This window comes from Bremerella cremea (assembly GCF_039541315.1).
Lineage (GTDB): Bacteria > Planctomycetota > Planctomycetia > Pirellulales > Pirellulaceae > Bremerella > Bremerella cremea.
Genome location: NZ_BAABFZ010000005.1, coordinates 576,714 through 692,056 on the forward strand (window position 1 = coordinate 576,714; position 115,343 = coordinate 692,056).

The window sequence follows — 115,343 nt, forward strand, 5'->3', positions numbered from 1 at the left end:
TTGTCGATGGCGACCTGAATGCGGCCAACCGCTTTTTCCCCTTCTTCGGTGCGGAACTCGACATTGCCGGTGACGTTATACAGGACCAACCCCGGTTTGATATCGAGCCCAAAGGCCCGCGGATCAGGGACCGTAACGCGTGTTTGTGCCGATACCGCTTGGGCACAACTAGTCACAATGAACCAGGCAAGACCGAGCCAGATGCAGGGGCGACGCTGCAGCATGCTTGTTTTCCCTCGAGATTGGATCCGAAAGCGAGAAGAGGAGGAGGCTGGGGTGCGTGAAATTTAGTCACGAAAAGGCGTGACTGCCCCTCCATTGTCGTGACACCTGCCATTGCAGCAAGCAATTTTCACGAACAACCCGAATCTCGGAGCTGGAAATCCAAAAAGTTTCCCGAATTCTGACACTTGGGGCGATTAGTGGGGTTTAAGTTAGATTGAGAGACCTCTTCCAAGCGTATGTCATCGCGCACACGTCCAATTCCGGGTCTCGCGGAATGAACATAACTTATTGAATCGCAGCATCTTATGCACACGATGTTTTCTAGCTTTCAACGTCCGTTTCAGGTAGTCGCCCATGTGGCTCTGGTTGCCGGTCTCGGAATTTTGCCCCTTATGAGTTCGGCCCATGGTGCAGACCCGACATTTGTGGGGTCTCTGGCCGTAGCGCTCGAAGACGATTCCGCCGCCCAGCTTCAGTTGAGCGATGAAGTCCTCATGAAGCTCAAGACCTTGGCTTACGAGCGGGAAAAGAACGCGCTCGACATGGCCTTGGAGCTGAAAGGGGCTTCGCCGGAAGAAAAGCAGCAGAAGTTGGACGCTTATGTCGCCGAGTCGGAACGGCTGACGATGGAACTGCTGACCGAAGATCAGCAGGCCATGCTGAAGAAGCTGGAAGTGAAGAAGGCGGGCATGACCGCCATTCTGGAACCAACCGTTGCAGGTCAGTTGAATCTGGCCGATTGGCAAAAGGCCGAACTGGCCCAGGTCTTGAAGGCCACGCAAGCCGCCGGTGCTGGCGAACGCGAAAAGAGCGAGTTTGAACGCTTCGCCAATCGCATGCTGAGCCCTTCGCAGCGAGCCAAGTGGGAAGAACTGGCGGGTATCACCAACAATCCAGAAACAATCCCTGCCGATCAGGTCGTTCCTCCAAACCGTGAAGAACCTCAAGCACCTGCCGTCGCCGCTTCTGGCGAAGCGGGTCCAGCCGCACCAGGCATGCCTGCCGTTTCGCCATCGGACGCCGTTGCCGGCACCGCTGGTGCCCCTGGCATGATGGGTGGCAACACCATGAAGTTCAGCTTCCGTTACCAGCCATGGGGCGATGTCCTCGATTGGTTCGCCGAGCAAGCCGACTTGTCGCTGGTGATGGACGCTCCACCTGCAGGCACCTTTAACTACACCGACGGCAAAGCATACACGCCAGCCGAAGCGATTGACCTGCTCAACAGCATCTTGCTGACCAAGGGCTATACCCTGGTTCGCCGCGAAAAGATGTTGATCGTGGTCAACCTGGAAGATGGTGTCCCGCCAAATCTGGTTACTACCGTCTCGATGGAAGAACTCGACGACCGCGGCAAGTTCGAGTTGGTCAACGTGCTCTTCAGCCTGAAGAAGATGACTGCCTCAGAAGCGGAATCCGAAATCACCAAGCTGATCGGCCCCCAAGGTGCCGTGGTTGCTCTGTCGCAGTCGAACCAGGTCTTCGTCACCGAAACGGCCGGTCGCCTGCGCACCATTCGCGACATGATCCAGGCCGTCGAAAATCCATTCGGCAGCGACGTGACCGTGGTCGACACCCAGAACCTGCTGGCCGACGAGATCTTGACGATCGTTCGCCAACTGATGGGGATGGAAGAAGGATCGAACACCGCCGCCGATGGCTCGATTCGCTTCGCCACCGACACCATCGGTACCAAGATCTTCCTGACTGGGAAGAAAGACACCGTCGACAAGGTTCAGAAACTGATCGCTCAGGTCGACGTTCCCGGCGGTGGCCTGGGTGGTTTGCCTGGCGACCAGCTTCAACTGGAAGTCTATCCGCTGGGCACCCTGGAACCTGCCACCACGCTGCAAGTCATGCAGACGCTGCTGGCCGGCAACCCAGACGTTCGCCTTGCCATCGACGAGAACACCGGCAACTTGATCACGCTGGCTCGCGGCGACGAACATGCGACCGTCAAAGCAACCCTCTCGCAGATGCAGCGCGACTCGAAGCAGGTCGAAGTGATCCAACTGGTCACCGTCGATCCGCAGATGGCTGTCCTTTCGATCAACAAGCTGTTTGGCGGTGCTGGCGAAAAGCCGAACCCCAACGCACCGATCATCGATGCCGACCCACTGACTTCGCAATTGTTGGTCCGAGGCACCGGCGAGCAGGTACGTCAGATCAAAGACCTTTTGATGAAGATGGGCGAAGATCCTGATGCTGCGTTGGCTAGCCGCGGCGATCGGGGCAACATCCGCTCGATCCCATTGTCCGGCACTGCTGCGGAACGCGTTCTCAACGAACTCGAAATGCTTTGGCCAACGGTCAGCACGAGCCGTATCCGCGTGGTGCGTCCGTCGGCTCAGCCGGCCGTTCGTGGCCTGCCACCTAACATGCCAGCCGATAGCCCAAACACGACCGGCTCGACCTACGACGAGGCAGAAGCGCCTCGCCTGCCATTCAACTCCGAAGCACGCTCTTCCCAGAAGAGCGTCTTTCAGTTTGTGGACTATCAGGAAGGTGACGCCGCGGAAGAGGAAGCCACGACGCGTCGTGCTCCGATGATCACGGCCGCCCAGGCCCCGACCACCGCGAGTGCCAAGCTTCCAGCCATGACCATTCCAGCCACGCCGGCCCCAACCGCAGACGCTCCGCCGAAAAAGCCCGGCGAGATTACCGTGATGATGGGCCCGAACGGCTTGATCATCGCTTCGGAAGATCAAGAAGCCCTCGACAAGTTGGAAGCCCTGATCGAAACCCTCAGCTCGCGATACTCGTCGTCGGCAGAGTACTCGGTCTATTACCTTCGCTATGTGAAGGCAGACGTCGCCTCGTCGATGCTGCAAAGCATACTGACCGGCGTTGCCCCGAGTGACGATGGTGGCGGTTCCTTGATGGGTGACATCGCTTCCGAAATGCTCGGTGGTGGTGGCGGCCTGATGGGCTCGCTGATGGGTCTTGGCGGAAGCAGCTCCAGCACTTCGCTCTCAGGCGGATCGCTGAGCATCATTCCAGACATGCGATTGAACGCCCTGGTGGTTCAAGCCGGCATCGAAGACCTCGACAAGATCGACCAGTTGCTGAAGATCATCGATCAACCGCACAGCCCGGAACAAGTCGAAACCAAACGCACGCCACGCATGATTCCGGTTCTGTATACCAGTGCCCAGGAAATTGCAAATATCGTGCAGACGGTTTACTCCGACCGCATCGCTGCCAGTGGCCAAGGTCAGCAGCAGCGTCAGCCTTCGCCGGAAGACTTCATCCGTGCCCTGCGTGGCGGCGGACGAGGTGGTCGCGATGGTGGCGGCAACGGCGGCGGAGCCCAGAGCGAACCAGAAAAGATGACAATCGGCGTCGATACTCGTAGCAACTCGCTGGTGGTGTCGGCCCCAGACCCGCTGTTCGAGGAAGTCAAATCGCTGGTCGAAGAACTCGATCAAGCTGGCGACGACACCAACCAGACCATGCAGGTCGTCAAGGTTCGCAGCTCGAATCCAGAAGCGATCCAGAAGGCCTTGTCTTCGCTGACCGGTCAACCGGTAACGGTCAATTCGCAGACGGCGAACGGCAGTAGTAACTCGAGCAGTTCCAGCAATTCGTCGCAGCCGCAACCTAACGCAGATGAAATGCGTCAGCGAATGGAAATGTTCCAGCGTATTCGCCAGCAGATGCAAAGTGGTGGCGGCGGTGCCCCAGGCGGCGGTCGCGGCGGCAGCACCGGTGGTGGTGGCCGAGGTGGTAGTCCCGGAGGCGGCGGTCGCGGTGGCTTTGGTGGAGGCGGCTTCGGCGGCGGTGGTGGCCGAGGCGGTCGCTAAACACCTTCAGCATTTCACCGTTGCTTGAAATTCACTTTTAAAGGGACTGCATGGGCCAGGCAGTCCCTTTTTCGCATTCACCCAATCGCTAAGTTCCCACCACAAACGTACCACGTTGGATCCACTCCAACCCTGGACGAATTGCCTGGAACTGATCGATAAGAATCTGCAGATCGACCTCAGCGGCCTCGAAGTTCTCGGCCGCCCCATGCTCTTCCATCCGCTTTGCAGCTTCCAAACCGCTGCTAGCCGAGAAGTACCCGAACGAGTCTTTCATGCTGTGCGCGCTTCGCTGCAGCTTGGGAGCGTCGCGAGCTGCCAAGGCATTCTGCAGTTCGTCGAGCAGTCGTTCGCTGTCTTCCAGAAACACGCCTATCAGCGCAACCAGAAGATCGTGATCGCCACCCACATTGGTAAGCGCAGCGGGGTAATCGACTAGCTTCAGCGTCATCGTGTCGTCCGACTCTGGCTCGTCGTATATTGGCAGTGCTGCTTCTTCCGCTTCGACCACCTCCTCGGTCGCTTCGTACTCCGGCGTTTGCGTTGTCATCACCCGATCGATTACCTCATACAGCACGTTGGCATTGATCGGCTTGGTGACGTAATCGTCCATTCCGGCTTCCAGGCATCGCTCGCGATCCCCTTTCATCGCATGGGCGGTCATCGCCACAATCGGAATGCGGGAGCCTTGCGTTTTTTGAAGTCGGCGGATCTCGGCCGTGGCGGCGAAGCCATCCATGATCGGCATCTGCACATCCATCAGGATCAAATCAAATGGTTGCGTTGGATAAGCTTCGACGGCCTGCTTTCCATCGGCGACCACGTGCACCGTATGACCACACTTCTGCAGCAGGAGCGAAGCCAGTTTCTGATTCACCGGGTTGTCTTCGGCCAGCAGGATGTTGTAGGTCCACAGGCCAAACGCATGTCTTTCGCCGCTGGTTTGTTCCTGGCGACGGGCCAGTTCTTCAAAGCCGAGCACCGTCACCATCGCATCGAACAAGTCAGACTGTTTCACCGGCTTGGTGACCACGGCGTCGATCCGGCAAGGCAGCTCTTGCATAGCCGCTTCGCTCATCACGCCATGCGTCAGTAGGATCGCCTTGGCATCGCCAGCCCCCAGGTCCGACTGCATCCGGCGTAGCAGCTCGATATCTTCGATCGACGGCATTTGATCGTCGACGATCAGCAGCTTTTGCGAGGCCGACTTGGCGCTCTCGTTTTGCCAAAAGGCCAGCGCCGTGCCGCCATCTTGAAACGGCTTGAGAGCCAGCCCCCAGTTCCCAAGCATTTTGGAAACAACGTTCAGCGACGATCGATTGTCGTCGACCAGCAGTACATCGTTGGCCAATGCTTCTTGCGGGAAAGGCTGGAGCCGCGCATCGGTCAGGCCCCCCTTTTTCATACGGGTGGTGAAATGAAACGAGGTTCCCTCGCCAACGACTTCAGCGGAAGCCGGCGGAGCGTCTCACCAGACGACTTGTGGCGAATCTCAATCATTCCCGCAGTTCGTCAATGTTCCACCGCCCTGCCCTGCGTGCGACAACGAATGGCGTGCAAAGCAACGTCGATGGACTTAGGGTTGGCTGGGATTGAAGTTGAAATTAGCGCGCCTGGATTAGGCTGTAAAACGAATTTTCAACGTTCGCTAATAGAATCAACCAACCTTAACAAACTACGAAATAGCAGGGCAAAGACTAGCCTTTCCCCGCTTCTAGACATTCCTTCGGCGTGATCACACCGTCGTGATTCAAGTCGTAGCTATCGAACTCAGCGACCTTCGATTCGCTCCACGACGAAGTGTACTCGTGCATCATGACCTGACCATCGCCGTCGAGGTCGTTGCGGGTAAACCAATCTGGCAACCCCTTCGGCAGACGTTCGGTGGCAGTGAGGAAGCGATAGGTTTCCTGCTTCGGCGATTCACTGGAACGGCTGCGGCTCGAAGAAGAACCACGGGCAAAGCTTTCGTTCCGCTGCGTTAGTTCGTCGAGCGTGATGCGGCCGTCGCCATTCTTGTCGTACTCTTCAGCGTTACGAAGCCCGCCCCATTCCTCTTTTTCGAGTGTACCATTGCCATTGCGATCGTTTCGGCGCATTAAGCTTTCGGCGTATTCCCGGAAACGATCGTCGCCGCCACGGCCACGATCGTCACCTCGACGATCATCCCGGTCGCCACCGCGACTGCCGCCGCTACTACGGGCCACACGTTCGCAAAGTTCTTCCATCGACAGGCGACCATCTTTGTTCTTGTCGTCCTGGGTCGGATCGTCACGCCAACGGACTTCCTGCCATTCTGTGCCGTCCAGGTAATGATTCTTGTTCTTGTCGTAGCGATCCATGATGCTCATCACTTGATCGACCACCGACTTGCCGTAGCGGTCTTCCAGCGACTTGCCGTTGACCGGTGGTGGTGCGTCGAAGCCCTGGGCAGGTTCGGCATCGGATGAAACACCAAAGCTCATGCTTGCCGAGTCGACACCCTTTTCTCGCTCTTCACGAGCTTCTTTGACTTTCTTGGAAGCATCTTCGACGTTGATGCTTTTGCTGTTTTCCAGACCGGTGCCGGTGAGAATTCGCTTCAGGAATTCGCCGCCGCGACCTTCCAGTTCTTCCCCTTCGATCTTGCCGTTTCCGTCACGGTCGAAACGCTTCAGCATTTCGGCCGGGTCGAAACCTCCTGGGCCACCTCGACCACCTCGGTCACCGCCCCAACCTCCACGATCGCCACCGCGGTCTCCTCCTCGGTCACCGCCGCGATCTCGACCACCACGGTCGCCTCCGCGGTCGCCGCCATCATCGCCACCGCGATCACGACGAAATCCACCTCCTGGGCCACCGCCGCCCGGTCCGCCACCTTGCCAACCGCCAGGGCCGCCACCACCGGGTCCGCCGCCAGGTCCACCTCCCCCTGGCCCACCACGCTGCCATCCACCGGGAGGTCCTTGCGCGAAAAGCGATTCCGTCGAGATACCAATCAACGACAGAACTACCAGGGCAAGACCAAGATGAAAGGAAGAACGGGCGATCATGGGCATGATCCTCTTTTCCATGAGATGAAATCGCAGCGAGCAGCAATGTTTCTAACAGTTTAATTCACATTGCCTGCTACCGTTAAACCCCGCAAGTTGCTTTTGGGTTGTGCTCTCAAATCGGCAAACCGGGTAATTTTCAAGAATTTGGTCATGATTCAGCAAATCTCTCGAAACCTTACCCACTTCGCATGGTTGACCTCCCTTAGGCACATGTCCCATTCGGCTTTCGGGCCCTCCTAAAGCATGTGACCTATTAAATTGAAACTCAGACCCCTCGTTTGGGCGAGATCTCCCACTATTCTGAAAGGTGCCTCGATGAAGTTTTTTGTGGCTTTGGTTTGCGCGGGGGCAATGGCCCTCGCTACGAGTTCGGTAATGGCTCAGGGTCCCGGTGGCGGCCCCGGCGGTCGCGGTGGTTTCGGCGGTCAGGGTGGCCCTGGCGGCGGCACCGATCTGTTTGGCCTGCTGAACAACGAATCGGTCCAGAAGGAAATCGAGATCGTTCCTTCGCAGATGGACGACATCCGCGAATTGAACCAGGAAATGCGTTCGAGCATGGGCGATATGTTCCGCGGCATGCGTGACGCTTCGGAAGAAGAACGTCAAGAAATGTTCGACAAACTGCGCTCCGCCCGCGAAGACATGGAAAAGGACCTGAGCAAGATCCTGATGCCAGCTCAGATGCAGCGTCTGAAGCAGATCCAGGTTCAACAGCAAGCCAGCGGTCGTGGTGGCCTGTCGATCACCAATGGTCGAATCGCGGAAGAACTGGGCCTGTCGGAAGACCAGATTGCCGATCTGCGTGACAAAGCCGAAGAACTGCAGACCGAAATGCGTGAAAAGCTCGCTCAGCTCCGCAAGGACGCCGACGATGAGCTGCTGAAGCTGCTGACTCCAGAACAGCAGAAGAAGTGGAAAGAAATGGTTGGCGAACCGTTTGAACTGCAGCAACAGCGTGGCGGTTTCGGCGGCCAGGCCGGTCCTGGTGGTCCAGGCGGACAGCGTGGCCAACGCGGTCAGCGCGGCGGCCAGCGTGGTCCAGGTGGCAACGACGGCGAAATCTAAGTCGTTAACCAGCCTGCCTTTACGCATGCAAATTGAGAATCTTTGCGACCCCTCGCCACTAGAAATGGCGAGGGGTTAATCGTTAAGATCGGAATCCCCTATGTTTGTTTTGGGAATTCGCGAAACAATTGGCGGTTGCAAAACGTTTAATACTTAGCAAGCTAAAGCCTATCTACCATTCCACTTCGAATGGTTTGCCCCGCTCAGGGGCCGGTAAATCGGTCTTGCGCGGTTCACTGATTTCCCCCCTCTCCCTCTCTTGGTAACACGTCTTCATGGTCGATGCTGGTGAAATTCTGTTGAGTTGTGGATTGTTGACGCCGGAACAGGCCGAGATTGTCCGCAACGAACAGGAATCGAGCGCGGACTTCATCCCGAAAGCGGTTCAGCTTTCGTTCGTCGAAGAAGATGCCGCCCTGAAAGCACTCGCCACGGCGGTCGGGCTGGATTACATCGATCTCAACCACACCGAGATCGACATATCGCTGATCAAAACGATTCCGCAGCGGTTAATCTATCGCCAGTCGCTGCTGCCGGTTCGTCGTGAAAATGGAAGCATCGTGATCGCCACCAGCGATCCGTTCGATCTCTATCCCCTGGACGAAGTCGCCTCGGCCACCGGCCTGAGCGTGGTCCCGGTGGTCGCCGGTCGGGCCGAAATTGCCAAGCTGATCAAAGCCAACCTCGGCGTCGGTGGCGAAACGGTCGAAGGGATGCTCGCCCGCAAAGAGGAAGACGAAGCAGGCGTCGAACTGCTGCAAGACCTCGATGACGAAGGGGGCGAACTTGCCGAGATCGAACAAGAGGCCTCGGTGATCCGCCTGGTGAACGAAATTTTGCTCGAAGCGATCGAATCGCGAACGAGCGACGTTCACATCGAAACCCAAGCCAACAACGCGGTGGTCATCCGCTACCGTATCGACGGCATGCTGCACTCGCAGCCAGTTCCGCCGGAAATCAATTACTTCCAGGCAGCCATCATCAGCCGTTTGAAGATCATGTCGCGATTGAACATCGCGGAAAAGCGACTGCCGCAAGATGGTCGTATGAAGCTGAAAGTACGAGGTCGCGAGATCGACGTTCGTGTGTCGGTGATCCCGATGATCCATGGCGAAAGCATCGTCATGCGTATTCTCGATAAGGGTTCGCTGTCGTTCGATCTGCAAAAGCTGGGGATGGATAAAGACGTCTACAGCGACTTCCAAAAGATCATTCGCCAACCGCACGGTATCATTCTGGTCACCGGGCCAACCGGTTCTGGTAAGACGACCACGCTGTACAGCGCGTTGCTCGAAATTCGTGACGAAGCGACCAAGATCATCACCACCGAAGACCCGGTTGAATATCAGTTGGACGGGATCAACCAGATTCAGGTCCACTCGAAGATTGGTCTGACCTTTAGTGCTTCGCTGCGAAGTATCCTCCGTCACGACCCTGACGTGGTGCTGGTCGGTGAAATTCGAGACTTGGAAACGGCTGAAAATGCAATTCAAGCCTCGCTCACAGGTCACTTGGTGTTTAGTACCCTCCACACCAACGATGCCGCCGGGGCGTTTGCCCGTATGGTGGACATGGGTGTTGAGCCGTTCCTGATCGCTTCGACGGTCGAAGGGGTGATGGCTCAGCGTCTGGTGCGTCGACTGTGCCCCGAGTGTAAAACACCGCACGATGTAAGTCGGGCGGATCTGCCCGACGACTTCCCATGGGACGAGTTGATGTCGCAGGAAGAACATCGCTTGTACCATCCGGTTGGTTGCCGGAAATGCCGCGGCGTCGGCTATGCCGGCCGTATGGGTATTTACGAACTGCTGGTATCGTCCGAGAACATGCGTCAGATGGTTCACGACAACGTCAGTAGCTGGGAAATCAAGCAAGCCGCGATGAAGGAAGGCATGACCACCTTGCGTCAGTATGGCTGGCGAAAAGCGATGGGTGGCCTCACTTCGGTCGAAGAAATTCTTCGTGTGACCAAGAGTGATAATCTTCGCGGAAGTTAGTTAGAATACGGTCTCCTACCTCAACGAGCCTACCGACATCATGCCAGACTTCGCCTACGTTGCCCGAAACCTGCAGGGACAAAAAGTCGCTGGCAAGCTTTCTGCGCAGACAGAAGGCGAGGTGATCAACTCGCTGACGGCCAAGTCGCTCTTCCCGATCGAGGTCAAACTCGAGAAGCAAGGGGCTCGGTTCCAGTTCGGCGGCAAGCGAGTTAGCCCAACCCAGGCCGCCACGTTCTATGCCCAGTTGGCATCGCTGGTCCGCAGTGGTGTGCCGCTGATGCGTTCGCTGAACGTGCTGCACGACCAGGCCTCGAACCAGACGCTGAAGGCCGTGTTGGACGACATTCGCAGCCGCGTCGAAGAAGGCGAACCGCTCGACTCGGCCATGGCTCGCCATCCGCGGGCATTCAGCGACATGGCCATCAACATGGTCCGTGCTGGTGCCGAAGGTGGCTTTTTGGAAGACGCCTTGGAACGGGTTGCCGCGTTCACCGAAGAACAGGAAGACCTTAAGGGCCGCACCATGAGTGCCTTGGCCTATCCGATCTTCCTGGGTGTGGTCGGCTCCGGCATTTTAACCTTCCTGCTGGTGTTCTTCGTTCCACAGTTCGACGAGATGTTCTCGCGACTTCGGGAACGAGGCCAATTACCCGCAGTTACGGACTGGTTGCTCTGGTTCAGCGGAACCTTGAACAGCTATGGGTTGTTAATACTAGCAGCGGTGGTGGGTCTGTTTTTGTACCTGCGAACGCTGTTTCAATCGGAGACCGGCAAACGCCGCTTCGACTATTTCAAAATCAAAGTTCCAATCCTCGGCGGGATTATGCTCGACCTCTCGGTGGCGCGTTTCTGCCGCGTGCTCGGAACGATGCTCAAGAATGGTGTTCCCATTTTGCGAGCCCTGGAGATCAGCCGCGAGGCTGCCGGGAACCGCATTCTGGCGACCGCCATTGCCAATGCTTCGGAAAACATTTCGTCCGGTGAATCGTTGGCTTCGCCCCTCAGTTCGTCCGGGTATTTTCCGAAAACGGTGGTCGAGATGATCTCGGTCGCTGAAGAATCCAACTCGCTCGATCGCGTTCTGGTCGAGATCGCGGATGGCCTCGAACGTCGCACGTCGCGTCGTCTCGACCTGGCTGTTCGCTTGTTAGAACCACTGATGCTGCTGGTGATGGCCTTCATCGTGTTGATCGTCGTGATCGCCTTGCTGCTGCCAGTCTTCCGCATGAGCGGTTCGCTGTAATCAACCAAAACTCAATCGCGCTTTCGTCCATCCAAATCAATCACGTTCACAAGGAGTAATTTTCAATGAACGTTTCTCGCCGACAACGCCGCAAGGCTGCGGGTTTTACCCTGATCGAAGTTCTGCTGGTGCTGGTTATCCTCGTGATCCTTGGCTCGCTGGTCGGCGTGTCGATCTTTGGTGTCCAGAAGCAAGCCCTGGAAAAGGCCGCCAAGACCCAGGTCGAAGGTATCGAAGCCGCGATCAAGGTCTACAAGCTCAACATGAACAAGCCACCAGAAACCCTCGACGGTCTGCTGTCGCAGCCTTCCGACGACAAGGGTAACAAGTGGAAGGGCCCATACCTGGACGGCGAAGCTTTGCCGCTCGATCCTTGGGACAACGAATATCAATACGAAGTCAACGGTGCCAGCTACAAGATCTGGTCGATGGGACCTGATGGCGCCAGTGGCACCGACGACGACATCGCTGGCTAATTGCCAACCGCAGCCAATCCTTGTGGGTGCCATGCCCACGTCCGCGTGGGTGTGCGACCTTCAGGTGCTGCCAACAAGGTCGTGGCCATGGCACCCGGCTTATAACGATCGAGGAAACTCTTCATGTCAACTTACTCTTCGCTCTTCAGTCCACTACGGACACCGCGGCCCCTGGTCGCCGGTGAGCGAAGAGGGTTTACCTTGCTTGAAATCTTGCTGGTCCTGGCGATCCTGGTGGTCTTGCTCGGGATGGGGGCTCCGGCGATCTTCAATTCGCTGCAAGGACACCGACTGACTGTTTCGGCCGAAACCGTGCGCAACGAGTTCATGCGTGCACGGGTCGAAGCGATGGAAACGGGCCGCATCCGCATGTTCCGTTACCAGCAAGAAACCGGCAACTTCACCGTTGCCCCGTTCGTGCGAAGTAACGACGAACTCGAAAACAACATGGCCGGCACCAGCCAAGGCATTGGCGTTTCCAGCCTCGTGCAGGAATCGGCCGAACAAGAGACGCTCAACGGATTGCTGGAAGAAGGCGTTGCCTTCGCTGGCGAAAACGTGGAAGCGGACATGCGCAGCTACAGCCTCGGCCAAGAGCAAGGTGGCGATCTCGAGATTTCCGGCTGGTCGCATCCTATCTTGTTCTACCCTGACGGAACGACCTCGGACGCGACGGTCTATCTGCGCGGCGACGGCGGCACGATGACCTCCGTCAAGCTTCGCGGTCTGACCGGCATTGCCCGGATCATGGAACCGGACCTCTCTGCTTCGGGAGGTCCCTAGCCGATGATCGTTCGACACAAATCGACTTCGCACGGCATCACCTTGATGGAGGTGCTATTGTCGTTAACGCTGCTGGCGATGTCGCTCGCGTTTCTGGTGCAGTTGGTGGGCCTTGGCTTCCAGAATGCACAGCAAGCTCAAGGTTTAACCGAGGCTCAGATGATTGCCGAAACGGTGATGGAAGAAATCGCCCTCGGATTGATTCCGCCGGACCCGGTCACCGATATGAACGTCTCGATGACGAGTGACCTGTCCGCCTTGGCGGTCGAACAGGACGCCCCTTGGGTTTACAGCATTGCCTGGGAAACTGCTCCGGTCGATGGCTTGATCATGGTCATGGTTCAAGTGCGTCGCGCAGGCGCCCAGTCGGCCGGCGAAAATGATTCATTTCAAGTCGTTCGCTGGATGCGTGATCCTTCCTTGGAACTGGAAGAGATCCCCGAAACCAGCGATGGAGCCCCAACCGAAGTAGGAGGTTCGATCTAATGTCGCACTCCCGTCACTCCGGTTTTACCTTGCTAGAAGTCATCCTCGCTTCGGCACTTTCAGTGCTGGTGATGATGGCGCTCGGAGGAGCGATCCAGTTCTATTTGTTCCAGGTCACCGCCAGTCAGGCCAGCATCGAGCAGGCTCAGTTGGCGCGAGCGATCATGCGCCGCATGGAGAGTGACCTGCGCAGCGCCGTCTGGAAGAATGAAATCGATTTCTCGTCAGTGGAATCGCTCGCGACCGATTCGCTGGCCAGTGGAAGCTCGGATTTGACTGATCTCGCCGCGAGTGCCGGGATCGACGCTTCGACCGCGACCGATGCATTGGCTGCCTCGAACACAACCAACCTGGCTGGTTCCAGTGTTATTCCGACCACGATTGGTCTGTATGGCAATGCGATGGAACTGCAGGTCGATATCAGCCGCATTCCCCGCATCGACGAATACGATCCGCAGTACACCAGCTTCCGAGATCGCTCGATTGCTGACATCCCCAGCGATATCAAGACGGTCACTTACTTCCTGATGCAGCCAGGCGTTTCGACCTTGGGCCATGGAACGATCGGCGATGCCTCGATCACCGAAGCTCAGTTTGGCCTGGTTCGTCGGGAACTCGATCGCGCCGTGACGCAGTACGCGATGAACAATGGCGACACGCGGAACCTAGATGCGACCGCCGAAATTCTCGCTCCGGAAGTCTCACTGCTGCAGTTCCGTTATTACGACGGATACGACTGGCTGGAAGAATGGGATTCGGAAACGATGGGTTGCCTGCCGATGGCAGTCGACGTCGTGATTGCGATTCGCGATCACGACCTGACCCAGGCCATGCTCAACGATGGCGGCACGACCATTTCGGTCGATGAGAACACTAACCAGGTTGGCCAGGTCTTCCGCCGCTTGATTCGCATTCCAATCGGCAAGCCATACGAAGAAGTCGAAGAGGAAACCACCGACTCGACCGAAACCGAGGAGGCCGCTCTATGATGAGTTCGCTGCCTGCTCGTTCACGTCGCCAAGGAGCGATTCTGTTCGTGGTGTTGGTCGTCATCATGATGATCACACTGTCGGCGTACGCTTACTCTGAATTGATGTTCATCGAGAACAAAGCGGCTCACCTATCCGGTCGTCAGATTCAGGCGCGCAACGTCGCCGAGAGCGGCATCGCCATGCTATCCGTCTTTCTAGAGCAAGAACAGGAACTGATCGACGAGCAAGGGGGCATCTACGACAACTCCGAGTTCATGCGCGGCATCCTCGTCTTCCCGGACAACACGTCCGAATCGCGGGGACGCTTCTCGGTCCTCGCCCCCGCTTTGAACGCGGATGGATCGATCGAAGGAATTCGCTTCGGCCTGGAAGATGAATCATCGCGCGTCAACTTGAACGCACTCTTGATGCTCGAAGCTCAGGCAGAAGGTTCCGGGCGAACACTTCTAATGGCTTTGCCAGGCATGACCGAAAATGTCGCCGACTGCATTCTCGACTACCTCGATGAAGATGACGAGCCACGCGAGCTTGGCGCTGAGTTCGACTACTACAACACGCTCGATCCCCCTTACAATCCAAAGAACGGTCCGCTGGAAACGGTGGAAGAGTTGCTGCTGGTACAAGGGGTCACGCCAGAACTGCTGTTCGGTCGCGACTCGAATCGCAACGGCATGGTCGACGATCACGAATGGGCCCCGCCAGCCGATGGCGATCAAGCCGCGATGGAGATGCTCGACTCGGTTCCAGAGTTGGGCTGGTCTTCTTACCTGACGCTGTACAGCATGGAAAAGAACTACAGCGACACCGGTCAGGCCAAGGTCTATCTGAACGAAGAAGACCTGCAGACGCTGCACGACAACATCAGCGCGACCTTCCCCACCGAATACGCCGACTTCATTTGTGCTTATCGGATCTACGGTGGTTCGACCAGCAATAGCGGCTCAAACAGTGGCGGCCAGACGGCGACGTCCGTCAGTCTTGACCTGAGTCAGGAAGGTTCCAACCAAATAACGAACGTGTTGTCACTGATCGGAACTTCGGTTCAGGTTCAGCAAGGCAATTCGACCGCCACCTTAGCTTCGCCGTTTCAAGACGACCTGGTGGCGATGAACAGCTACCTGCCGGCGATCTTGGATGGCATGACAGTGAACCCTTCGCCGGTGATCCCAGGCCGAATCAACATTAACCAGGCTCCCTACGAGATCTTGATGGGGATCCCTGGCATGGATGAAGAGATCGCCGGTCAGATTCTGGAACAGCGACTGCCAGTCCCAGATCCGGAAGATCCAGCGACCCGTTACGAAACATGGATCTTGCTGCGTGGCATTGTAACCACGGAGCAAATGGTGGCCCTCTCCCCCTTCATTTGTGGAGGAGGCGATGTTTATCGGGCCCAAGTCGTGGGCTACTTCGAGGATGGAAGTGCCTTTAGCCGACAGGAAGTTGTCATCGATGCCACCCAGCCCCAGCCCAGCGTGATGCTCCTTCGCGACATCTCGGACCTTGGCCGTGGACACCCCTTGGAAGTGCTGGGCGTGGAACTAGGACTAGACGACGGACAAATCGATTGATTTCAAACGGCACGCATGAAATTTCCAAATCGCTGCCGAATCCGCGAAATACAATACTACTATGGCTAAGAAACTTGCAATTGAATGGGACTCACACTCACTGCGAATGGTGGTTGGCCGCCAGCGTGGCTCGAGTCTCGTCGTCGAAAAAGCCTTGCACTTCCCCCTGACCAAGCCGGGTGAGGAAGCTGACAAGAGTACGCTCGAATCGCGACTCAGTCGACTCGTGACGGAACAAGCCAATGCCCACGGGCTTGGCAAATTGCCGACCCTGGTTGGTGTGAGTCGTTCGTCCGTCGAGCTTCAGGTCTTTTCGGTTCCTCCCGTTCCGGATGACGAGCTCCCCGACATCGTCCGTTACCAGGCCATGCGTGAATTCAGCAGTCTGGGCGAAGATGGTGTTGTCGACTTCATCAAGCTGGGTGCCGATGCCGACGGCAAGCTTCGCGTACACGCCGCGGCGATCGCCTCCAAGCAGCTTAAATCGATCCAGAAGATCTGCGAAAAGGCCCAGTTACAACCGCAAAGCCTTTCGGTTCGCTCGTTCGGATCGGCATACTTTGCCGCCAGCCAGTCTCGCTTCGCCGACTCGACCTTTTTGCTGGTCGAAGTCCTCGACGAACGGATCGAGTTGACCGTCGTGCATCGAGGCGATGTGCTGTTCTCGCGATCGACCCGTTTGCCAGGCGAACCAGGCTCGGAGCATCAGACGACCACCCTGCAAGGTGAAATTCGTCGTACGATGTTCGCCGCTCAGGCCAAGGGAGTTCCGACGGCCATTTCGCAGATCGTTATCCTGGGCGAACCCCTAGCCCCGGCGATCTGGAAGAAGTTCGGCGAAGACCTGAAAGTCTCGGTCGAATTCCTGGCCCCGATGGCCGCGGAACACGTTTCCGGCTCGGTCGATGTCAGCCCGGAAATCGCCAGCCAAATGGGCGCTCTGATCGGGATCCTGCTGGCCGATGCCGCATCGCTTCCCAAGATCGATTTGCTCAATCCGCGCCGTCGTCCCGATCCGCCCGATCGTAAACGACTATTCACACTGGGTGCCTTGGCGGCCGCTCCGGTTGTGCTGTTCTTCGGATACTTCCTTTACAGCGGTATCTCGTCGCGCGACGCTGAAATCGAAGAGCTGAAAGCGGACATCGCCCGACTGCAAAAAGAAAACAAGCCGCTCGTCGTCGAGGAAGAAAAGGTCCTCGAGATCGATAACTGGGTCGCTTCCGACGTGCAATGGCTGGACGAACTCTATCGGATGTCGAAAGAACTTCCGACCGCCGACGAAATGATCGCGACCCGCATTCACATGCAGCCAGGCAACAGCGCCGGTGGGACCACCTCGCTGGAAGGCTACGTTGCCGACCAGTCGGTAATCGGCAAGATCGAAGCTGGTTTGATCGGTGAAAACCACGCAGTTCTCGGCAAGGGAACCCAGGAACGAAGTTACGGCGATGCCTACAGCATCAGCTTCCAAGAGTACGTAACGATCACGCCAGACGGCACCGATCGCTTTGCCCCGCGTGATTACTCGGAAGAAATGGAAGAAGACGCCGCTGCCGAAGAACCAACTGCGGACGAGCCTGCGAACGAAGAAACCAAACCAGAATCGCCCGCCACGGATGTCGTCGCGGAGGAAGCTCCTGCTGCCGAAGCGACGGCCGAGGTGAGCACCGAAGAAGAAGTGGCTCCGACCGAAGAGGCCACCCCAGAACCATCTGCGAACGAAACCACCGAGCAGCCCGCTGATGTCGCCGGCACCACGGGAGACGCATCATGACCCAACGCGAACGATCCCTCGCTATCCTCGTCGGCATCTGCGTGCTGAGTGTGGGTGGTTATTACTTTTGGAACCAGTACTCGTCGGCTCTTAGCACGCGTGATCGACAAATCGATACGCTGCGTAAGCGGCTAGGCGATGAAGACTTCACCCAGAAGAAGGCCGAAATGGCCATCGACCGTCTGGCCGTCTATCGCCAGCATGCCTTGCCCGAAAGCATCCGCGCCAGCCAGTCGTTCTATCAGGAACGCCTTCGCGAAACGCTGGAATCGACCGGTTTCCGTGATGTGGTGATCAAGCCGCTTAACGGTCGCCGTGGAGGCAATCACTACCAGCACATGTTCACCATCAGCGGCCGGGCCAAGATGGAAGAATTGGTGCAATTCACTTACGAATTCTATTCGTTCAACATTCTGCACAAGTTCACCAAGCTCACGATGATCCCGGTCAAAGATTCGGACATGCTCGACATCTCGATGAACGTGTCGGTGCTAAGCGTCGATGGTGCGGAAGAAGTGCCGAAGCCGGAAGACGTCCGTATCCCACAGTTGACGCATGGCAAGCTGAAAGACTACAGCGAGGCGATCGTTAGCCGAAACCTGTTTGCCCAGGCCAACAAGCCGCCAGTCTTCACTTCCAAAGGAGAAGTCGAAGCGGAATTGGAACGTAGCTTCCGCCATCGCTTTAGTGCCAGCGACCCTGACCGTAAGGATCAGGTTTCGTTCTTCCTGACTGGCGAAGCCCCCGAAGGTATGGAACTGTCGGAAACCGGATCGCTAAAGTGGACGCCTTCTGCCTTGGGCGAATACAAGATCCAGGTCGAAGCTCGCGACAATCGCAAACCTCCGAAATCGACGAAGCAGGAACTTTTGGTCACCGTTGTTGAGCCTGCTCCGGAACCGGTTCGTGACACAACCCCTCGCCGCCCGGAATTCGACGAAGCGAAGTTCACTTATCTGACTGGCACCGTTGCGGTGGGCGGTCAGCCTAAGGCCTGGCTGAACAATCGTCCTAAGAACCAGCAACTGCGACTTGGTCCTGGCGATACTTTCACTATCGGTTCGCTGAAAGGGAAAGTGGTTGACGTGAAAGACCGTGAAGTGATCATTGAGATCGAGGGAGACTTGAAAGTCCTTACGATTGGACAGCCACTGGCAGACGCTGCCACGATGGGTCCGGCGAGCGATCTTTAAAGAATTCGCCTGATAGCATCTCGAATTAAGAGAATCCTACGAGCACCGGCAGCTAGCTGTCGGTGCTTTCTCTTTTTGCGGCCCTTCTCTAGCCGTCAAAGTCTGACATCGCGCGAAGTTTTATCACTTATACCGGTTGAAATCGGTGTAGGGGTAATTCGCTGACTACCGAATATTCCATCTAGTGCGAGGTGCGCGGTAATCCAGCTTAACAGCTGCGCAAATGCAAGTGAGGACAACGGATGGTCAGCCAACACGATCAAGTATCTATGAGCCGCTTTCTGATCGGCGCGCTCCTTATCATCGCCATGGGTATCAGCCCAGCCTTCGGTCAGGGCACCAATGGCGATGGAAGCATTCAGGTCTATCAAATTGCCCCTGGCAAACTCGACAACCTGTCGGGAGTGCTACGGCAGCTCTTTGACGGCACGCCTGGTGTTTCGATTCAATCCGAATCGAAAACCAACGCGCTGATTGTCTCGGCCCCAGCTGCCACGCAGCAGCAAATCGCGAACTTCGTTCAGCGATCGGGCTACCAGGTTGCCGCCAAGCCAGCGGTCGCGGAATCGACGGAATTGCGGGTCCGCCCGCAAACAGCTCAAGCTGCTCCATTCGTCGAATCGGCTGCTCCCGTCTTTCAACGCACTAAAGACCTGGGTGCTGGCCTGACCGAATTGGAAATCAAACTGAAGAACCTGCAAGGCGAGGCCCTGGAAAAGGGTCTGGTTCGGTTGGTTGGCAAGCAAATCCCGGTGAGCTATACGGCGGAAGGGGCTTTGGTCATGATGACCCTCCCTACCAACACCGAGAAGAAGGTCAGCCTGCAAGTCTACCGAAACGAAGGCACAGCCATCCTCCGCGGTGAAACCGATTCGGCCAAAAGCTGGGCCGAAGTCATCCGCGCCATGGATACGCCCTCGCATAGCGACTCCTACCGCACTACGCTCGTCTCGCTTCGCAATGCCAGCCGCGACAACGTCGAGAAGGCTTTAGATCCTCTGCGTGATGCCGAGAACAGCCTGGCTAAGCGTCAGGTCTTCGAATCGTTGAAGGAAGTCGCCGGCAACAAGAAGCTACGTTGGAGCGGCGACATGGCCGCCATGATCTTCCAGCCAGGTGCCGAAGAGCAGCCAGCCGAAGAAAATGACAACGCCGCCCAGATCATCGGTCAGCCACAAAACGGTCAGCCAATCGAGATCCCAGCGGAAGCCGACCCAAACAATCCTCAGTTCACCATCAGCCCCGAAGAAAATGGCGGCCTGATCGGTCCGGTCCAGATCGAATTCCTGGAAGGCCTGGATGTGATCGTCGTTCGTGGTCATCGCCGCGACGTCGAACGCATTACCAACATCATTAACGACATCGAACGGCTGAGCGTCGAAACGCAGCCCGTCATCGAAGTTCGCGAACTGTTGCACGCCAACAGCGAAGCAGTCGCCACGATGATCAACGAGCTGTACGAAAGCCTGCTCAACGCTCGCTACGGTCAGGTCAGCATCACTGCTTTGAACCGTCCGAACGCGATCTTGCTCATCGGTCGTGCTCAAAGCGTAGAGGGCATCCTCGAACTGATCGCCAAACTCGACCAACCAGTCGGACCAGCCAGCTCGCTGCGTGTTTTCCCACTGCAGAACCTGTCTGCAGCGGAAGCCCAGACCAAGCTGACTGAGTTCTACGCCGATCCAACGGCACTCGGAACTCGCGTCCGCCTTTCGTCCGATGTTCGCAGCAATGCCCTGATCGTTGCTGCCAGCCCACGCGACATGGTGGAAATCGAATACCTGCTCAAGCAGATCGACGTGCCAACCAGCAAGTCGACGCTGAAGCTGGAAATCATTCAGCTTCGTAACTCCGTCGCCGAAGACCTCGCTCCGATCCTGCAGGAAGCGATCACGGGTCAATCGACTGGTACGACTCAGCAGAATCAATCGACGGCGGAAGTCCGTGCCGCAATGCTCTCGTTCATGACACTGGATACTGAAGGCAAACAGATCCTGCGATCGGGTATCTTGAACGAAGTCCAGATCACGGCAGACACCCGCTCGAACGCTTTGCTTATCCGTGCTCCTGAAAACAGCATGGAACTGGTTCTCGCCCTGGTGAAGAACCTCGACTCGCAGCCATCGGCTGAATCGCAGATCAAAGTGTTCACCATCGTGAACGGCGACGCGACCCAGCTCTCGACCATGTTGAACGAGTTGTTCCAGACGGTTCAATCCTCCAACAATCAGGCCCGAGCCACCAACGCGTTCTTCACTCCGCAAGCATCGTCCAGTGGCGAATCGAGCCTGATTCCCCTGAACTTCTCGGTCGATACCCGAACCAACAGCATCATCGCCTCTGGTTCGTCTTCTGACTTGACCGTGGTCGAAGCAATCCTGCTTCGCTTGGACCAGGACGAAGTGACCGAACGTAAGAGCACCGTGATTCGTCTGCGTAACGCTCGAGCCGACCTCGTGGCCGAATCGCTGACGGCACTGCTCCAGGAAGAAAGCAGTCTCCAGACGCTCGATCCTTCGGTCGTCAGCCCGTTCCAGCAACTCGTTCGCGAAGTGATCGTGGTGCCCGAACTGTTCAGCAACAGCCTGATCATCAGTGCAACGCCACGCTACTTCGAGCAGGTCTTGCAGATCGTCGAAGAACTGGACGCTCGCCCACCAATGGTGATGCTGCAGGTGCTGATCGCCGACGTTCGCCTGGGCGACCTGGAAGAACTCGGCTTCGAGCTCGGTCTGCAAGACTCGATCTTGTTCGACCGCAGCGTGGTCTCCAGCGGTGAACTCGATCCAGGCTTCAACTGGAACAACCAGCCCCTCGGTAACAGCTCGTCCGCTTCCAGCCTGGCAACCGCCTCGGCTGTCGGTACCCAGGGTCTGACCAACTTCGCGTTGGGTCGAACCAGCAGCGCCGCAGGTTATGGTGGTTTCGTCTTCTCGGCGGCCAGCGACTCGGTGAACATCCTGATCCGTGCATTGGAACAGGAAAGCCGTGCTGAAATCCTCGCCCGTCCGCAGATCATGACCATGGACAACCAGCCTGGCTTCATCCAGGTCGGTGAACGAGTTCCTTACATCACCTCGACCCAGCAAACCGTCAACGGCACGATTAACTCGACCGAACTGATCAACACCGGGATCATCCTCAGTGTGACTCCACGTATCAGTCCTGACGGTGTGGTGGTGATGGCCCTGCAGGCCGAACGTTCGGCGGTCGGTTCGGAAGCCAACGGTATTCCAATCTCGATCAACGAAAACGGTGACGTGATTCGTTCGCCACGTATCGATACGCAAACCGCTACGGCTGTCGTCAGTGCTCGCTCGGGCCAGACGATCGTCTTCGGTGGTTTGATTAACAACTCGGTCGAAGTGGTCAACCGTAAGGTTCCGTTCCTGGGCGACGTGCCACTGCTGGGCCGAATGTTCCGCTACGACAGCTACAACGCCGCGCGAAGCGAACTGTTGATCATCATCACGCCGATCGTTGTCCGGTCGGACGAAGACGCCGCCTTGATCAAAGAACAGGAAATGTGCCGCATGAGCTGGTGCCTGGCCGACGTCGCCAAGGTGTACGGACCGGAAGCCCTGTACGGGGTGAACCAGTCGATGCCAATGGACGAAGGGATCATCACGATCAAGCCAGACGCCAACCCGGCCGGCTTCCCGGAAGTGATTTCGCCACGGTACTACCCACAAGGCAAGTTGCCTCCACCGACGATTCAAGCTTACCCACAGTCGGGCCGTTCGATCATGAACGCTCCGCAGGGGAACGTCTTGAAGCCCGCCATGATGGAGACCATCGACGTGCGTCCGGTCGACTATCAGCAGCAGTTCCAGAACATGCCACAACAGCCAATGAGCCAGCAGCCGCAACCGCAGGGCTATCCACAAGGATACGCCCCACAGGCTACGCAGGGAGCACCGCAGCAATACCAGCCGCAGTACTACTCGCCACAGCCAGCCCAGCAGCAGCCTCGCTAACTCATCGCTTGGAACAAAAGGACTTCAACCATGCAACGCATTGCAATTGCTTTCAGTCTGGTTTGCCTGTCGGTTCTGAGCAGCGGCTGCGCCTCGGTCGGCAAGATGCCGAAGATGCCGTGGGAACCTAAGGAGCCGGAAACCAAGATTCCGATCAAGATGGCGGTCACGTGGAACGACGCGGTCCGCTATAACCCCAACGATCCCGCTACCCGCGGGTTCGGTGGTCGGATCCACTTCTATGACGAAACGAACAAGCCTGTTCGCGTAAAAGGCACGTTGACCATCTATGGCTACGACGATTCGCGACCCGGCGGGATGGATCCAGAACGCCCTGACCGCAAGTATGTCTTCGAGGCCGAAAACTTCGAAAGCCACTACAGCATGTCAAAGCTGGGCCACTCTTACAGCTTCTGGATTCCCTGGGATCGGGCTGGTGGCGAGCAGAAAGACATTACCTTGGCTCCATTCTTCCGACCGGAAGTGGGCCAGATGGTCATGAGCGAACAGAGCAAGCACATACTGCCAGGCGTGAACTCCAAGCAGAACGAGCTTGAGAATCAGCCAAGCCCCAGCGACATGCTGTCGCCGGAAGTCGCCCAGGTTGCCTACGAGCGAGCTAACATCGCCGCCCAGGCACAGAAGGCTGCCAACGGCCAGTTGAAGACGACTACCATCGCTTTACCAAGCTCGATGAAACAGCGCCTTCATTATGTCGAGCCAGGTGCCAACCAGCGTCAGACGCAACAGGCTTTGCCTCGCCAGGATTACCAGGGCCGAGGCTTCCAGTCGCAGCAGAACTTGCCGCAACAACAGACGCAGCCGCTCATGCAACAGCAAGCGGCTCAGTTGGATGCGGGGCAGTATCAGAGCCGTGCCCCGCAATCGCTGCAACTAAAGCCAGGCGTGAACCTGCAAACGTTCCGTCCGCAGTTCTCGGAATCGCGAGCGTACAGCAACTACCTCGCGAGCGGTCACCCGATTACTCATCCGCAGGCGACGGCTCTTGCAGCTGAACCTGGTTCACCACTGACGTCACCCCAACTTCAAGGGCAACAAATCGGTCAACCAATCTCAAATCATCTTCAGACTCCACAGTCCCCGAAACTGTGGCCACCCGGTCTTCCACAGACACGGTAACGTCTTCGAAGCGGCTCAGCTTACGGACGCGACGAGTGATGTCAGCGCTCACCAAGCTGGAAGGCACCGTAGGGTGCTTGAACTTGACCGTCAGCTTGGTGGGCAGGCGAGGCGTTTCGTCCTGGCCAAAGCCACTCTGAAATGCCTGTTGATTGAACATGTTTCCGAAGGCACCGAATCGCGAAGCACTATTTCGGGCGGAATTACCCAGCCCGGTCGCACCCGTGCCAGCAGCAGCACCAAATGGGTTCAACCCATTGCTCTGCATCATGCTCGAGGCGGCGGAAGCGTCGGCACCTAGTCCGGCGGCCGCATTGCCCCCCGTACCAGAGGAGGTCGACCCACCGGCCCCTAGCGTAGCAGCGGGCAATTGAGCCGAGAACATGTTGCTACCAGGACTGGTGATCGAGCCACCATTGTTGATGTTTGTCCCGCCGGCTCCGAAGTTGCTCGAAGGAACCTGGGTGGTTCCCGAGCTGACGGATTGCCCCTGAGCATGAGCTTCTACGAGGCCAACGGCCAAAGCTCCGAAAACGGCAAGGCAAACAATTTGAATTTGGGTAATGCGCATGGCTAGTCTCGTCCTTGGCGAGCTGTGTCTCCGATTCACCGCGCAGAAAAAAGCTGTCAGCCCCATTATCACGAATCTTGCCAGGAAAACCAAGGGAATTTCCATCCTCGGTGTACGGATCTTCGTACCGGGCGTCTCTTAGTTACGCCGTAGTCAGGCAAGAGCGTGTGGGTGTCTGTCTTATCGGTTTAAACCACCGATCAAGGCCCAGGGTATCGGTTTGCTCGTTACAACACGACTGGCTGCCAAGATCTTGCCACGCGCTACCGGTACCCCAGGGGGACATTTCGTAATAACCTTGAAACTTTGCCTGACCAGACGAAGTAGATCACTACAGTTGCCCAGGACACAAACGGTTTAAGATTCACCAGTTAAGGTGCCAAGATGACACTTAGGTTCCCCCCTCTACTCAGCGTTCTGCTATCACTTTTGCTGATCGGTCCCGCAGTGGCCGAGCGTCCGAATGCTGCTCGGATCATGTCGGATCAGACGATTGCCTTCCTTCGCGTGGCCGACACACAGGACTTTATCGCGAAGATGGAACAAACTTCTGTCGGTAAAGCCGCCAACGACCCCCAAATGAAGCCGTTCGTCAACGGTATCTGGCAGACGCTGAAAGACGCAGCCGCCGACGCGGAAGAACGGAGCGGTTTGAAACTGGAAGAACTTCTGGCCATCCCTCAAGGGGAATTGGCCGCATCGGTAGTTGCCATGCAGGAAGGGAACCCAGGCGTTCTGATCTTCTGCGAACTTGGCGAAGATAAACGTGTGGTGAACCGCGTGATCGAGATCGTCGAGAACCTGGCGACCAATAACGGTGCCCTGATCGAGAACGAAGAGTACAAGGAAATCGAGATCACGCACATCATGGGGAACAATGGCCCCTTGGCAATCTGTATTCATGATGGCGTGTTGCTTCTCTCGAACCGTATTGAAGCGGTTGAAGACGTGCTCGAAAATTGGTCGGGTAAGCGGGAAGACAGTCTCGCTTCGGACGATCGTTTCAGCACGATTGTCTCGGCATCACGTGGCACCAAAGACGAACCGGCCCAGCTGCTGTGGTACGTCAATCCAATCGACGGCCTACGAGCTCTCACCCGCAACCAGCCAGGCGGCAGCTACGTGATGGGCTTCCTGCCAGTGCTAGGCCTGGATGGCGTCAAAGCAGTCGGCGGCAGCCAGATTTTGGCGACCGAAGAATTCGATTCGATCAACCACCTCCACGTGATGCTGGAACGCCCACGAACCGGTGTGATCGAAATGATCGCGATGAAGAATGCTTCGACCGAACCGGAACGTTGGGTTCCGGAAGATGTCACCAACTACATCACCAGCAACTGGGAAGTCGAGAAGACCTACTCGGCCCTCGAAAAGCTGTACGACAGCATTTTCGGCGACGGCAAGTTGGCAGAAGACATCGATCGCCGAATCAATCAGCGGGCGAACATCGACTTCAAGAAGGAAATCATCGACAATCTGGAAGGCAAGTTTACCCTCGTTCAGTGGTACGAACCGCCTGCTCGTATCAACAGCCAGGCAACCTTTGTTGCGGCCAAGGTCAAAGATCGTGCTGCGATGCAGAAGACACTCGACAGCATTGTCGAAGCGTTGCCTCGCTTGAAGAACGTGGTCGAAAAGCGGAACTTTGGCGATGCGACTTTCTATCAAGCCAACGTGGGCAACGATGTGATTCCGGACGACGTTCCTGAAGATCGTCGTCGTCGGATGGAAGCTCGTCGGGAACTTCGTCCAGAACCTTGCTTCGGCCTGGTCGGTGACTTCCTGTTCTTTGCCGATCGCCCTGGAATTGTTGAGCACATCACCATGACCTATGGCGGCGACGCACCTCGCCTGGCAGACGACCTCAGCTTCAAGCTGGTGCTGAACAAGCTGCTGGCACATGCGGGCGAACGCAAAGTAGCGATGGTCAGCTTTGCCCGACCGGAAGAGAGCCTGCGAATGATCTATGAACTGGTCCAAGCCGACACGACCCGCGACTTCATTGGTCGCCGTGCTGAGCAGAACGACTTCTTCAAGAGCCTGCAAGGCAACCTTGACGCCAACCCGCTGCCTGACTTCGGAGTGATCAGCAAGTACCTGGCTCCGAGCGGCTCGATCATGATCGACGACGAAACGGGCCTCCACCTGATCGGCTTCAACCTGAAGCGTGATTCGGAATAGTTTCCAATTGAACCAGCTATTTGAAATCAAAAAACGCCCTGGGAACTTCCCAGGGCGTTTTTTTGTCTCGACATCCGTCTCTAGCGGATCGGTACGTACCGCATCGCAACGGCCCCGGTGCTGAACTCGTGCCGGCTGACCAGCTTCATGGGGATTGGCTGAGGAAGACCGGCGAACAAGGTCGGGCCATGGCCTGCCACCACCGGATGAACCACGAACTCGTATTCATCGATCAATCCGAGCTTCGCTAACGCGAGCGGTAGCGTCACGCCTCCGACGAACAGCCCAGTACCAGGCTGCTGCTTAAGCCGTGTCACCGCTTCGCCCAGATCACCCTCGATAAGTTCGGCGTTCCAATCGACCTGCTTGAGCTTCGACGAAACGACATACTTCTTGGTCACATGAATCGTTCGGGCAAACGACGACATCCAATCTTCCATCCAGTCAGGACGGATGCCAGTCTCGGCCGGTTCTCGCCAGGCGGACTCCATCATTTCATAAATGATCCGGCCAAATAGAAGGCCGTTGGCCTCGGCCATGCGATTGGTCCAATAGGTATGCAGTTCTTCGTTGGTGGAAGCGGCCAGATGGTCGCAGCATCCGTCCAAAGTAATGTTGATGCCATATTTAAGGGGTCGCATGAAATGCTTAAATCCTGCAGGAACAGGGATGTTTGGAATCGTCGAAGCTGGCGTGCGAGGCGCAGCATAGTCGAGCCGATCAAATAAAACCATCCAACCGATTTTTTCATGACGCCCCTCTGATCGCCTTGCCCCGAAATGGCGGGATTGGCCCGAGAAGGTCTCGCGCTACAATCCCGCAGCATAGACTTCAGTAGCGTGTTACCCCACACACAGTTTAGAGAGCAGGGATCTTATGGTTCGCGGTCTTGGTTTGCTCGCGTTAGTTCTTTTGACAGCTTCAGTCGCCTTCGCCCAGGAAGGAGAACTGTCGTTCGACGCGCGTCTGAGCGGCTACGACTACCCCTTCCCAGTCGAGACCTACAAGTTTCGTTCGCAGGAACAAGATCTCGAAATGGCTTACATGTACCTTCCCCCGAAGGAAGATGACAAAGCTGTCGTCACACTGCTGCACGGCAAAAACTTCAACGGAGCCTACTGGAAAACGACTGCCGACCTGCTGCAGTCGCTCGGCTATGGCGTGCTGATGCCCGATCAGATTGGGTTCGGCAAGTCAACCAAAGCCAAAGCTTACCAGTACAGCTTTCCAGCGTTTGCCCAAAACACGAAAGGCCTGCTCGACTCGTTAAAGATCGACAAGACCATCGTGGTGGGGCACTCGATGGGAGGCATGCTCGCCTCGCGATTCGCCCTGCTCTACCCCGACGCGACCGAGAAGTTAATCCTGGTCAATCCGATCGGCTTGGAAAACTATCTCCAATATGTCCAGTACAAGGACGTCGATTTCTTCTATCAGAACGAACTAAAACAAAGTCCGGAAAAGATCGTCGCTTACCAGAAAAAGAACTACTACGACGGCCAGTGGAATGATGACTACGAAGCCCTGACCGAACCATTGGTGGGCTGGGTCCAAGGCCCCGACTGGAACGATATCGCGTATGTCAACGCGCTCACCTACGACATGATTTTCACGCAATCGGTGATCGAAGAGTTCAAAGACTTCCAGGTTCCGGTCACGTTGATCATCGGTACCCGCGATCGCACCGGCCCTGGCCGAAACTGGATGCGGGAAGGAGTCGAGCATGAACTGGGGCGTTACGACCTGCTCGGAGCTCAAGTGAAAGCCCGCAATCCCGATATCGAAGTGATCGAGCTTTCGGGCCTGGGGCATCTGCCGCAGATCGAGAGTTTCGATCTCTTTCGCGAAGCGTTCGAGATGGGCCTGAAATAGTGGGTTCGCCCCTGCTTGAGCCTCGCTGGGAAGAGCGACTATCCTGATGCTTTCGTCGTCTCGTCCGTTCGCCTTTGAGGACCTGTTTCATGTCGACCTTCGGTTTCACCGATCGCTCGTTTCAAATTCTCGAAGAACTGCACGACAACAACAATCGCGAATGGTATCACGAGCACAAAGGAGAAATCCGGACGTTGCTGCAAGATCCGTTCGCGAAGATGCTGGATGTTGTGACCGATAAGCTGAAGAATGCCAAGCGGCCGATGGTAGGCGGCAAGCAGACGATGTTCCGACTCTACCGCGACGTACGGTTTTCGAACGACAAGCGTCCTTACAAAGAGCATGTCAGCGGGCTGTTGACGCCCTCGGGAAACAAGAAAGATGACACCGCCCTAATGTACGCTCACCTGGGGGCGGATGGTGGGTTTATTGGCTCTGGCTTCTATCGCCTTGAAACGAAGGTGCTGAACCAGTTCCGCGATCGCATCATCGAAGACGCCGTCGAGTTTCGGAAAGTGATCCGCAAGATCAAGAAGGCCGGCCTCGAGTTCGCTGAGATCGAACCACTAAAGTCAATGCCGCGTGGTTACGCCGAGTATGCCGAACACGAGCATGTCGGTTTCCTGAAGATGCGGTCGCTTGTCATTACCCAGCCACAAACGCGAAAAGTGTGGCTCGATGGAACGATCGTCAAGCAATTGGTCGCGATGCACAAAGCAACCGTCGACTTCCTGCTGTTCGGCCTGGATGCAGTGGGCGAAGGGGGAGCGTTTCGTTAAACTTCCCCGCTAAGAAAACGGTTGGGCAGGCATCTTATGGCACCGCCCAACCTCGCCTGGCAACATTGCCAGCTTGGCAATTAGTTCGACTTCAAGCCGACGGTATTCTCGGAAACGACCTGGTAGTCGTACTTTTTTCCAGCTTCCGCCGTCTCGTCGACAAAGGTCATTTCCACCAGCGGTTGTACTGGCGTATCGCTGTACTGAAGTCCCTGAAACAGCGGACGACCAAAAGGATTCTTCGACTTCGCTGGGACCTGGGCGATCGATTTACCGTCGCGCAAGATCGTAAACGGGGCCAGGCCACTCTCCAGGTCGGCTTCTGCCGTCCAGGTCAACGTGTTGCCATTCACCTCCAACGAAGTCGGAGCAGGTGGAGGCGTGCTGTCGGTGACCTTCGAGTCGTGCATGTACTGAACCCAACTGCTGGCGATCGCCTGATTGGGGAACCAGATTGACTTGGACTTGTCGCCGTCGAACTTCTCAGCGGCAACCGGTTCGACCACGGCTACGTCGGGCTCCGGGAACGAAGTCAGCAGGCCATCCACTTCGTTAATCGAAGCCAACGGCTGACCAACATCCTCAGGCAGTCGCAGCGTCAAACAGGCATCGAGCCATGGAATGGCCAGGTAACGCTGATTGCCACATTCGTGGCTGGTGAGCGGATCGACCGAAATCGAAATCAGGGCCCCTTTCTCACGCATCTTCGTCGCGAACGTGTTCACTCCGGACCAAACTCCGGTGAAGCGTCCTTCTTTGACCGTGAAGCCTTCCTTCGTGCCCAGGTTGCACATCGCCGGAACGCTTGCGGCTGCTTCTGAGATTTCGTGTGGCGACGGACGCCCTTCTTTCTCGACGACCATCGGCACGCCAGAACGTAACCAAGCCGCGGCGACCCGTTCCGGGTGCATCAGCAACATGCCACCAGCCCAGTGGCCACCACCACTATGTCCCCAAATCGCCCAAGGCACCGTTGCCAGTTCCGGGTGCCCCGTCTGCTTGGCCAGATCTCTTAGGCCTTGCTGGAAAGCGGCCGACGAACCATTCCGTGGATCGCACCACTTCTGACAATCGGCGGTCTCTGGCTGTTCGTAAACGGGCGAAAGCAACGCACAGCCATGCTTCTTCGCCAAGGCCTGCCAGTGCAGGTCGAAGGCTCCCGTCTGTCCCGATCGGCACGAACCGACGCCGCAGCCATGCTGATGGACGATCACGCCGCGCAAGGTCTTCACCCCTTCGGGCAGCCAAATGGTGTAATTCACCGGGTAGATCAGCCCCCCTTCGTCGGTCGAGGCTTCGTAGCGCACGCGATAATAAGGGGCGGCAACCGGGACAGGATCGCTGTACGGGTTCTCGGCTTGTTGGGCCATCACCGACGACGAAATCAGCAACAACAGCAATAGCGAACGCATGGAGGGTTCCTAAGGGGGAAGGATGATGGGAGGTGGGTTCGCTCTAGTGTGACTGATCGCAGAACCGAATTCCAGTCTGGCTCAAAACGTTCTGTTTCGTTTTTCTCGGTGCCTGTCGTCGATTCCGGTTTTCGGGCCTGCTACGATAGGAAACTTGCCTGATGACATTCCTGCTTATCTTTCCTCAGCCCTGCGACAGGTACCGTCATGATTCGCTGCACCTCCTGCCCCTTTCCGCTGGTATTTCACCTGGCAACAGCCCTGTTGGCGTTGGTCTGTTTCGGCGAGTCATCGCCACTGCTGGCTCAAAGCGAAAGTCCGATTCAACTGCAAAAGAAGGCGATCGCAGCGAAGCAAGAGAATTACAGCAAATTGCCCCGCTTGTTCGGCACCACGAACATTCGCGAAACGCATCCACCGCTGAGCGTCCTCACAGGGGGTCCTCCCTCCAACGAAGAAGTCGAAGAACGTCAGGGACGCAAGCTGCAAAAGTTTCTGCTGGATGGCGACAGCCTGCGAGTGAACACTTACCTGAAAGACGACGAGATCTGGCACGCGTTTGCCTTTCACGACAACGTCTGGCAGGTCTACAAGAAGCCGGAGAAACGTTTGGTTGTGACCAAAGGAGGACGACCAGAATACGAACGCCCGTTCGATCCTCGCGACTTTGGCTTTCAAGACTGTGTTGAAACTCTGGAAACGATCGCCAACGGCGGCAAGCTGACCGCGACGACGGAAGAGAAAGATGGCGAACTGGAAAGCTTCACCCTGAAGGTGACCCGCGACTACAGTGGCTCTGGGACAACCGACGAATTTACGTTCACCAAGGCCAATCGCTTTCTGCTAACGCAGCGTCAGCATCTGGTCTTCAGCGACGAGATCGCCCCTCGCGTGGCCTGGCAATTTGACGTCACCTATCAGAAGTTTCCTGGCGCCGACGCTCTGTTCCCCAAACAGGCCGTCTTCACCGAGTTCACCTACGAACCACGCCCCCATTGGCTTAACAAAGCCTACTACGAAGTCGATCAGCTTCGCGTCGAACGCAACAAGAGCAACGACTTCTTCACCAAGATCGAAGTGCCGGAAGGCACCGACATCGAAAAGTAACGACGCACCCCTTCGCAAATATGCCCCTAGTCCGAGAACACCTTATGCCTCGCATCGCCCCTTGGTTTGTTGCCCCTGCCCTGCTGCTTTGCCTGACGAGTCGTCTGCTGGCGGAAGACTTTCATCCCGATCAGTCGAGCCTGCCGACGCCTCCGCCGGAAGGTGCCTCGGTCTTGTTAAGTCCTGAAACGAACGAGTTCCTCAGCAAGTCAGGCGGCGAGATCGACTGGCCCCTGGAAGATGGTGTCGTGACTTCGACCCGCGGTCAGAATCGGTCCAACCATATCGTCTCGAAACTTCACTTTCGCGATGCGGACATTCATGCCGAGTTCAAACTGCCGCCCAAAGGCTCTGGCAACAGTGGCATCTACATCCATGGCAATTACGAATTGCAGGTCATCAATTCGACCGGCAAAGAAAAGCTCGACCAGGGTGACATCGGAGCGGTCTACGGCTTTGCTCCAGCAAAGGTCAACGCCGGCAAGGCGCCTGGTGAGTGGCAAGTGTATGACATTCGTTTTCGAGCACCACGCCGTGACGAGTCGGGCAAGATCGTTGAAAAGGGTAAGATCACGGCATGGCTCAACGGGCAACTGGTTCAAGACGAAACCGAAGTCGACGAACCTCGCTCGAACTATCACCCTTATCGCTACAACACGACCGATTATTTGAAATCGATCTGGAAAAAGCAAAAGCAGACCTCGGTCGGCCCCGTCTTCCTGCAAGATCACGACAACGCGGTTCAGTTCCGCAATGTCTGGGTCAAGCCGCTGGACGACAAAGCCGTGCTGGTGGAAGGCTCGTAGCGCGGGCAATTCGCAAACCTTTCATGACGATAGGAACGCCATGTTTTCAATCGGACCAGGTATCAAAGGATGGATGTTGTTGGCATGCCTGCTGGGCGCCATTGGCTGCCAACAGCCGCATGTCGAAATGAAGGTCGCCTGGGAAGGTTCGACGGCAGAAGACCTGGCAGAGTACGTCAACGTCCACTTTCCGCAGATGGAACTGGCCGTCATCAAAGATGGCAAAGGAACCGTCTATTTCCAGCAGCCACTTTCGGACGTGGAAGCGGCTATCGCCCGAGAAGCACCGACTGCTCGCAGCGGCATGGTCTTCAGCTGCGAGGAAATGACGACCCCCATTCCGCCACTGCCGGAAGTCCACATGAAAGAGTCGCTGCACTTCCAATTGAAAGAGGAAGTCCGCGCGAAATACGGACTTTCGATTATCGATGTCATCGACGCGATCCGAGCCATCCCCGAGGAAGAGCTACCCAAAGTTTGGCGAAAAGTAAAAATCAGCGATCACGACGGGGGACTGATTTCGCTTGAAGAAGTCGTCGACGCGTCGACCATCCAGTCTCCTCGCCCGTTGATCATCGACCGTCGTGAATAAAGACGACCGGATGCGACGAATTCACTTCGGTGACGGTGCCAACGGCTGTCATCGGAACCAGGCACGGAAGGACCGGATGTTCTTCCTCGCCTCCCTACCTTCTAGGTAGAAGCTACCAGTTAGGGAAACTTATCCACAGTAAAAGGAGGGGCATAAATCGCTCGCCCACCGTTGCGACTGGGCGATAAATCGAGTAGTTGTATTAAATTACCGTTGAACGATTTAACCCCCTCGACAACTCTCACATCACAAAGCAGCCGCGCGCATGAGCGAACAGGAAGCCAAGACGGCCGAGGACAAGACCATTCTGCTGGTGGACGACGATACCGAGATTGTCGAAACCATGCGATTCGCCCTGGAAGCGAAAGGTTATCGCGTGCTGGTCGCTCGAGACGGCAATCAAGGCCTGGCCCTTGCCGAACGGGACGATCCCGATTTGATCGTCCTCGACATGATGATGCCGAAACGAAGTGGCTTCTTGGTTCTCGAGAAGCTGCGTCAAACGAACAAGGTACCCACTAAGATCATCATGGTCACCGGCAATGAAGGAAACCGTCACAAGGCTTACGCCGAGATGCTCGGGGTCGATGACTATATCCGCAAGCCATTCGCCATGGATCGCTTGCTGGGTGCCGTGGCCAAACTGATTGGCTAAAGGTTCAACGGAGCAGTGGAGCGGATCTTCGACGCCGATGTCTTGTTCGCTCCATTTTTCATCTACGTCCGCTGTGCGGGCGTTTACTCTGACGCCGACTTTCTGGCGTTGTTCGAGGTCCGCAACTACAAGCGGAAAGCCTCGGTGAGTCACGAGTGCCAAAGTGCCGCCATCTCTTCTGTCGATGGCTGGATGATGCTGGCTGACGATTGGGGCTACACCCTTTGGAATCGGCCGGCCACGCATCGAACGATCCAACGGCTAGCGAAGCAATACGACCTGTTCACCTGTTTTCTGGGTGACGTCGACGATTCTTATCACTTCGTACTCTATCGAGACGGACGACGAATCCGCGAGTACCAATGGCTTTGCCCTGCTCTTTCTGAACCCAAGGCCACCATCGATTACGGGATCCCTTTGCCAGGGGAAGCAGAAGCCAATCTGCAGACCGATCACTGGAAACGAATTGTGGAAGTTGCTGAATCGCTCGGTCTGAGAGGGCATCGCCGCGAAATCGCCATCCGGTACTTTGCTCCGTAATTCCCTGCTTTGAACAAGCATTTTCGCCGCGCGATTTCGCGGGAAGTCAGCCGTGTTGCCCTAAGACAAAGGATGCCGACGTTTCTGGACAGAATCTGCTCACTAGCACCAAAATTAAAGTTCCCAACCGTGGCAACCTCTCGATTTTAGAAAAAATACGGGGACCCGATTATTAACGTTGCTTCACACCGAAACCCAAACAACTTGCCACGTTACAACTCGTACTATTTTTCACAGGCGGAACAGTCGGGTGATTCCCCGCAATCTTTCTATTGCTTACAGAGTGCCTTCTGTCGATACTTTGAGACGAGGGAAGGCCAAGCGATCTTGTAGCCGATCCGATGCGAAATCTTCCCCTTTGATCTTTCTTTCGCGAACGTTCTTTCTCAATCGCGCTCGGCGTCTTGCACCGTTTCCTTAAAGCTGTGTGCGCCTGCGCGAATCGAAAGAACATAAGCTGGAAAGATACGACTTGGAAGAATTCGCAAGTTTTGTCATACAAGAAGCCAACGCCTCATCCCCAATAGTTTCGTAGCCGGATTGGCTCGCGATCTAGGCTGCGGACTGTGTTCTACCACAGGTCTACCGAGTGGGACTCGGTACCGAAACGCAGGAGGGATCAGCATATGGCCGGCGGTCGAGAAATCGTCTCATTCCTGGCAGAACGCCAGAACCTGGAACAGTTTCGCAAGAAGAACTGGCAAGGCACCTTCGAGGAATACCTCGACCTGGTCGCGCAAAATCCCGCGATCACGCGGAACGCGTTCCAGCGGTGCTACGACATGATCCTCTCCTACGGTGTCGACACCTACGAAGTTTCCCGAGAGAAGAAAGTCCATTATCGGTTCTTCGACGATCCGCTCGACAACGGGAGAGACGCAATCTTCGGGCTCGAAGATTCTCAGGTCCAACTCGTCAATGCCTTGAAAAGCGCTGCCCATGGTTACGGTATCGAGAAACGTGTTTTGCTCCTTCACGGTCCGGTCGGAAGCAGCAAGAGCACCATGGCCCGGCTGCTCAAGAAGGGTTTAGAACGCTACTCCGCGCTCGATGAAGGTGCCGTGTACTCGCTCGGCTGGATCGACCCGGCGAACCCCAGCGATACCTCGGCTATTCATTGGTGTCCAATGAATGAAGAGCCGCTCCACTTGTTCCCAGAAGAATTCCGCCCCGATGTGGTTGCCCAATTCCAGGAAGCGAGCGCCCTGGCAGATTACCCGCTGAACATCTCTGGCGAGCTCTGCCCGTTCTGTCGCTTCATGTACATGGAAAGCCTCAATCGGCATGGTGGAGACTGGTCCAAGGTTGTCCAAGACGTGCACGTACGGCGTGTATTGCTCAGCGAAAAGGATCGAATCGGCATTGGCACGTTCCAGCCGAAGGATGAAAAGAATCAAGACTCGACCGAACTCACTGGCGACATCAACTATCGCAAAATCGCCGAATACGGCACCGATAGCGACCCACGTGCGTTCAACTTCGATGGCGAATTTAACGTCGCTAACCGCGGCATCATCGAGTTCATCGAAGTATTAAAACTCGACGTGGCGTTCCTATACGACCTCCTGGGTGCCAGCCAGGAACACAAGGTGAAGCCGAAGAAGTTCGCCCAGACCGATATCGACGAAGTGATCCTCGGTCATACGAACGAGCCGGAATACCGTCGGCTGCAAAACAACGAGTTCATGGAAGCCTTGCGTGACCGAACGGTCAAGATCGACGTGCCGTACGTTACGCGTTTGTCCAACGAAGTGAAGATCTACGAGAAGGATTACAACAACGAAAAAGTCAAAGGCAAGCACATCGCCCCGCACACCATCGAGATGGCCGCGATGTGGGCTGTGCTTACGCGACTGGAAGAACCGAAGAACGCCAGCCTGACACTGCTGCAGAAGCTGAAGCTGTACGACGGCAAATCGTTACCTGGTTTCACCGAAGAGAACATCAAAGAACTGAAATCGCAAACCAAACGAGAAGGGATGTTGGGAATTTCGCCTCGCTATGTGCAAGACAAGATTTCCAATGCCCTGGTCGCACATCCCGATGCGACTTCGATCAACCCATTCATGGTGTTGAACGAACTCGAATCGGGACTCGGCAACCATTCCTTGATCACCAGCGAAGAGCAACGCGATCACTATCGCCAGCTCCTCGAAGTGGTCAAGGAAGAGTACGAGAACATCGTCAAGAACGAAGTTCAACGTGCAATTGCCGCCGACGAAGATGCGATGGCTCGTCTGTGTGCGAACTACATCGACAACGTCAAAGCGTATACCCAGCGGGAACGCGTCAAAAACAAGTTCACCGGCCAATACGAAGAGCCGGACGATCGCTTGATGCGGTCGATCGAAGAAAAGATCGATATCCCCGACAGCCGCAAAGATGATTTCCGTCGTGAAATCATGAACTACATCGGTGCCTTGTCGATCGACGGCAAGAAGTTCGACTACAAGACGAACGAACGTCTTTATAAAGCGCTTCAGCTGAAATTGTTTGAAGATCAGAAAGACTCGATCAAGCTCACCAGTCTCGTGTCGAGCGTCATTGATCAGGAGACCCAAGAGAAGATCGACGTCGTCAAACAGCGTCTCATCCGAGACCATGGCTACGACGATGAAAGCGCTACGGACGTACTCAGCTATGTCGCCAGCATCTTCGCACGAGGAGATGTGACCGGCTAAGTATTCACCATCAATTCGCAATCATCGGGTGCCATGCCGACGTCCATCGTTGGCAGGCATTCGAAGAGAACACGCAGCCATTGAAGGCGCAAGAACACCAAGAGTTGCCAGCAATCGCGTACCAGGGATGGTCATGAATCCGTTGAAAGTACTTTCGCGATCCTATCGCAGGTCCGATTCGGTTCCACTGCCTGACTCCCCCCAAACTCTTCTCGTTCTTTGCGTTTCGAACGGCATCTCTTCGAACGCCCAATCCAATCGTCGGTCACGAAGACGAACGCATGGCACCCGGTATCGGCCATCCAGGCTGCCATTGTCCCCTTCCCTGGTTTATTCACTTCGCCCGCTTCGTGCTTAAGGAGAAACATTATGGGCTTGAAGATTGATCGCGACGTACACCGATTTCGCGAAATCGTTCGTGGACGTATTCGTGATAATCTTCGGAAGTACATCACCCACGGCGAGATGATCGGCCGGAAGGGGAAGGACCTGGTCAGTATCCCTGTACCCAGCCTCGACGTGCCTCATTTCCGCTACGGAAAGAACAAAGGGGGTGTCGGCCAAGGGGAAGGCGAGGTCGGCGATCCGGTTGGCAAAGGCGACGATGGCGACGGTGCCGGACAAGCAGGCAACGAAGCAGGTCGTCACATCCTGGAAGTCGACGTACCGCTGGAAGAACTTGCCGCGATGCTGGGGGACGAACTGGAACTGCCCAGGATCGAGCCGAAGGGCAACTCCAACATCAACCAGTGGAAAAACAAATACGACAGCATTCGCTCGACCGGTCCTGAATCGCTACGGCATTTCCGGAGAACCTATGTAAAAGCCCTACGACGTCAGATCGCCTCGGGCGTTTACAACCCGCAGAATCCCGTCATTGTTCCGGTTCGCGAAGATACCCGCTACCGCAGTTGGACGAGCACGCCGCAGCCCGAGGCGAACGCCGCCATCGTGTATGTGATGGATGTGTCAGGCTCGATGACCGACGAACAGAAAGAGATCGTCCGAACCGAAGCGTTCTGGATCGATACGTGGCTCCGCAGCCAATACAAAGGGGTCGAGCGACGTTATGTCATTCACGACGCTGGGGCGAAGGAAGTGGACGAACACACCTTCTACCATACCCGCGAAAGTGGTGGCACGCGCATCAGTTCCGCCTACAAGATCGTGCAACAGATCCTGGAAAAAGAGTTCCCGTCGGCCGACTGGAATATTTACTGCTTTCAATTCTCCGACGGTGACAATTGGGGAGAAGACAATCGGGCCTGCATGCGAATTCTGCAAGAGTCTTTGATCCCCGCCTGCAACTTGTTCTGTTACGGTCAAGTCGAAAGCCCCTATGGCAGTGGCGAATATATGAAGTCGCTTGTCAACCAATTCGGCAAGAACCACGACACCCTGATCTTGTCTCACATTGAAGACAAAGATGCCATCTATAGCTCCATCAAGCAGTTTCTCGGTAAAGGTAAGTGAGGACATCCTACTAAGGTAATATCCTATGGCGACAGCCGATTTGAATCCCGAAATGCCACATCGTTTTCTGGTGCGCGTGGGCCATAACCAGGTCACCGTCGTATGCCAGACAGCGGCCGAAGCGATCGTTTTTGCCAAAAAGCAATTGCGTCGCGATCTCCCTCGTTTATGGGACGTGATCAGTTCGCTCTCGGAAAGCAAGTTCGAGGTTCGCGATCTCGATCAGTAGGTCGACATCATCCCACGGAGGACAACCGAATGCCCATTACGCATCGAAGCTTCGCGAATTTGCCGGAAGAGTTGGCCGAAGTGCAGGTCGAAATCGAGCAACATGCGCTCGATTACGGTTTGGACTTCTTTCCCACGATCTTCGAGTTGGTCGACGTCGACCAACTGAACGCGATTGCGGCCATGGGCGGTTTTCCGACGCGATATCCCCATTGGCGATTCGGCATGGAGTACGAACGCCTTTCCAAAGGTTATCACTATGGGCTGCAGAAGATCTATGAACTCGTCATCAACAACGATCCCTGCTACGCCTATTTGCTTTCCAGCAATCATTTTGCCGATCACAAACTGGTGATGGCGCACGTGTATGGGCATTGCGACTTTTTCAAATGCAATCAGTGGTTCAGCCAGACCGATCGCAAGATGATCGATCAGATGGCCAACCATGGAAATCGCATCCGACGCTACATGAACCGCTTTGGCGTTTCAGAGGTCGAGAATTTCATTGATGCTTGTTTGAGTATCGAAGATTTGATCGATATCCATTCGCCATTTATCCAGCGAAGCCGCTCGGAAGATCGCTACAAGTTTCGCGCTCATACCGATGAGGAATCAACCGAAGCAGTCGACGGAGGCGACTTCCGCCTGCCCGCGAAAAGCTACATGGACAACTTCATCAATCCTCGCAAGAGGCATTCGGACGAAGACGAAACGCCGCGACCAGCCCGGGCCATTCCAGTCCCGGACGAACCGACTAAAGACGTGATGCTGTTCCTGCTACAGTACGCTCCGCTACGTCCTTGGCAATTGGATGTGCTCTCGATGCTACGTGACGAAGCGTACTACTTCGCCCCCCAGGGCCAGACCAAAATCATGAACGAAGGTTGGGCAACCTATTGGCACTCGACCATCATGACCCGGCACGGCCTGCATGCGTCGGAAGTGATTAACTACGCCGACCATACTTCCGGAACTTTGGCCAGCAGTCCGACCCGTTTGAATCCGTACAAACTCGGCCTCGAGCTTCTCCGCGACATCGAAGATCGCTGGAACCGAGGCTGCTTCGGCCAGGACTACGACGACTGCGACGACTACGTCCAGCGGCAGAACTGGAACACCGATGTCGGGCTCGGTCGCGACAAGATCTTTGAAGTCCGTCGGATCCACAATGACCTGACCTTTATCGACGAGTTCTTCACGCTCGATTTTTGTCGTCGTTATAAGATGTTCCAGTTTGGCTACAACGACTCGACCGAATACTACGAAATCGAAAGCCGCGAGTTCCCCAAGGTCAAACAGCAACTGCTGTTCAGCCTGACCAACATGGGACGTCCCGAGATCTTCGTTTCCGACGGCAACTACAAGAATCGTGGCGAGATGCTCCTGACGCATCGCCACCATGGCGTTGAACTGAAGATGGACTATGCCCGCGACACGCTGACCAACTTGTTCAACCTGTGGAAACGGCCGGTGCATATCCACACGATTCTTGACGACCAGGAAGTGATGCTCAGTTGGGACGGCACCCATCACGAATGCGTCAAGCTCGAGAGCTGATTTCACCAAACCAACAACTGCCTGATCGTTGGCCCGAGACCCTATCGAGGCCGAACGGCTCAGACGAAGACCCGAATTTCATCGATTCATTTTTCAGAAGGAGGCCCAACGATGACCCAGGACATAAGGCAATGCCTGGATGACCATCCGGCGCCGAACAGGAAGTTCGAGACGGCGCTAAACCAGGGAAAGGTCACAGCGACAGACCTGACGGTCGAACGCGTCGGCGTCTCGACACGTCAAATCGATTACCGTTTCAACGAGGCGAAAAGCCATGAAGGGGCGAGCGACGTCGCGGAAAACCTGGTTCGCCGTGTCGACTATCTGCTGGAACCGTTGGCGATCATCGAACGCGATCCGGCCGAAAGCCAGATTCAAATCAGGTCGCAAAAGCCAACTCAAGATGGCGACTCGCGACGCTATTACGAGATGAACGTCGATGGCCAAGGCATTTCTATTCAGCGTTACAAAACGACCGGCACTGGTCGCGAAAGCGAAGAGATTCACCTGACTCGCGAGTCTTTCGAGCGTGTCTGCCGTGATCTCGACGAAGCTGCAGCTCCGAAAGGCAAGCCTCGGCCATAAATTGCCTGGCCCGCCGCAATCAGCATTGGCTCATTCGCCGACTCGCTGGCTGCGAGGGCCATTTCTTCCGCCTTTTTGCGTGAGACCGGACACTACTTCGTTGGTTGGTTTCGATTTGATAGACTGAGTCTTTCCAATCGAATTTCATTGAACCTTTGCGAGAAGTAGTTTTCATGAGCCACGGCCGCCCCGGTTCCGCCCCACTTCCAGAGCCCTCGATCATTCCAACCGAAGGCTGGCACTGCAGTCACTTTTATTACACCTTCGACCGAGCGCTGCTGACCGGCTTTACCCCAGAAGAACTAGCAACGGCCGCTCAGGAAATCATCGCGATCCTTAATCCGGAAGCGGAAGGAAATCCTCAGCGTCTTCAGGTTTCGATCGTGAGCGGTCACAAAGCCGACTTCGCCTTGATGCTGATGGACCCTGATCCGCTGGTGATCGATTCGGTTCATCAGAAGCTAATGGCAACCCAACTGGGTGCCGCACTCCAGCCGACTTACTCGTTCGTGTCGATGACTGAAATCTCGGAGTACGTCCCCTCGATCGAGCAGTATGCCGAACGCCTGGTCCGTGAAGGGGAAGAGAAAGACTCCCCTTCGTACGAAGCCAAGGTCAACGCCTACGCCAAACGTTTGCCGATGATGAACAATCAACGGCTGACGCCTGATTTCCCTCCGTACCCTGCGACTTGCTTCTATCCGATGAACAAGAAACGGAAGGTGGGTGAAAACTGGTTCCTGATGCCATTCTCCGCTCGTAACGCATTGATGGCCGAACATGCCCAAAGCGGGATGCAGTTCGCCGGGAAGGTTTCGCAGTTGATCACCGTCAGCGTCGGCTTGGACGACTGGGAATGGGGCGTCACTCTGTGGGCTCGCAACCCAGAGTACCTGAAAGACATCGTCTACAAAATGCGTTTCGACGAAGCGAGTGCCCGGTATGCTGAGTTTGGTCCGTTTTACACCAGCTATGTCAGCACCGCGGAAGAAATGCTGAAGCATTGCCGCATCCTGTAAGCTTTCCTTTTCCCTGGCAGGTTTCCGATGGCCAATCGCCCGTTGAAGCTCGACGACATTCGTCCACCCGATCTATCGGAAGGCGAGAACCCGTTCGCGGAAGATGTGGCCGTCGGAGAAGAAGCGGACGTTCACGCCCCAGCCGATTATCGCGGGGCGTACGAGACGGTCAGCAGATCGACCGGAATCTTGCTGATCATCATGGCGCTGCTGGGCCTGACTGCCAGTGCCATGCCGATGCTCGGCTTCGTGTGGGGAGACATCGGCGTCGCGTTGGGTTTCTTTGGCTGGCTGGTCGGCTGGCTGCTTGCCTTGCCAACCTTGGTATTTGCCGCCAACGATCAGAAAGCGATTCGCCTCGGGCGAATGACCAGCCGCGGACAATGGCTGGTTCACATTTCGTTCTGGCTCGCGCTATTAACGCTGGCCATTCTGGTCGGAACCGTCGCCGGTTACTTATTCCTCGGTTTCGATTGAGAAGTCAGGCAGTTCCAGCATCGGATTCGCTGGATCCGCGGCAGGCTTCCCTTCGCCGTCCTTCTTTTCGCTCTCCGGCGTTTGTGGACCACGCTTGGTCTTCTGGGCGTTGGGGACCAGGAAGAGCCGAACCTTAGTTCCCTCGGCCGGAATGTTCTCCGTGTACGCCTTAAACCACAGATTGTTGTTGGCGTCGGTGCTCTGAACCGGAACGTCTAGCATCGACGACTTGAAGTTGCTGACGCAGATCAGTTCGCCACCTTCCGCGGCATAGACCATCTTGCCAGGCAGCGTGTCAGGGTCGATCCCTTCTTCACGAGCCTTCTGCACCGCTTCGATTGTCACGTCTTTCCAGAAATAGCTGCCAGGAAACACCCAGTCGTAGCTCATCATCTTCTGGGTTCGTTCGTCTCGCACCCAGTCCTGAGCACGGCGGGTCATCAGCTTGCCGTCCGCATCTTTCCACTGAACGTAGACGTCGACCACTTCGCCAGAAGGTGCCTTGTACTCCGGATCGAACTGAACCGGCTTGCCTTGCTTCGCCCCAACGGCCAGCAGTGCGGCATGCACCACATAGGCATCCGCTGCCACGGCGACGATCGACTCGTGTTCCTTCGTGCCCCGCAGGCAGGCAAACATTTCCAGCGAGCCCTTTCGCAGGCAGATCTCGCCATCCATGATCACCATTTTGCGTTTGGTATCGATCCAAACCGGCATGTTGGGCATCAGCTTCCGGATAGAACCCTTCGGCTGCTCGGTGTTTTCCTTCTCCACAGTTGGTTCGGCAGGCTGAGCAGTCTCGCTCTTTTCGTCCCCGTCTTGGGCCCAAATCGCCGCTCCCGGCAAGCAACCGAGCAGCAAAAAGGCCAGAAGAAACCCACAGACGTTGCGATTGGTACGGCAAGTCATATCCATGGCAAAACTCGGTGGAAAAAGGAATACGAGGGGGGCGTCAAAGTCTGCCCACATTGCTAAGATGATCTATCTCGCGTGACAGGCCCCATTGGGGGAGCGTCACGGCTGGACGACATTCTAACAAACTCTCGCTTGATGGAAGCCATGGCCACGGAAACCAGCCCGAGCAGCAAGGACGACCAAGCCACTGTCAAATCGAAACTTCCCGAATGGGCCAAGCTGGCCAAGGGATCCGCTTACGGCGTGAGTCTCGACGATTGGGAAGCATGGAAGGGTTACCTCAAGAAGCGAGAAACGGTCGCGCCGCTGCAGACCCTGGTCTCTGGCAAGAAGACGTCTCCGCTGGCGTGGGCTTTCTTCGCCGACGACGCCATTGATGCCCGCACCTTTCCTCTACTGGAAACGCTGGGGGAAATCGCATCGGGACGAACACGTCCAAGTGCCAAGATCTCAGCGGAGTTGGAGTCGTGGCTGGAAGATCTCGATCGTCGAATTGCCGAACGGAACCTGGTGCTGGAACTGCTGGCCTGGTGCCACGCCCTGCCGAACCTCGCCGCCGTGCTGAGCGATTCGCTGTGGTGGAAGACGCTCGACGTCCTGGTTAGCCATGCCAACGATGCCGCGGCAACCAACTTTGAAAACAAGATATTCGAGCAAGGCCTCGCAGGCGAACTGCCGCTGACCTTGGCTTACCTCTTCCCGGAACTGAAGGCCTGCCGCCAGCTTGGCAAACCTGCCACACGGATCCTGGACGAGGGAATGCAGGCCCTGACCGATGGCGAAGGCTTGCTGAAGGTCGATCAACTGCTGCACATGCGAGCCTTGCTGGCCTGCTGGACCCGTTCGCTGGTGATGATCAAGCGAGCCGATGGCCTGCGTCTGTCGAACGATGCCTTCACGCAGTATCAGTGGATGATTCGTCACTGCCTTCGTCTGACGCGTGCCGACGGAACCTTGACGCTGAGTCACGGAATTTCGAGTGCTTACAACCGTCACTTCCTCAAGACCGCCTTGATGGAAGGGGAAGATGACGAAGACGAAGCGATCGCCGAGTTCACGCTGCCGAAAGGAAAGGGCAAAGGGAACGGCTTCCACCTCCCCTTCCCTGCCTACGAGTCGGCCTGGTCGCAGTTTGCCTACCTTCGTCCCGATTGGCATCGCAGCAGTCCACGCCTGACGGTTCGTCACGATCTGGAACCGCTGATCGTCGAACTGGACTCGCGTGAAGATCAGGTCCTCAGTGGAGCCTGGGAGACATCGATCAAAGTCGACGGCACCGAACTGGCACCGACTGGCCCATGGGAGCAAGTCGGCTGGCAGTATGACGACGACGGCGATTACCTGGAACTAGAACAAAACTGGACCGAAGACGTTCGCCTGCAGCGTTTGGTGTTCCTCGGCCGCGAGGATCACTTCCTCTGGGCGATGGACACCGCCATGCTCGAGAAGCCAGCCAAGCGAATCGAGTACGAAGCAAAGCTCCCGTTCCCGTCGACGGCCTCGTTCGAGCAAGCAGACGAAACAAACGAAGTCCAGGTCAGCCTTCCGCAGTCGAAGATGACCATCCTGCCGGTCGGCATCAACGAATGGAAAAGCGACTCGGTGCTCGGCAAGTTCGGTGTGGTCGATGGCAAGCTCACGCTTCGCCAGAACGGCAGTGGCGTGGCCATGGTCGCTCCACTGTTCTTCGACCTGGCCAAGAAGAGCCAAGGCAAGCCGCTTACCTGGCGTCAACTGACGGTCGCCGAAAAGCTGGTCATTCAGCCACGCGATCGCGCGGTTGCCTATCGAGTTGAAACCGGGACTGGCCACTGGTGCTTCTATCGTTCGATGACCTCCAAGGCCAGCCGCACCTTCCTGGGTGTGAACCTGATTTCGGAATCGCTGGTCGCTCGCTTCGACGAGAATGGCGACATCGAAAAACTGCTGGAAGTGGAAGCCACTTGATCGCACGGTAACCCCATGGACACGCGACTTCGCGAAAACCTCGATCGCGTCCGAGCCGCTATTGCCGAAGCAGCGGCGGCATCGGGACGCAGCACGGACGACATCTGCCTGATCGGTGTCACTAAGTATGTCGACCTGGAAACAACCCAGGCCCTGTTGGACCTTGCCTGTCACGACCTCGGCGAGAGTCGTCCGCAACTGCTCTGGAACAAAGCCGAAGCGATGCAGGCTCAATCGCCTCGCTGGCACATGATCGGGCATTTGCAGCGCAACAAAACCAAACGCACCATTCCGCTGCTATCGGTTTTGCATTCCGGCGATAGCCTACGATTGCTGCAAGCAGCCAACGAAGACTGGGACAAGCCAGAGCCTTTGGCGACATTGATCGAAGTCAACATTTCTGGCGACAACGCCAAGCATGGCTTCGCCCCCGACGAGATCGAACCAGCACTGCGACAAATTGCCGCGTTGTCGAACCTGAAGATCGTTGGTTTGATGGGGATGGCTTCGCTGGAAGGTGGGCGGGATCAAGCCCAGCAAGATTTTGCGGCGCTTCGTCAGCTCCGCGATCGCCTTCAGGCAAATTGTCCCGACGAGATCTCACTCGAGCAGCTCTCGATGGGCATGAGTCACGACTTCGATCTGGCGATCCGCGAAGGAGCCACGATGGTACGGGTTGGCTCGAGCCTGTTCGAGGGCCTCGGTGGTGGACATTAATCTCGTTCCCCATCCCGAAGGAAGTCTCCTCGACCTGAAGGCTCAGCCTGGTTCCCGCAAGACGGAACTGCGAGGTCTTCAGAACGGGGCCCTGAAAGTATGCGTGACCGAGGTTGCCGAAAAAGGGAAAGCCAACAAGGCGATTGTGACTTTTTTGCGGAAGACCTGGAAACTGAAGGGCTCGCAACTCGAGATCATTTCCGGGGAGACGGCGTCGCATAAAAAGTTGCTGATTCGCGATCTGACTCCAGAAAATGTGTTGCAACTGTTGAGGATGTGCGGTGTCGAAGGGTAATTGAATGGACAATCCGTCCGATTAACCTTGCCCCTCCCCAAGGGTTGTCATAGGATCTGATTAGCACCCTAAACGTCTAATTTGGCGCATCGAAAGGCAGACGGCCGACCGATGGCAAATCTAATCTTTTCAACCTCTTGTGCAGTAAACCCATGAAGCGACGGGTCGGTAAACTCATCGGACTTTTCGTCGTCACCATTTTTGCCCTGGCAGTCATGTATGTCAGTGGTGGGCGTAACGATTTTAGTAGTCAGAAGCCCGAGTCCACGAGCGAATCTCCCATTCCTGAGTCCTTGGCTCCGGTCACCGTTCTGCCTCTGGCGAAAGAGCCGATCGAAATCCTCGATAGCTATGCCGGAACGATCGAGCCGCTCGAGAAGTTTTCGCTCGCCTTCCAACAAGCAGGCGAAATCGCCACGCTGGCGAAGAACGAACATGGTCGACCCCTGGATGTTGGCGATCGGGTTAAAGCAGGTCAGATACTCGCTCAGCTCGATACCCGGATCCTGGTAGCTCGCCGCGAGGAAGCGAACGCGAATCTCGAAAACGCCGAGACTGAATTCCAGCGACTAGCGAACCTACAGCAGCGCAGCCCTGGTGCCGTGACGCAAACCGCCTTCCAGCAAGCCACGCAGATGCTGGCCGTCGCCAAGGCAATGCGCGACATTGCTGAGAAGAACCTTGAAAACGCTTCGCTCACCTCGCCCGTCGATGGTGTGGTTTCCGCTCGGATGGTCAACGCTGGCGAATCGATCAACATGCATCAGGCCGCCTTCGAGTTGGTTCAAGTCGACAAAGTCCTGCTGACCGTTGGCGTGCCAGAGTCACGCATCGTTGCCATGCAGAAGCGATTCAATGCGACGCGGCGGCAAAAGACTGGCGACACGACCGCAGGCATGCCAGATCCAACGAGCGACTTTCGCGTGGATGTCCGACGGTTCGATTCCTCGTCCAATTTGGAACAAGGAGTCGTGCTGCAAGGAAGCGTCTATCGCATTGCCGAGACGGTCAACGATCGCAATGGGCTGTTTGAAGTCGAAGTGCTCTTGGATAACGAGGATCACCTGCTCAAACCAGGGATCGTCGGCAAAGCCGACTTCGTAATCCGCGAGATCGAGGGCTACCGCGTTCCGGTTGAAAGCGTTGTCTTCAACGATCGTACCGCCAACCTCTTCTTCGCGGCGATCCCACCGCAAAACGGCACGACGACGGTCGAGTTCGTCGGAACCGAAGTCGCGGAAGTTCCAAATTACATCGCCCACCGGTTCGAGATTCCTTCCTACATCGAACAGGGCCGCTATTTCATCTTGCCTGAACTGCCTGGCGACATGCAGTTGCTGGTGGTTCAAGGTCAGCATCGCCTGGTCGAAGGGCGTCCCCTGGAAATCATCGGAGGTGCCGAAAAGGTAAGTGAAGCGGCGTCGCCAGGCAGCGACATGGGGCCGATGACCGAGGTCTCCCGGCTTCAGACCGATCGTTCCGGAAAGTAGTCAAGGGAGCTCACCACGATGAAACTTAGTGCCGGTGCGATTGAACAACCTCGTTTCGTGATCGTCTGCACGATCATCGTTCTGGTGGCCGTTGTGATGGTCACCTTGAACATTCCGGTCCAGCGTACGCCTGCCATCTCGAAGGCGGTCGTACTGGTCGCGGTCCCCTACCCAGGTGCTCAGCCGATCGAAGTCGAAGAGCAGATCACCAGCAAAATCGAAGACGCGCTGCAAAAGCTGAAGAACGTCGACTTCATTGCCTCGACCAGTATGCGTGGATCGAGTGTGACGCAGATCATCTTTCTCGACGGTGTCGATCCTGACCTGGCTCGCGGCGAGGTGAAGGACTTGGTCGACGAGATCCGCCGCGAACTACCGGTGGCGCGCGAAGTTCAACCTTCGGTCACCGACATCGACTTCGAGAACACGCCGTTGATGCTGGTCAACATGACCGCGCCACCCGGCTTTGACGAAGCTTCGCTCAAAACGCTGGCGGAAGAAGTCCAAGAGGAACTGGAGACCATCCCTGGCATCTCGAACACGCAGCTCTTCGGCGGACGCGAACGAGAACTGCACGTCAACGTGAACGTCGATCTGGCGGCCGAGTATGGATTGACACTTGGCGACTTCCGTCAGGCGCTTGCCAACTTTCATGCCGAAATGCCCGCCGGCGAACTCGATACCGGTACGTTCGACTTCCGCGTGCGAAATGAAACCCAGTTCCGTGGCGTTGAAGATATTCGTAACGCGATTGTCAGCCAGGCCAATGGCAAGGTCATCAAGATCGGCGACGTCGCCGAAGTGAACGATTCTTATCGCCGTCTGAAGAACGTTGCCCTGCTGGATGGTGAGTCGTGCGCGACGATCATCGTCAACAAAGAAGCCGATATCAACACGCTGGCCGCGGCGATCGCGGTCAAAGAGAAGATCGACGAACTTCGTCCCCAGTATCCGAACATCAAGTTTCGCGTAACGCGAGATACCTCGGCGGAAATCTCGATCATGTTCCGCGTGCTCGGTTCGAGCTTTGTCTTCGGAGCGATGCTGGTGCTGGTGATCCTGGCCTGGACCATGGGTCTGCGAATTTCGCTGCTGGTTCTCACGGCGATTCCGCTCAGCTCAGCGGTCGGGTTGATCGCCCTGTATGCGATGGGGATCCCCGTCTCGAATATGGTGATCTTCGCCTTCATCCTGGTGTTGGGGATGGTGGTGGACGGAGCGATCATCGTTGCTGAAAACATTCATCGTCACATCGAACGAGGCGAAGACCCGGTCGATGCTGCCAAAATCGGGATCGAAGAAGTTGGTACGCCGGTCATCATGGCCGACCTGACGACGGTCGCCGCCTTTTTGCCGATGATGCTGGTGCCGGGCATCATGGGTGACTTCATGCGTGTGATGCCGCAGGTTGTCAGCGTATCGCTGCTAGGCAGTGTGCTAGTCGATCACTTCTTCATTCCTGTCGTCGCCGCTCGCTGGTATGGACGCCGCAAGGCGAGCGAAGTCGTCCCAGATAAAACCGTTCATGAAACGCTTTCTCGTGAAGATGACGACGCCGAGATTCGCATTCGTCCGAACCTTGGCTTCTTCACCAAGATGTACATCTACGTGCTGAAGTGGAGCCTTGAGACTCGCTGGGCTGTCGTCGGTTGTACGATCCTGGCGTTGGTTTGGGCTGGCTTCATGATGGTGCACGTCGAGAAAGAGTTCTTCCCCCCCAGCGACCGTGGCCAGTTTGAAGTGAAATACGAACTTCCACTGGGAAGCAGCATTCACCAAACGATTGCCGCGGCAGATGCCATACAAGGGCCGCTCCGGGAACTGGGCTCTCGCCCCAACAGCGAACTGGTCAACTTCGTCTCGGCCCTCGGTTCTTCCGAAGGGTTGGCGAGTCGCCTGGAAAACGACCCGGCCGTGGGACCAGAGTTCGGGACCGTGATGGTCGAACTTCTTTCGCCGCTGGACCGCGATCGTCACGAACGCGTCATCCTCGCGGAACTACGGGAAAGTTTCGACGAGAACGTGAAGAAGTTTCCAGGGATGACTTACACCATCAATGAAGTGGAAGAAGGCCCGCCTGGGGGCGCTAAGGTGGCGGTTCGCTTCACCGGTGATAACCTTGAACAACTTGGCTTCGTCGCGGAAAGCACGACCGCCCAGATGCGTCAAATCCCAGGGGCGGTCGACGTGAAGACCGACTACCGAAACCTCAATCCCGAAATCATCGTCGAGCCTTTCCCGGAAGTGGTCGGCATGTTCGGCATGTCGGAAATGCAGGTCGCCCAGGCCATTCAAACGGCGATCAACGGCGACACGACCATCGAACTGAACCTTGGCGACGAAGACGTCACACTGCGTCTTCAGGCGATGGATGACTATCGCGCATCGAAGGATCAACTCGAACGGATCATGCTCACCAGCCCCACCGGCAAAAAGGCGACGATCGGCCAACTGGCCCGGCTTGATCGAGCGACCAGTTTGTTCGCCGTGAATCGTTACGACCGCAAACGAGCCGTGATGGCGAAGTGTGATGTGATCGAGAATCCCGATACCGAGAAAATCTTCACGCGGCTGCGGGAAGAGATTCTGCCCGCCATGGGATTCCGCCCCGCCAACGATTCGATCAGCTTCATGGATATGGCGTTCATTGGAACGGTCGGCACTCCGTCGGAAGGCCTGCGTGCCGAGTTCACCGGCGAAAGCGAAGAGACGGCGAAGAACATGAATTACCTGACCGCCTCGATGGCGATCGCGGTGATTTTGATCTTTGCGATTCTGGTCTACCAGTTCGGCAGCTTTCGCCAGGCAGGCATCGTCATGCTGACGGTGCCACTCAGTTTTGTCGGCGTCGTTGCTGGAATGTTCCTGTGCGACTTCCCCTTCAGCCTGGCCACGTTTATCGGGCTGGTCAGTTTGACGGGGATCGTCGTGAACGATGCGATCGTGGTGGTCGACTTCATCAATCAAGGTCGCCAGCGTGGACTTCGCGTTCGCGATGCCATTGTCGAAGCAGGCATCAATCGCCTTCGCCCCGTGATGCTGACCACCGTGACGACGATTGGTGGTCTGTTGCCTCTGCTGTTGAACCTCAGCGGCGGGGCCGAGTTCTGGCAACCGTTGACCGGGGCTGTGATCTTTGGCCTGGCCTTCGCCACGATTCTGACGCTGGTCGTGATTCCGGTCGCCTACAGTCTGGCTTACTTCAACGCGGACAAGAAAGCAGTTGCCGTCAGCTAGTCAACATTGGCAGCGCGCATAAAAGAAGGCCAGCGATTTAATCCGCTGGCCTTCATTCGTTATCGATTGGAAGCAACGCTTACATCGGTGCTTCTTCGCCTGGCATGTCGATGTTGATGTCGCCTACTTCGTCCGAGGGCCCCTTCAGGACTTCGTCGATCGCCTTCTTCAACTCGGCGGCGAGGTCGATCTTGAAGTCTTCGTCTGGGATGCCCTTTTCGTCGGCCAGCTTCTTGGCGGCTTCGCTCAGGCTCAGCAGTTCTTCATCCGATACGCTGTCGCGGAACTGAAGTTCCCCTTCCGCATCGAGATCGGCAATACGACCGTCGAGCAGGGTCTTTAGTTCGTCTTCGGTGATCTCCTTCTCGAACATGCCATGCGCGACACGCTGCAGTTCCTTGGTGGTTTCCGCCTTCTGCTCTTCGGTCAAACCAGATGGCAGAATGTATTTGCTCCGGGCGACTTCGATCGGAATGGCGGTGAACGCAGGCGACTTGGCGAGCTTCTCGCCGATCTGGCCGACCTGTTCCAGCGAGACTTCGCCATCGCGGTACCCTTTGGCCACGCGCGAGATCTGCTGCTTCATCTCTTGCTTCTGACCATCCGGCAGATCCGAGCTGTCGATCAATTCGTTGGCCTGGCTCTCCATGAAGTTCGCGACCATCGTCGTTGCATTCAAGTAGACGTAATAGCCAACGCCGCACACGATGGCGGCCAGAACCAGACTGAAAACCAGACAACCGATGATGACCGTGGTACACCCACCGCCCGACTTCTTCGGTTCTTCGACGCTAAATTGATCGCTCGCCATCGATGCAAACTCCTTCTCGATAATGATTCAACATGGCCCCAACAACGATGCCACGATGAGTGCTCCCCTGAATGGGGTCGATTATCGCGGATTCTGATCCTCGGGCAATAACGGCAATTCGACGTACATCTTAAAAGCTTGCTCAATTTTTTCCCAAGATGGCTGACCATTATGAATCCAGAGGCCATATCGCAGGGAAACCGTCTCCCCCTTTTTGAGCGTAAGTGGCTTCTCGTAAGACATCGTCGCCCCCATCCAGCCATCGTTGCGGACATGGAACGGCGCGGTGAACGTTGGATTCTGGGGATGGTTCATGAGCGTGATCCCTTCGATCGTGTTCGCGGCAATCGGCCCGGAATAGTCGACCCAGCGGGCCGGTTTCCGAAAGACTTCTTTCTCGTCGACATGCCCCTCGCTGTTGCGGATCGTTCCCCCGCCATCACTCACGCCGATCGTTTTCGCCACGCGTACTCCCAGCGGACCGAACGGCGTGTCGCCGAAGGTGACCTGGTCGACGGCTGCCTTCAACCGCGAATCGATCACCAGCAGCCACTGTTCCCTTTCGAGCGGGATCACCGTCATTGTGCGAACTTCCTCCAGAAGCTTCTGCTGGTTGTCGGTATCGACCCAGGCATTGATCATCTGAACCTGGGCCTGATCGCCGTCGACGAACTTGCCAACTTTCTCGTGGCGAATCTTCCCTGGCGAGCGATCGGTCCAAAAGTTGACGCCGTTGATGTCGTGATGGGTCAGCCAGACCGAGTTGTGATGACTGTGCCCGTTGGGATCGTGCGGGTGCCCCATCCTCGTCAAGCTTCGCCCGGCTGGCCCTACGACGGGATAGATAAATGGACGATGCAAACCGGCTGCGTAGTGATATCGCAGCAACTCGCGACCGTCGCGCGTGATCGAGACTTGATCGTGCGGCAGCGGCAGGACCTGCATCGTCGGGACCGGCTTGGCCCCTGGCAGCGTTTCATCCGCTGCGAATATCGATCCAGAAAAAAGAACCAGGAAGCAACCAAGGAAGAGCACGCGTAGCATGAAGAGACTCCCGGCGAGGTGGGGTGAAGGGTGGGTTCCTTCAGCGTACCGGGCAGTGAGCGGCGACTCAAACAAAAACGGCCTCGCCGTAGAGGCAAGGCCGTTGATGTTTTGGGCGATGAATCGTTCGACCGATTATTCGTCGAAATTGTATTCGATCTTCAGCACTTCCAGATCGTAAGTCCCCTTCGGTGCAGCGATCGAGACAACATCGCCAACCTTCTTGCCGATCAACTGTTGAGCCATCGGACTGTCTACGAGGATCTTGTTGTTCATGAAGTCTTCTTCACCGGAGCCAACCAGCGAGTAGACTTCTTCTTCGTCCATATCGACATCGCGAACAGTGACCGTCGCGAAGAAGCTCACCACCGATCTATCGACCGACGCGGGATCCACGATGTAAGCTTTGCTCAGCTTCGATTTGATCAGGTTGATCTTGGCCTGAATCATACCTTGGGTTTCGCGCGAGCCATGATACTCGGCGTTTTCTTTGAGGTCCCCTTCGGCACGTGCGTTGGCCACCTTCTCAGTGATTGCTGGCATTTCGACGTCTTCGAGATGCTGCAATTCGGCCTTGAGCTTATCGTAGCCTTTGCGGGACATGGGCATTCTATCGGCCATGCTCGACATGTCAGGAACTCCCTAGTTGAAAAAAAAACGCGACCTGGGACAGGCCGCATGTCGTTCTTGTTGAATTGGTTACTTTTATTGTTATTGAAACGTGATGCGTTTGTAAAGCCAGCTTCACCCCACAGCTAGCACATTCGCGCAAGGGGTTGAAAAAGAACCATGATTAGCATCACGATTTGATCTAGATCGTATCGATCAGGTACAACAGTGCCCCGCACGACGAGCAGAATACCGGTTTGCCCAGCTTCAAATCACTGACAGTTTGAATACGCAACTGAACGTTACACTGGGTGCAATAGTTGTTAACCACCGAAGCGAGGGCTTCTTCCCCTCGAGCTTTGACGATACGTTTGTAGTCTTGGCGGATGTCTGGCGGAACGTCCTTTTCGACCCCTTCCAGGATCTGGAGCACCCGGGCCAGTTCGGTCTCCATGACGCCACGTTGTTGATTGACTTCATTCTGGATCTTGGCCAGGTCGTCTTTGGCGTTCAGAACGCCTTTGTCCGCCTCAGTCAATTTGACTTCCAGCTGGTCGACTTTCTCGAGGGCCTCGAGAATCTCGTCCGACATCACACTGTTGGCCATCTGGGCTGCGGCGATTTGTTCTTTGAAGATCTGAAATTCTTCGTTTGTGTTCGCGGCGTTCAGCTTCCCTTCAATCACACCGATCTTGCTTTCGCTTTCGCGAAGTTGCAACTGCTTGCGATCGGCCGTCATTTTCGTGTTTTTGATCGATTCTTTGACGTCCACCACGACCTGTTCAGCAGCAACCACGCGGTTTTCGGCCGCAGTGATACGAATCGGACAGCGAGCCAAGCGACTTCGCAGATCGCTCAACTGGCGGTGGATTCGGTGAAGTTCCTGCAGAACTTCGCTATAGGGTCGTTCGGACATATTCAATCCATTCAGGGGACAACACGAAAAGGCTTCTCCCCACAATTTAGCAGTAGGCAAGGGTTTAGCACACGCCACCAATGCATTTTACCCCACCGGGCAAATAAAAAAGCACGGGCCTTGGTGACAAAGCCCGTGCTTACCAGGTTCACTCAATCCACAAGTTCTGGGGGCTATGCCGCCTCGGCCGTGTGCAGGAAGCCGGCCAATTGCTGGCTGCGAACTGGATGTTGCAGCTTGCGAACCGCTTTGGCTTCGATCTGGCGGACACGTTCGCGGGTCACCTTAAAGATGCGGCCAACTTCTTCCAGGGTATAGGTGTACCCGTCCTGAAGGCCATAACGCAGCTTGATGATTTCACGTTCGCGGTAGGTCAGTGTCTTCAGCAGGCCACCGATCTTGTCTCGCAGGATTTCGTTGGAAGCCTTGCGGATCGGGGTTTCTTCGTGGCCGTCTTCGATGAACTCGCCGAACGAGCTGTCTTCGCTTTCGCCGATCGGACGGTCGAGGCTGACCGGGTGACGACCGATGTCCATCACGCGGCGAACTTCTTCCACCGGGATTTCGCTATAACGCGAGATTTCTTCCATGGTTGGTTCGCGGCGAAGTTCCTGCAGCAGACGCTTCTGGATGTTTCGCAGCTTCGACAAGACGTCGATCATGTGCACTGGAATGCGGATCGTACGTGCCTGATCGGCGATGGCTCGGGTAATGGCCTGACGAATCCACCAGGTCGCATAGGTCGAGAACTTGAAGCCACGGCGATATTCGTACTTGTCGACCGCACGCATCAGGCCGGTGTTGCCTTCCTGGATCAGGTCCAAGAAGCTCAAGCCACGGTTGCGATACTTCTTGGCGATCGAGACCACCAGGCGGAGGTTGCCGCTGGAAAGTTCTCGCTTGACGCCTTCGTACTGATCGAACTGCTTACGGAACTTGTTGCAGCGGGTTCGCAGGCTGCGTGGGCTTTCCAGCGTCAGCAGCATCAGGTCGCGAAGTTCTTTGCGGAGGTTGGCACGTTCGTCCTTGGCGGCTGGAATGTCGCGGATGAGATCGAGACGTGCTCGGATTTCTTCCATCCGATCGGCGAAGTCTTCCAGTTGAGCCATCACGGGCTGCACGCGACGGGTTCGCAGCGACAACTCTTCAACCAATTGCAGGCACTTCTGACGGCGGCGAATGAATCGCTTGCGAGCGGCGATTCGTTCTTCGCGTGGAGTGCTCTTGCGAAGCAGTCGTTGGAAGTCGCGACGATTTTGTTCCAGCATGACCCGCAACGTCTTCAAGTTGTGCGGCATGCGACCTTGGATCTGTTCCTTGGTCAGGTTTTCGGTCAACGAAACCTTGATCGTACGATCGAAAGGGAGTTCGCCCCGGTGAACCTTTTCCAGGATTTCAACCGTGTGTCGAAGTGCGAAGTCGCAACCGAGAACCAGGCGGCGGAACTGCTTACGTGTGATTTCAATCTTCTTGGCCAGGGCGATTTCTTCTGCGCGGGAAAGCAGAGGAATCGAGGCCATCTGAGACAGGTACATCCGGATCGGATCGTCGCTGCTCTTGGTGATTTCTTCGGTAGCGAAGCTTTCCGATCCGCCATCTTCGTCCAAAGCTTCCGCGAATTCGCGAGCGGACGGAGCCTTCGAGGCCGGGGCGTCGTCGAAATCATCTTCTGGAGGATCGGTAACCAGTTCGATACCACGGTTTTCCAGTTCAGCCAGCAGCGAATCAAGCTTCTCGCTGCCTTGAGCTTCGTCGGGCAGATAGTTGTTGACTTCGTCATAAGTCAACCAACCTTGCGACTTGCCTTTTTCCAGAAGTACGGCCAATTCTTGATCAGCAAATTCCATAGTGAAGACCTCCTTGCCTTCCCATAAAATTCCATCGGTCATTTACGCCTTCAGATCGAGATGCGGGTCAAACCGATCAATGGCGACGTCAAGCGGTATCCTCTACCCATCCGTGGGAAAGGAAATACCCTGGCGGTTTCGATTCTGCTCGATGATCTGTTGGAGAATGTCGAGCTCATCCTCTTTCGATAGCGATTGTTGCTGCATGGAAGCGACTTGCTGCCCTTCCATACGCTCTTCGTGTCGGCGGCGGTACGCCTCGACGATACGTTTTAGTTCCTGGTCGGCATCCCCGAATCCTCGGTTGGAAGCCGACTCGTCGAGCTCGATCAGCAGGAATCGCAACGATTCGTTGTCGATCGAGTCGAGGATCCCCGGAAACGCACAATCCAGGTGCGCTTCGCTGCGGGATCGGATGACTTTGTAGATGGCTTGGGCACCTTCGCTGATCAGTTCGTCCGGACCGATCTCGTCCAGGCACCATTCCACCGTTTCGGGCAACGCCAACATCAACTCGATCAGGGTGCGGTCCCAGTTATCGAGCGTGCTGATCCGATAAATCTTGCCCGGATTGGCCGACATTTCTTCTTGATTTGCCGGGTAAGTCTTGGTGCTGGCCGCCTTTCGCAAAGCAGACAGCCGTGTCCGTAGCTCCGATTCGGCGACCTGAAACTGGCGAGCAATACGTGCCAGAAACTGGTGTTCGCGAAGACGGACTTCCGACGACGCTTCCGCCGCCAGGTTGGGTGCCTTGGCCAACGTGTTTAAAACGTCTTCCAGGGCGTCGTTAGCACTATGCAGATCGTTGGCCAGATTGATTCCGGCGGTGGCGATCCGAATCTTGTGTTCCAGGGCATCGACCGACTTGTCGAGGTGGCTCCGAAATCCGTCGGCACCATACTTCTGTACGAAGTCGCAAGGGTCGAGGTTGTCGGGAAGGGTTGTAATTCGTAAATCGACCTGCTGAGCGATGAACAGCTCGAGGACTTCGCTGGTACGTTTCTGGCCTGCTTCGTCTCCATCGAGCACCAGGTAAACGGTGTCGGCGTAACGGCGAAGCAGTTGAATATGACGCGGCCCCAGGGCAGTCCCCAGCACGGCGACGGCATTCTTGACGCCAGCTTCGTGCAGGGCAATCACGTCGGTGTAACCTTCCACGACCACCACCTTCTTGCTGTTGGTGATGTGATCGCGAGCCAGGTCCAACGCATAAACATTGTCGCTCTTCGAGAAGAGCCGTGTTTCGGGCGAGTTGACATACTTGGCCGATTTGTCGTCGGCGTATGCCGGCAAAATGCGGCCACCAAACGCGATCGGACGGCTTTGGACGTCACGGATCGGGAAAATCACGCGTCCCTTGAAACGATCGTACATGCGGCCAGCTTGCGACTTGCCGATCAGTCCGACATTTTCCAGAACCGGATGGTTATAGGCACTTTGAATCGATTTGTTGCAGAGCCACTGCCAGTCGTTGGGCGAGAAACCAAGGTGGAAGTGGTGAATCGCTTCCTTGGTGATCCCGCGATCGTGTAAATAACGTCGGGCTTCGTCCGCAATCGGATCGTTGAGCAGCAGTTCGTGGAACGTTCGCTCGGCCCAGGCCAGGGCGTTGAATTGGAATTTTTTGTCGTCGGGGCTTCCGGCCGGAGCAACCGGACCGGCCGATGGCAGGGCGATGTTGGCTCGTTCGGCCAGCAGTTCGAGTGCTTCGCGGAATTCGATCGATTCGCGACGCATGACAAAGCTGAAAACGTCGCCGCCGATCCCGCAGACCCAGCAGCGCCAAGATTGGCGTTGCGGATTGACCTGAAAGCTTGGTCGGCTATCGTCGTGCCATGGGCACAAAGCGACATAGCCACGTCCCTGCCGTCGCAGGTTCAAGTACGTACCGAGCACATCCACAATGTCGGATGCGACACGCACTTGTTCTTTCACGTCGTTGTCAGGGAGAAATGCCACCCGCTTGGAAATCCTTCCAGGGAAATTCGGGAACCCTTTGGCCCGAGAACAGTCGGCGTTCAAGCCACTTCCTAGCAGCCTTCACGTAACCCAACATTCGCGTTCTGGGCCGTGCCTTCCGTAGCACGTGGGAGCAATTTAGCCCATATCGCATTTTTAGGTCAAGTTCGCATTGACGTCTGCCGACAACCTTTTGGTTTCACGCTAGCAGATATCTTCTACAATATCGATTTCCAGGGATTTCGCGAAGTAGCATCCCTTTTTTTCCCTGCCTTAAAAGGCGTAGCAGAGCACAAATTTGGCTTCCCGTTTTTTTCCTCCTGCCGAACAAGCCGACGAAAATGACCTCGTTCTGGTCGGCGGCCGACTGACTTCTGAGTGGCTTTTAGATGCCTATCGCCATGGAATTTTTCCGTGGCCGATGTGGGGCGACTGGATGCCGATGACCTGGTTCTCGCTCGATCCCCGGGCAATCATCCCTCTGAATGGGTTGTATGTCAGCAGTCGATTGAAGCGGACCATCCGCAGCGGCAAATTTCAAGTCACTTGCGATAAAGCATTTCGCGACGTGATGAAGGGGTGCTCGCTGCCGAGACACGAAAAAGATGGTACCTGGATCTCGCCGGCGATGATCAAGGCCTACTGCAAGCTGCACGCAGAGGGGCACGCGCACAGCGTCGAGGTGTGGCAAGGGGAAGAACTGGTCGGTGGCATTTACGGCGTCGCGATCGGCGGCGTGTTTGCCGGTGAATCGATGTTCCATACCGTTCGCGACGCCTCGAAAGTCGCACTAACCGCACTGGTGTCGCATTTGAACCAGCGCGGCTACAAGCTATTCGACATCCAACAGTGGACCGCACACACCGGCAGCATGGGGGCCATCGAGATCGATCGGAGCGATTATCTGCGACTGCTCGGCTCGGTCGTCGACTTGCCGGTGACGTTCGGCGAGCAGCTTTCCGAGATCGAATATTTCGGCGACTAAGCCTTCGCGATCAACTTTTTACGAAGCAGGTCGAGTCCCTGCTTCGCCATGCGGGGGCCCCAAATCTCAGGATGCCCCGCCAGACCGCTGGCTTTCGACTCGACACCGTCGGCACTTGCCAGGGCGACAAAGTAGTCGTCCGAAGAGTCCGCCTCGCAGAACGTCCCCAGGGCCAGCCCATAATCGGCCCCCGTTTGCTGACGGATTGCTGCGGCAGCCTTCTCAACCGATTCCCGAGTCGTGAGTTCGCTGGGAGGCTGAATATGCCCTCCGACGAACGCTTTTCGCTGATCGTCGACTGCCCCCAGCCAGAAAGCGAGCAGCCCCGATGTCGATGACTCGACCGTGGCGACCTTCTTTCCTTGTGCGAGCAAGTCACGCACGATCACATCCTGCAGTTCCTCCTCCCCTTCTCCGAAGACCAGGTCCCCGACCGCCGCGTGAATTTGCTTCACCGTATCGGCAATGGCTGCCTCGCACTGGGCCGCTTCGGTCCCGGTGGCGGTGATTCGGAGCGAGATGGTCGCCTGGTGCACGGTAATGCCAACGCGTGGCTCCCGTCCACGTTTGATCAGATCCGGCAGTAACGCTTCCATATGACTTTCACCGACTCCGAAGCATTTGACGACGTGGTGGCGAATGACCTTCTTAGCGGTCCCCTGCCCGGCCAGCGACGGTGCCACCGTAGCGGTCCACATCTCCTTCATTTCTGCTGGCACACCAGGTAATGCGATAAATCGGGAGTGATGCATTCCCACGCTGTAGTCGAGATCGATCCCAGGGGCCGTTCCGTTCGGATTGAAGATCACCCGGCTTCCTTCAGGAAACATGGCCTGAATCTGATTTTTCGGTGGCATTTCACGCCCCCGCATCGAGAACCGCCGCTGAATATGCTCGAGACTGTCGGCATCCAGCTTCAAACGGGTGCTGGTCGCGTTCGCCAAAGCTTGCCGTGTGAGATCGTCGTCGGTTGGCCCAAGGCCTCCGGTCGCAATCACCAGGTTGGCTCGCGAGAGGGCCGTTTTGAAAACTTGGATATTGGCTTCCAGATCGTCGCCGACCGTGGTGTGAAACAGCACCTCGATCCCCAGGGTCTCTAGTTGCTGACTAAGCCACTGAGTGTTGGTGTCCAGTCGCTGTCCGCTCGTTAGTTCATCACCGATGGCCAAGATCTCTGCGATCATTCTGGGTTTGATCCTTCCTGAGTGCGTTTGCGGCGAAGCGAGTGCTTCTTCTCTCTACGATACCCCAACATTGCCACTTCGACACGACCCCGAAACTCTGCCAATTCGATAGAAGAGTCTCAAGCGTCATACGTCGAAGTGGGGAACCGCGAATTCCCCAGAGATCACAACGAGCGACGCTTTCAGGTGTATTCGATTAGCCGATGAGCCCGAAGGGGACACCTTCCCCCACTTTGCGGTTTGTTCCAATGCCGGTGTTCCTACCTCGCTCGGGCGCAACCTGATCATGCCATCCAACTCCTCCTCGACTGCCAATGCACCGACCGTTACTCAAACGTTTCATACTGCTGCGCGGGAAGCTCGTGACTTGGTCCAGCGGCTGGTAAAACGAAAGCGAGAAGGTCTCGACTGGATCGATGACCTGCGGGAACTGCAGCAGGAGTTCATCCAGAGTTCGCCTCAAGCCTCGCAGCGAGAATGTGGAGCCGGCTGTGCTAGTTGCTGCCTCTCGGCTCAGGTCGACGTCACCGGGGTCGAGGCGATTGCTGCAAGCGAGTTTCTGCGGATGTGTGTCAGCCCAGAAGATCGGGCGAAGATCGAATCGCGTCTCAAACGGAGCACCGAAATCCGTCGAGCCCAGATCAAAGGGCAACTGCCACAGCGACCGGTGGCCTGCGGCATGCTGAATTCCCAGGGACATTGCCAGATTTATGCGGCCCGACCGGTGATCTGCTCTGGCGTCTTCTCCACCGATCGTCAGGCCTGTGACGACGCCATCCATGCTGCGGAAAAGGGCGATTTGTCCGGATCGGCTCCGTTGGACCTGGTATCGATCCAGGCAACCGGCGGAATCTCGGGGGGATTGCAACGTGTGCTCGTCGAAAATGGCTACGACGGCAACCTTTACGAGCTCAACTCGGCCGTTCTGACGGTGCTTCATGACCCTCATGCCCTGCAACGTTTCTTCGACCGCGAAGATATCTTCCGCGATGCCATCTGCACCGAAGCCCACTCTCCCCCCAGACGAAATATGGTCGTTCGACCATTTCACTTACGTCGCCGAGAGTCTCATTTGAACTAATCCTCATCCCTGGTTTGCCTATCCCAGGTTGTCAAACCGAAATCGAAGGTGGTACCGTAGAGGGAATTGCCGTCGAATGACGGATGGATACAGGATCGACTCGCTTCCCGCTCGGCACGTTTTTGCCCGGGAATGCGACCTTTTCGGGAACGATTGACCTATGGAATTGACCGCTGGCTTCGAGCACTTCGTTCGCACGGATGAACCTTTGGCAAAATACACCTGGCTGAAACTGGGTGGAAGCGCGGAATATTTCGCCGAACCTACGACCATCGAAGAACTTGCTTCCGTCGTCAAACGTTGCCGCGAGAACGATATTCCGTGTCGCGTGCTGGGCGGCGGCTCGAACTTGCTGGTCAGCGACGATGGCGTTCCCGGTATGGTCATTCACCTGAGCCATCCCGTCTTCAGCGGGATCGAAGTGGAAGGCAACCGCGTCACTGTCGGTGGTGGTGCCAAGCTTTCGCATGTCGTTAGCACTTCCGTCGGAGCTGGTCTGGCGGGCCTGGAAGCCTTGGCTGGTATTCCGGGCACGGTAGGTGGTGCCCTGCATGGCAATGCCGGGGCCAATGGCGTCGACATTGGTCAGCGGACGGTCGAAGCGAAGGTGATGACCCGCACGGGCGAAGTGCAGACCCGTACCGCTAGCGATCTGCAGTTCACGTATCGCCAAAGCAGCTTGGATGAACTGGTCATCTTGAGTGCCGTGTTCGAGCTCGATTCGGCAGATTCCCAGGAACTGACCCGCCGCATGCAGAAGTTCTGGATCGTCCAGAAGGCTTCGCAGCCAGGCGGATCGGACGCGGTCGGCTACATGTTCTTCGACCCACCAGGTCTTTCTGCCAGTTCGGTGATCGAGCAATCGGGGCTGAAGGGCACCAAGGTCGGCGGAGCCGAAATCTGCGGCGAACATGCCAATTTCGTCATCGCCAGCCCAGAAGCAACTGCCAACGATGTTCGCCGCTTAGCCGAACTGGTTCAAAGCCGTGTGAAGGAAGTCAGCGGCATGGATTTGAAGTGCCAGCTAACCATCTGGTAGCAACGCCACCATTCTTGCGAGCAACCACCAGGAAGAGCGGAACATCGGTGGGCTTTCTGCCGTAGGACAAGTTTCGCGAACCGCAATCAAGTTGCTCATTAAGATGAGCCGATCTCGAATCATGGGCAATTATCGATTTCCATAAAACGTGTGGAGACGCGTTTATTGGAATCGAAAGATTCATTATGCTCTTCGCCATGCCGGCCGCTTTGCCGCCGGCATGCCATGGACGGGCCAACTTTTACAAGGATGTTTCCTGTGAGTCGCAGCGATCAAACCCGGTCGGGTTTGTTGAGCCTGGGATCCCCTGCCGCGCGCCAGTTCCTGCTGTGCGTGGCGATTGTTGCCGCCTTTGTGCTGGTGATGGTCGCCGGCTGGAATCACTATGCCGATCAGTTCGCTGCCCGGGAAGAGTTCCTGCTGTCGCCACGCGACATTCTGATCACCACGCCGCCGGCCTGGATTCAGTCGAACGTCCTGTCCGACTCGGTCGAAGAAGCCTCGCTGCCTGAGCAACTCGATCTTCGCGACCGAGAGCTGACCTCGAAGATTGCTGCCACTTTCACCGCCCACCCATGGGTGCGTCAGGTGCACAAAGTCGTCAAGCAATACCCCGCCAAGGTCCTGGTCGAACTCGAATACCGCCGGCCTGTCGCCATGGTGGAGGTCGAATTCGTGGACGAAGGTGCTGTTCGCCGCGGCCTGATCCCGGTCGACGTCGAAGGAACCGTACTGCCGCCCGGCGATTTTTCGCGCATCCAAGCGAACGACCGGTACCCTCGCATCCATATCGATCTGAAGCGACCGATGGTCGAAGCCGGGATGAAATGGGACGACCTTAGAGTTGCCGAAGCGGCCTCGATCGCCAGTTTGCTGGTTGGCCACTGGAGCGAATTGAAGTTGAACCGAATCGTCGTCAAAGAGGATGGCGGTCGGCACTACGAACTAGAGTCCGACACCACCCGCATCATTTGGGGAAGTCCCCCAGGCCAAGAGCTGCCGCAAGAGACGCTGGCGAACCACAAAGTTCAGGTGATGCTACAGAAAGCAGCCGAGTCGGCCATCTCCGACAACAACGCCAGCCCAGCACTCGATCTACGAACGGCAGGTCGAGCATTGACCGGCACTGGCCCGGTACGCCGCTAGAGCAAACTGCTTATCTAATACGCTGCGATGAATCGGAGCTCAGATAGCTGGTGTCGCCTGCCGTCACATCGGGCACTTGATTCCAATTGCTTTTCTCCGGAATCTCCGCGCGTCGAATTGCCACACTCTGTGGTGCTTCAATTCCAACTCGCACCGCTTTTCCTGTGACACGCAACACGACGATCGTGATGCCGTCGCCAATCTCGATTCTTTCACCAACGCGTCGACTTAAGACTAACATAGCGTCCCTGCCCAAGACCTTACCTAAGAAATATATCAGCGAGATGGATCTTACCTCGCATCCGGTCGTTTTTGATTACACGATGCTAGTCAGGTTGCGGCAGAACAATCAGACGCAAACCATGTCCGATCGTTCTAACCGCGAGTATAAAAATCTCCCTGCGGTTTACGACAAACAAAATGAAAGCAGCGTGACATTTTCCGCAAAATAAGCAAATTAATGCTGCAAGCTTATTGACGAGCGTTAATACAAACAGTTACTTGCTTGGTATCTGATTCATGGTGTAGTACAGCACGTCGTGCCAGAGCGGCTCACCATTCTCGTTGCGAATTCCTGGGAAATGGATTTCGTGAACGTGCCCTTCCTGGACTTTATCTAAGGTGATTTTCAGCGACTTCTTGTCCGGAGCGACTTCAACTTTGGTCACTGTCGGCTTGGTATGGTCGACCTCTGGGCTACCATAGCTCGACTGATAGATATAGGTATAGGTCTCAGCCACAATGGCATCGGCGGCCGTGGCGGAGGCAGCATCGATTGGCTTCGTGAACTGGACGGTGAAGCCATCGGGATTCGCTGTTACATTCAGCAAGTCGAATGGAACGACACCGGTCCAGTTGATCCGTTCAAGCGAGAACGGCTTGCTGCCGCGGGAGCCCCAACCACGATTGGTGCCACCGACAAACAGGTTGCCATCTTCGGTCATCCAGATTGGCAAGGTGCCGGAACCGATGTCTTTCAGGAACGGAATGCACGCCCCTTGGTAGCGGCCGTTCACTTCTTCCATGACGACACGCATCACGGTGCTGTGCGACTGATCGCCCACCATCATCTGGCCGGCGAATGGTCCGAACTTGCCTTCCGATCGATCGTAGTCGACACCGCTGGCCGACTTGCCCATCTTGTCGTAAGGGAACAGTACGGCGGCCGGCATGTACTCAGGGATCTTCTTCGCTTCGACATGGAAGCGACTGTTGCTCTCCGGATCTACCGGGCGATCTCCCATCTCTGGAGCGAGCTTGTACCAATCGTTGCCACCTGGGTGACCGACGAACTTGCCGGGCACAAGATGCTTCAAACCACAAGTACCGTTCCAGGGGCCTTGGTTATCGGTGTAGAACACATCGCCGGCGGCGTTCATCCCGATACCGCCAGGGCTACGCACGCCGCTCGTTGTTGCCACGGTGGTTCCGTCGGCGTTCACACGCAAACACCAACCGCGAAATGGAACCTGGCTCGAGAACGAACCGGTCAAACAAAGCGTGACCCAAATGTTTCCTTCCTGATCGAAGCGTGAACCGAAGGCGTATTCGTGATAGTCACCCGACACGCCCCAACCATCCGAGACGATCTCGAACTCATCCGCTTCCCCATCACCGTTGGTATCACGAACCCGCGAGACATCGGTTCGTTGCGTCACGTAGAGCCAGCCATCGCGATAAGCGAGGCCAAGTACTTCGTGCAGACCATGAGCGAACAGCGTGAACTTGGTATCGGTTTCCGGCGAACTGGCCTTCGGGTTCGAGACCATATAGATATCGCCCCGGCGTGTGGCCACCGCCAACTTACCGTCCGGCATCATCTCTAGCGCGCCGACTTCCAGCACGACACCTTCCGGAATCGGCAGCGGCGTAATCTTGTAGTACTTTTCCTGCTCGCTTTCCTGGGCGAAACCCACGGTGGTACCGAGCAAAACCATCGTCAGAGCAAACGTTGTATATCGAATCATGGCGATCCCCATGCAAAGGGCCAAACGGAGCAATCAGATACCAGGGAGGTCTTACCAAACGTATTTCAGCGAGAACTGACGCGGACCGGCACCTTCGGGCACCTCGATCAACAGATCGTTTTGATCCGGTCGGACGATTCCCTTGGCTCCTTCGATTTGAACCTTGAGACCATCCCCCATCTGAAACCAGCCATCCTCCAGGGCATGAATACCGCCCCCTTGAAGCGCTCGGAAAACAAACGAACCAGTCGTCGGCGGACCTTCGACCGTGAACTCTCGAACCAATACCGGGAACTCACCCACCTTGTCGGCGTGGATGGCTTCCGCGATGGTTTGCTCGTCGAAACGATAACGGAACGTTGGGTTGTTCGCTTCGTCGAGGCGATAGCCTAAGAACTTGTAGCCAGCTTCTTTTCCTGACGTTTCCGGCCACTTGGCAGCGGCGTCATTCAGCACTGCGAATGGTGCCTTGCCCGGCAAGCGAATCACGTTGTCGCCCAGCGGAGGCTGGTAACCCTGACCGCGACCAGTCCAATGACGCGACGCATCGATGAACGCTCCTTGCCAGATTAAGGCCAGGTTCATGTCGTTGGCATCGAACGCGATATTGGCCTTCTCAGGGAACCCGACCCCAATCGCTCGGCTGCCGGCTCCTTCGATAAAGTTGCGATAGATCACCGCCTTGCGCCAAGCAATCAATTCGATCGGCTGCTCACCCACACCAAACGGCTTGGCTGCTTTGTTCTGATCGCTCAAGTAAATCCAAATGGCTTCGACCTGTTGATCGGCGTCGCCACTAAGAATATTCCGCATCACCGACTTGCCATTCGGCCAGGCCGTTGGCATACGCGTTCCCTTCCGGAAGCGTGGTGGATCCATGACGTAGGCCATGAACCAGTCGTGATTCAATCGACGAGTCATCAGCGTCATGTCGATCCCCTGCACGCCGGAGGCCTTCTCACCATCGAACGTATGGCACTTGATACAACCAAAGACTTTGTCACCCACCATGTGCCGTCCGGTCGCCTTGATGCGGCCTTCCGTTTCGGGGATCTCGATCGGTGGATGCTCCGGCAGCGTATCGAGCGTGGCGAACAATGGCTGCAATTGCCCCACATTCTGATGACCGAAATTCGGCATCACGGTTTTCATATAGGGTCGATCCTTTGCACCTTCGCCCAGGATCTTGTTCATCCAGTTCGGAGTCAGCTTGGCACCCACACCAGTCAGCGTCGGTGGAAGACGACCTTCGTCACCCATTTCGGCCTGGGTGGTGTGGAACAACGTATCAAGCTGCGGATCGATACCGCCGATCTCGTTGCGTTGATGGCATGCATAACAGTTGAAGGTCGCCAGATGGCGTTGAACACGTTGCTCGGGTTCCCAGGCCAACGTGTTGGCTTCTTTGCGATGCGAAATCGCCGACGCCAGGCTCTTACGCTGGGCTTCCGTCAGGCGGAAGTCAGGAGCCCCTTTAGGCTGGGCTGCCAAACAGCCCTTGCTGATTTCGAGCTCTGCCAGGTTCGGGCCCTTCAAGATCGAGCGATCGGCTTTGGTGCCTTCCAATTTGTGACAGGTCGCACAACCGAGCGAAACGAATTGCACCTGCCCCTTTTCTGCTCGTTGGGCATCGACCAGGAAGCCAGGGGTACCGCTCGACTCTTCGGCAGGTTCAGGACTGAGAACAACAAAGTCGGCAACTGAAGCGTTTCGCATGCCGCGAGGGCCATCGAACAGCACTTCGAGCTCTTGCTCGCCAGCCCCTTCAAAGTATTCGACTCGCAGTGGGTGATACCCAGGTTCAAGTCGTACCTTGCCGGAACGGCGTCCCTTCGGGTGAATGCCGTCATAGATGACGATTTCCTTGCCATCGATCAGCAGCCGGCTACCGTCGTCCGATTCGATATGGAAGTTGTAATCACCTTTCTGCGTAATGTTCAGAAAACCCTCGAACACCAAACCGAAGTTATCTTTCCGTGGGGCAACGCCGACGTCAAACGACATCGTTTCACCGGTATCGGCTGGCTTCAACTTCGAGAAGTCTGGCAGCTTGGACCAGTTGCCTTCGTAATAGGTGTATTTGATGTTCGCTGGAATTTCGACGTCCAGATCCTGCAGCAAATACTGGGCGATCTTGTTGGCGTCTTCCGAAGTGAGACGCAGCGAAGGCATACGACCAGACGCACGCACCTTCAATGGATCTTGCAGAAACGCCGCGAGGGAAGGAACCGAGTACTTCGCTTCGAGCTGGCCAAGCGGCTTCAGTTGGGCGACATCGAGCGGGCTTCCTTCGCGCGGACCATGGCACGCGGCACAGCCGATGTCGTGGTAAAGCTGCTTGCCAGCGTTAATGTCGCGACCACGTCGACGGGCTTCTTGCAGACGGCCTGTCGATGCCAGGAAGTGCGTCAGGTTTTCAATCGCTTCGGTACGTTCTTCCGCAGGCAACCCACCCAGCACATCGGGCATCGTGGCCCCTGGCTTCAGTTGATGTGGATCGGCCAGGTAGGCTCGCAAGTATTCAGGACGCACCCGCGATCCGACCATCGAAAGATCGGGCGCGGTCTTCGGTGCGAGATTCCCAAGATCGACATTCGATTGGGCATGACATGCCACGCAGTTCAACTCGCTGAGGAGCAGTTCTCCTCCGGCGGCATCACTCGACTGCGAATGGAAGCGTTCATATCCAGGAATGATCGGGCCAGTTTGTGCCTCTGCGGGATGGCTGGTCAGGACAACAAGAACCGACGCAACCGCAAGGATGCCAAGGTGCATTCTCTTCATGCGAAAAGCCAATTACGGAACGAGGAAAGAGGTCAGGTGGGAGAAGTTGCTAAGGTAGGCAGGGGATTGGCCTAAGGATGTGAGTTGGCCCTATTTCATAGGCAAGCGAAGGCAAAGTCAACTAATGCATTCGAATTATTCGATCGATTGCAAAAACGCACGCCGAGTTTTCACAAACCCTCTGAGTAACTTTTCGCAGCGGTCGGCTATTCGCAGAATGAAGCCGTTATAGAGAAGTCTTGCGCGTGGCAAGCTCGGCCAGCTGATCAAGCTGTTGACGAAGATCTTCCAGCTTTTTCGGAAGTTCGGCGTTGGCAAGGTCGACATGATCGTCGTCGAACTCGCGCAGAATCTTCAGGGCGGGATTGTTTCGCTTTCCGAAGTTGGCTGCCATCCCCAGCAAACGATGCGCAGTAAACGAAAACTTCTTCGGATCACCGGCAGATAAGGCATCGAGCAACAATTGGTACTGCGGCTGGTAGTTTTCGCAGTACATCACCATCAGCTTGATCCGCAGGTTCTCGGGATACGAGGCCAATGGATCGTCGGCGACTTCGTCCTCTTCTGAGTCTTCCTGGTTCGTAGGCTCTACTTGGGACGCATCCCCTTTGGGAACGCCAGGCAAAAGCTGTAAGACGGAACGCAAACCTTCGAGTGTGACTGGCTTGGTCAGGTAGCCATCCATGCCTGCTTCGACCGTCTTACTGCGGAACGCTTCGGTCGCATGGGCAGTCAGAGCAATCACCAGCGGGCGACTGCGATCCGTTTCCAGGCAGCGTGTAATCAGCCGACGGAAGAAATCGAACCCGTCCCCATCCGGTAGCTCCAGATCCAGCAGAATCAGATCGGGCCATTTGTCCTGTATCTGCTCGAAGCCATCTTCGATCGAAACGGCGAATTGATGTGGCACAGCTAGTTCGGAAAGCATCGCACCGACCACCAATCGGTTGGCATCGACATCTTCGACCACCAAGACATGCGCTTTCGACAGTGCCGGCATCACCTCAACAGGTGCTGACTTGTCGTGCCCCCATTCATCTCGTACCGATGAGTCGCCAAACGAGCGAGCCATTGGCACTTCGATGATGAACGACGTACCGACCCCTAACTGGCTGACAACACGGATGCGGCCATCCATGGCTTCTACCAGGCGATAGGCAATGCTGAGCCCGAGCCCTGCCCCGCCATGCTTGTCGCGGTCTCGTTCAGCTTGCTTGAAAGGCTCGAAGATCACCTTCTGGTCTTCGGGCGAAATCCCAGGACCGGTGTCGGTGACGCTAAACGTAAACCAGACTTCGTGGGCCATGTGCCGCTGAATCTCGGCATCCACTGTCACACGGCCTGCGGTCGTGAACTTCAAGGCGTTTTGAATCAAGTTGACCAGGACCTGGCGAAAGCGGTTCTCGTCGCCGAGCACCCACAGGTCGAGCCCTTCTTTCATATTCAGCACTAATTCGAGCCCACGCTGCTGGGCCTGATGCTTGAACATGTCGACAACCTTTTCGATTGTCTCTTTGGGATTCAAGGGGGAACGTCGCAGCTTCAGGTCAGAGTCGACTTCCAGCTTCGACATATCGAGCAAGTCGGTGAGCAACCCCATCAGCGAATGAGCCGAGTCGTGAATCGTGTTGAGCAGCTTCTTCTGGTTGTCGACCAGTCGGCCTCGGAGCAGCACCTCCGAAAGTCCCAGGATCGCATTCATAGGGGTACGAAGCTCGTGGCTCATCTTTGCCAGGAAACGAGTCTTCTCTTGATTGGCCCCTTCGGCAAGTTCTTTGGCCGCCTTCAAGTCGTCCGCGTTCTGCCGAAGACGCTGAACCATCTTCTGCAGCTGGTTCACTGCCGGACGGAAAACAAACAAACCTTCCAGCAGCAACACGGCGAGTGTCACGATCAGCAAACCATGCTCGGTTCGCTTCAAGCTCGAGACGCGACTCTCAGCTTCCAGATCGTAGGCATAAACAATCTGATCCATCCCGGCGAGAAAGCCTTCTTCGTGCTCCATAATCTGACGAAGCGACGGTGTGATCTGGTTCAGTGGGATTTCATCATCTGGCGTCGCCAGGATCTGGGTCGTTGCCTCGCGAATCGATTGAAACTGTGGCTCAAGATCGGCATACAGTTGAGTAATCACGTCGCTATTGCTTCCCGGCAATCCCAACTTGATATCTCCATTTTGCAGCCCGAGATGAGACGATTCCCATAGCGCGAGAGCATCTCGCAATTCGCGGCGATCGGCCGACCGTTCAAAAGGATTGTCGGTCGTATGCATTTTTAGCGCAAGCTTGGTGATCTTCTGGCTCAACATACGTTGGCGCCCAGCAATATTGATCACCGTGGAATCGCTCAACTGGCGTTCCAGGCTGTGCTGGATAAGAACTTGCCCTGCGATCGTCAACAGGGCCACGGCACTCAGAGCGAGCACATAGAGGATCGTCAGACGATTGGCGGAGGACTTTGCAGTGGGAATCAATTCCCCCTGATCGGTCATAGAATTAAACCGTGCTCACGAATTCTTCGATTGCCAGCCCAAGATAATGGATCTTCTTGCGAAGGCTGGTACGCGTAATTCCTAGCATACGGGCCGCCTTGGCCTGATTGCCAGATGTCTTTCGAAGAATAATCGTCAAAACGTGGCGTTCCATTTCCATTACCGAGTCGGAGTACAAGTCGTTGGAGCCCGATTCGATCTTCTCCTGAATAAAGTCTTCCCAATCGCAAACGTGCGTTGCCAGCACATGGGCATCCAGCCCTTGATCTGATCTCGGCATATCGCGAAGGGCGTTACGCAGATAATCCCCGGCTATTACGGTTCCGCGCGACTCGATCAGGGCCCGACGCAGCACACTCCGCAGTTCCGCCACATTACCTGGCCAAGGGTAGTCGGAAAGAAGTCGCAGCGCTTCGGGAGAGGTGCGAACCGCACCCGATTGCGCAATTCGTTCTACGCGGCAAAACTGACCGACGAAGTGATCGACCAACTTCGGCAGGTCAGCTCCACGTTCCCGCAGCGATGGAATCCGAATCATGAACGCGTTCAGCAAGTAGTAAAGGTCGTGACGGATCACCCCTTCTGCAGTCAGGCGTTCCGCATTCTTGCTGGATGTGAATAGTAGAGTCGTGTTGACCGAAACAGGATCGTGCCCACCAACCCGTTCGAAGGTCTTGTCTTGGATGAAGCGAACCAACTTGCTCTGCAGGGCCTGGGGAATCGCGGAGATCTCTTCCAGCATCACCGTTCCGCCGTGGCACTGCTCGATCTTGCCGATGCGTCGATCGACCGCACCTGGCAACGAATTGGGTTCGTGCCCGAACAGTTCGCTTTCAAGCCATTCCGAGTTAAAGTCGCTGCAAACGACCTTCACGAATGGGCGATCTTTGCGGCGGCCGTGCTGATAAATGGCTCGGGCCACCAATTCTTTGCCGGTTCCGATTTCCCCTTCGATTAGCACAGGTACGTCATGCGCGGCAGCGCGGCCAATCGCCTTGTAAACTTCCTGCATCTCGGGACATTGCCCGATCAGATGATCCGCCCCGTCGATCATGGGATCGACCTGAGACGGAAGTTGCACCGGCATGAGCATGAGCCGGCGGCTTTCCAGGGCTTGCTGAGTCTTCTCGGCGACCTTTTCCAACTGAAGCGGTTTCGAGAGGAAATCGAAGGCTCCCTGTCGCATGGCTTCAATAGCAAGATCGCTGGAGTTTCGAGCGGTCACGAAGAGCACCGGAAGCCGGGCGTCGATTCGATTCACTCGGCCCAGTATCTGCAGACCTTCGCCATCCGGCAGCAGATGATCCAATATGAGCACGTCGGGACGAAACTGCACAAGTTGCTGCAGACCATACGCACCCGTTTCGGCATGCTGGATCCGCACGTCTTCCTGGCTTAGTGCCGTACTGACTACCGTCGCTACGCTAGGATCATCATCGATCACCAGCACACGACGTTCACGTTTCGTCCCGAGATAGTTTTGCGTAGTCAATGTGTCGTAGCGTCAAGGTATAGAGAGAGGTTCCGCCTGTCCGACTCAACCGATGCTCGACTGCATGCAATTCATGTACCAGTACTGCTAACAACAAGGAAGGTGGTGCCCTATCCCTTGTACATCACGTTACTTACGAAAGACGGCGGATAAGCGCTAACCGATAATATTCAGCAATAGGCTTTTTTACGCGCCGGAAATGCGTGCTTTTTAGGCACGAAAAAAGGGATGGCGATTCTAGCGCCATCCCTCCTTCGAGGAAATCTGTTCTGCGACCGTTTTCTTAGAACCGCAGCGTGAACTGGGTATAGAAGAAGTCGGCATCGCCGTCGTAGATCGCTGGATTCAAGGCATTCTGATCGCGGAAGTAGGTTCCGGTGAAGAAGTGCGAGTATCCAAAGATGATGTCCGAATGCGGCGTCAGTTGGCACTTGGCCATAAAGTCGAGTTCCTGACCGAGGTAACGCGATCCGGCTGGCGTGTAGCCAGGGTATGGGGCGTTGGTCACGGTATAAGGAACGTCGCTGGTGTCTTGTCGGTTGAACACGTGCCACCAGGCAATCAGCGTCCACGGATCGCATGGCTTGGCGGTCAGCTGAACGTTGAAGTCCTCGATATTGCGTCGAGCAAACAAGTCCATCCAGCCAAGGTAGGCGTGCCCCAGTGGGAACAACTGGTCGAAACCGTTGCCAATGATCGAGTCACCCGAAGCCCAGTCGTAATAGACCATCACTTTTGGCTTCCAGGCGACATCCTGGAACTGGTGACCAAGCCCGATCGTGAAGAACCCAGCGTCATGGTCGGCGCCCTGATATTCACCCGTCTGGTAAGCACCTTCCATTTCGTACAGCAAAAAGCCCTTTTCGCCAATCACTCGGCTACCCAGAGTCTGGTAGCGGAACGGCGACGAGTTGTTTTCGTAACCGAGCCAGTAAAGATCGATGTTCCCGAGGTCGCTCTTCTTATAGGTCGAGAAGATCCCGTAGAAAGACTGATCCTGGTTGGTCGAGTCCCAGTCGTACAGCGACTTGCGAATCGGTCGGGTCAGGAAGCCATCGATATCCCAGGCATCGCTACGATAGTACAACTTCAAACCGTCGAATCGACGACGAATGTTGGCCCAGTCCAGTGGCGAAACCAGACGCTGGCTACCGTACAACAGCTCTTGTCGGCCAAATCGACCGTACAGCGTTCCGTTGCCCGACTCCAACAGCTTGGTGTCGACAAACATGTTCTGCAATTCCCAGTAGTTTTCGTCGATCGGGCGGGGTGGCGCCGATTCGTACTGGCTGATTGCGTGTAGCATTTCCGCGTAAACACGGATGTTGTCGTTCACCTGATAGTTGGCATACAAACGAAGACGATGCAGCAGAAAATCGTCATCGACGCCGTTCAGGTACGGCTTCATGTTTTGTTCGTGGTGATATCGAGCACGGTATTCACCGCCGATATCGAGATAGCCGCAGTCTCCGACGCACATCCGCTTCAGGTCTTCGCCCAATAGGCACCCGTCGTAGCAGGGATCGCAGAGATACGAGAAGTCGTTGTCGAAGAACAGCGGCTTATAAGCACTCGCTGCTTTCTTCTTCAACTCGGCCATCTTTTTGGCGTCGCAAACTGGCGCCGCCATTTCCATGGAATTCGCGAAGTCCGCGTATTCCATGTTGTAACTAGTGGTTTCCGTCGGTACGGGCGGCAGCATGTCAGACGGCGAGATCTCGTCGTCTGTCACGAAGGTAACCGGTGCATACTGAACCGGTACCGAGTTCGTCGGTACCAATTCCTGGGCATGCAGCACCAGTGGTGTTCCCCCGCCGAAGCAGACCGCAAGTGCAGCCAGCCACAAGGTCATCGAGTGGGTCATGAGTCGTTGTTCCTTCAACGCCTGGTCATCCGTGGGTCGGTCCAATTCGTGGGGTATTGCTGCTTTCGGTCGCCAGCAACCAGGTTCTTCAGGGGATTTGGGCAGGATACTGGAATTGCGGCTCCGGGGAGGTCTGTTGAGCGAATGGTGACCGCATGTGGCGTGAGAATGGTCGCCATCCTGGGGACACCGCGTAAATAGTACGCTTGCTGTTTGCCGGATCTGCTGATCTGTCTTGCAGTTCGCTCCGGTCATTCTTTGACCGGGCCTTGGAGCCCAAACACCTGTAACTCGTTTCTCTAGCTCGAGTTGAGTAGTGGTCAAATATTTTTGGCACAGTCGTTGCTTTTTTAATTAACGACCACGACACCCTGGTGCGATGGCGTCCTCCCACGCTCTCCACCCATTCATCGAAACGATTGCCCCCGTTTTGGAACCACCAATCACTCAGGAATCGAGCATGAACTGGATCGGAAACTGGAAACGCCACTTCGCGGCTGCTTGTTTGATTGCCGCGGTTGCCTTTGTAGGTTGCAGCAAGGCAACCTCTTCGGGACCGAGCCTCGACGAACTTGACCTTAGCTCGTTGGCCGCGACTGCTCCCGCCTCTCCGGCAGGCGAAGAGCCCACCTCGCCAGAAACGAAGACATCCGAGACCTTCGCTCCCGCAATGGGTGCTCCGGAAAAGGTCAACTTGAAGCTTGGCTTTATCAAGCTGACCGACTGTGCTCCGCTGGTCATTGCTCGTGAGAAAGGCTTCTTTGCCGACGAAGGTCTGCAGGTCGATGTCGAAGCCCAGCCAAACTGGAAGACACTGCTCGATCGCGTGATTAATGGTGAACTCGACGGAGCCCACATGCTTTCGGGGCAGCCAATCGCCGCCACCATTGGCATCGGCACCGAAGCGCACATCGTCACCGCTTACACCCTGGACTTGAATGGCAACGGCATCACCGTCTCGAACAACATCTGGCAACAGATGCAAGAGAACGACCCAAAGCTGAAGAGCCCAACTCCTCCGCACCCAATTTCGGCTGATTCGCTCCGCCCCGTGGTGGAAGACTATAAGGCCAGCGGAACGCCACTGAAGATGGGCATGGTCTTCCCAGTTTCGACGCACAACTACGAACTGCGTTATTGGCTCGCTGCCTCTGGCATTCACCCTGGCATGTATACCGAAACCGACACCGTTGGCGAAACCAATGCGGACGTGCTGCTCTCGGTGACGCCCCCTCCGATGATGCCCACGGTTCTGGAGGCCGGCAACATTCAAGGCTACTGCGTGGGTGAACCTTGGAACCAGCAAGCCGTTGCCAAAGGCATTGGCGTTCCGGTCACCACCAACTACGACGTCTGGAAGAACAATCCAGAAAAGGTCTTTGGCGTGACTAAATACTGGAACGATGAAAACCCCAACACGCACATCGCCGTGGTCAAAGCTTTGATCCGCGCAGGCAAGTGGCTGGACGAAACCGACGCCGATGGCAACTTCGTGAATCGAGAAGAAGCATGCCGCATCTTGGCCAAGCCTAACTATGTCGGGGCCGACTACAACGTGATCAAGAACTCGATGACCGGCTTCTTCTACTTCCAGAAGTCGGACAAGCGCCCGATGCCCGACTTCAATGTCTTTTTCAAGTACCACTGCTCGTATCCTTGGTACAGCGACGGTGTCTGGTTTCTGACGCAAATGCGTCGCTGGGGACAAATCACCGAGCCCAAGCCAGCCGAGTGGTATCACGAGACCGCGAAGAAAATCTATCGCCCCGACATCTACCGTCAGGCCGCCGCGGCCCTGGTCGCTTCCGGCCAACTGACCGAGGACGAAATTCCTTCGCCGGAGACTGATGGCTATAAGCCTCCGACGGAAAAGGGTGACTTTATCGATGGGGTCATCTACGACGGGCACGACCCGATTGGCTATCTCAACGCCCACTCCATTGGCAACAAAGACCGCTAACTCGCGTAGTGGGGTGGCCGGGGGAGGCGCAGGCGGAAGCCACCTCCGGCCCGTTTCCGCGGACATCGGATCGAAACAATACCAACTCACGAAAGAGCTTGAATGAAATACAAAATCATCCGCATCTTGGACGTCGCCGGTCTTCGAGTATTCGAGCCGGTCGTCCTTCTTTGCTACGGCGAAGAACCTCGCGAACAACTCAAGAAAATTGGTCTCTATATCGTCATTCCCATCCTGGTGATGGTGGCCTGCGTGATTGCTTGGGATTTGATCGGACCACGGATCAAAACACGTGCCGGCGAAGTTCCTACGCCAGCCCAGGTCGTTACCGCCTACGATGGCATCGCCGACTTCCACAAACGCGAATACACCAAGGTCGCCGACTACAACATCGAAGGCGAAAAACGCGAAGCGGCATTGACCAAGACCCAAGAAGAGATCGCCGCCCTTGAAACCGATTGGGAAGCCATCGCTGCTCAGTGCGAAGACCTGCTGGAATCGCTGCTGGCCAAAGTGCCTGCCGAAGCAGCAGCCAAGAAAACTGAGATTGAAGAAGGCTGGCGCCAGCTTGTCGCCGATTTGAAGTCGGACCAAGCAACGGCCACCGATGCCGCGCGCCGCAAGTTCGCGTATGTCGAAGGGATCTCCGCTCAGTTCGTTTCGGCGAGCCTGTCCAAGTTGTCGGACGCCGTGACCAAGCAGGAGCAAGTCTACAAAAAAGATCAGCAGGCTCGGGCCAAGGACCTGGTGGCCATCGCCGCGAAGATTCAGGCCGACGACTACAAACAGAAGGTGGCGTATGTCCACCAGGTGAACGACCACCTCGCGAAAACCGGCCAAGAGAACGATCACTTGAAGTCGCTGCGTGCCGAGTTGTCGGAACGTCGCGGCAAGTCACTCCCTCAGGTCGAAGATCTCCGCCAACAGATCAGCAAGACAGGTCAGAAGGCAGAGTTCCTCGCCACGCGCGTGAACCTGCTGACCGATGGCAATCGTCAACAGAAGATCGACAAAGCCCAAGCCGAGATGGAAGATCTGAAACGAAAGTACGCGGTTGCCAGCGGTCCGGAAATGTTTGGTCTCGCACAGCAGTTAATCCAGCGAGAGGAACGCATCAACACGATCGCCACGAGCGAGTTCGCCAAGCCACCCACCTTTTTCGATCAGATCTGGACCAGCTTGAAGTGTGTCTTCACCGGCTTCTTCATTGCCACGGCGATTGCGATTCCGATTGGTGTTTTCTGCGGCATGAGTCGTGTGTTCATGGCCTCGATGACACCGCTGATCTCGTTGTTCAAACCAGTTTCTCCCATCGTCTGGTTGCCGATTGTGTTCTTCATCGTCGGTGCTTTTATCACGAAGCCAGACGAGGCCTGGGTTCAACCATCGTTCCTCAGCTCGGCGATCACCGTGGCTCTTTGCTCGCTCTGGCCGACGCTGGTGAACACCGCTCTGGGAGTCTCGGCAATCGACCAGGACCACCTGAACGTGGCACGGGTTTTGCGTCTCGGCCTATGGGACCGCTTGACCAAGATCATCATTCCTTCCGCCCTGCCCCTTATTTTCACTGGCTTACGTATCTCTCTGGGGGTCGGCTGGATGGTGCTCATTGCGGCAGAGCTTCTCTCCAGTAGCCCAGGCATTGGCAAGTTTGTCTGGGACATGTTCAACAACGGCTCTTCCGCCACATTTGCCCAGATGTTTGTCGCGTGTGGTTTTGTCGGGGTAATTGGTCTGCTGCTGGATCGGATCATGATCGTTTTCCAGCGCATGGTCAGCTTCGATGGTGCTCCGACCGGCCTGTAATTCAATGATTGCCAACGTCATACCTAAAGGAAAACGCCCTATGGCAATCCTGGAACTCGATAACGCTACGGTTGGCTTCGGTGAGTCGCATCGCCGATACACGGTGCTCGAAGGAGCCAACCTTCAGGTTCACGAAAACGAATTCGTCGCGATCATTGGCTTCTCCGGTTCGGGAAAGTCGACCCTCATCTCTCTCTTGGGCGGGCTCGTGCTGCCTAATGAAGGAGCAGCCCGCTTTAAAGGGCAGCAGATGAGCGGACCTGGTCCCGATCGAGGCATTGTTTTTCAGAATTATTCGCTGCTTCCTTGGCTGACCGTTCATGGCAACATCGAACTGGCCGTGAAGCAAGTCTTTCCGAAGATGTCGCGGAGCGAACGGCGGGACTACATCCAACACTACATCGATATGGTCAGCTTGACCGGTAGCGAAGGCAAACGCCCTTCGGAGCTTTCGGGTGGGATGCGGCAACGCCTCTCGCTGGCACGTACTTTGTCCATGCAACCCGAGGTGCTGCTGTTGGACGAACCGCTGAGTGCGTTGGATGCGCTTACGCGAAGCGTGCTACAAGACGAGATCATTCGCTTGTGGGAAGAAGACCGACGAACGGTCGTGATGGTGACCAACGATGTGGACGAAGCCGTCTTGATGGCGGACCGGATCGTACCGCTTACACCAGGTCCTGCGGCCACCCTCGGCCGTGAGTTCCCGGTGACGCTCGAGCGTCCTCGCGATCGAACGACCTTGAACTTCAATCCAGAGTTCAAAAAGCTGCGTAACGAAATCACGCGTTACATGATGGCGATCAACGAAGAAGCGAAGCAGTTGCGCGTCGCCTCCGAGTTGGTCCTGCCAGATGTGGAACCGATCCGAATCGGCGTCGCCTAACTCACACTGAAGGAATCCTGATGTCGCAAGAGAACCGCTTCGTCGAAATGTACCGCCTTGTTAAGGCGTACCCCAATCCATTCGGCGACGATGTGAAAGTCGTCGATGGTTTCAACCTGATCTTGAAGAAGGGAGAAGTCGTCAGCCTGATTGGTCATTCGGGATGTGGCAAATCGACCGTGCTGACCATGGTATCGGGCCTTAATCCGATTTCCTCAGGCAGCGTAGTCGTGGCGGGCAAAGAAATCTCGGGCCCAGGTCCAGACCGAAGCGTGGTGTTTCAAGCACCATGCCTGTTGCCCTGGATGACGGCGATCCAAAACGTACGCATGGGGGTCGACCGTGTTTACCCACATGCCACGCGAAACGAACGCCGCCAGATCTGCGAGTACTACTTGAGCATCGTCGGCCTGGCCGATTCGATGGACAAGTATCCTCGCGAGATGTCGGGCGGCATGCAACAGCGTGTCGGCATCGCTCGGGCCATCGCCTTGAAGCCGAACATGCTTCTTTTGGACGAACCGTTTGGCCGTCTCGATTCGCTCACGCGAATGGAACTGCAAGATGTCATTTTGAAGATCCTCGACAAAGAGAAGATCACCACGATGCTGGTGACGCACGACGTCGACGAAGCGATCTACATGGCCGACCGCATCTGCATGATGACCAACGGCCCGGCCGCCAAAGTGGGTCAGGTCTTGGAACTCCCTTTGCCACGCCCTCGTAACCGGGCCGAAACCTTAGAGCATCCGCTCTATTACGAACTGCGTGGGTCGCTGGTGTCGTTTCTGGAAGAACAAGAACGGCACAAGCATCACAAACCCAAGAAGTCAGAAGCCGAACAGCCGGCACCCGGCCTTAACGTCACGATCGCCGACGACGAAGCGACGTCGGATGTCTCCAGCAACGTCACCGCCAACGCTTAATGCTGAAAAGGACGAAACTTCGCATGACATCGACGATCGCACCTTCCATCGTGGCGAACACCACGGTTTGGATCTACGACGAAACGGCCGGCGGCCTGGTTGCCTCGGCTGGTTTTCCCGACATGCCTGCCGGCCCGCTGCATCACGACTTCGTCCTGACCTCTGTTGCCGAGCGCCGAGCCATGGTTCGCAGCGTCAGCGACGACACCCTCGAAATCGCCATGCCGCTGCTACTGACCGGCGAGGCGGCCGGGGCGGTCTTGTTTACCGTACACACGCCACCAGAGTGCAAGATCGCGCTCGAGATCTGGACACGAACCGAACGCGACGAACTCGGACTGCATCAATCGGTCTATCGCGGACTCGAGCGTTTCGAGCGCATCAGTCCGTATGTCAAATTTCCTCGTGGTTCCGGCCTTCCCGGCGAAACCTGGGACGATCGCAAGTCGCGGATCATCGCTCGTCTCGATCAATCGAAGGCGTTCATGCGTGCCGCTGGTGCTCGGGTAGAAGGCTTGCGTTATGGCCTGGGCATCCCGGTCATGGCAACCGAACATGAACTCGACTCGGTGCTGGTGATTTTGAGCACGGTCGACTTTCCGTTCCAACAGGCGATGGAAACCTGGGTTCCCAATGCCGACCAAACCGAACTGTCGCGGGTTCAGACTTCCTACGCGGAAGGCATCAAACCTTCCGAACGTGATCAAGTCGCTTACGGCGAAGGGCTGATTGGCCAATGCTTTGCCTCGCGGATTCCTCAGCTAACAACCTGCGCCGACGAAGACGCATCACTCGGCCCCATCTTCGAACAGGGTGCTCGATTCGCCTTGGCCCTTCCAGTTTTCAATGGTGATCGTCTGGTTCAAATCGTCACGCTGTTCGTTTAATAGAAGCGAGTCCTATGGCCATCGCCGACCAAAACTCGACATCTCAGCTCTCGTCAGGATTCGACCTGGTCGAGATGCTGCTTTCGGAACAGCAAGACCTGACAGCGGTGCAGCGATTTTCGCAGCGACACGATCAGCATAGCGATCCTTTGCTCGCGCCGACCTATCGCGAGCTGATCCCGCTCAGCGAACCAGGTCCTGGCGAGCAGTATGCGTTTGAAGTCGATCTGGACGCCTGCTCTGGCTGCAAAGCGTGTGTTGTCGCATGCCATAACATGAATGGGCTGGAAGAGTCCGAAACATGGCGTCGCGTTGGCATGCTGCAAAGCTCGATGCCGACGTCGCCTGCCGTTCAGCATGTGACGACGGCCTGTCATCACTGCGTCGAGCCGGGGTGCATGCTCGGTTGCCCGGTGCAAGCGTACGAAAAAGATCCTCAGCTCGGTATCGTCGTGCACCTCGACGACCAATGCATCGGCTGCAAGTATTGCACGCTAATGTGCCCATACGACGTCCCGAAGTTCAGCGAGTCGAAGGGCATCGTCCGCAAATGTGACATGTGTCGACATCGACTGGCAGAAGGCGAAGCTCCGGCCTGCGTGCAGTCGTGCCCGAACGCCGCGATCAAAATCACCGTTGTCGCTCAGGATGCCATCGCCGCCGAGGCTTCTGAAGGAACGTTCCTGCGCGGAGCCGCGAACCCTCGGATCACCAAGCCAACGACCCGTTACATCGGCAAGAACCGTTTAAGCGAAGCGATGTTCTCGGCGGGCGTACAACAGGTTCTCCCGAATCATACTCACTTGCCGCTGGTTGGCCTGCTGACTTTAACCCAGGCCGCCCTTGGCATGCTGATCGCCAGCGTTGTCGTACAGTTCTTCTTCGGTAGTGCCGTTACCAGTGCCATTTTGGCGACGATCGCCGCTGTGATTGGCCTGGCGGCTTCCGGGGCTCACCTCGGCCGACCGATGTATGGGTTCCGTGTGTTCCTCGGATTGCGAACCTCCTGGCTCAGCCGCGAAGCAGTTTTAATGCCTGCCTTCGCCGGGCCATTGGTCGGCTACGCGGCGTCGTACTTCGTACCGATGCTCGAACCGTTCCGGCTGATGATGGGTCTTGCCGCGATCGGCGGCGGGATGATCACGATCTTTTGTTCGGCGATGATATACATCGTCACCCGCCGACCGTTCTGGAAAGAGTCGCTTACATTCGCCAAGTTCGGCACCACGATCGTATTGGGCGGGTTCGCCGCCGCGAGCCTTGAAGGAACGATCCACGCTAGTTCGTTCATCATCGGGACGATCGCAGCCACCATCCTGGTAACGACGGCCCGCCTGGCGTTGGAATATCAGTTGTGCTCGCAGGTCTCAAAGCCGCTGACCGATCCGCTGGCCCGTTCGGCTTACTTGATCCTGGGTCCCTTGAAAGGCCTCGGCTGGAGCCGCATTAGTTTGTGGACCGTCGGAGGCATCGTCCTGCCGGCGATCCTGCCGCTGACCAGCGGCACCGTTTCGATCGCAATCGCCGGGCTGTCGCTGGCATGCCTGGTTGCGGCGGAACTGATCGATCGAGCGTTGTATTTCGCCGCGGAATCGACCCCTGCCATGCCCAATTTGCCGAAGTAGGAGAAGGCACACTATGTCGTCCGCAACTGAACCGAATCCGCTGCAGCAGTTGATCTACGCCAAGACCGGGGCGTTGACCCGCGACTTGCTTCTTCATCCTGGCGAGTTCGGGCTGGGTAAAGTCCCCGCTTCGATCAAACCGGATGGCACGACCACCTCGGTCTGCGGATTCTGCTCGACGGGGTGCGGACTCGAACTGCACATGAAGGATGGCAAGGCGGTCAATCTTAGCCCGTCGGTCGACTGGCCGGTGAACCTGGGCATGGCATGTCCGAAAGGCTGGGAGTCGCTCACGGTTCTGAAAGCCAATGACCGAGCCACGGCGCCGCTGCTCAAAGGAGCCGACGGCAAGCTGGCTCCTGTTTCCTGGGATGACGCGATGAAGACGTTCTGCGAGCGTTTTCAAGACATCCAAGCGAAGCACGGCAACGACTCCGTGGCATTCCTTTCCACGGGTCAGATTGCTACGGAAGAAATGTTCTTCCTCGGCGCGCTCGCCAAGTTCGGCATGGGCATGCTGCACGGGGACGGCAACACGCGGCAATGCATGGCCACCGCCGTGGTCGCCTACAAAGAATCGTTCGGGTTCGACGCACCACCCTTCACCTATGCCGACTTTGAAGAATCGGACGTGCTGGTCTTTGTCGGATCGAACCTTTGCATCGCGCATCCCATCATGTGGGAACGCGTCCTGCGGAATCCGCATCAACCGAAGATCATCGTCATCGATCCTCGCCGTACCGAAACAGCCGTCGCCGCGACACACCATTTGCCGCTGAAGCCGAAGACCGACCTCGCCCTGCTCTATACGATCGCGAACGTGCTGATCGAGAACGATTGGATCGACACGAACTACATCGCCAATCATACCGTCGGATTCGATGACTTCCGGCAGTACGTCGCCGAATACCGCCTGGAAGATTCGCTCGAAAACTGCGGACTTCCCTCGGCCGATGTCATGGAAGTCGTCAAGGCGATTCACGAAGGACAGCGTGTTTCGTTCTGGTGGACCATGGGGGTGAATCAAAGCCACCAGGGAGTTCGCACCGCCCAGGCAATCATTAACCTGGCGATGATGACCGGTAACATCGGTCGCCCTGGGACCGGAGCCAACTCGGTGACTGGTCAGTGCAATGCCATGGGCTCGCGTTTGTTCAGCAACACGACCAATTTGCTTGGCGGCCACGACTTCCGTAATGCCGACCATCGGCAGAAGATCGCTGACACGCTGAACATTCCGGTCGGCAACATCCCCACCGAAAACAGTTGGTCGTACGATGGAATCATGGAAGGGATTCGCCGCGGCGATATTCGCGGTTTGTGGGTGATCGCCACGAACCCGGCCCACTCGTGGATTCATCAGAAGGAAGCACACGAGACCCTGTCGAAGCTGGACTTCCTGGTCGTTCAAGACATGTACCACTCGACCGAAACGGCCGTTCGTGCCGACCTGGTTTTGCCGGCGGCTGGTTGGGGAGAGAAGGAAGGTACCTTCATCAATTCCGAACGTCGGATCGGGCTGCACAAGAAAGTAGTTCCGGCCCCAGGGCAAGCCTTGGCCGACTTCCAGATCTTTCGCCTCGTTTCCCATTACTGGGGATGCGGGTCGTTGTTTGAAAACTGGAAGACGCCGGAAGATGTATTTCAGGCGATGAAGCAATGCTCCCAGGGGCAACCTTGCGACATCACCGGCATTCGCGACTATCGCATGCTGGACGATGCCCGCGGTGTGCAGTGGCCGACCCGCCAGGACGAAAGCACTGGCGACGACTGGATGCCTGCCCAGCAGCGGCGTTTGTTTGAAGATGGTCAGTACTTCCATGCCGACGGTAAGGCACGCTTCATCTTCGAGCCGCCGCAAGCACCCAACGAAGAGCCGAGCGAAGACTTCCCGCTGCGACTATTGACCGGTCGCGGAACGGCGGCGCAGTGGCATACGCAAACCAAGACTTCCAAATCGGCCGTCCTGCGAACGCTTTACTCGACAACCCTCCTGATCGATGTCAGCCCCGACGATGCTGCTGCCTTGCAATTGCTGCCGCACGATAAAGTACTGGTGCAATCGGCACGCGGAGAAATCGAGGCCCGGGTCAACATCACCGGCAGCGTTCAGTCAGGGCATGTTTTCCTGCCGATGCACAACGAGCTGACCAATCGGCTGACCTTCCCACAGTTTGATAGCTACTCGCGGCAGCCATCGTATAAGAACGCCGCCGTGCGAATCGTGAAGCCTTCTTAGCGTGCAGAACACGCTGCCGACTGCATAGATCGAAGGCACGTTTTTGCCGCCGATGCTGGCAGTGATCACAGACTGACCACCCTGGTTCTACACTCTTTGACTTTAAATAGGACCACTTGGTCCTATTTCTCCATGACTTACGTCATGGGAGTTCGATTCAACCGAAAACTCGGCACGTTCTTTGCAATCTCGCCTCAACATCGACTCGATCTCGTTGCTCTCAGGAATGATTCCTCCGTGCATCAGTTGCATTCCGCCAACCAGACAGCCGCCGCCACGCCCCGTTCGCTCGGGCGAATGGTCGTTGTCGGCAATGGCATGGTCGGACATGCATTTTGCCAGGCCATGGTACGGCGGGGCGGTCACGAAGCGTGGCAGATCGATATCTTCGGCGAAGAGCCGCATGCCGCTTACGATCGCGTTCGCCTGACAAAGCTATTTCGCGAGCCAGAGTCGTCGCTTACCCTTTCGCCTCGAGAGTGGTACGAACAGGTCGGCGTGAACCTGGTGACCTCGCAGAAGATCCACCGCATTAATTGCGTCGACAAACAAGTCATTTGCCAGGATGGCAAGCGGTATGCGTACGACCGCTTGGTCCTTGCCACCGGAAGTCGCCCCTTCGTGCCGCCGATTGAGGGCGTCAACCTGCCCGGCGTGTTCCTTTACCGCACGCTCGACGACCTGGAGCAGATTCGCGCGTACGCTTCCCGTTGCCGATCTGCGGCGGTGATGGGGGGTGGCCTGCTCGGGCTGGAAGCAGGCAAGGCGGTGCTCGATTTGGGGCTGGAGGCACACGTCCTCGAAGTTGCTCCGAGCCTGATGCCTCGGCAGCTCGATACCGCAGGGGGTGCCCTGTTAAAGTCCCGCGTTGAAGAGCTCGGCGTTCATGTTCACCTGCTTTGTCGCTGCGACCGCATCGAGGCGATCGGGCCTGGGTTGAGAATGCACTTCGTCAATGGCGAGACGCTTTGTGTCGATATGCTGATCATTTCGGCCGGGATTGTTCCGCGAGATGAATTGGCCCGCGATGCCGACCTGACCATTGCTCCGCGCGGCGGTATCGTCGTGAACGATCGTCTTCGCACATCGAACGCCAACATCTTTGCCATCGGCGAATGTGCCGTGCATCGCGATAAGCATTATGGACTGGTTGGCCCTGGCATTCAGATGGCCGAAGTCCTCGCCGCCAACTGCTGCGGCGAGGATGCCACGTTCGAGTATGGCGATCAATCCGCGAAGCTTAAGCTGATGGGTGTCGACGTCGCGGCTCTTGGCGATGCCCTCGGCGAAACACCGAACTCGCTGATTGTGCATAGCCATACCGACGACTCCTACCGCAAGCTGATCTTCGCCGGGAATCGCGTGGTGGGTGCCACCGCTGTTGGCGAATGGGATGAGATCGATCGTGTTCGTGATTTCATCACCCACTCGCGACGCTTGTGGCCGTGGCAAATCGCTCGCTTTCGCCGGACGGGTCGGCTGTGGCCGGAAGATGCCCTGCAAAGTCCGTGGGATTGGCCCGAGGGCGCGGTGGTTTGCAGTTGCGTCGGTGTCACCAAGGGACGCATTTGCGAAGTTGTTGCCGAAGGTGCCGCCGATGCCGAGACGGTCACTCAACTGACGCGTGCTTCTTCCGTTTGCGGAACTTGCCGACCTTTGGTCCAGCAGCTTTGCGGACAACGGCCAACGACCGATGCCTCTCATTCGTGGAAGGTTCTGCTCGCCAGTTCTGCGCTGACACTGGCTTTGATCGCGTTGATGCTGATTGTCGGCCCCCTCCCCTTCTCCGATTCGGTCCAAACCAACTGGCATTCCATCGATGCGATCTGGCGTACCGAGATGCCCAAGCAAGTGACTGGGTACACGATTTTTGGGCTGACAGTGCTGGGGCTCGTCTTTTCACTTCGCAAACGAATTGCTCGCTGGAACTGGGGTGACTTTGCCTGGTGGCGAGTCGCTCACGCGGTGTTAGCGACGCTGGCGGTGGCAGGCCTGGCGCTGCACACCGGATTTCAATTCGGATCGAACTTGAACTTGGTTCTGGTCAGCGTGTTTCTGGTGGTGAATGTCACCGGAGGGATCACAGGCCTCCTCGTTTCGCTCGAGAACCGTATCTCTGGCACTCTTGGAATTTGGATTCGACGCTGGCGACCTCGCATGGTGCTGGTTCATCTGCTGCTGTTTTGGCCGTTACCTGTATTGCTGCTGTTTCATCTCATCACGGTGTATTACTTCTAAGTTATGTCTTCCTGGATTTATGCCCTGGTCTGGTTCGCGCTGTCGCTGCTGGTTGGCAGCAGTCTCGGCATGATCCTGCTGACGGAAGATCATTCCTGGAAGATGGTCTATCTGCCCGGCAAGACCACACATGGGCATTATCAAATCGAAATGAAGTGCTCGGAGTGCCACGATCCCGAGTTGGGCGTGACCAGCAAATCGTGCTTGAAGTGTCACGAAGAAGAGCTGAAAGAAGCCAACGACACCCACCCCGCCAAGAAGTTCAACGACCCGGTCAACGCGGCCCGGCTGGCCGTCCTGGATGCCCAGAACTGTATCACTTGCCATAAAGAGCACGCTCCCGCCGAAACGCATGCGATGGGCGTGTCGATGCCGGAAGACTTTTGTTTCCAGTGCCATCAAGAGATCGCCGATGAACGCCCGAGCCACAAAGGGATGAAGTTCAATTCGTGCCAGACCAGCGGCTGCCATAACTATCACGACAACCGCGCCCTCAACGAAAACTTCCTGCGTAAGCATCTCGACGAAATCGGCAACCTTCCGCAGCAAGTCGTGCCCGAGCGCAACGCACTGACTCGCTATCTCGCCGAACAATCTGAACCCATCGATCCGCTGACCGCAGCGGATGCCCGGTATCACTCGAGCGTCCCTCACCATCCGCAGTTGATCGACGACTGGGCCAAGTCAGTGCATGCCCAGGTCGGCATCAACTGCAACGATTGCCATACCCAGTCGAACGACAACGGAAAGTGGCAGAACAAAGTACCGCTGGCGACCTGTCAGAAATGCCATGCCAACGAAAGCGATGGTTTCCTGCAGGGAATGCATGGGATGCGACTGGCAGCGGGACTTTCGGCCATGACGCCTGGCATGGCCCGATTACCGATGAAGCACGATATGCTGCACGCCGAACTTTCGTGCAGCTCTTGCCATGCTCCGCACGACACCGACGTTCGCGTTGCGGCGATGCAGGCCTGCGTAAAGTGCCACGACGATTCGCATACCAAGGCGTATCAAAACTCGCCGCACGCCCGACTTTGGCAGCAGGAACTTCGGGGAGAGTTACCGCCAGGCAGTGGCGTTTCGTGTGCGACTTGCCATATGCCACGCGAGGTCTCCGGCAGTTCCAAGTCGCCCAAGGTAACAGTGCAGCACAATCAGAATGCCAACCTTCAGCCGAACGAGACGATGGTTCGTAACGTTTGCTCGAATTGCCACGGCCTTCAGTTCAGCCTGGATGCGATGCACGACCCGAAGCAGATCGAGCAGAACTTTGCCGAGACGCCAGCGCACTCGGTCGAGAGCCTGAAAATGGTCCGCCAGTGGTTTGATCGCAAGAAACCATCGACGCCATAAATCACCTTATCCCAATCGTGCCACGTTGTTCGCCTTTTGCCATACAACCCTTGAAAACGGGAGAATGAAATGAACAAGGTCTTGGGAATCGTTTGCGGTTTGATTGTCATTGGTTCAACAACCGTGGCGCTGACCGGCTGCGGGAACAGTACTCCAGCGCCGGTTCCGGCGGCGGGTGGCATCACGCCGAAACAGTTTGCCAATGCGGTCCATGCCGTGATGATGGCTGATCGTACGGTCTATGCGACGCACATCGTGACGCGTCTGAAAGAGCAAGGCAGCGAAGTTAAACCAAGTGAATATTGGCAAGACGAAGAAGGCACAATCCCGCTGCCGGCGCAGATGTTTCGGATGGGCTCCGAGATTGTCGACAGCAATGAGGAAGCTGGCTTCACCTATGCCTTAAAGTCGCTGTGGCCGTTGAATCCTCAGAACACGCCCAAGTCTGATCAGGAAATCGAAGGCCTCAAGTTCGTGGCCGAGAACCCCGGCGAAAACTTCTATGGCGAAGAGAAGCTGGGCGACAAGACGTACTTCACCGCGGTCTATGCGGACAAGGCAGTGGCCAAGGCTTGCTGGGATTGCCACAACAATCACTCCGACCGAGGCGCCGATTACCCTGAGTTTAAAGAGGGTGACGTGATGGGTGGCGTGGTCGTTCGGATCCCCTTGGACTAAGGAAGCCAGTCAGCACAACCGTCACGATTGCTTCATCTGGATCGCGTGGCAGCGAGGTTTACCGCCTTGTCGGTCGGCAACGCGATTGCCTTCCGATTCATGGTGTCTGGCAACATAAGCTTTTCAGGAACGTTCTTTTCATTCCTGAGGGCAAGTTGATGTCGAAACCGGGCACTCGTGACCGACGCAGGCAATTCTGGGTCGATCCTGAAGTTCAAGGTGGTTTGGCGATGCGAGTCGCCATGTATTGGATGATCTGTCTGCTGAGCGTCGGCGCGGTAATGATCATCGGCGCGGCACTCGGCGATCTGAATTCTCCGGTAACCGCGGCGAGCAACGCCTTATGGACTTACTTCATTCCCTCGGCCGTGGTTAGCTTGTTCGTGCTGCCCATCATGATTCTGGACAGCATCCGCCATAGCAATCGCTTCGTCGGGGCCATCGCGAGATTCCAGAAGGCGATGACACGTCTGGCCGACGGAGAAACGGCAAGTCCCTTGATCCTGCGCGAAGGGGATGCCTGGAAATGCCTGGCAGAGCAATACAATCGGATTGCCCTGCGTATAGAAGAACTCGAGTCCGCTCAGAACGAGCCGCCCGCTGAAGCCTCTTCCCCAAAAAAGGAAGAGGCACTTTCGCCTTAGACAAAGATGGCTTTGGGCGCGGCCTATCGGCGGTCGCGTCCACCACCACTTCCGCTGCCACGACGACGACGACCATTATTCCGTCCGCCTCGTTCATGAGGACGTGCCGGTGGAGCCGTTTCGTGACGGGTGATATTGGCGTCGACCATAGCCGAAACCGCATCGGTCCACGAAGGAATCTTCTTGTGCTTATCCTTCGGCCGATCTTCCTGGTCGTCGTCACGACGGCGACGTGTGGAACGCGAACGACCACGTGCTGGTGCAGGTGCGTCGTCGACGTCATCTTCCAAATCGATGTCGATGTCTAAGTCGTCATCGTCATCGAAGTCGTCGTCATCACCGCGGCTATCGCTGCGGCTTTCGCTGCGTCGATCGCTAAGTGATTCGGTCGACGAATCGCCATCAGAAGACTTACGCGAACGACGGCGACGGCGGCGACGACGCGTTGGGCGCGGTTCATCATCACCATCTTCCTGGTCGTCACGCGAGTCGCGACTTTCAACTTCCGCGTCCACATCCAAGTCGGCGTCAGCGTCGGCGTCGAAATCGTCATCCGACGGACGTTCCCGGGCAGTCACTTCAGTATCGTCGTCACCCGATCGCGAACGGCGACCACGACGGCGTCCTCGCGAGCGGCGACCACGCTTGCTCGATCGGACTTCCGATTCTTCTTCTTCGTCTTCGCGTGAATCGTCTTCCGCTTCGGCGACTGGCTCTTCGTCGCTGGTACCTTCGTCCAGGAAGATGCCATCGAAGCCCTTGAAATCGTCGTCGCTGGTGGGAACCGACTTGCCGCCGGAGCGTCCCATCAACTGCGAAGCACGGGCTTCTTCAGGCGAACGCTCCACTGGTTTCTTGAATGCGGCGAGATGAGGACTCTCGACGTCTTCTTCGGTTGCCTCTGGTTCTGGCTGTGGTTCCGGCTCAGGCGCCTTCTTCACTTCCGGGGCAACCGCTTCGAGAACGACCGGCTCTTCTTCGACAGCCGCTTCTTCTTCGTCTTCGTACTCTTCTTCTTCCTCTTCTGCGGCGGACAAGCCGAGCATCGACGAGAGCGAGGCCCAGTGGCTACGCTTCTTGCTCTTCTTCTTGCGTGGCTTCGGAGGGGCTTCGGCGACGACTTCTTCCGTCGCGGCGACAGGTTCTTGATGAGGAGGTTCGACGATCTCTTGATTGTCGACGGGGCCGTCAGAGACTTGCGAAAGTTCGTCTTCGACCTGGATGTTTGCTTCTTCGGTGGTCGCTTCCGCTTCCTCCGCAGCTTCTTCTTCGGCTACTTCCGCAACCGCTTCTGCTTCCTTAGCGGCAGCTTCCGCTTCGGCGGCTGCTTGCTCGGCGGCCTGTTTGGCAGCGGCTTCAGCAGCTTCGGCTTGCGCCAATTCTTCTTTCGAAATCGCCCCGATTTCAGCGGCGAGAGAACGCCAATGTCCGGCTTTGTTAGAACTGCTCATGTACTGATACCCGGTGTCCGGGCAATGCCTTCCTGCATTTAAAAGGTGTCCCCCACGGGGTACTTGCGGGCCTACTCCAGGCTCTACGCGGTGACCTCACGTTTCTTACGACAAATTTGCGGTCACCAACCCTGACGGCGGGGATGCTTGCATATTCCTGCCATCATACCGCGGAGGGATTATTTTGGGAAGGTGATTCAGGCTCAGAAGATACGCCCGCCGTCAAGGTCCCCCCAATCCCTCAAGAAATAACAACACGCCAAGTCGTCTCGCAAACGACTCGGCGTGCTGAATCCCCCTACGGATTTTTCATTTAGTTCGTTGGGTACATCGAGAATGTACCGTTGTTCGCTACGTTAAACAGCGGACGATAGTAGTTTTTGCCGGCACTGGCCGAACTGCAGGCCCGTGGGTACCACACGAGGTTGATACCGACATTCCAGGTCTCGCAGACGCATGGATCGTCGCTTCCCTCACCACCTCGGGGGATGAGGTAGAGGAAATTGCTTTCCACAGCCAGGCATTTGGTGATGGGAACGTTCAGGTCAGCCCCGATCAGCCCCATTTCGGTATCGGTCCAACCGCCCGAAAATCGCATTTCACCACCGCAAACCTCCAGCGGAGTTCGGTAAAAGAACGCGAACATGTTGTTTGGCTGGAACGAACCTGAGGCAGTCGTTGGAACTGATGCCCCTGGCAGGGTGATCTGTTCGTCGATGTCGCTGGTCTGATCCGAAGCGGTGAACCAGAAACCAAATTCGCCCTGGCACTGGAACTTCCAGCTCAACTCTCCACGAATCTGGCTCGCGTCGATGTCGTAGTACCAGTGATCGTTCATGTGGTCGTAGACGATACCACCCTGCCAGCCCCAGTCGACGCGGCGGAAAACACCGGCGGTCAGGAAGAACTGGTCGCGATGATCGTCGGTGAAGCTTGCACCGTGGAGGTTCGCATTCGAACCATTTACACCCAACTGGACGCCCAGGCCGGTGCTTCGCGAGACCAAGGGAGCACCCCAGTTTACGCCATACAGGAAGCCGAAACTTCCATCCATGCCAGCGTTCATCGGGCCTTTGAAGCCTTCCACACCGGCTCGCACCGAGAGGTTATCCAGCGGCAAACTGAAACAAACTGGGAAACAGATCGTAGGACAGGTACCACACGTTCCGCAGGTGTCGCAGTCGCCGCCACAGTGCGATCCGCCCTGGCAGGACGAACAGCCAGGCGAGCCTGGAACGGTGTGATAAGTCATCGGATCGTGGATGCCGGCGATGGCCGGACCTTCCATGATAATTTCGCCTTCCATTGGCATCGGCTCGCCTGCCGACTCACTCAAAACCGAGTAGTCGACCGGTTGGATATCGCCGGCCTGGATCTTCGACGCCACATAGCTGGCGCGGGCCACGCGCTGCCGAGCAGCAAACACGCGATCTTGATCGGTAGAAAACAGACTTCGGATCGCCCGGGCAGGCGATGGAGGTCGGTTAAAATCTTCAGTAACAGTGTGTGGCAGTTTAGCTGGCTCACGAGGTTCCGCCGCGGGAGCGAGATCCGCAACGACACCACCGCAAACAGCGGTCAGCAAAGCCAGGATACAGGGGAAGACTCGCATGGTCTTACCTTCCTTCGACAAATGAAACACCGGGGGGGACGGTTCAATCAACAGCGCGGTACCTCGCTGTCCTTATCCTCATCGGCATCCGCAAACTCAGCTCTTTCGGAAAAGTTGAAATAACCCGCAAAGTTTTCCCAGATATCCTCAAACGGAATCTGCCAGCACTTAACAATGCGTTCCAAAGCCCTCATTTTTCCACAGAACAATAATTTGGGTAATCTTGCGAGGAGTTGCCGGTTGATCCGATTGTTCTGTTTTTTTGTGGTGTAGCGACTCGATAAATGATTCCGTTGACCCAACACCGCTATGATGCGTCGCTACGACGCTTCCGTACTTCGAGAAGGATCTCAGATGATGAAAACGCAACTTCTGGCCGCCGCCGTCGTGCTGGTTACCAGCGTTCAAGCATTCGGCCAATCGTGTGGATGCGATAGCCATCACGTTGTTGCTCGCCCAGTCGCTAGCTGCGGCTGCGATCGCTGCTGCACCCCTTGCCACCGTCCACTGCTGGAATTGGTGGAAGGCATTGGCTGCACCCTGCACTCTACGGCCAGCACCCTGAAGAATGGCGTTCACCGCCTCTTCCACCCGATCACGTTCAACGGCTGCGGCTGCTACAAGCCAGCTCCTTCGTGTGGCTGCGATACGTGCGGCAGCGATACCCACTGGGAATCGCACGAAATGATGTCGTCGCCGAAGATGGAATACATCGAACCATCGCACCCTTCGGTGCCATCGATCCCGGGTCCTCCGACGACTCCATCCACCGAGCCGTCTCACTTTGAAACTCCCGGCAAGTGGCAGCCGGTCGGTACGCAGGCCAAGCGTTCGTCGGCTCATGTCAGCCACTACACCAAGCGAGTGACTCCCGCGTCCACCGCGCGTCCCGCGACGTACTATGCCCCAACGCGAAGCAAGTAGTCGCCGCTAACTTGCTTGCCATTCGGCATACCTGCCCAAACAAAAAAGAAGGGGAGTCAGATTTGACTCCCCTTCTTGTCGTTTCTTGAAGATCGCCAGGCGGTTAGATCGTTGCGAGTACCGCATCCAGATCGGCCATCAGGTCTTCCGGGGCTTCTAGCCCAACGGAGATTCGGATCAGTTCGTCTTTGATCCCATGGGCCAGTCGGTCAGCTCGATCGTAGCTGGCATGCGACATCGATGCTGGCTGTTCAATCAGCGATTCGACCGCCCCCAGACTGACAGCCAACTGGAAGAGCTTGGTGTCTTCGCAAACTTTCTTGGCTGCTTCATATCCGCCGACCACCTCGAAGCTCATCATCGCGCCGTAGCCACCTTCCATCTGGCGAGCCGCAATGTCGTGCCCTGGGTGAGATGGCAGGCCAGGATAAAGGACCCGCGAAACCTTGGGGTGCTCGTTCAAGAACTCGGCGATCTTCTGGGCCGAGCGGCATTGCTCGCGAACGCGAAGCTCCAGCGTCTTGATCCCACGCGAAGCAAGGAACGATTGAAACGGATCGAGCACGGCACCGGTGGCGTTTTGAATGAAGTAAAGCCGATCGAACAGGGCCTTATCCTTCACCACTAACGCCCCACCCAGCACATCGCTGTGCCCGGCCAGGTACTTCGTCACCGAGTGCTGAACAATATCGATTCCCAGTTCCAGCGGTCGCGTCAACACCGGCGTTGCGAACGTGCTGTCGACCCCCAGCAAGATCCCATGCTTCTTGGCGATCTCGGCACAGGCCTTCAAATCGGTGATCGACATCAGCGGATTGCCGGGGCTTTCGACCCACATCAACTTGGTGTTGGGCTGAATGGCTGCTTCCAACTGTTCGAGGTTGGTCGAGTTGGCCAGAGTGATGCCGACGTTGTTCTTTTGCGTGATCTTGTGCAGCAGGCGATACGTCCCGCCATAGATATCGGTGCCAGCCACGATGTGGTCGCCACTTTCCAGCAGCATGGTCGCGCAGTGCGTGGCTGCCATGCCGGAAGCAAACGCCAGGGCTCCGCAGCCACCTTCGAGTTCCGCCAGTGTGGTTTCCAAGTTCTTACGCGTTGGGTTACCACTTCGCGAGTAATCGAACTCGCCCCATTCGCCGGCCCCTGGCTGCACAAAGGTTGAAGCCACATGAATCGGTGGCACAACGGCGCCCGTTTGTGGATCCTTCTTGTTGCCAACGTGAATTGCACGGGTACGGAACTGCATGAGAATCTTCTTTGCCACGAGGTTAGCGGGGAAAACACCGATTCTAGCCCGCTGGGCTGTCATCGGAAGTTGCCATCCAAAAAACAGCGGCCGTCGATCGAACATCGCGGCCGCTTTTGAAATATCGATAAGGCCCAAGGAAAACGACTAGGCGTTGTCCAGAGCCTGCTTCAGGTCGGCGATCAAGTCGTCGGTATCTTCAATGCCGCAGGCAATACGGATCATGTTGTCGTAGATACCAAACTTCGCACGATTCTCGGGCGTTTGCTGGTAATAGCTCATCACCAATGGCTGCTCGATCAACGATTCGACACCACCGAGGCTCGGTGCGATCTTGAAGATCTTCGCGTTGTCGACCACGTTAGCGGTCTTACGCCAGTCGGCACCCTTTACATTGAAGGTCACCAAACCACCAAAGCCACGCATGGTTTCTTTGGCGACGGAGTAATAAGGATGCGACTCGAGGCCAGGGTAGTAGACCTTTTCGACCATCGGGTGCGACTCGAGGAAGCGAGCCACGGCTAGACCGTTGGTGTTGTGGCGTTCCATTCGCAGCGAGAACGTCTTCAAACCGCGAAGCAGCAAATAGCAATTGTGCGGTGCATTGATGCCACCCATCACGCCCCGCAGCTGACGCACGTCGGCCAGTTGTTCTTCGCTACCGATGATCGCACCAGCCAACAGGTCGTTATGCCCTGCCAGGTACTTGGTTGCCGAATGCAGAACGTAGTCGACACCATACGATAGCGGTGAAAGATTGTAGGGCGTCGCCAGCGTGGCATCGATCAGCGTTTCGACACCATGCTTCTTGCCAATCGCGGTGAACTTCTCGAGATCGACGCAGCTTAGGTGCGGGTTCGTGGGCGATTCGCTGATCAGCATCTTGGTGTTGGCGTCGATCGCCTTTTCCATCGCGTCGTAGTCGCCCGTCTTCACCGTCTTGGTTTCGACACCGAAGCGAGCCAGATGTTTGCCGCAGAATTCGCGGCTGCGGTGATAACATTCGTCGAAGAAGACGACGTTGTCGCCCGAGCTGACTTTGGCCATCAGCAGCCCGACAAACGCGGCCATGCCACACGAGTAGAGAACAGCCGATTCACCACCTTCGATGGCGGCCAGCTTGGCTTCAGCGGTCTTTTCGCCAGGATTGCCGTAGCGACCATATTCTTCGCGGACTTGTTTCTCTTCGATGTACCGAATGATCGAGTCGGTGTCTTCAAAGGTATAAGTCGACGCGCAGAAGATTGGATCGGTGATCGAGTTACCCGGCTTCATCCGGGCTTCGCCACCTTGCACAGCGGTGGTCGACGTTCCTCGATTGTTATTTTGTTCAGGTGCCTTAGACATGCCGGGGTTCTCGCAAGCGATGCGGGAGAAGCAGCAGATCGAAAAGGCGAGCCTTGCCTTCAAGAACGCGGCGAATCCCAAATGTTTGATAGGGCCGCAGCATGTGATCTGTATTCAAGAATGATTGTCGCAGGGAAGCGACAACGGCACTTTAGCAGATAGGCTGCAAGCGGCCACAAATCCCTATTAAACCAGCCCTGAGTGTAACCGCCGCTTTCGAGCCCCGCAACGGGCCCCCTTTTTCTAATTTGTCATCGTCGATCTGCAAATTTGCGAGCCGGTCCGGCAAAAACCGTTGCGACAGAAGGCCCAGGAATTCTCGACTGAGCCACCCACTCGACCGCCTCCGACAGGGGGCGGCGTTCCCTCACAGTTTGTGTAATCGTCATAACTTGCTACTTGAAGTGCATATCGATTGACTCTACAACCGAGACTTCGTTTTCCATCCCAGTCACGGATTTCGGATGGAAAGACCGCTTCGTTTCCCGCCCCACGGAGGTTGTTCTCCCGATGACCCGTTTCCCCCTCGCCCTTTTGTTGACGTTCGCTCTGGCCGCTTCACTGCAGGCCGCACCTGATTCCCAGGATGCCCAACCCAAAAAGGAAGCAGACACGCAACAAGCTGCGGAAACCAAGAAGGCCGAAGACACCAAGTCGGCCGACGACGAGTTCCTTCACAAGCACCCGACCCTGGTGAAAATGTGGAAGCACTCGAACGAGATTCGCGCTCGCTACCAATTGCATTCCCAACGAATCAGTCCCGAACTAACCAAGGCCGCCCAAGACCATGCCTGGTACATGGCTCGCACCGGTCAGTTCAGTCACTCGGTCAATGGTGGTTTCGTGGCTCGTGCCCGACGCCATTCGTATCCTGGTTCCCCGTACGGTGAAATTATTCTGTACGGCTCGAGCAACATTTCCGATTGCTTTAACGGTTGGTTGAACAGCCCCGGTCACCGGGCGATCTTGCTCAGTGGTGCTCGCGAAGTCGGTTATGGCTACGCCATCAGCCGCAACGGCACCGCCTATTGGGTTGGCGTTTTCGGTAACTAAACCAGGCGACGATCCAAGACCCAGACAAAAACAGAACGGCCGCAAGGGAACCCCTTGCGGCCGTTTTTCATGCAATGAAACCAACTTGCAAGGTTCCGCTAATCAGCTTGCTTTTCCCAGCAGACAAACTCTTGATTGTCGGTGCTGGCCATCGCCGCGATCATCGGCCCAAAGTCAAACCCAGGCAAATGATCTCCCAGATACGAGATCAAACTGTCAGTGCCTGAGAAGGATTGCGGAATGGCAACGCGGTTGTCATCCGTTTCGAGAACGAAGAAGACATCCTCTTCGAACGGACCTCGATCGTTGGTTTCGATTGCGACCCGCACCAGATCTCGCCAGGCAATGCGAACGACACGGCGGCGTGTGAAAGCCAACGAAACGCCTTCGTTATCGCAAGTTACCGCCGCCGATGGTTGCGGTGAAAAGCAAGCTTCTACCCAATCCCAAACAGTCATGGCAGTCTCCTTTTCTTGACAATAAGGACACTGCCATAGACCGCAGGTTCGGGAAATCGTGGGCTAGTCTTTCAGAACGATTTCCCCCAGGTCGTTCGCACCGTCGGCGTTGATCGTGACTTCGATCTCCGACTTCTTGAAGTCGCTATACTTCTTCGGCACGAGATTCTTCTCTCGTAGGCCCGTTGGCTCGCGAATCTCCGTCACGATGTTGCCTTGAGCGTCGACCAGTTGCACCTTGCTGATCGCAACTCGGTGCGTGCCTTCGGTCAAGCCATCGCCTGATTCAAAGGTCTGCGCTTCGAAGTAGCCCTGAGAGTTCGTCAGTGCCGAGCCCCCTTTGCCTCCTTCCGCAGAAGTTGGCTGGAAGGTCACGACAGCGTCCGCCACCGGATTGCCCTGGTAAGTCACCGTTCCGAACGCCCGATAAACAGGCGGCCGGCCACGAGTCCATTTGTCGTCCTTTTTGCTACCGCAACCACCGATCAGTGCGACGAGCATCAAGGCAGCCAAAAGCGATTTGGCTGCCATCCATCCATTAGTCATATCTAGGGTCCTTTCTGTGGTGTGCTGGATTAAAGGTTGGCGTTCGTTTCGCCACCATCCTTCGATCCCAACGCACCCCAGACGCCAAAAGGACTCTGGCCACTGGCAACCGGCGTTGTCGACAAGTTACCGGTATCAATGGTTTCCGGAATGAACCGAACCGAACCATCAGCGAAGACCGACATCGCTCCGCCAGGGTGGCGACTGGAAGCCGAGTAAAGGCCGCCACCACCTTGCGAGCTGCAGGTCGCACTGTTGGGTGGCAATACGGTGGTCACGGCACAGTAGCCAGGACGACCATCTTGCCAGCGATGACCATGGCAGCGGTCCTGGGCGTGCAACGTCGCCGTTGGGTACTCGTTGCCTACCAGGTAAGCACGGCATGCCAGGGCATTGTTGGTGGAAGAACCGGTCGCGCGACCAATTTGATTCGACGAGGGAGCAATGATCGTTTCGCTCATCGCCATCGTGTTGCTCAAGCCATCGGTGATGTCACGGAATCGGGTATAGATACCGTAGCCAAACAAACCGCGGATACCGGTTTCTGGATCGTTGGTTCCTGGCGAACCACCCCAGCGATAGTTGTCGCCGACGTTTAGCGCGTAGTTCAGCGGAGCATACAAAGCAGGTCGGTCGGTGCTGACAGGGGCATTCAAACCATCCGATGGGCACTTGAACCCGTCGATTTCGCCGACATAGCCCGAGTTCGCATTGGACGACCACACCTGATTCTTGGCGGAATAGATCTGTTCGTACCGGGCTCCCTGTTCGATGAACGGAAGCAAGTTGACGAAAGCACTATGACGCAGTGGAGGCGAATTGACCGCCGTCGCCCAGCCCGGACCGCCCTGACGAGGTGGCAACGCCAGGTAGGTATCGTGATAGTTATGCATCGCGAGCCCCATTTGCTTCAAGTTGTTCGAGCAACTCATTCGCCGGGCAGCTTCGCGGGCCTGTTGAACCGCCGGCAGAAGCAGGGCAATCAATACGCCGATGATGGCAATCACAACCAAGAGTTCGACCAGCGTAAAGCCAGCACGACCGAGACGCACGCGGTGCATAAATTTAGACCAGTAGTAATAAGGAAGAGACAGGAATGCCGAAAAGCAAAAGCCATCAAAATGCTAGAGTTTTTTGACCACAACGTCAATTCAAAAACCACTAGAAGGACATAACAGGGACTCAGACCACACTAAAAAACCAATACAAAGCATGCATTTTTTCTATCTGCCAGCATATCTTTCCCCTCACTGGCGTTGGTTGCAACTGCTGCGTAAACGATCTATACCAGCGGAAGTCGTTCTCTTTTTGCTTTGGGATATGGTTATGCTTCGCCTCTTCGCTTTCGCCCTGCTTTTGACTGCCGCAACCTCGGTTTCCGCTTCCGATTATGTTGTTGTGGTCTCTCAAGAGACCCAGGCAAAACCGCAGTGGAAAGAAGTCGTCGACGCGTTGGTTACCCGCCATTCGGCTGAGGTAGTCACCTTTGAAAAGAGCCCGACCGAATCGCTGCCGTCGCTTCAAAAATCTTTCCCCCGCTATACCTGTTTCGTCGCTACGCCAGCCGAAGCAGGCCGCGAGTTCGTGGCAACCGTCCATCAGCTAACCCGTAGCCTGGACGACGACCCCTATACCGATACCCGCTGGGCGATTCTCACCGGATACGACGCCGCGAACGCCTTGGAAATCGCCACCTACGAAAAGCCGCTCGTCGTGCGTAAAGTCGCCGCGGGCACCGACATCGAGCTCGAGGCCTGCGAAGAAGGATTGTGGTACGACGAGCTGGTCAAGAATCGTCACGTCCGCAAGCTTCCCGACGGCAAGGTCGAGGAACTGCAGGGCCCCGACGACACGACAGCCAACCTGGTGGCAACCCTAAACGACTATCATGCCGACCTGTTTGTTGCTTCCGGCCATGCTACCGAACGGGACTGGCAGATCGGTTTTCGTTATCGCAATGGATATTTCCGCTGCCGTGATGGACAGTTATACGGCATCGATACCAGCGGTACCGAGCATCCGGTGGATTCGGCCAATGCCAAGATCTATATGCCGATCGGCAACTGCTTGATGGGACATATCGACGGCGAAAAGGCGATGGCGGTGGCCTGGATGAACTCGGCCGGTGTGAAGCAGATGCTGGGCTACACCGTCCCGACCTGGTTTGGTTATGGGGGCTGGGGCGTCCTCGATTACTTTGTCGAACAGCCTGGCCGCTATACCTATCAAGAAGCATTCCTGGCGAATCATCACGCGCTCGTCCATCGGCTCAACGACCCTGCCACGCCCAAGCAGGAGCTTCGCGGCTTGACCTACGACCGTGACACCGTCGGGTTCTATGGCGACCCGGCCTGGGAAGCTCGGATGGCAGACGGGCCCCAGTGGTTCGATCAGACGCTCACCCAGTCAGGCGATACCTACACGCTGACGATCACTCCGAAACGGGGCGAACAAAGCTTCGACACGGTCAACAAGAACGGTTCGCAGCGAGGCGGACGGCCATTCATCGCTTACCTCCCGAACCGTCTGACCGATATTCAGGTCACCGCCGGCAAAGAGTTCGCGCCGGTGATTACGGACGATTTTATTCTTTTCCCGCGTCCTAAAACGTGCGATCCTAAGAAGACCTATCAAATCCAGTTCACCGGTCGCCCCATCGCTCAAGAGTAAACCCTTCATGCGCCGCCTGCCCATCGTCTCCGCTGCCCTCCTCTCTTGCCTTCCCGCATTCGCTTTTGCCGAACCGCCGGCTCGAACGAATCCACCAGGTGAATTACAGTTCGCCGATCAGTTCGAGCGAGACGAGACGTTTCCTGGCAAGGAAGAACTGGGGGAAGGCTGGACGACCAACAGCCCTTGGCGAGCGAAGGGACATCAGCAGGTCGATCTGGTCGAAGGCTCGATTCACATCACCCGCTATCCGGAAGCCGATCATGGTGTGGCCGTGTTTCACCCGGTCGACTTTGCCGATGGTACCGTGCAGCTCAAGTTCCGGATTGGAAAGGGAGATCAGCTTGGCGTCGACTTCGCCGACAAGTCGCTGAAGACCGTCCACGCCGGGCATCTCTGCATTGCCAACATTACGCTCGATAAGTTGGTGATCAACGACTCCAAGACGGGCCGCATGGACCTGAAGATTCGCGATCGGATCCTGGCGAAAGAGAAGTCGCCTGAGCTGACGCAGTTGCTCAAAGAAAAGTCGGCAGTCTTCCCACTCAAGTTGAAGGCTGATACCTGGTACCAGCTTCAGATTCAGATCACAGGCAACCAGATGACCGTTTCGATCGATGGTGCCGAGGTGGGGCGTTTGGAATCGGAAGGGATTGCTCACCCCACGAAGAAGCACATCGCCTTGGCCGTGAAGAAAGAGGCCTGGGTCGACGACGTGCAGATCTGGAAGGCCAAGTAATCTGCCGTGAGCGGTGCTACTTCAGCGCCGCTTTCAATGGGCAATTGCTGGGAATCTCGCGTCCCTGGCGATAGAGGTGTAGCAGTTCTTTCGACCGCTGAGCTAACATCCGCCGCACCTCGCGTCGCTTGCCTTTGACGCGAGGGATCGTCATCGTGTCGTAGGCGGTCGTTTGATGCCTCATCCAGGCAATAACCGCAGATTCAGCGCGACGTTCGATCGGGATCCGTTTGGTTCGCGCCACGGTGCCGCTTCCGACGGGAGTAGCATGCGTGGTCACCGCCTTCGCAAAACGATTGGCCAGGGCGTCGTAGTCGGGATGAAAGTCGAGAAACGCGAGCACCGCGCCGTGAAAGTCTTCGACGTATTCGTTCTGGACTTTCTCGCGTCGGTCCGCCGCTGCCTTTTGCTTCTTGGCGTACGCTTCGGTCGAACGTTCGGCATCGAGTCCGGCCCGCATCTTCTCGATGGTTGCGGTCGGAGCCCAGACACCACGCGAGAACATCTTGCGGCCCTTCTTCTCTTGCACCACCCAATGATCGCCGGCCGCTTTGACTCGGCGTGTTAGCCCTGCGTCGCCTGGGGGCAACAGCGACCATCCTTTGGGAACCGTCAGTACCATTCCGGTAACATCGCGGACCGTTCCTTCCCGAGGGCCGGGGCTGAACGTGGGGCTGCTCATCGATATCCTTTCGACTCGAAAATCTTCCGTGGGCTTTACACGTGACCGCCGAAGCGTCAAACGTGATGCAGATGGTCATCTTCTTCTGGCAGGGTGCCTGCCATCAGACGGCCAATCGGTTGGGTCGTTTTGAATCGCATCAGCACGATTCGCACGCTGGCAGTAATGGGTGCCGCCAGCAGCATACCGACCGGGCCCCATAGCATGCCGAAGAATGCCAGAGCCAGCAAGATGGTGGCTGGGTGAAGTTGCAGACCATCTCCCATAATCTTCGGTTCGATCACGTTCCCCATGATCATCTGCACCGCACCTGGCAAAGCAATGGCCAAGGTAATTGTTAAGGGCGAGTCAAACTGCACGATTGCAATCGGAATCGGCAGCAGCGTTGCAATAATCGAACCGATCGAGGGAATGAAGTTCAGGCAAAAGGCGATCAGGCCGAACATCGAAGCGAACTGCATTCCGATCATCGACAGGCAGCCCCAAACCAACAGCCCGGTCACCCCCGAGATGAAGAACTTGGTGGCGATGTATTTACGAACGTTGCGGTCGATCTCGGCATAAAGCCCCTTCGAGATTTTGTAGGGATCTCGGCCCGCTAGCAGAAAGCCGACGAAGATTGATGTCAGCACGGTGCTGCTGATAATGTTCAACAGGGTTGCCCCAGCCTGGGTTGCCAGTTGCGGCGCTTCCTGGCGGATCTGATTCATGAACGAACGAAAGAGCTGCTGTGTTCGATTGACCTTCTTTACTTCTTTGCCGGACTTGTCGTCAGAGCTTTCCGTCCCGTCCTCTTCATTGGACTTGGAATCGTCGGCCGAGGCTTCTGCCGGAGCTGCCTCGTCGGTGCTGGCAGGGTCAGAGTCGGCGGTCATCGGTGCGTCATCGGGCGAAGCAGATTCCGCTTCGGTTGGCACTTCGGGCGATTCAACCGAACCAGTCTCGTCGGTGGGTGGCTCCTCTTCAGCCGGTTCCGCAGAACCATCTTCGGCATCTGGTTCTTCCGTTTCCCCGATGGGCACTTCCGGGATCTTAATCAGTGGAGGCGTATCGCCCCCTTCTTCAATCCCGCTGATCTTGTCCATCACACGCGAAGCCCACTCGAGCGGGCCTTCGAGACGATGTTCAAGCTTGGCCATGAACGCCTTGTCGTTGGCCACGGCCGTCACGTTCTGGACGACAGTCGATCCGAGAAATGCCATCAGCACCAGGACCAACACCACCATCAAAAGTGTTAACGAAACCGCGATGAAGCGACTGAATTTCAGCCGGATCATCTGGAAGTCGACAATCGGTGCTACGAGGTAATTAAGAAATAACGCAAGCGTAAACGGCACCAGAACCGCTCGGGCATAGCTGAGCCCGAACGAAAACGCCACGAATGCCAGCACCAGAAGTGCCCCGGTCTGAAGCCACGATTGTTCTTCCGTAAGCTTCTTGACCGATAGTCCTTCCTGATTCATCGGTTCTCCCCTGTTCGCCTTTCTCTACGATGTCGCAGGGTATTATCCCCGCGACATGGGTAGGCGTGCAATGGGATGGATCCGACGAACCGGCTACTGGCTAAGCTCTTTTGTCAGATCTTGCAGCAAGCGAGGAACATAACTGCCCATTCGAGGTGGGGCCTGCTTCGATCCATTGGGGAGTTTTGCCAGCACTGGGGCGAGTGGCTTGGCCTTTTCGTCCATGGCATCAATGGAATTCAATGCCAGCATCGAAACGTAAACGCCGTTCTCGACTGGGTCGGCCAATGGCCCCAAGGTCTCGATCGCTAACTGGACATCTTCGTCGTTGCCGTAGCAGCCCAAGGCTTCCGCCGCGATACAGCGTACGCTGGGGGACTCATCTTTCAGTGCCGCGCGAAGCTGCGATCGGGCCTGATCCACACCCTTTTCTTTCTGCATCAAAATACCGAGTGCCGCCCAATACCGAACGACATTGTCAGAGTTGCTCAGCAGGTTGATCAGACGAGGCAACTGATTAGGATCGCGTCGCGACGCCATCGCAGCGGCCGCCATCACGTTTTTCATCTCGTACTGCTGCTCGTCGTGTCCCCATTCGTAAGGCGAACGATCGCCTCGCTTCTTGTGGATCTCGTCTTCGGGCAAAAAGCCGATATCGCGAATCTCGAGTTGCCACTTCGTCAACGCGGTCTTCAGTTCTTCGAGCTTCGCTTGAGCCTTGGGATCTTCGGCGATGTTATGAACTTCGTCCGGATCGTTTTGCAGGTCGTACAGCTCTTCGCTTGGCTTCTCTTCCCAGAAGGCACTCTGAGCTTCGTTCAGTTTTCCTTCGTCATACATCTGCTTCCAGACCTGCGTGGTCGGAGTCTGGAACATGTAGTCGATGTGCTGACCGTAGATCTTATGCGGCATGAAATTGCGGATGTAAACGTAACGTCCATCGGTCACCGTGCGGACCATGTCATAGCGTTCGTCCATACGCCCGCGGAAACCAAACATGTACTTGGGCGGCTTGGTCTGAAATTCGCCCATGAACGCATCGCCTTGCATCCATGGCTTCGGCTCGACACCGGCCAGGCTCAAAACGGTTGGGGCCAGATCGATGAAACCGACCAGCCGATCCGACACACCGCCAACCTGATATTCTTTCGGTGCCAGATCTTTGTATTTCTCAGGCACATGCACGATCATCGGAACGTGCAGACCTGAGTCGTATGGCCAGCGTTTGCTGCGAGGCATCCCGCTACCATGGTCACCGTAATAGAAAATGATCGTGTCTTCTTCCAGGCCGTCTTCCTTCAACTGCTTCAACACGCGGCCGACCTGTTGATCCATCTCGGTGATTTTGTCGTAGTATTGTGCCCAGTCGCGACGTACTTCAGGAGTGTCCGGATGATAAGCAGGCACACGAGCCTTGGCCGGATCATGCACGGGCGTATGAGGGCGTTTGCGAATCTGACTTTCGTGACTCACCGTGAAGTTGAAGACCGAAAAGAACGGCTTTCCTTCCGGACGATCTCGCCAATGAGCCTTTCCGCTGGAGGCATCCCAGACGAATCCATCTTTGCCGAGGTTGTAGTCTTCCTTGGAATTGTTCGTGCAGTAGTAGCCTGCTTCGTGCAGGTAATACGGGAACATGTGGAAGTCGCTCGGCAGCACGGTGTTGCTTCGCATGTGCTCGGCACCGGTCGCCGGTGGATAGATGCCCGAAATGATCGTCGTGCGAGCCGGGGCACAAACGGGCGCGTTCGACCACGCTCGCTTGTATCGCATGCCCTTCGCTGCGATCGAATCGATATTCGGCGAGTCCGCATACTTGTCGCCGTAGCACCCCAGTTCCGGACCGTTGTCTTCGCTGGTGATCCACAAAATATTGGGCAGCTTCTGAGTTGTGGCATCCGCGGCAAATGCCGCGCCAAGCGGGGCAACAAGCCAAAGCGCAACAACAAGCAAAACGATGCGCGACATGAAGGGGCTCTCTGGGGCTGGTGGGAATCGGGGGGGGAATGGAAGAGGTGCTGTCACCGAAGTGACCTTCATACTACCTCGCCGTAAACCGTTTGTCATTCATTCCCTGATCCTGAATTTTTCTTGCTGGCACCGACGAACTTGTTGAAAATACGTAGACCTCAACCCCCAACTTCGTCGAAAGCCCACCATGCCCCCTTCTCTGCCCCCAATCATCGATACGCATCAGCATCTTTGGGATCCGGAACAGCTTGATCTTCCCTGGCTGAAAAACGCCGGACCGCCTCTTGCCGGTCGCCATTGGGCGGAAGAATATCGCACGGCGACCGAAGGTGTGCCGATCGCGGCTTCGCTTTATATGGAAGTCGACGCCGATCCTGCGCAAAAGCTTAAAGAAGCGGAGTTGGTGCTGAAGCTTATCGAATCGGATTCAAGCCCAACGAAAGGAGCCATCCTATCGGCAAACCCTGGCGCCGATGGCTTTCGCAAGTATGTCGATCGATTTCGAAACGACGAGCGAGTGAAAGGTTATCGCCAGGTCCTTCACGGCGGAACGACGCCGGCCGGTTATTGCCTCAGCGAAAAGTTCATGGCGAATTGCCGCTACCTCGGGTCGCAAGGCAAGACGTTCGATCTCTGCCTGCGAACGCCGGAATTGCGGGATGCCGTCCGGTTGGCGGCGGCCTGTCCCGAGACGACGTTTGTGATCGATCACTGCGGCAACGCCGATCCGAAAGCTTTCTTCACGAAGGACGACAAACGCAAGGTTCGCCCGTCGCACGATGCTCAGCGGTGGCGTGACGACATGATCGAATTGGCGCATCAGCCTAATTTACATTGCAAGATTTCGGGAATTGTTGCCCGCGTGCCAAATGCATGGTCCTCCGACGATCTGCGACCGATCGTCGAACATTGTCGCGAAACATTTGGCGAGTCGCGAATTGTGTTCGGCAGCGACTGGCCGGTCTGCAAGATGGGAGCGAGCTTGAAAGAATGGGTTGCCGCCCTGGCTGAAATCATCGCTCCTTGGCCGATCGAAGCTCAGCAGAAACTCCTGAGCGGAAACGCTCGCAAGATCTATCGCCTCGCCTAGAAGCGACGCATTCGAAAAAAGAAAGCGAGGACGCCTGCTGCCGCACGACGTCCCCGCTTCCAGGTTTCACACTTTTGCCTTGCCGATCGACTTAGCCAATGTTGCAAGGATGGAACAGGTCGTCGATTTCCGACATATCTTCGGCGATAACGTCAATTCCTTCCGATTCTTCACCTTCGCCGGTGGCGGCTGCCGAGACAGCGATCAGGATGCTATCGGCGTCGACCTTCGAGCCGCCCAGCCCGGTGTTACCCAGGTCGTCGGTCACGATGGTCAGCGTGGCATTCCCTTCAAAGTCGGCATTCGGCGTGTAGATCAAACCGTTGAGCAACGAGTTGATCTGATCGATCGAACCGATCAGCTTGTGACGGTCGCTCTCAAAACCGTTCGACAAGGTCAGCACACCACTATCGACACTGACGGTCACTTCGACCAGGGTGTCCCCAGCATCGGCATCCGACACCGAGATGGCGTTGCCGTTGGCATCGTCAAAGACGATTGGGGTGACCGAATCGGTAGCCTGATCGCCAGGAACCGAGTTCACAGGCGCCGCGTTCTGATTTTCGGCACCGCTAGGAGCGGAGACGGTAATCGTCACGGTGGCATCCGAGGTCAAACCAAGGGCGTCGGTCACGGTGTAGGTGAAGTTCACCACTTCCGGTTCCGCCAGGTCTTCAAAGTTGCCATTCGGATCGAAGGTCATGCTGCCATCGGCATTCAGCGTCAGCAGAGCACCTGATTCGAGTTCGATTGGCGTACCGACGTTGGCAGCGTCACCGTTGACGGCCGAGACCGAGAGGACGTCGCCGTTGTCTGCATCGGTGTCGTTCATCAGAACGCCCGAGACAGTCAGCGTCAGGGCCGTGTCGGACTGGGTAGCGAAGGCATCGTCACCCGCGACAGGAGCGTCGTTCACACCAGTGACGGTGATCTCGACATCGGACGAAACCGAAGCACCTGAGCTATCGGTCGCGGTGTACGAAACCGTTTCGACCGCGGTTTCCCCTTCGGCCAGACCAGCGTACTGATCGGCTGGATCGAAGCTGAGGCTACCGTCGGCGTTGATCACAACGATCGCACCCGAATCGAATTCGATGACGTTACCGACATTTGCGGCATCGCCGTTCACTTCGGTCACCGTCAGGGCATCGCCACTGTCGTTGGTCAGCACACCGCTCGCATCCACGTCCAATGGCGTGTTCGCGTCGGTACCGAAGCTATCGGCCTCCGCCGTAGGGCCCAACACAACTTCGTTCACCGTCAGGACGAACGTTTCGACCGTGGCCTCTTCGCCATCGCTTACGCTGATGGTGATGGTAGCCGAACCGGTTGCCCCTGCCAGAGGCGTGACCACCAGGGTCTTTTCGGCACCGTCGCCAGTCAGAATGATGCCAGTCGGATCGACCAATTCAGCATTGTCCGATTCGACACTGACGACCAGTTCTTCCACAGCCGTTTCAGCATCACCAATGGTGAAGACGAGCGGGTCGGTGGCGGTGTCTTGATCAATGGTTTGATCTTCGACCGAGGTCACGGTGGGAACGGTGTTTTCGGCACCGACTTCACTTACGGTCAGCACGAAGGTTTCGACCGAAGTCTCTTCACCATCGCTCACGCTGATCGTGATCGTGGCCGAACCAGTCGCACCTGCCAGCGGCGTGACGATCAAGGTCTTATCAGCACCTTCACCGGTCACGATGATCCCAGCTGGATCGACCAGTTCCGCGTTGTCCGACTCGACAGAGACCGTCAATTCTTCGGCAGCCGTTTCGGCATCACCGATGGTGAAAAGCAGCGGATCGGTGGCGGTGTCCTGATCAATCGCTTGATCGTCGACCGAGCTGATGGTTGGAGCGGTGTTGCCAACGCCCACTTCATTCACGGTCAGAACAAAGGTTTCGACCGAGGTTTCTTCACCGTCGCTTACGCTGATGGTGATGGTAGCCGAACCGGTTGCCCCTGCCAGAGGCGTGACGACCAAGGTCTTTTCAGCGCCGTCGCCAGTCAGAATGATGCCGGTGGGATCGACCAATTCGGTATTGTCCGATTCGACGCTGACAACTAGTTCTTCGACAGCCGTTTCGGCATCACCGATGGTGAAGACGAGTGGATCGGTAACGGTGTCCTGATCGATCGCCTGGTCTTCGACCGAAGTGACCGTTGGAGCGGTGTTACCGACACCGACTTCGTTAACGGTCAGAACGAAGGTTTCGACTGAGGTCTCTTCGCCATCGCTCACGCTGATGGTGATGGTAGCCGAACCGGTTGCCCCTGCCAAAGGCGTGACCACCAGGGTCTTATCGGCACCATCGCCAGTCAGAATGATGCCAGTCGGATCGACCAGGGCGGCATTGTCCGACTCGACACTGACGACCAACTCTTCAGCGGCCGTTTCAGCATCGCTAACGGTGAAGGCCAACGCATCGGTCGCCGAATCTTGATCGATCGTTTGATCGTCGATCGTCGTGATCACGGGTGGCGTGTTTTCAGCGACCACTTCCGAAACGGTCAACACGAACGTTTCGATCGTTGTTTCTTCGCCGTCACTCACGCTGATCGTGATCGTGGCCGAACCGGTCGCACCCGCCAGAGGCGTGACGACCAATTCGCGATCGGCACCTTCGCCGGTAATCACCATGCTGGCCGCGTCGACCAGGTCGGCGTTGTCCGACTCAACCGAAACAGTCAGTTCTTCGGCAGCAGTTTCTGCGTCACCGATGGTGAATGCCATCGGATCGGTAGCCGTGTCCTGATCGATCGACTGGTCTTCCAGCGGCGAGATGGTAGGAGCCGTGTTGGCAGCTTCCGAAATGGTCAGCACGAACGCCTGAGCATCGGCCAGGCCATATTGATCGACAGCCAGAACGCGAATGATGTACTCACCCGCTTCGACTTCCGCACCTGGGGCGATCGAAAGCGTGGCTTCGCGACTGCCTGGTTCCTGGGTCAGCGTGACATAGTCAGGCGTTTCGACATCGAGCAACAGGAACAGTTCGTCCCCTTCATTCGGGTCGGTGGCGGTGATAATGAATTCATCACTCTGGCCTGCTTCCACTGCCTGGTCGGCGATTGGCAACAGGTCTGGAGGATGATTCACCGCGATGGTGCTGGTCGCAACCGCACTTTCATATTCGCCGTCGCTTACCGAGATCTCAACCAACCGCGAGGCTGGATCCGCGTCCAGATTCGTGTTGTTGTAGGTCAGCGACTTCAGGGCGTTGGCGTAGTTTTCAGCAGTATCTTCGCCGGAGAGGATGATCGAGCCATCCGCGTATTCGACGGTGATATTGGTGCCTTCCACGTTGATCGAAAGCGACTCGGCTTCACCATCCATCGGATTGGTGAGCGTCACCTTGGCCGACTGAATCATGTCGTCGTTTTCGTCTGAGACCGTCAGATCGCTATCGACAACACTGACCGGGCCGTGACCAACCTGGAAGACGGCATCGTAATCGATTCCTTCCTGGTCTTCGCCATTGAGGTCGACAACCGGTCGGCCAACACGAACGTCGATTAGCAGCTCTTCGACGTCGGCACTGGACGGCTGGCCGTTTTCAACGGCAATGATTTTAACACTGTACAGACCTTCCTGCTCGGCAGTTGGGGTCCACTGGAAATCGCCTGAGAAAGTCATCGACATCCCTTCAGGCCGCTCGTCTCCATCAGGATCGAGCTGATACATGACCATCCTTGGCCCATCTTCCCCTTCCGTAACCGTTGCGCCCAGCTCGCTGAGATTGAAGCTCAGTGTTTCGCCTGCGAATACGGTTTGCGTGGGGACCGCTGACAAATCCAAGTCCAGCGGAGTTCCACTCAACATGCTGCGATCTTCCAATTGTTCCCCGAGAGAAGACTTGAACTTGGGGCGTTTGAATCGCATTGAGAATCTCCGTTTAATCAGATGGGCAATCGTGAGCCACGCTCCCTTGCGCAGCTGGTTCGAGTGGCATTGTGCGTTCGACTTGAGAAAGTTCCACGGTGCGAAAAGTTTTTTGGGAACTTACTTCACCGATAGCGTTGTCGAAGCTGATGAAAGAATTACGCTGCGATCGTAAATGCCTGATGAATGCACCTGCTACCAATCAGAAGCCACTTCTTTCAGTGAGCGATTTCAAGTGCATCGTATTTGCCGTAAGTCCAGCGACAGCCACTATTCTTGAAGACTTCGCGAGCAGTTTATCAAGAGGTCTACATCCATTGCTCATCAACATGTGGGCACCTATCTATGCATGCAGGTAGCACCCGGAAAATCTTTAGAATTCGACTCAAGTTATTGTCGCCAGTCCAAACTGTCCAACGATAGCAGCCCACTGACTGGCAAGGGGGACCTACTTCGCTCGTGGGAGAATCACGCCCGAAACCGACTTTTACCGGCGAATCTTGGCGGAGAACGTGCCGCAGAAGAACGTTTAAACGACCGATTGAGCTGGTAGAAATCGCGACAACATGTCTCCTCTCGGCGGCGAAACGCAATCTTCATTGGTCGCAGCAGCAGAGGAACCGCGCAACCCGGGGAGTGGGACGCTGACACCTTGGAAGGCAGATCGGTCGAGTGAAATCGTCGACCTCTTTATTGCTTCTCTTTCAGCACACCACCGATGACATCGCGATCGAAGTAGTTGATGCTCATGCCAGCATCGACAGCGATGTTCTGGGCCTGAATGCCGCTAGAACGTGGACTCAACAGAAAGACCGCCACGTCGGCTGCTTCTTGCGTGGTGAGTGCCGCCTTGCGAGGAATAACCTGTTCGGCATACAGGTAGGCATCGACATAGCCAGGAATCCCAGCCGAGGCCGACGTCTTCAATAAGCTCGGACCGACCGCATTGAAGCGGACGCGTGAGAAGTTGCTGAAGCTCTTTGTCAGAAACGCCAACGAAGAATCGAGGGCCGCTTTGATCGGCGCCATAAAACCGTAATTCTCGCTGGCCATCCGCGTGGTCGAGATCGAAATGGTAACCACCGATGCGTCGGGATCGAACATGTCTTTCAACGCATTGGAAAGCTTCACCAGCGAGAAACAAGAGATATCGACCGCTTGCAGAAACTGGGCCTTGGTCGTTTCGTGAAACGGCTTCATCCCTTCGGAGTAGTCGGCGAATGCAATCGAATGCACCAGGCCATGAATCGTTTGCCCGGTTGCCGTCAGTTCGTCACGCAGGCGATCGATCTGATCTTGATGCTCGACATCGCAAACCAATACCTGGCGATCGGCCAGCAGCTTGGCGGTCGATTCTTTACGGGCTTCGCTACGAACGACATAAATAACCGTCGCCCCAGCTTCTTCCAATGTCTTCGCGATATGCCAGGCAACGCTCTTACGATTAGCGACCCCAGTGACGACGACGTTCTTGCCCGCCAGCTTCAGAAAATCAGACACGTTTACGACTCTTCCATCTGGGCAACGGTGCAAGCGAAATCGAACCGCATGGCTAGTTTGCCACCGACGGTTACCTTGCCGGTCATGAAGAAGGCGTCCGCCATGCGTTCATTCAACTTGACGGTCATCTCGATGAGGTCGCCGGGACGCACCATCTTTTTGAACTTCACGTCGTTCAGCCGCGTAGCAACGGGAACTCCACCACCTTCGGTCACAAATTTGGACAACAAGATGGCGCCTGCCTGCATCGTCGCTTCACACAGAATCACCCCGGGAACCAGCGGATAGTCCGGGTAATGGCCCTGAAAGAAGTACTCTTCCGGCGTGAAGGTTTTACGACAGATGATTTGATCTTCGGTCTGCTCGACCACTTCGTCGACCAGCAGCATAGGACCGCGATGCGGAATCGCGTCTTCGATGATAACCTTCGTCATGGATGCTAATTCCGTTAGTTGGTGCTGTCGGCGAGTTGCGAATTGGTGGACGCCTTCATGACGTACGAATCGACATCGTTCGCCACGATCACCCCGTAGTTAATAGCCCCCAGCCAGCCCGACATAATGATGCCAACGCTACCGGCGTGGTACAGACCTGGGATCTGTTCCGGCAAGGCCCGGCTGACTGCCAGGCCCTCGAACTTCGTTCCGAAGCTGGAGCCAAGCTGATGCTTGGTGTATCGCTGGAAGGTCTTCGGCGTCGAGACTTCGACATGGTCGACACGTTCACGCACGTTGGGCACGTACTTCTCGAGTGCGTCGAGCGTCGTTTCTGCCAGGTCGTCTTTGCTGACCTTGTATTCGTCTTCCGACAGATTCGCCCAATCTTCCCAACGAGCGTTCGTGCTGGAAACGACCAGCGAACGTGGCCGGCCATCGGGACGGGTACGTGGGTAATAGAACGAATAGGTACGGCTGGTGATGTCTCGACTGAGCAGCAGATCGGTACGGAACGCAGGTGCCGTGCTGCTGAAGAGCAGGTCGCCCGTTTCTTCCGGAATTTGTTCGTCCGGCTTCATGGCGATGTAGACCTGCGTGCTGGAATTGTTCAGCCGCACTTCCTTGGCGTCTTCGATGAACTTCTTATCGAAGTGTTCTTCGCCGATCAGGTTGAAGATCGTCAGCTTCAGGTTCGAGTTCGACACGATCGCCTTGCAGCGGATCTCTTTGCCGTTAACCGTGACGCTTTTGACCTTGCCGTTTTCCAGGTTGATTTTCTGCACGTCGGCGTTGATACGGACATCGACGCCCGACTTCTTCAGGTCCTCGTGCATCAACTGGATCAGGCGGTCGGTTCCCCCTTCAAACGTGAACACACCTTTGCTCATGAAGTTCGAGAACACGATGCCATAGCTGATCGCCGGATCTTCCAGCGTCGAACCGTTGGCGTAAGTGATCGGTTCCATCAACAGTCGGACCACGTCTTCGCGACCTGGGAAGAACTTCTCGAACAGTTCCTTGGTGGTCGTGCCCTGATCGTCGTAGAAGTTCATTCCACGAGCCGTATCGAAGAACGCCTTGACGGTTTCTTCCGGCACGTTGAACTGCGAGATCAGCAGCTTGCTGAAGTCTTCGCGGTTGAACGTCGTCGACAGCGAGAACATAGGGTTGTCGAAGCGAATGTTCTTCAACTGAACGATCGAATCGGCGATCTCGCGCGTCCAATAACGACGACAGCTTTTGATCATGCCGATCGGGAAACCATGCAGCGAGATGTCGAAGATGTGACCGCCTGGGCGTTTGAACCAGGTCGCCATGCCACCCAGCTTGTAGTGTTGTTCGCATAGCAGCACTTTGCGTCCCTGGCGAGCAAGCGTGTTGGCAGAGGTCAAACCTGCCAGGCCGCTGCCGATCACTACAACGTCGTATTCGTCCAGAGTGTCTTTAAGAAAGTCTTTCGCCATGATTTACCTGTTTTCCAAACGCTTCCTGTCTCGTCGCCGCTTGGGCAGGGTTGCCCACGAACGAGGAGGCCCGTGAAACCGAGATCGGCGACCTTACGCGTCAAATCGCGAGTCACTGCGTTAGCCTGCTTCCCGCAAGCAATAACGATTGGCCACAGACACTCCACTCATGATCGAGCCGATGATGCCGACGTAACCTTGATCGGTTCCACAAATATAAAGGTTCTCGAGGTGCGTGGTGCCATCGAGATGTTTTTCCGGGGCGCCATAAACGGCCCCGTTTTTGTGCCAAGTGTATCGATGAATCGTTTTCGGCGTGAACATATCCACCGCCACGACATGCCGCCGAAATTCCGGGATGAATCGGACGACGCTGTCGCTGATCAGATCGTACCAACGATTCTTTTCGAAGCGGTACCGCTCTTCCGGCATCGTGGCCCAACGTTCGTAATTCGCCAAGGCGGTCACGCGAAGGTAGCCTTCGTCGAGATTCGCTCCGTCTTGATAATCGAAATTATTGGGCGAACAGATCACGCCGGTACGGACGTCGCACAGATCGTCTTCCGGCTTTTCCCAGTGGAACGTGTTGGAGTCGTTGAAGAATACGATCGTCGAATCGTATCCAACTTCGACCGGTTGCTTCTTAATGACCGAGATCGTTTCGACAAAGCTCAACCGACCGGGCTCGCTCGGCGGTGGTTGGATACCTTCCTCGCACATCCGCATCGTTTCCCACCAACCGGCGGACGAAACCACTTTGCGGCCGAGTAGTTCGGTCCCGTCGTCCAGCTTCACGCCGACGCAGTTGCCATCTTCGATCTTCAGGGCAGAAACGCCCGTGCGAAGTTTCAACTCGCCGCCTAGTTCACGAAACTTCTTCACCAGGTTCTTTAGCAGCAGCCGCACACCTTTCAGCGGTCGGGCGAACCCTTCCATGTAGATGCTGCGGAACATGATGCAGAACTGTCCCCAGTCCATGTCCCGTTCGCGGGCATTGCCGTACCACATCAGCGGGCAAAGCAGCATTTCGACCAGCATTGGATCGGTGATGATTTCAGAGAGCCGCGTCCGTGCCGAGCCGGCGTAGTTTTCCGCGGTGATGTCGTCGTAGTCGATGATCTGTCCGCGGAGCCGATCGAAGTTGTCGGCTTGCTTCGGAAAGCGTTGGGCGATTTCGCTGCGAAGAAGTTCAATGTCGTTATCAAACTTCAGCTCGACGCCGGGGAACATCACCTTCGAGCCCAGTTGAGGGCAAAGCGCGAATTCGTCCCATTTGAAGCGAAGTTGGCGCAGAAGACGCCCGAGCGGCCCCTTCTTCTCGCCTTTCTGCGTGAAGTTGGTCACCGCGTGCAGGCCGACATCGAAGTCGCGGCCTGCCATGCGATAGAACGAGTTCAAACCACCAATGGTGTTATGTCGTTCCAGAATGCAGACGTTCTGAC

89 protein-coding genes (2 of these 89 cut by a window edge) are annotated in these 115,343 nt (G+C 56.3%); 52 read left to right on the forward strand and 37 right to left on the reverse strand.

What is annotated here, in order from left to right:
• Window positions 1–224 carry the start of a DUF1570 domain-containing protein gene (locus ABD890_RS19255; RefSeq protein ID WP_345093611.1) on the reverse strand. It extends 1,186 nt beyond the left edge of the window, so 224 of the gene's 1,410 nt are visible here — the first part of the coding sequence; it begins with the start codon at window positions 222–224; the stop codon falls past the left edge of the window.
• A 393-nt stretch (window positions 225–617) separates the two neighbouring features.
• On the opposite strand from ABD890_RS19255, the gene ABD890_RS19260 reads away from it, so the two are divergent.
• Window positions 618–4,028, forward strand: coding sequence for a secretin N-terminal domain-containing protein (locus tag ABD890_RS19260; RefSeq protein ID WP_345093612.1), 3,411 nt, complete (start codon window positions 618–620; stop codon window positions 4,026–4,028).
• Window positions 4,029–4,116: 88 nt separating this feature from the next.
• Here ABD890_RS19260 and ABD890_RS19265 read toward each other — a convergent pair whose 3' ends face one another.
• The 3 genes from ABD890_RS19265 to ABD890_RS19275 form a co-directional block, all read right to left on the reverse strand.
• A complete protein-coding gene (locus ABD890_RS19265; protein ID WP_345093614.1) occupies window positions 4,117–5,433 on the reverse strand; it encodes a response regulator in 1,317 nt (438 codons plus the stop codon).
• 292 nt (window positions 5,434–5,725) lie between these two features.
• Entirely contained in the window at window positions 5,726–6,688 is a 963-nt protein-coding gene (locus tag ABD890_RS19270; protein ID WP_345093615.1) for an EF-hand domain-containing protein, read from the reverse strand.
• Window positions 6,682–6,963, reverse strand: a complete 282-nt coding sequence (locus ABD890_RS19275) for a hypothetical protein (RefSeq protein ID WP_345093617.1) — start codon at window positions 6,961–6,963, stop codon at window positions 6,682–6,684. Before ABD890_RS19275 ends, ABD890_RS19270 begins: the two co-directional genes overlap by 7 nt.
• Before the next feature lie 475 nt (window positions 6,964–7,438).
• Here ABD890_RS19275 and ABD890_RS19280 point away from each other — a divergent pair, with 475 nt between their 5' ends.
• From ABD890_RS19280 to gspG, 4 genes are all read left to right on the forward strand, one after another.
• Complete coding sequence (locus ABD890_RS19280; protein WP_345093619.1) at window positions 7,439–8,128, forward strand: hypothetical protein; 690 nt, start codon at window positions 7,439–7,441, stop codon at window positions 8,126–8,128.
• 275 nt (window positions 8,129–8,403) lie between these two features.
• Complete coding sequence (locus tag ABD890_RS19285) at window positions 8,404–10,125, forward strand: GspE/PulE family protein (protein ID WP_345093621.1); 1,722 nt, start codon at window positions 8,404–8,406, stop codon at window positions 10,123–10,125.
• 40 nt (window positions 10,126–10,165) lie between these two features.
• Window positions 10,166–11,371: a type II secretion system F family protein gene (locus ABD890_RS19290; RefSeq protein ID WP_345093623.1), complete on the forward strand. Its 1,206-nt coding sequence runs from the start codon at window positions 10,166–10,168 to the stop codon at window positions 11,369–11,371.
• 65 nt (window positions 11,372–11,436) lie between these two features.
• On the forward strand, window positions 11,437–11,847 hold the full coding sequence (gspG, locus tag ABD890_RS19295; RefSeq protein WP_345093625.1) for a type II secretion system major pseudopilin GspG: 411 nt from the start codon (window positions 11,437–11,439) through the stop codon (window positions 11,845–11,847).
• Here the strand turns inward: gspG and ABD890_RS19300 are convergent.
• Window positions 11,844–11,972 (reverse strand): hypothetical protein, encoded by a 129-nt coding sequence (locus ABD890_RS19300; RefSeq protein ID WP_345093626.1) that lies wholly within the window; start codon window positions 11,970–11,972, stop codon window positions 11,844–11,846. The genes gspG and ABD890_RS19300 overlap by 4 nt on opposite strands.
• On the opposite strand from ABD890_RS19300, the gene ABD890_RS19305 reads away from it, so the two are divergent.
• The 7 genes from ABD890_RS19305 (at window position 11,971) to ABD890_RS19335 (ending at window position 22,626) form a co-directional block, all read left to right on the forward strand.
• A complete protein-coding gene (locus tag ABD890_RS19305) occupies window positions 11,971–12,630 on the forward strand; it encodes a pilus assembly FimT family protein (protein ID WP_345093628.1) in 660 nt (219 codons plus the stop codon). The two genes, ABD890_RS19300 and ABD890_RS19305, sit on opposite strands and share 2 nt — an antisense overlap.
• Window positions 12,631–12,633: 3 nt before the next feature.
• A complete protein-coding gene (locus ABD890_RS19310) occupies window positions 12,634–13,116 on the forward strand; it encodes a type IV pilus modification PilV family protein (RefSeq protein WP_345093630.1) in 483 nt (160 codons plus the stop codon).
• A complete protein-coding gene (locus ABD890_RS19315; protein ID WP_345093632.1) occupies window positions 13,116–14,105 on the forward strand; it encodes a prepilin-type N-terminal cleavage/methylation domain-containing protein in 990 nt (329 codons plus the stop codon). Before ABD890_RS19310 ends, ABD890_RS19315 begins: the two co-directional genes overlap by 1 nt.
• A complete protein-coding gene (locus tag ABD890_RS19320) occupies window positions 14,102–15,679 on the forward strand; it encodes a hypothetical protein (RefSeq protein WP_345093634.1) in 1,578 nt (525 codons plus the stop codon). Before ABD890_RS19315 ends, ABD890_RS19320 begins: the two co-directional genes overlap by 4 nt.
• A gap of 61 nt (window positions 15,680–15,740) precedes the next feature.
• Complete coding sequence (gene pilM, locus ABD890_RS19325; RefSeq protein ID WP_345093636.1) at window positions 15,741–17,456, forward strand: type IV pilus biogenesis protein PilM; 1,716 nt, start codon at window positions 15,741–15,743, stop codon at window positions 17,454–17,456.
• Complete coding sequence (locus ABD890_RS19330; protein ID WP_345093638.1) at window positions 17,453–18,649, forward strand: putative Ig domain-containing protein; 1,197 nt, start codon at window positions 17,453–17,455, stop codon at window positions 18,647–18,649. The genes pilM and ABD890_RS19330 overlap by 4 nt, the downstream gene beginning before the upstream one ends.
• A 269-nt stretch (window positions 18,650–18,918) precedes the next feature.
• Window positions 18,919–22,626 carry a secretin N-terminal domain-containing protein gene (locus tag ABD890_RS19335; protein WP_345093640.1) on the forward strand — a complete coding sequence of 1,236 codons (3,708 nt, stop codon included), beginning with the start codon at window positions 18,919–18,921 and terminating at the stop codon, window positions 22,624–22,626.
• 982 nt (window positions 22,627–23,608) lie between these two features.
• Here the strand turns inward: ABD890_RS19335 and ABD890_RS25540 are convergent.
• On the reverse strand, window positions 23,609–24,151 hold the full coding sequence (locus tag ABD890_RS25540) for a BON domain-containing protein (RefSeq protein ID WP_425548503.1): 543 nt from the start codon (window positions 24,149–24,151) through the stop codon (window positions 23,609–23,611).
• A 570-nt stretch (window positions 24,152–24,721) separates the two neighbouring features.
• On the opposite strand from ABD890_RS25540, the gene ABD890_RS19345 reads away from it, so the two are divergent.
• Window positions 24,722–26,518, forward strand: coding sequence for a hypothetical protein (locus ABD890_RS19345; RefSeq protein ID WP_345093645.1), 1,797 nt, complete (start codon window positions 24,722–24,724; stop codon window positions 26,516–26,518).
• 80 nt (window positions 26,519–26,598) lie between these two features.
• Here the strand turns inward: ABD890_RS19345 and ABD890_RS19350 are convergent, their stop codons facing one another.
• On the reverse strand, window positions 26,599–27,159 hold the full coding sequence (locus ABD890_RS19350) for a dihydrofolate reductase family protein (protein ID WP_345093647.1): 561 nt from the start codon (window positions 27,157–27,159) through the stop codon (window positions 26,599–26,601).
• 235 nt (window positions 27,160–27,394) lie between these two features.
• Here ABD890_RS19350 and ABD890_RS19355 point away from each other — a divergent pair, with 235 nt between their 5' ends.
• Together ABD890_RS19355 and ABD890_RS19360 are read left to right on the forward strand one after the other, a co-directional pair.
• Entirely contained in the window at window positions 27,395–28,390 is a 996-nt protein-coding gene (locus ABD890_RS19355; RefSeq protein ID WP_345093648.1) for an alpha/beta fold hydrolase, read from the forward strand.
• Window positions 28,391–28,479: 89 nt separating this feature from the next.
• Window positions 28,480–29,169, forward strand: a complete 690-nt coding sequence (locus tag ABD890_RS19360; protein WP_345093651.1) for a DUF2461 domain-containing protein — start codon at window positions 28,480–28,482, stop codon at window positions 29,167–29,169.
• A gap of 80 nt (window positions 29,170–29,249) precedes the next feature.
• Here ABD890_RS19360 and ABD890_RS19365 read toward each other — a convergent pair whose 3' ends face one another.
• On the reverse strand, window positions 29,250–30,581 hold the full coding sequence (locus tag ABD890_RS19365; protein WP_345093653.1) for an alpha/beta hydrolase family protein: 1,332 nt from the start codon (window positions 30,579–30,581) through the stop codon (window positions 29,250–29,252).
• Window positions 30,582–30,788: 207 nt separating this feature from the next.
• Between ABD890_RS19365 and ABD890_RS19370 the strand changes: the two genes are divergently transcribed.
• The 12 genes from ABD890_RS19370 (at window position 30,789) to ABD890_RS19425 (ending at window position 42,301) form a co-directional block, all read left to right on the forward strand.
• A complete protein-coding gene (locus ABD890_RS19370; protein ID WP_345093655.1) occupies window positions 30,789–31,688 on the forward strand; it encodes a hypothetical protein in 900 nt (299 codons plus the stop codon).
• Between the two features lie 44 nt (window positions 31,689–31,732).
• Window positions 31,733–32,494: a 3-keto-disaccharide hydrolase gene (locus ABD890_RS19375; protein ID WP_345093657.1), complete on the forward strand. Its 762-nt coding sequence runs from the start codon at window positions 31,733–31,735 to the stop codon at window positions 32,492–32,494.
• Between the two features lie 40 nt (window positions 32,495–32,534).
• On the forward strand, window positions 32,535–33,086 hold the full coding sequence (locus ABD890_RS19380; protein ID WP_345093659.1) for a hypothetical protein: 552 nt from the start codon (window positions 32,535–32,537) through the stop codon (window positions 33,084–33,086).
• A gap of 265 nt (window positions 33,087–33,351) precedes the next feature.
• A complete protein-coding gene (locus tag ABD890_RS19385; protein ID WP_345093661.1) occupies window positions 33,352–33,741 on the forward strand; it encodes a response regulator transcription factor in 390 nt (129 codons plus the stop codon).
• A 15-nt stretch (window positions 33,742–33,756) separates the two neighbouring features.
• Window positions 33,757–34,281 (forward strand): hypothetical protein, encoded by a 525-nt coding sequence (locus tag ABD890_RS19390; protein WP_345093663.1) that lies wholly within the window; start codon window positions 33,757–33,759, stop codon window positions 34,279–34,281.
• Window positions 34,282–34,907: 626 nt separating this feature from the next.
• Window positions 34,908–36,962, forward strand: a complete 2,055-nt coding sequence (locus ABD890_RS19395; protein ID WP_345093665.1) for a PrkA family serine protein kinase — start codon at window positions 34,908–34,910, stop codon at window positions 36,960–36,962.
• Window positions 36,963–37,331: 369 nt separating this feature from the next.
• Complete coding sequence (locus ABD890_RS19400; protein ID WP_345093667.1) at window positions 37,332–38,435, forward strand: DUF444 family protein; 1,104 nt, start codon at window positions 37,332–37,334, stop codon at window positions 38,433–38,435.
• A 25-nt stretch (window positions 38,436–38,460) separates the two neighbouring features.
• The gene (locus ABD890_RS19405; RefSeq protein ID WP_345093669.1) at window positions 38,461–38,664 is read left to right on the forward strand and encodes a hypothetical protein; all 204 of its coding nucleotides are present in this window, start codon (window positions 38,461–38,463) and stop codon (window positions 38,662–38,664) included.
• A gap of 29 nt (window positions 38,665–38,693) precedes the next feature.
• Complete coding sequence (locus ABD890_RS19410) at window positions 38,694–40,220, forward strand: SpoVR family protein (protein ID WP_345093671.1); 1,527 nt, start codon at window positions 38,694–38,696, stop codon at window positions 40,218–40,220.
• 111 nt (window positions 40,221–40,331) lie between these two features.
• The gene (locus ABD890_RS19415; RefSeq protein ID WP_345093673.1) at window positions 40,332–40,805 is read left to right on the forward strand and encodes a hypothetical protein; all 474 of its coding nucleotides are present in this window, start codon (window positions 40,332–40,334) and stop codon (window positions 40,803–40,805) included.
• 173 nt (window positions 40,806–40,978) lie between these two features.
• On the forward strand, window positions 40,979–41,824 hold the full coding sequence (gene hemQ / locus ABD890_RS19420) for a hydrogen peroxide-dependent heme synthase (RefSeq protein WP_345093675.1): 846 nt from the start codon (window positions 40,979–40,981) through the stop codon (window positions 41,822–41,824).
• Between the two features lie 27 nt (window positions 41,825–41,851).
• Window positions 41,852–42,301: a hypothetical protein gene (locus ABD890_RS19425; RefSeq protein ID WP_345093677.1), complete on the forward strand. Its 450-nt coding sequence runs from the start codon at window positions 41,852–41,854 to the stop codon at window positions 42,299–42,301.
• Here ABD890_RS19425 and ABD890_RS19430 read toward each other — a convergent pair.
• Window positions 42,281–43,216, reverse strand: a complete 936-nt coding sequence (locus ABD890_RS19430; RefSeq protein ID WP_345093679.1) for a YdjY domain-containing protein — start codon at window positions 43,214–43,216, stop codon at window positions 42,281–42,283. The genes ABD890_RS19425 and ABD890_RS19430 overlap by 21 nt on opposite strands.
• A 144-nt stretch (window positions 43,217–43,360) precedes the next feature.
• Between ABD890_RS19430 and ABD890_RS19435 the strand changes: the two genes are divergently transcribed.
• The 5 genes from ABD890_RS19435 (at window position 43,361) to ABD890_RS19455 (ending at window position 50,902) form a co-directional block, all read left to right on the forward strand.
• Window positions 43,361–45,163: a hypothetical protein gene (locus tag ABD890_RS19435; protein WP_345093680.1), complete on the forward strand. Its 1,803-nt coding sequence runs from the start codon at window positions 43,361–43,363 to the stop codon at window positions 45,161–45,163.
• A 15-nt stretch (window positions 45,164–45,178) separates the two neighbouring features.
• Entirely contained in the window at window positions 45,179–45,880 is a 702-nt protein-coding gene (locus tag ABD890_RS19440) for a YggS family pyridoxal phosphate-dependent enzyme (RefSeq protein ID WP_345093681.1), read from the forward strand.
• Window positions 45,867–46,175 carry a DUF167 domain-containing protein gene (locus tag ABD890_RS19445; protein WP_345093683.1) on the forward strand — a complete coding sequence of 103 codons (309 nt, stop codon included), beginning with the start codon at window positions 45,867–45,869 and terminating at the stop codon, window positions 46,173–46,175. The genes ABD890_RS19440 and ABD890_RS19445 overlap by 14 nt, the downstream gene beginning before the upstream one ends.
• A gap of 152 nt (window positions 46,176–46,327) precedes the next feature.
• Window positions 46,328–47,665 (forward strand): efflux RND transporter periplasmic adaptor subunit, encoded by a 1,338-nt coding sequence (locus tag ABD890_RS19450; protein ID WP_345093685.1) that lies wholly within the window; start codon window positions 46,328–46,330, stop codon window positions 47,663–47,665.
• Between the two features lie 18 nt (window positions 47,666–47,683).
• Window positions 47,684–50,902: an efflux RND transporter permease subunit gene (locus tag ABD890_RS19455; protein WP_345093687.1), complete on the forward strand. Its 3,219-nt coding sequence runs from the start codon at window positions 47,684–47,686 to the stop codon at window positions 50,900–50,902.
• Between the two features lie 79 nt (window positions 50,903–50,981).
• On the opposite strand, the gene ABD890_RS19460 is transcribed toward ABD890_RS19455, so the two are convergent.
• The 6 genes from ABD890_RS19460 to dnaG all read right to left on the reverse strand — a co-directional run bounded on the left by ABD890_RS19460 (window position 50,982) and on the right by dnaG (window position 58,088).
• Window positions 50,982–51,713, reverse strand: a complete 732-nt coding sequence (locus ABD890_RS19460; protein WP_345093689.1) for a hypothetical protein — start codon at window positions 51,711–51,713, stop codon at window positions 50,982–50,984.
• Window positions 51,714–51,794: 81 nt separating this feature from the next.
• Window positions 51,795–52,757 (reverse strand): DUF6807 domain-containing protein, encoded by a 963-nt coding sequence (locus ABD890_RS19465; protein WP_345093691.1) that lies wholly within the window; start codon window positions 52,755–52,757, stop codon window positions 51,795–51,797.
• 135 nt (window positions 52,758–52,892) lie between these two features.
• Complete coding sequence (gene greA / locus ABD890_RS19470; RefSeq protein WP_373356480.1) at window positions 52,893–53,378, reverse strand: transcription elongation factor GreA; 486 nt, start codon at window positions 53,376–53,378, stop codon at window positions 52,893–52,895.
• A gap of 190 nt (window positions 53,379–53,568) precedes the next feature.
• Window positions 53,569–54,282 (reverse strand): zinc ribbon domain-containing protein, encoded by a 714-nt coding sequence (locus ABD890_RS19475; RefSeq protein WP_345093694.1) that lies wholly within the window; start codon window positions 54,280–54,282, stop codon window positions 53,569–53,571.
• A gap of 173 nt (window positions 54,283–54,455) precedes the next feature.
• The gene (locus tag ABD890_RS19480; RefSeq protein ID WP_345093696.1) at window positions 54,456–56,129 is read right to left on the reverse strand and encodes a sigma-70 family RNA polymerase sigma factor; all 1,674 of its coding nucleotides are present in this window, start codon (window positions 56,127–56,129) and stop codon (window positions 54,456–54,458) included.
• 102 nt (window positions 56,130–56,231) lie between these two features.
• Window positions 56,232–58,088: a DNA primase gene (dnaG, locus tag ABD890_RS19485; RefSeq protein ID WP_345093697.1), complete on the reverse strand. Its 1,857-nt coding sequence runs from the start codon at window positions 58,086–58,088 to the stop codon at window positions 56,232–56,234.
• Between the two features lie 298 nt (window positions 58,089–58,386).
• Here dnaG and aat point away from each other — a divergent pair, with 298 nt between their 5' ends.
• Window positions 58,387–59,073, forward strand: coding sequence for a leucyl/phenylalanyl-tRNA--protein transferase (aat, locus tag ABD890_RS19490; protein ID WP_345093699.1), 687 nt, complete (start codon window positions 58,387–58,389; stop codon window positions 59,071–59,073).
• Here aat and ABD890_RS19495 read toward each other — a convergent pair.
• A complete protein-coding gene (locus ABD890_RS19495) occupies window positions 59,070–60,257 on the reverse strand; it encodes a CinA family nicotinamide mononucleotide deamidase-related protein (protein ID WP_345093701.1) in 1,188 nt (395 codons plus the stop codon). The two genes, aat and ABD890_RS19495, sit on opposite strands and share 4 nt — an antisense overlap.
• A gap of 286 nt (window positions 60,258–60,543) precedes the next feature.
• Between ABD890_RS19495 and ABD890_RS19500 the strand changes: the two genes are divergently transcribed.
• The 3 genes from ABD890_RS19500 (at window position 60,544) to ABD890_RS19510 (ending at window position 63,523) form a co-directional block, all read left to right on the forward strand.
• The gene (locus ABD890_RS19500; RefSeq protein ID WP_345093703.1) at window positions 60,544–61,338 is read left to right on the forward strand and encodes a YkgJ family cysteine cluster protein; all 795 of its coding nucleotides are present in this window, start codon (window positions 60,544–60,546) and stop codon (window positions 61,336–61,338) included.
• 160 nt (window positions 61,339–61,498) lie between these two features.
• A complete protein-coding gene (murB, locus tag ABD890_RS19505) occupies window positions 61,499–62,377 on the forward strand; it encodes a UDP-N-acetylmuramate dehydrogenase (protein WP_345093705.1) in 879 nt (292 codons plus the stop codon).
• A 258-nt stretch (window positions 62,378–62,635) separates the two neighbouring features.
• On the forward strand, window positions 62,636–63,523 hold the full coding sequence (locus ABD890_RS19510) for a cell division protein FtsQ/DivIB (protein ID WP_345093707.1): 888 nt from the start codon (window positions 62,636–62,638) through the stop codon (window positions 63,521–63,523).
• A gap of 10 nt (window positions 63,524–63,533) precedes the next feature.
• On the opposite strand, the gene ABD890_RS19515 is transcribed toward ABD890_RS19510, so the two are convergent.
• The 6 genes from ABD890_RS19515 to ABD890_RS19540 all read right to left on the reverse strand — a co-directional run bounded on the left by ABD890_RS19515 (window position 63,534) and on the right by ABD890_RS19540 (window position 74,121).
• Window positions 63,534–63,764, reverse strand: coding sequence for a carbon storage regulator (locus ABD890_RS19515; protein ID WP_345093709.1), 231 nt, complete (start codon window positions 63,762–63,764; stop codon window positions 63,534–63,536).
• Between the two features lie 256 nt (window positions 63,765–64,020).
• Complete coding sequence (locus ABD890_RS19520) at window positions 64,021–65,490, reverse strand: DUF7133 domain-containing protein (RefSeq protein ID WP_345093711.1); 1,470 nt, start codon at window positions 65,488–65,490, stop codon at window positions 64,021–64,023.
• A gap of 51 nt (window positions 65,491–65,541) precedes the next feature.
• Complete coding sequence (locus ABD890_RS19525; protein WP_345093713.1) at window positions 65,542–68,274, reverse strand: c-type cytochrome; 2,733 nt, start codon at window positions 68,272–68,274, stop codon at window positions 65,542–65,544.
• Window positions 68,275–68,500: 226 nt separating this feature from the next.
• Window positions 68,501–70,765: an ATP-binding protein gene (locus tag ABD890_RS19530; protein ID WP_345093715.1), complete on the reverse strand. Its 2,265-nt coding sequence runs from the start codon at window positions 70,763–70,765 to the stop codon at window positions 68,501–68,503.
• Between the two features lie 4 nt (window positions 70,766–70,769).
• Window positions 70,770–72,257, reverse strand: coding sequence for a sigma-54-dependent transcriptional regulator (locus ABD890_RS19535; RefSeq protein WP_345093716.1), 1,488 nt, complete (start codon window positions 72,255–72,257; stop codon window positions 70,770–70,772).
• A gap of 283 nt (window positions 72,258–72,540) precedes the next feature.
• Window positions 72,541–74,121 carry an alginate export family protein gene (locus ABD890_RS19540; RefSeq protein ID WP_345093717.1) on the reverse strand — a complete coding sequence of 527 codons (1,581 nt, stop codon included), beginning with the start codon at window positions 74,119–74,121 and terminating at the stop codon, window positions 72,541–72,543.
• 460 nt (window positions 74,122–74,581) lie between these two features.
• Here ABD890_RS19540 and ABD890_RS19545 point away from each other — a divergent pair, with 460 nt between their 5' ends.
• The 11 genes from ABD890_RS19545 to ABD890_RS19595 all read left to right on the forward strand — a co-directional run bounded on the left by ABD890_RS19545 (window position 74,582) and on the right by ABD890_RS19595 (window position 89,366).
• The gene (locus ABD890_RS19545) at window positions 74,582–76,081 is read left to right on the forward strand and encodes a CmpA/NrtA family ABC transporter substrate-binding protein (RefSeq protein WP_345093719.1); all 1,500 of its coding nucleotides are present in this window, start codon (window positions 74,582–74,584) and stop codon (window positions 76,079–76,081) included.
• Between the two features lie 102 nt (window positions 76,082–76,183).
• Window positions 76,184–77,887 (forward strand): ABC transporter permease, encoded by a 1,704-nt coding sequence (locus tag ABD890_RS19550; protein ID WP_345093721.1) that lies wholly within the window; start codon window positions 76,184–76,186, stop codon window positions 77,885–77,887.
• Window positions 77,888–77,927: 40 nt separating this feature from the next.
• A complete protein-coding gene (locus ABD890_RS19555; protein WP_345093723.1) occupies window positions 77,928–78,773 on the forward strand; it encodes an ABC transporter ATP-binding protein in 846 nt (281 codons plus the stop codon).
• A gap of 20 nt (window positions 78,774–78,793) precedes the next feature.
• Complete coding sequence (locus ABD890_RS19560) at window positions 78,794–79,699, forward strand: ABC transporter ATP-binding protein (protein ID WP_345093725.1); 906 nt, start codon at window positions 78,794–78,796, stop codon at window positions 79,697–79,699.
• Window positions 79,700–79,722: 23 nt separating this feature from the next.
• A complete protein-coding gene (locus ABD890_RS19565) occupies window positions 79,723–80,586 on the forward strand; it encodes a hypothetical protein (protein WP_345093727.1) in 864 nt (287 codons plus the stop codon).
• Between the two features lie 14 nt (window positions 80,587–80,600).
• Window positions 80,601–82,211 (forward strand): DmsC/YnfH family molybdoenzyme membrane anchor subunit, encoded by a 1,611-nt coding sequence (locus ABD890_RS19570; RefSeq protein ID WP_345093729.1) that lies wholly within the window; start codon window positions 80,601–80,603, stop codon window positions 82,209–82,211.
• Window positions 82,212–82,224: 13 nt separating this feature from the next.
• Window positions 82,225–84,450, forward strand: a complete 2,226-nt coding sequence (locus ABD890_RS19575) for a molybdopterin oxidoreductase family protein (RefSeq protein ID WP_345093731.1) — start codon at window positions 82,225–82,227, stop codon at window positions 84,448–84,450.
• A gap of 237 nt (window positions 84,451–84,687) precedes the next feature.
• On the forward strand, window positions 84,688–86,688 hold the full coding sequence (locus ABD890_RS19580) for an FAD-dependent oxidoreductase (RefSeq protein WP_345093733.1): 2,001 nt from the start codon (window positions 84,688–84,690) through the stop codon (window positions 86,686–86,688).
• A gap of 3 nt (window positions 86,689–86,691) precedes the next feature.
• On the forward strand, window positions 86,692–88,044 hold the full coding sequence (locus tag ABD890_RS19585) for a cytochrome c3 family protein (RefSeq protein ID WP_345093735.1): 1,353 nt from the start codon (window positions 86,692–86,694) through the stop codon (window positions 88,042–88,044).
• A 69-nt stretch (window positions 88,045–88,113) separates the two neighbouring features.
• Window positions 88,114–88,722: a Tll0287-like domain-containing protein gene (locus ABD890_RS19590; protein WP_345093737.1), complete on the forward strand. Its 609-nt coding sequence runs from the start codon at window positions 88,114–88,116 to the stop codon at window positions 88,720–88,722.
• A gap of 158 nt (window positions 88,723–88,880) precedes the next feature.
• Window positions 88,881–89,366, forward strand: coding sequence for a hypothetical protein (locus ABD890_RS19595; RefSeq protein ID WP_345093739.1), 486 nt, complete (start codon window positions 88,881–88,883; stop codon window positions 89,364–89,366).
• A 23-nt stretch (window positions 89,367–89,389) separates the two neighbouring features.
• On the opposite strand, the gene ABD890_RS19600 is transcribed toward ABD890_RS19595, so the two are convergent.
• Window positions 89,390–90,817 (reverse strand): hypothetical protein, encoded by a 1,428-nt coding sequence (locus ABD890_RS19600; RefSeq protein WP_345093741.1) that lies wholly within the window; start codon window positions 90,815–90,817, stop codon window positions 89,390–89,392.
• 313 nt (window positions 90,818–91,130) lie between these two features.
• Entirely contained in the window at window positions 91,131–92,429 is a 1,299-nt protein-coding gene (locus ABD890_RS19605) for a DUF6666 family protein (RefSeq protein WP_345093743.1), read from the reverse strand.
• A gap of 354 nt (window positions 92,430–92,783) precedes the next feature.
• Between ABD890_RS19605 and ABD890_RS19610 the strand changes: the two genes are divergently transcribed.
• A complete protein-coding gene (locus ABD890_RS19610) occupies window positions 92,784–93,353 on the forward strand; it encodes a hypothetical protein (RefSeq protein WP_345093745.1) in 570 nt (189 codons plus the stop codon).
• Window positions 93,354–93,456: 103 nt separating this feature from the next.
• On the opposite strand, the gene ABD890_RS19615 is transcribed toward ABD890_RS19610, so the two are convergent.
• The gene (locus ABD890_RS19615) at window positions 93,457–94,602 is read right to left on the reverse strand and encodes a trans-sulfuration enzyme family protein (protein ID WP_345093746.1); all 1,146 of its coding nucleotides are present in this window, start codon (window positions 94,600–94,602) and stop codon (window positions 93,457–93,459) included.
• Window positions 94,603–94,749: 147 nt separating this feature from the next.
• Window positions 94,750–95,949 (reverse strand): trans-sulfuration enzyme family protein, encoded by a 1,200-nt coding sequence (locus tag ABD890_RS19620; RefSeq protein WP_345093748.1) that lies wholly within the window; start codon window positions 95,947–95,949, stop codon window positions 94,750–94,752.
• 510 nt (window positions 95,950–96,459) lie between these two features.
• Between ABD890_RS19620 and ABD890_RS19625 the strand changes: the two genes are divergently transcribed.
• Window positions 96,460–97,002 carry a CAP domain-containing protein gene (locus ABD890_RS19625; protein ID WP_345093750.1) on the forward strand — a complete coding sequence of 181 codons (543 nt, stop codon included), beginning with the start codon at window positions 96,460–96,462 and terminating at the stop codon, window positions 97,000–97,002.
• 98 nt (window positions 97,003–97,100) lie between these two features.
• Here ABD890_RS19625 and ABD890_RS19630 read toward each other — a convergent pair whose 3' ends face one another.
• The 3 genes from ABD890_RS19630 to ABD890_RS19640 all read right to left on the reverse strand — a co-directional run bounded on the left by ABD890_RS19630 (window position 97,101) and on the right by ABD890_RS19640 (window position 99,067).
• A complete protein-coding gene (locus ABD890_RS19630; protein ID WP_345093752.1) occupies window positions 97,101–97,460 on the reverse strand; it encodes a hypothetical protein in 360 nt (119 codons plus the stop codon).
• Window positions 97,461–97,523: 63 nt separating this feature from the next.
• On the reverse strand, window positions 97,524–98,006 hold the full coding sequence (locus tag ABD890_RS19635) for a carboxypeptidase-like regulatory domain-containing protein (RefSeq protein ID WP_345093754.1): 483 nt from the start codon (window positions 98,004–98,006) through the stop codon (window positions 97,524–97,526).
• A gap of 29 nt (window positions 98,007–98,035) precedes the next feature.
• Window positions 98,036–99,067: a DUF1559 family PulG-like putative transporter gene (locus ABD890_RS19640; protein WP_345093756.1), complete on the reverse strand. Its 1,032-nt coding sequence runs from the start codon at window positions 99,065–99,067 to the stop codon at window positions 98,036–98,038.
• A 265-nt stretch (window positions 99,068–99,332) separates the two neighbouring features.
• On the opposite strand from ABD890_RS19640, the gene ABD890_RS19645 reads away from it, so the two are divergent.
• Both ABD890_RS19645 and ABD890_RS19650 read left to right on the forward strand, forming a co-directional pair.
• Entirely contained in the window at window positions 99,333–100,676 is a 1,344-nt protein-coding gene (locus tag ABD890_RS19645) for a hypothetical protein (RefSeq protein ID WP_345093757.1), read from the forward strand.
• Between the two features lie 7 nt (window positions 100,677–100,683).
• Window positions 100,684–101,415: a 3-keto-alpha-glucoside-1,2-lyase-like domain-containing protein gene (locus ABD890_RS19650; RefSeq protein WP_345093758.1), complete on the forward strand. Its 732-nt coding sequence runs from the start codon at window positions 100,684–100,686 to the stop codon at window positions 101,413–101,415.
• A gap of 16 nt (window positions 101,416–101,431) precedes the next feature.
• On the opposite strand, the gene ABD890_RS19655 is transcribed toward ABD890_RS19650, so the two are convergent.
• The 3 genes from ABD890_RS19655 to ABD890_RS19665 form a co-directional block, all read right to left on the reverse strand.
• The gene (locus ABD890_RS19655; RefSeq protein ID WP_345093759.1) at window positions 101,432–102,097 is read right to left on the reverse strand and encodes a DUF2293 domain-containing protein; all 666 of its coding nucleotides are present in this window, start codon (window positions 102,095–102,097) and stop codon (window positions 101,432–101,434) included.
• Between the two features lie 56 nt (window positions 102,098–102,153).
• Window positions 102,154–103,560 (reverse strand): AI-2E family transporter, encoded by a 1,407-nt coding sequence (locus ABD890_RS19660; RefSeq protein ID WP_345093761.1) that lies wholly within the window; start codon window positions 103,558–103,560, stop codon window positions 102,154–102,156.
• A 93-nt stretch (window positions 103,561–103,653) separates the two neighbouring features.
• Window positions 103,654–105,528 carry a sulfatase-like hydrolase/transferase gene (locus ABD890_RS19665; protein WP_345093763.1) on the reverse strand — a complete coding sequence of 625 codons (1,875 nt, stop codon included), beginning with the start codon at window positions 105,526–105,528 and terminating at the stop codon, window positions 103,654–103,656.
• Window positions 105,529–105,718: 190 nt separating this feature from the next.
• On the opposite strand from ABD890_RS19665, the gene ABD890_RS19670 reads away from it, so the two are divergent.
• The gene (locus tag ABD890_RS19670) at window positions 105,719–106,621 is read left to right on the forward strand and encodes an amidohydrolase family protein (RefSeq protein WP_345093765.1); all 903 of its coding nucleotides are present in this window, start codon (window positions 105,719–105,721) and stop codon (window positions 106,619–106,621) included.
• 91 nt (window positions 106,622–106,712) lie between these two features.
• Here ABD890_RS19670 and ABD890_RS19675 read toward each other — a convergent pair whose 3' ends face one another.
• From ABD890_RS19675 to ABD890_RS19695, 5 genes are all read right to left on the reverse strand, one after another.
• Window positions 106,713–110,501: an Ig-like domain-containing protein gene (locus tag ABD890_RS19675; RefSeq protein WP_345093767.1), complete on the reverse strand. Its 3,789-nt coding sequence runs from the start codon at window positions 110,499–110,501 to the stop codon at window positions 106,713–106,715.
• 690 nt (window positions 110,502–111,191) lie between these two features.
• The gene (locus tag ABD890_RS19680) at window positions 111,192–112,001 is read right to left on the reverse strand and encodes an enoyl-ACP reductase FabI (RefSeq protein WP_345093769.1); all 810 of its coding nucleotides are present in this window, start codon (window positions 111,999–112,001) and stop codon (window positions 111,192–111,194) included.
• 2 nt (window positions 112,002–112,003) lie between these two features.
• Window positions 112,004–112,435, reverse strand: a complete 432-nt coding sequence (locus ABD890_RS19685) for a 3-hydroxyacyl-ACP dehydratase FabZ family protein (protein ID WP_345093771.1) — start codon at window positions 112,433–112,435, stop codon at window positions 112,004–112,006.
• A gap of 14 nt (window positions 112,436–112,449) precedes the next feature.
• Window positions 112,450–113,901, reverse strand: coding sequence for a phytoene desaturase family protein (locus ABD890_RS19690; RefSeq protein ID WP_345093773.1), 1,452 nt, complete (start codon window positions 113,899–113,901; stop codon window positions 112,450–112,452).
• A gap of 120 nt (window positions 113,902–114,021) precedes the next feature.
• Window positions 114,022–115,343, reverse strand: the 3' portion of a protein-coding gene (locus ABD890_RS19695; RefSeq protein ID WP_345093775.1) for a phytoene desaturase family protein. Its footprint extends 70 nt past the window's final position; only the last 1,322 of its 1,392 coding nucleotides appear in the window; the start codon falls outside the window, past its right edge; the stop codon is at window positions 114,022–114,024.

What these genes read in the sequence shown, in the direction of transcription:
- ABD890_RS19460 (WP_345093689.1), bottom strand. Translation starts at nt 51,713, where the DNA reads ATGGCGAGCGATCAATTTAGCGTCGAAGAACCGAAGAAGTCGGGCGGT.
- ABD890_RS19310 (WP_345093630.1), top strand. Translation starts at nt 12,634, where the DNA reads ATGATCGTTCGACACAAATCGACTTCGCACGGCATCACCTTGATGGAG.
- ABD890_RS25540 (WP_425548503.1), bottom strand. Translation starts at nt 24,151, where the DNA reads ATGTTCTCGGCTCAATTGCCCGCTGCTACGCTAGGGGCCGGTGGGTCG.
- ABD890_RS19455 (WP_345093687.1), top strand. Translation starts at nt 47,684, where the DNA reads ATGAAACTTAGTGCCGGTGCGATTGAACAACCTCGTTTCGTGATCGTC.
- ABD890_RS19640 (WP_345093756.1), bottom strand. Translation starts at nt 99,067, where the DNA reads ATGCACCGCGTGCGTCTCGGTCGTGCTGGCTTTACGCTGGTCGAACTC.
- ABD890_RS19560 (WP_345093725.1), top strand. Translation starts at nt 78,794, where the DNA reads ATGTCGCAAGAGAACCGCTTCGTCGAAATGTACCGCCTTGTTAAGGCG.
- ABD890_RS19375 (WP_345093657.1), top strand. Translation starts at nt 31,733, where the DNA reads ATGCCTCGCATCGCCCCTTGGTTTGTTGCCCCTGCCCTGCTGCTTTGC.
- ABD890_RS19555 (WP_345093723.1), top strand. Translation starts at nt 77,928, where the DNA reads ATGGCAATCCTGGAACTCGATAACGCTACGGTTGGCTTCGGTGAGTCG.
- ABD890_RS19635 (WP_345093754.1), bottom strand. Translation starts at nt 98,006, where the DNA reads ATGACTAATGGATGGATGGCAGCCAAATCGCTTTTGGCTGCCTTGATG.
- ABD890_RS19430 (WP_345093679.1), bottom strand. Translation starts at nt 43,216, where the DNA reads ATGGATATGACTTGCCGTACCAATCGCAACGTCTGTGGGTTTCTTCTG.
- ABD890_RS19290 (WP_345093623.1), top strand. Translation starts at nt 10,166, where the DNA reads ATGCCAGACTTCGCCTACGTTGCCCGAAACCTGCAGGGACAAAAAGTC.
- ABD890_RS19410 (WP_345093671.1), top strand. Translation starts at nt 38,694, where the DNA reads ATGCCCATTACGCATCGAAGCTTCGCGAATTTGCCGGAAGAGTTGGCC.
- ABD890_RS19350 (WP_345093647.1), bottom strand. Translation starts at nt 27,159, where the DNA reads ATGCGACCCCTTAAATATGGCATCAACATTACTTTGGACGGATGCTGC.
- ABD890_RS19305 (WP_345093628.1), top strand. Translation starts at nt 11,971, where the DNA reads ATGTCAACTTACTCTTCGCTCTTCAGTCCACTACGGACACCGCGGCCC.
- ABD890_RS19570 (WP_345093729.1), top strand. Translation starts at nt 80,601, where the DNA reads ATGGCCATCGCCGACCAAAACTCGACATCTCAGCTCTCGTCAGGATTC.
- greA (WP_373356480.1), bottom strand. Translation starts at nt 53,378, where the DNA reads ATGGCCGATAGAATGCCCATGTCCCGCAAAGGCTACGATAAGCTCAAG.
- ABD890_RS19475 (WP_345093694.1), bottom strand. Translation starts at nt 54,282, where the DNA reads ATGTCCGAACGACCCTATAGCGAAGTTCTGCAGGAACTTCACCGAATC.
- ABD890_RS19660 (WP_345093761.1), bottom strand. Translation starts at nt 103,560, where the DNA reads ATGAATCAGGAAGGACTATCGGTCAAGAAGCTTACGGAAGAACAATCG.
- ABD890_RS19345 (WP_345093645.1), top strand. Translation starts at nt 24,722, where the DNA reads ATGACACTTAGGTTCCCCCCTCTACTCAGCGTTCTGCTATCACTTTTG.
- ABD890_RS19650 (WP_345093758.1), top strand. Translation starts at nt 100,684, where the DNA reads ATGCGCCGCCTGCCCATCGTCTCCGCTGCCCTCCTCTCTTGCCTTCCC.
- ABD890_RS19400 (WP_345093667.1), top strand. Translation starts at nt 37,332, where the DNA reads ATGGGCTTGAAGATTGATCGCGACGTACACCGATTTCGCGAAATCGTT.
- ABD890_RS19450 (WP_345093685.1), top strand. Translation starts at nt 46,328, where the DNA reads ATGAAGCGACGGGTCGGTAAACTCATCGGACTTTTCGTCGTCACCATT.
- ABD890_RS19480 (WP_345093696.1), bottom strand. Translation starts at nt 56,129, where the DNA reads ATGGAATTTGCTGATCAAGAATTGGCCGTACTTCTGGAAAAAGGCAAG.
- ABD890_RS19500 (WP_345093703.1), top strand. Translation starts at nt 60,544, where the DNA reads ATGCCATCCAACTCCTCCTCGACTGCCAATGCACCGACCGTTACTCAA.
- ABD890_RS19405 (WP_345093669.1), top strand. Translation starts at nt 38,461, where the DNA reads ATGGCGACAGCCGATTTGAATCCCGAAATGCCACATCGTTTTCTGGTG.
- ABD890_RS19280 (WP_345093619.1), top strand. Translation starts at nt 7,439, where the DNA reads ATGGCTCAGGGTCCCGGTGGCGGCCCCGGCGGTCGCGGTGGTTTCGGC.
- ABD890_RS19335 (WP_345093640.1), top strand. Translation starts at nt 18,919, where the DNA reads ATGAGCCGCTTTCTGATCGGCGCGCTCCTTATCATCGCCATGGGTATC.
- ABD890_RS19575 (WP_345093731.1), top strand. Translation starts at nt 82,225, where the DNA reads ATGTCGTCCGCAACTGAACCGAATCCGCTGCAGCAGTTGATCTACGCC.
- ABD890_RS19645 (WP_345093757.1), top strand. Translation starts at nt 99,333, where the DNA reads ATGCTTCGCCTCTTCGCTTTCGCCCTGCTTTTGACTGCCGCAACCTCG.
- ABD890_RS19360 (WP_345093651.1), top strand. Translation starts at nt 28,480, where the DNA reads ATGTCGACCTTCGGTTTCACCGATCGCTCGTTTCAAATTCTCGAAGAA.
- ABD890_RS19270 (WP_345093615.1), bottom strand. Translation starts at nt 6,688, where the DNA reads ATGCTGAAGCGTTTCGACCGTGACGGAAACGGCAAGATCGAAGGGGAA.
- ABD890_RS19600 (WP_345093741.1), bottom strand. Translation starts at nt 90,817, where the DNA reads ATGAGCAGTTCTAACAAAGCCGGACATTGGCGTTCTCTCGCCGCTGAA.
- ABD890_RS19515 (WP_345093709.1), bottom strand. Translation starts at nt 63,764, where the DNA reads ATGTTAGTCTTAAGTCGACGCGTTGGTGAAAGAATCGAGATTGGCGAC.
- ABD890_RS19425 (WP_345093677.1), top strand. Translation starts at nt 41,852, where the DNA reads ATGGCCAATCGCCCGTTGAAGCTCGACGACATTCGTCCACCCGATCTA.
- ABD890_RS19330 (WP_345093638.1), top strand. Translation starts at nt 17,453, where the DNA reads ATGACCCAACGCGAACGATCCCTCGCTATCCTCGTCGGCATCTGCGTG.
- ABD890_RS19525 (WP_345093713.1), bottom strand. Translation starts at nt 68,274, where the DNA reads ATGAAGAGAATGCACCTTGGCATCCTTGCGGTTGCGTCGGTTCTTGTT.
- ABD890_RS19320 (WP_345093634.1), top strand. Translation starts at nt 14,102, where the DNA reads ATGATGAGTTCGCTGCCTGCTCGTTCACGTCGCCAAGGAGCGATTCTG.
- ABD890_RS19630 (WP_345093752.1), bottom strand. Translation starts at nt 97,460, where the DNA reads ATGACTGTTTGGGATTGGGTAGAAGCTTGCTTTTCACCGCAACCATCG.
- ABD890_RS19540 (WP_345093717.1), bottom strand. Translation starts at nt 74,121, where the DNA reads ATGACCCACTCGATGACCTTGTGGCTGGCTGCACTTGCGGTCTGCTTC.
- ABD890_RS19625 (WP_345093750.1), top strand. Translation starts at nt 96,460, where the DNA reads ATGACCCGTTTCCCCCTCGCCCTTTTGTTGACGTTCGCTCTGGCCGCT.
- ABD890_RS19520 (WP_345093711.1), bottom strand. Translation starts at nt 65,490, where the DNA reads ATGATTCGATATACAACGTTTGCTCTGACGATGGTTTTGCTCGGTACC.
- ABD890_RS19655 (WP_345093759.1), bottom strand. Translation starts at nt 102,097, where the DNA reads ATGAGCAGCCCCACGTTCAGCCCCGGCCCTCGGGAAGGAACGGTCCGC.
- ABD890_RS19370 (WP_345093655.1), top strand. Translation starts at nt 30,789, where the DNA reads ATGATTCGCTGCACCTCCTGCCCCTTTCCGCTGGTATTTCACCTGGCA.
- ABD890_RS19665 (WP_345093763.1), bottom strand. Translation starts at nt 105,528, where the DNA reads ATGTCGCGCATCGTTTTGCTTGTTGTTGCGCTTTGGCTTGTTGCCCCG.
- ABD890_RS19380 (WP_345093659.1), top strand. Translation starts at nt 32,535, where the DNA reads ATGTTTTCAATCGGACCAGGTATCAAAGGATGGATGTTGTTGGCATGC.
- ABD890_RS19530 (WP_345093715.1), bottom strand. Translation starts at nt 70,765, where the DNA reads ATGACCGATCAGGGGGAATTGATTCCCACTGCAAAGTCCTCCGCCAAT.
- ABD890_RS19610 (WP_345093745.1), top strand. Translation starts at nt 92,784, where the DNA reads ATGATGAAAACGCAACTTCTGGCCGCCGCCGTCGTGCTGGTTACCAGC.
- ABD890_RS19565 (WP_345093727.1), top strand. Translation starts at nt 79,723, where the DNA reads ATGACATCGACGATCGCACCTTCCATCGTGGCGAACACCACGGTTTGG.
- ABD890_RS19670 (WP_345093765.1), top strand. Translation starts at nt 105,719, where the DNA reads ATGCCCCCTTCTCTGCCCCCAATCATCGATACGCATCAGCATCTTTGG.
- ABD890_RS19685 (WP_345093771.1), bottom strand. Translation starts at nt 112,435, where the DNA reads ATGACGAAGGTTATCATCGAAGACGCGATTCCGCATCGCGGTCCTATG.
- gspG (WP_345093625.1), top strand. Translation starts at nt 11,437, where the DNA reads ATGAACGTTTCTCGCCGACAACGCCGCAAGGCTGCGGGTTTTACCCTG.
- ABD890_RS19590 (WP_345093737.1), top strand. Translation starts at nt 88,114, where the DNA reads ATGAACAAGGTCTTGGGAATCGTTTGCGGTTTGATTGTCATTGGTTCA.
- ABD890_RS19285 (WP_345093621.1), top strand. Translation starts at nt 8,404, where the DNA reads ATGGTCGATGCTGGTGAAATTCTGTTGAGTTGTGGATTGTTGACGCCG.
- ABD890_RS19365 (WP_345093653.1), bottom strand. Translation starts at nt 30,581, where the DNA reads ATGCGTTCGCTATTGCTGTTGTTGCTGATTTCGTCGTCGGTGATGGCC.
- murB (WP_345093705.1), top strand. Translation starts at nt 61,499, where the DNA reads ATGGAATTGACCGCTGGCTTCGAGCACTTCGTTCGCACGGATGAACCT.
- ABD890_RS19415 (WP_345093673.1), top strand. Translation starts at nt 40,332, where the DNA reads ATGACCCAGGACATAAGGCAATGCCTGGATGACCATCCGGCGCCGAAC.
- ABD890_RS19620 (WP_345093748.1), bottom strand. Translation starts at nt 95,949, where the DNA reads ATGTCTAAGGCACCTGAACAAAATAACAATCGAGGAACGTCGACCACC.
- ABD890_RS19440 (WP_345093681.1), top strand. Translation starts at nt 45,179, where the DNA reads ATGGACACGCGACTTCGCGAAAACCTCGATCGCGTCCGAGCCGCTATT.
- hemQ (WP_345093675.1), top strand. Translation starts at nt 40,979, where the DNA reads ATGAGCCACGGCCGCCCCGGTTCCGCCCCACTTCCAGAGCCCTCGATC.
- ABD890_RS19260 (WP_345093612.1), top strand. Translation starts at nt 618, where the DNA reads ATGAGTTCGGCCCATGGTGCAGACCCGACATTTGTGGGGTCTCTGGCC.
- ABD890_RS19545 (WP_345093719.1), top strand. Translation starts at nt 74,582, where the DNA reads ATGAACTGGATCGGAAACTGGAAACGCCACTTCGCGGCTGCTTGTTTG.
- ABD890_RS19675 (WP_345093767.1), bottom strand. Translation starts at nt 110,501, where the DNA reads ATGCGATTCAAACGCCCCAAGTTCAAGTCTTCTCTCGGGGAACAATTG.
- ABD890_RS19265 (WP_345093614.1), bottom strand. Translation starts at nt 5,433, where the DNA reads ATGAAAAAGGGGGGCCTGACCGATGCGCGGCTCCAGCCTTTCCCGCAA.
- ABD890_RS19495 (WP_345093701.1), bottom strand. Translation starts at nt 60,257, where the DNA reads ATGATCGCAGAGATCTTGGCCATCGGTGATGAACTAACGAGCGGACAG.
- ABD890_RS19690 (WP_345093773.1), bottom strand. Translation starts at nt 113,901, where the DNA reads ATGGCGAAAGACTTTCTTAAAGACACTCTGGACGAATACGACGTTGTA.
- ABD890_RS19395 (WP_345093665.1), top strand. Translation starts at nt 34,908, where the DNA reads ATGGCCGGCGGTCGAGAAATCGTCTCATTCCTGGCAGAACGCCAGAAC.
- ABD890_RS19315 (WP_345093632.1), top strand. Translation starts at nt 13,116, where the DNA reads ATGTCGCACTCCCGTCACTCCGGTTTTACCTTGCTAGAAGTCATCCTC.
- pilM (WP_345093636.1), top strand. Translation starts at nt 15,741, where the DNA reads ATGGCTAAGAAACTTGCAATTGAATGGGACTCACACTCACTGCGAATG.
- ABD890_RS19605 (WP_345093743.1), bottom strand. Translation starts at nt 92,429, where the DNA reads ATGCGAGTCTTCCCCTGTATCCTGGCTTTGCTGACCGCTGTTTGCGGT.
- ABD890_RS19595 (WP_345093739.1), top strand. Translation starts at nt 88,881, where the DNA reads ATGTCGAAACCGGGCACTCGTGACCGACGCAGGCAATTCTGGGTCGAT.
- ABD890_RS19465 (WP_345093691.1), bottom strand. Translation starts at nt 52,757, where the DNA reads ATGCTACGCGTGCTCTTCCTTGGTTGCTTCCTGGTTCTTTTTTCTGGA.
- ABD890_RS19300 (WP_345093626.1), bottom strand. Translation starts at nt 11,972, where the DNA reads ATGAAGAGTTTCCTCGATCGTTATAAGCCGGGTGCCATGGCCACGACC.
- ABD890_RS19435 (WP_345093680.1), top strand. Translation starts at nt 43,361, where the DNA reads ATGGCCACGGAAACCAGCCCGAGCAGCAAGGACGACCAAGCCACTGTC.
- ABD890_RS19385 (WP_345093661.1), top strand. Translation starts at nt 33,352, where the DNA reads ATGAGCGAACAGGAAGCCAAGACGGCCGAGGACAAGACCATTCTGCTG.
- ABD890_RS19550 (WP_345093721.1), top strand. Translation starts at nt 76,184, where the DNA reads ATGAAATACAAAATCATCCGCATCTTGGACGTCGCCGGTCTTCGAGTA.
- ABD890_RS19585 (WP_345093735.1), top strand. Translation starts at nt 86,692, where the DNA reads ATGTCTTCCTGGATTTATGCCCTGGTCTGGTTCGCGCTGTCGCTGCTG.
- ABD890_RS19355 (WP_345093648.1), top strand. Translation starts at nt 27,395, where the DNA reads ATGGTTCGCGGTCTTGGTTTGCTCGCGTTAGTTCTTTTGACAGCTTCA.
- ABD890_RS19615 (WP_345093746.1), bottom strand. Translation starts at nt 94,602, where the DNA reads ATGCAGTTCCGTACCCGTGCAATTCACGTTGGCAACAAGAAGGATCCA.